The organism is Stenotrophomonas sp. YJH_SMC_79 (genome assembly GCF_059367995.1).
Map to the genome: position 1 here is coordinate 509590 of NZ_JCAFRK010000003.1, position 113874 is coordinate 623463.

General features: G+C 64.3%; 105 protein-coding genes and 1 tRNA gene (2 of these 106 cut by a window edge). 66 read left to right on the forward strand and 40 right to left on the reverse strand.

The window, feature by feature from the left end; translation table 11 throughout:
• A protein-coding gene (gene sppA / locus AC5P57_RS13390; protein WP_099554537.1) for a signal peptide peptidase SppA crosses the window boundary here: on the forward strand, positions 1-1783 show its 3' portion. 140 nt of this gene lie to the left of the window's left edge; only the last 1783 of its 1923 coding nucleotides appear in the window; the start codon falls outside the window, past its left edge; it ends in the stop codon at positions 1781-1783.
• A 120-nt stretch (positions 1784-1903) separates the two neighbouring features.
• Here the strand turns inward: sppA and AC5P57_RS13395 are convergent, their stop codons facing one another.
• Positions 1904-2116 (reverse strand): hypothetical protein, encoded by a 213-nt coding sequence (locus AC5P57_RS13395; RefSeq protein WP_099554540.1) that lies wholly within the window; start codon positions 2114-2116, stop codon positions 1904-1906.
• Positions 2117-2228: 112 nt separating this feature from the next.
• Between AC5P57_RS13395 and AC5P57_RS13400 the strand changes: the two genes are divergently transcribed.
• Positions 2229-3005 carry an SDR family oxidoreductase gene (locus tag AC5P57_RS13400; RefSeq protein WP_019660789.1) on the forward strand — a complete coding sequence of 259 codons (777 nt, stop codon included), beginning with the start codon at positions 2229-2231 and terminating at the stop codon, positions 3003-3005.
• 93 nt (positions 3006-3098) lie between these two features.
• Here the strand turns inward: AC5P57_RS13400 and AC5P57_RS13405 are convergent, their stop codons facing one another.
• The 9 genes from AC5P57_RS13405 to AC5P57_RS13445 all read right to left on the reverse strand — a co-directional run bounded on the left by AC5P57_RS13405 (position 3099) and on the right by AC5P57_RS13445 (position 12706).
• Complete coding sequence (locus AC5P57_RS13405) at positions 3099-3842, reverse strand: hypothetical protein (protein ID WP_099554543.1); 744 nt, start codon at positions 3840-3842, stop codon at positions 3099-3101.
• Positions 3843-3877: 35 nt separating this feature from the next.
• On the reverse strand, positions 3878-4567 hold the full coding sequence (locus AC5P57_RS13410; RefSeq protein WP_099554546.1) for a DUF4124 domain-containing protein: 690 nt from the start codon (positions 4565-4567) through the stop codon (positions 3878-3880).
• A 43-nt stretch (positions 4568-4610) separates the two neighbouring features.
• Positions 4611-5201, reverse strand: coding sequence for an L-threonylcarbamoyladenylate synthase type 1 TsaC (gene tsaC, locus AC5P57_RS13415; RefSeq protein WP_099554549.1), 591 nt, complete (start codon positions 5199-5201; stop codon positions 4611-4613).
• Positions 5202-5292: 91 nt separating this feature from the next.
• Positions 5293-7770 (reverse strand): DNA topoisomerase I, encoded by a 2478-nt coding sequence (locus AC5P57_RS13420; RefSeq protein WP_099554552.1) that lies wholly within the window; start codon positions 7768-7770, stop codon positions 5293-5295.
• A 192-nt stretch (positions 7771-7962) separates the two neighbouring features.
• The gene (locus AC5P57_RS13425) at positions 7963-8898 is read right to left on the reverse strand and encodes an RDD family protein (RefSeq protein ID WP_099554555.1); all 936 of its coding nucleotides are present in this window, start codon (positions 8896-8898) and stop codon (positions 7963-7965) included.
• 49 nt (positions 8899-8947) lie between these two features.
• Positions 8948-9706: a pilin gene (locus AC5P57_RS13430; RefSeq protein ID WP_099554556.1), complete on the reverse strand. Its 759-nt coding sequence runs from the start codon at positions 9704-9706 to the stop codon at positions 8948-8950.
• Between the two features lie 39 nt (positions 9707-9745).
• A complete protein-coding gene (locus tag AC5P57_RS13435; protein ID WP_005411195.1) occupies positions 9746-10219 on the reverse strand; it encodes a DUF494 family protein in 474 nt (157 codons plus the stop codon).
• 43 nt (positions 10220-10262) lie between these two features.
• Positions 10263-11390, reverse strand: a complete 1128-nt coding sequence (gene dprA, locus AC5P57_RS13440; protein WP_262235388.1) for a DNA-processing protein DprA — start codon at positions 11388-11390, stop codon at positions 10263-10265.
• Between the two features lie 182 nt (positions 11391-11572).
• Positions 11573-12706, reverse strand: a complete 1134-nt coding sequence (locus tag AC5P57_RS13445; RefSeq protein WP_262235387.1) for a LysM peptidoglycan-binding domain-containing protein — start codon at positions 12704-12706, stop codon at positions 11573-11575.
• Positions 12707-12832: 126 nt separating this feature from the next.
• Between AC5P57_RS13445 and def the strand changes: the two genes are divergently transcribed.
• The 5 genes from def to AC5P57_RS13470 all read left to right on the forward strand — a co-directional run bounded on the left by def (position 12833) and on the right by AC5P57_RS13470 (position 18876).
• Positions 12833-13345, forward strand: a complete 513-nt coding sequence (gene def, locus AC5P57_RS13450; protein ID WP_099554565.1) for a peptide deformylase — start codon at positions 12833-12835, stop codon at positions 13343-13345.
• 120 nt (positions 13346-13465) lie between these two features.
• On the forward strand, positions 13466-14389 hold the full coding sequence (gene fmt / locus AC5P57_RS13455) for a methionyl-tRNA formyltransferase (protein ID WP_099554567.1): 924 nt from the start codon (positions 13466-13468) through the stop codon (positions 14387-14389).
• A gap of 3 nt (positions 14390-14392) precedes the next feature.
• Positions 14393-15724, forward strand: coding sequence for a 16S rRNA (cytosine(967)-C(5))-methyltransferase RsmB (rsmB, locus tag AC5P57_RS13460; RefSeq protein WP_099603870.1), 1332 nt, complete (start codon positions 14393-14395; stop codon positions 15722-15724).
• Positions 15725-15747: 23 nt separating this feature from the next.
• Positions 15748-17469, forward strand: a complete 1722-nt coding sequence (locus tag AC5P57_RS13465; protein ID WP_262235386.1) for an ArnT family glycosyltransferase — start codon at positions 15748-15750, stop codon at positions 17467-17469.
• A gap of 117 nt (positions 17470-17586) precedes the next feature.
• A complete protein-coding gene (locus AC5P57_RS13470) occupies positions 17587-18876 on the forward strand; it encodes an O-antigen ligase family protein (RefSeq protein WP_262235385.1) in 1290 nt (429 codons plus the stop codon).
• On the opposite strand, the gene AC5P57_RS13475 is transcribed toward AC5P57_RS13470, so the two are convergent.
• Together AC5P57_RS13475 and AC5P57_RS13480 are read right to left on the reverse strand one after the other, a co-directional pair.
• A complete protein-coding gene (locus AC5P57_RS13475; protein WP_262235384.1) occupies positions 18849-19970 on the reverse strand; it encodes a glycosyltransferase family 4 protein in 1122 nt (373 codons plus the stop codon). The two genes, AC5P57_RS13470 and AC5P57_RS13475, sit on opposite strands and share 28 nt — an antisense overlap.
• A 43-nt stretch (positions 19971-20013) precedes the next feature.
• A complete protein-coding gene (locus AC5P57_RS13480; RefSeq protein ID WP_099554577.1) occupies positions 20014-20832 on the reverse strand; it encodes a glycosyltransferase family 2 protein in 819 nt (272 codons plus the stop codon).
• On the opposite strand from AC5P57_RS13480, the gene AC5P57_RS13485 reads away from it, so the two are divergent.
• The gene (locus AC5P57_RS13485) at positions 20831-21889 is read left to right on the forward strand and encodes a CDP-glycerol glycerophosphotransferase family protein (protein WP_262235383.1); all 1059 of its coding nucleotides are present in this window, start codon (positions 20831-20833) and stop codon (positions 21887-21889) included. The genes AC5P57_RS13480 and AC5P57_RS13485 overlap by 2 nt on opposite strands.
• Before the next feature lie 138 nt (positions 21890-22027).
• On the opposite strand, the gene AC5P57_RS13490 is transcribed toward AC5P57_RS13485, so the two are convergent.
• The 4 genes from AC5P57_RS13490 to AC5P57_RS13505 all read right to left on the reverse strand — a co-directional run bounded on the left by AC5P57_RS13490 (position 22028) and on the right by AC5P57_RS13505 (position 26282).
• Entirely contained in the window at positions 22028-23566 is a 1539-nt protein-coding gene (locus tag AC5P57_RS13490; RefSeq protein WP_099554583.1) for a PH domain-containing protein, read from the reverse strand.
• Complete coding sequence (locus AC5P57_RS13495; RefSeq protein WP_099554585.1) at positions 23563-24063, reverse strand: PH domain-containing protein; 501 nt, start codon at positions 24061-24063, stop codon at positions 23563-23565. Before AC5P57_RS13495 ends, AC5P57_RS13490 begins: the two co-directional genes overlap by 4 nt.
• Positions 24064-24138: 75 nt before the next feature.
• Positions 24139-25275, reverse strand: a complete 1137-nt coding sequence (gene ribA / locus AC5P57_RS13500) for a GTP cyclohydrolase II RibA (protein WP_099554589.1) — start codon at positions 25273-25275, stop codon at positions 24139-24141.
• Positions 25276-25361: 86 nt separating this feature from the next.
• Entirely contained in the window at positions 25362-26282 is a 921-nt protein-coding gene (locus tag AC5P57_RS13505; protein ID WP_099554591.1) for a lauroyl acyltransferase, read from the reverse strand.
• Between the two features lie 61 nt (positions 26283-26343).
• Between AC5P57_RS13505 and dtd the strand changes: the two genes are divergently transcribed.
• From dtd to AC5P57_RS13595, 18 genes are all read left to right on the forward strand, one after another.
• Positions 26344-26784: a D-aminoacyl-tRNA deacylase gene (gene dtd, locus AC5P57_RS13510; RefSeq protein ID WP_043034581.1), complete on the forward strand. Its 441-nt coding sequence runs from the start codon at positions 26344-26346 to the stop codon at positions 26782-26784.
• A 90-nt stretch (positions 26785-26874) separates the two neighbouring features.
• Complete coding sequence (gene rpoD / locus AC5P57_RS13515; RefSeq protein WP_099554594.1) at positions 26875-28728, forward strand: RNA polymerase sigma factor RpoD; 1854 nt, start codon at positions 26875-26877, stop codon at positions 28726-28728.
• Positions 28729-28863: 135 nt separating this feature from the next.
• A complete protein-coding gene (locus AC5P57_RS13520; protein WP_099554596.1) occupies positions 28864-29532 on the forward strand; it encodes a hypothetical protein in 669 nt (222 codons plus the stop codon).
• Between the two features lie 69 nt (positions 29533-29601).
• Positions 29602-29677 (forward strand) — tRNA-Ile (locus tag AC5P57_RS13525).
• A gap of 176 nt (positions 29678-29853) precedes the next feature.
• The gene (locus tag AC5P57_RS13530) at positions 29854-31068 is read left to right on the forward strand and encodes a tyrosine-type recombinase/integrase (RefSeq protein ID WP_495219605.1); all 1215 of its coding nucleotides are present in this window, start codon (positions 29854-29856) and stop codon (positions 31066-31068) included.
• A gap of 348 nt (positions 31069-31416) precedes the next feature.
• On the forward strand, positions 31417-31674 hold the full coding sequence (locus AC5P57_RS13535) for a hypothetical protein (protein WP_107433237.1): 258 nt from the start codon (positions 31417-31419) through the stop codon (positions 31672-31674).
• A 14-nt stretch (positions 31675-31688) separates the two neighbouring features.
• Positions 31689-31889, forward strand: a complete 201-nt coding sequence (locus AC5P57_RS13540; RefSeq protein ID WP_107433238.1) for a hypothetical protein — start codon at positions 31689-31691, stop codon at positions 31887-31889.
• Entirely contained in the window at positions 31886-32287 is a 402-nt protein-coding gene (locus tag AC5P57_RS13545) for a hypothetical protein (protein ID WP_495219606.1), read from the forward strand. Before AC5P57_RS13540 ends, AC5P57_RS13545 begins: the two co-directional genes overlap by 4 nt.
• Positions 32288-32857: 570 nt before the next feature.
• Entirely contained in the window at positions 32858-33790 is a 933-nt protein-coding gene (locus tag AC5P57_RS13550; RefSeq protein WP_495219607.1) for a DUF6387 family protein, read from the forward strand.
• 142 nt (positions 33791-33932) lie between these two features.
• Positions 33933-34133 (forward strand): helix-turn-helix domain-containing protein, encoded by a 201-nt coding sequence (locus AC5P57_RS13555; RefSeq protein WP_422353025.1) that lies wholly within the window; start codon positions 33933-33935, stop codon positions 34131-34133.
• Positions 34130-34384, forward strand: a complete 255-nt coding sequence (locus tag AC5P57_RS13560; protein ID WP_495219608.1) for a hypothetical protein — start codon at positions 34130-34132, stop codon at positions 34382-34384. Before AC5P57_RS13555 ends, AC5P57_RS13560 begins: the two co-directional genes overlap by 4 nt.
• A gap of 50 nt (positions 34385-34434) precedes the next feature.
• Entirely contained in the window at positions 34435-34611 is a 177-nt protein-coding gene (locus AC5P57_RS13565; RefSeq protein ID WP_080053021.1) for a helix-turn-helix transcriptional regulator, read from the forward strand.
• Positions 34611-35306, forward strand: a complete 696-nt coding sequence (locus AC5P57_RS13570) for a phage antirepressor N-terminal domain-containing protein (protein WP_495219609.1) — start codon at positions 34611-34613, stop codon at positions 35304-35306. Before AC5P57_RS13565 ends, AC5P57_RS13570 begins: the two co-directional genes overlap by 1 nt.
• Positions 35296-35829, forward strand: coding sequence for an HNH endonuclease signature motif containing protein (locus tag AC5P57_RS13575; RefSeq protein WP_495219610.1), 534 nt, complete (start codon positions 35296-35298; stop codon positions 35827-35829). Before AC5P57_RS13570 ends, AC5P57_RS13575 begins: the two co-directional genes overlap by 11 nt.
• A 28-nt stretch (positions 35830-35857) precedes the next feature.
• A complete protein-coding gene (locus AC5P57_RS13580) occupies positions 35858-36334 on the forward strand; it encodes a hypothetical protein (RefSeq protein WP_495219611.1) in 477 nt (158 codons plus the stop codon).
• A gap of 326 nt (positions 36335-36660) precedes the next feature.
• A complete protein-coding gene (locus tag AC5P57_RS13585; protein ID WP_495219612.1) occupies positions 36661-37380 on the forward strand; it encodes a hypothetical protein in 720 nt (239 codons plus the stop codon).
• A gap of 198 nt (positions 37381-37578) precedes the next feature.
• The gene (locus AC5P57_RS13590) at positions 37579-39033 is read left to right on the forward strand and encodes a hypothetical protein (protein ID WP_495219613.1); all 1455 of its coding nucleotides are present in this window, start codon (positions 37579-37581) and stop codon (positions 39031-39033) included.
• Between the two features lie 3 nt (positions 39034-39036).
• Positions 39037-41355 (forward strand): hypothetical protein, encoded by a 2319-nt coding sequence (locus AC5P57_RS13595; protein ID WP_495219614.1) that lies wholly within the window; start codon positions 39037-39039, stop codon positions 41353-41355.
• Here the strand turns inward: AC5P57_RS13595 and AC5P57_RS13600 are convergent.
• Positions 41352-41543, reverse strand: a complete 192-nt coding sequence (locus AC5P57_RS13600) for a hypothetical protein (RefSeq protein ID WP_495219615.1) — start codon at positions 41541-41543, stop codon at positions 41352-41354. The genes AC5P57_RS13595 and AC5P57_RS13600 overlap by 4 nt on opposite strands.
• A 568-nt stretch (positions 41544-42111) precedes the next feature.
• Here AC5P57_RS13600 and AC5P57_RS13605 point away from each other — a divergent pair.
• From AC5P57_RS13605 to AC5P57_RS13645, 9 genes are all read left to right on the forward strand, one after another.
• Entirely contained in the window at positions 42112-42783 is a 672-nt protein-coding gene (locus AC5P57_RS13605; protein WP_495219617.1) for a hypothetical protein, read from the forward strand.
• Between the two features lie 698 nt (positions 42784-43481).
• Entirely contained in the window at positions 43482-43970 is a 489-nt protein-coding gene (locus tag AC5P57_RS13610; RefSeq protein ID WP_495219618.1) for a hypothetical protein, read from the forward strand.
• Positions 43971-44030: 60 nt separating this feature from the next.
• Complete coding sequence (locus tag AC5P57_RS13615; RefSeq protein ID WP_495219619.1) at positions 44031-44540, forward strand: hypothetical protein; 510 nt, start codon at positions 44031-44033, stop codon at positions 44538-44540.
• Positions 44541-45186: 646 nt separating this feature from the next.
• Positions 45187-46101, forward strand: a complete 915-nt coding sequence (locus AC5P57_RS13620; protein WP_495219620.1) for a DUF6731 family protein — start codon at positions 45187-45189, stop codon at positions 46099-46101.
• 1438 nt (positions 46102-47539) lie between these two features.
• Entirely contained in the window at positions 47540-49735 is a 2196-nt protein-coding gene (locus AC5P57_RS13625) for a TonB-dependent siderophore receptor (protein WP_495219621.1), read from the forward strand.
• 196 nt (positions 49736-49931) lie between these two features.
• Positions 49932-50087 (forward strand): hypothetical protein, encoded by a 156-nt coding sequence (locus tag AC5P57_RS13630; RefSeq protein WP_495219622.1) that lies wholly within the window; start codon positions 49932-49934, stop codon positions 50085-50087.
• Complete coding sequence (locus AC5P57_RS13635; protein WP_495219623.1) at positions 50074-50373, forward strand: hypothetical protein; 300 nt, start codon at positions 50074-50076, stop codon at positions 50371-50373. Before AC5P57_RS13630 ends, AC5P57_RS13635 begins: the two co-directional genes overlap by 14 nt.
• 11 nt (positions 50374-50384) lie before the next feature.
• The gene (locus AC5P57_RS13640) at positions 50385-51962 is read left to right on the forward strand and encodes a PepSY-associated TM helix domain-containing protein (protein WP_495219624.1); all 1578 of its coding nucleotides are present in this window, start codon (positions 50385-50387) and stop codon (positions 51960-51962) included.
• A gap of 1204 nt (positions 51963-53166) precedes the next feature.
• Entirely contained in the window at positions 53167-53598 is a 432-nt protein-coding gene (locus AC5P57_RS13645) for a BLUF domain-containing protein (RefSeq protein ID WP_495219649.1), read from the forward strand.
• A gap of 172 nt (positions 53599-53770) precedes the next feature.
• On the opposite strand, the gene AC5P57_RS13650 is transcribed toward AC5P57_RS13645, so the two are convergent.
• Both AC5P57_RS13650 and AC5P57_RS13655 read right to left on the reverse strand, forming a co-directional pair.
• Positions 53771-55321 (reverse strand): EAL domain-containing protein, encoded by a 1551-nt coding sequence (locus AC5P57_RS13650; protein WP_495219625.1) that lies wholly within the window; start codon positions 55319-55321, stop codon positions 53771-53773.
• Positions 55322-55467: 146 nt separating this feature from the next.
• Positions 55468-55755 carry a hypothetical protein gene (locus tag AC5P57_RS13655; RefSeq protein ID WP_495219626.1) on the reverse strand — a complete coding sequence of 96 codons (288 nt, stop codon included), beginning with the start codon at positions 55753-55755 and terminating at the stop codon, positions 55468-55470.
• 67 nt (positions 55756-55822) lie between these two features.
• Here AC5P57_RS13655 and AC5P57_RS13660 point away from each other — a divergent pair, with 67 nt between their 5' ends.
• Both AC5P57_RS13660 and AC5P57_RS13665 read left to right on the forward strand, forming a co-directional pair.
• A complete protein-coding gene (locus tag AC5P57_RS13660) occupies positions 55823-56437 on the forward strand; it encodes a hypothetical protein (RefSeq protein WP_495219627.1) in 615 nt (204 codons plus the stop codon).
• A 165-nt stretch (positions 56438-56602) separates the two neighbouring features.
• Entirely contained in the window at positions 56603-57031 is a 429-nt protein-coding gene (locus AC5P57_RS13665; RefSeq protein ID WP_495219628.1) for a BLUF domain-containing protein, read from the forward strand.
• A gap of 137 nt (positions 57032-57168) precedes the next feature.
• Here the strand turns inward: AC5P57_RS13665 and AC5P57_RS13670 are convergent, their stop codons facing one another.
• Positions 57169-57450 carry a hypothetical protein gene (locus AC5P57_RS13670; protein ID WP_495219629.1) on the reverse strand — a complete coding sequence of 94 codons (282 nt, stop codon included), beginning with the start codon at positions 57448-57450 and terminating at the stop codon, positions 57169-57171.
• Between the two features lie 269 nt (positions 57451-57719).
• Here AC5P57_RS13670 and AC5P57_RS13675 point away from each other — a divergent pair, with 269 nt between their 5' ends.
• Together AC5P57_RS13675 and AC5P57_RS13680 are read left to right on the forward strand one after the other, a co-directional pair.
• Entirely contained in the window at positions 57720-58172 is a 453-nt protein-coding gene (locus AC5P57_RS13675; protein ID WP_495219650.1) for a hypothetical protein, read from the forward strand.
• Positions 58173-58275: 103 nt separating this feature from the next.
• Positions 58276-58431 (forward strand): helix-turn-helix transcriptional regulator, encoded by a 156-nt coding sequence (locus AC5P57_RS13680; RefSeq protein ID WP_495219651.1) that lies wholly within the window; start codon positions 58276-58278, stop codon positions 58429-58431.
• A 40-nt stretch (positions 58432-58471) separates the two neighbouring features.
• On the opposite strand, the gene AC5P57_RS13685 is transcribed toward AC5P57_RS13680, so the two are convergent.
• Positions 58472-58798, reverse strand: coding sequence for a helix-turn-helix domain-containing protein (locus tag AC5P57_RS13685; RefSeq protein ID WP_495219630.1), 327 nt, complete (start codon positions 58796-58798; stop codon positions 58472-58474).
• Positions 58798-59157, reverse strand: a complete 360-nt coding sequence (locus AC5P57_RS13690) for a hypothetical protein (RefSeq protein ID WP_495219631.1) — start codon at positions 59155-59157, stop codon at positions 58798-58800. The genes AC5P57_RS13685 and AC5P57_RS13690 overlap by 1 nt, the downstream gene beginning before the upstream one ends.
• A 483-nt stretch (positions 59158-59640) precedes the next feature.
• On the opposite strand from AC5P57_RS13690, the gene AC5P57_RS13695 reads away from it, so the two are divergent.
• Together AC5P57_RS13695 and AC5P57_RS13700 are read left to right on the forward strand one after the other, a co-directional pair.
• Positions 59641-59868 (forward strand): helix-turn-helix transcriptional regulator, encoded by a 228-nt coding sequence (locus tag AC5P57_RS13695; protein ID WP_495219632.1) that lies wholly within the window; start codon positions 59641-59643, stop codon positions 59866-59868.
• Positions 59869-60081: 213 nt separating this feature from the next.
• Positions 60082-61116 (forward strand): YagK/YfjJ domain-containing protein, encoded by a 1035-nt coding sequence (locus AC5P57_RS13700; RefSeq protein WP_495219633.1) that lies wholly within the window; start codon positions 60082-60084, stop codon positions 61114-61116.
• Between the two features lie 43 nt (positions 61117-61159).
• Here AC5P57_RS13700 and AC5P57_RS13705 read toward each other — a convergent pair whose 3' ends face one another.
• The 4 genes from AC5P57_RS13705 to AC5P57_RS13720 all read right to left on the reverse strand — a co-directional run bounded on the left by AC5P57_RS13705 (position 61160) and on the right by AC5P57_RS13720 (position 70727).
• A complete protein-coding gene (locus AC5P57_RS13705; protein ID WP_495219634.1) occupies positions 61160-61756 on the reverse strand; it encodes a hypothetical protein in 597 nt (198 codons plus the stop codon).
• 884 nt (positions 61757-62640) lie between these two features.
• Entirely contained in the window at positions 62641-63603 is a 963-nt protein-coding gene (locus AC5P57_RS13710) for an RHS repeat domain-containing protein (protein ID WP_239503825.1), read from the reverse strand.
• Positions 63604-63625: 22 nt separating this feature from the next.
• The gene (locus AC5P57_RS13715) at positions 63626-68320 is read right to left on the reverse strand and encodes a wall associated protein (RefSeq protein ID WP_099603869.1); all 4695 of its coding nucleotides are present in this window, start codon (positions 68318-68320) and stop codon (positions 63626-63628) included.
• Between the two features lie 493 nt (positions 68321-68813).
• Positions 68814-70727 (reverse strand): FG-GAP-like repeat-containing protein, encoded by a 1914-nt coding sequence (locus tag AC5P57_RS13720; protein WP_099603868.1) that lies wholly within the window; start codon positions 70725-70727, stop codon positions 68814-68816.
• A 260-nt stretch (positions 70728-70987) separates the two neighbouring features.
• On the opposite strand from AC5P57_RS13720, the gene AC5P57_RS13725 reads away from it, so the two are divergent.
• Positions 70988-71635 carry a hypothetical protein gene (locus AC5P57_RS13725; RefSeq protein WP_099554636.1) on the forward strand — a complete coding sequence of 216 codons (648 nt, stop codon included), beginning with the start codon at positions 70988-70990 and terminating at the stop codon, positions 71633-71635.
• Positions 71636-71658: 23 nt separating this feature from the next.
• On the opposite strand, the gene AC5P57_RS13730 is transcribed toward AC5P57_RS13725, so the two are convergent.
• A complete protein-coding gene (locus AC5P57_RS13730) occupies positions 71659-72489 on the reverse strand; it encodes an alpha/beta fold hydrolase (RefSeq protein ID WP_099554638.1) in 831 nt (276 codons plus the stop codon).
• Between the two features lie 201 nt (positions 72490-72690).
• Between AC5P57_RS13730 and AC5P57_RS13735 the strand changes: the two genes are divergently transcribed.
• Positions 72691-73689: a GlxA family transcriptional regulator gene (locus tag AC5P57_RS13735; RefSeq protein ID WP_495219637.1), complete on the forward strand. Its 999-nt coding sequence runs from the start codon at positions 72691-72693 to the stop codon at positions 73687-73689.
• A gap of 3 nt (positions 73690-73692) precedes the next feature.
• On the opposite strand, the gene AC5P57_RS13740 is transcribed toward AC5P57_RS13735, so the two are convergent.
• Entirely contained in the window at positions 73693-74085 is a 393-nt protein-coding gene (locus AC5P57_RS13740) for a DoxX family protein (protein ID WP_099554641.1), read from the reverse strand.
• Between the two features lie 118 nt (positions 74086-74203).
• Here AC5P57_RS13740 and AC5P57_RS13745 point away from each other — a divergent pair, with 118 nt between their 5' ends.
• Together AC5P57_RS13745 and AC5P57_RS13750 are read left to right on the forward strand one after the other, a co-directional pair.
• Positions 74204-74623, forward strand: a complete 420-nt coding sequence (locus AC5P57_RS13745) for an H-NS histone family protein (protein ID WP_099554644.1) — start codon at positions 74204-74206, stop codon at positions 74621-74623.
• A 49-nt stretch (positions 74624-74672) separates the two neighbouring features.
• On the forward strand, positions 74673-75080 hold the full coding sequence (locus AC5P57_RS13750; RefSeq protein WP_099554646.1) for a hypothetical protein: 408 nt from the start codon (positions 74673-74675) through the stop codon (positions 75078-75080).
• Between the two features lie 23 nt (positions 75081-75103).
• Here the strand turns inward: AC5P57_RS13750 and AC5P57_RS13755 are convergent, their stop codons facing one another.
• Positions 75104-75745 carry a glutathione S-transferase family protein gene (locus AC5P57_RS13755; protein ID WP_262235381.1) on the reverse strand — a complete coding sequence of 214 codons (642 nt, stop codon included), beginning with the start codon at positions 75743-75745 and terminating at the stop codon, positions 75104-75106.
• A gap of 612 nt (positions 75746-76357) precedes the next feature.
• On the opposite strand from AC5P57_RS13755, the gene AC5P57_RS13760 reads away from it, so the two are divergent.
• From AC5P57_RS13760 to AC5P57_RS13775, 4 genes are all read left to right on the forward strand, one after another.
• Positions 76358-76810 carry a PA2169 family four-helix-bundle protein gene (locus AC5P57_RS13760; protein ID WP_005411167.1) on the forward strand — a complete coding sequence of 151 codons (453 nt, stop codon included), beginning with the start codon at positions 76358-76360 and terminating at the stop codon, positions 76808-76810.
• 344 nt (positions 76811-77154) lie between these two features.
• Positions 77155-79656, forward strand: coding sequence for an RHS repeat domain-containing protein (locus AC5P57_RS13765; protein ID WP_262235380.1), 2502 nt, complete (start codon positions 77155-77157; stop codon positions 79654-79656).
• Positions 79657-79722: 66 nt separating this feature from the next.
• Positions 79723-80103 (forward strand): hypothetical protein, encoded by a 381-nt coding sequence (locus AC5P57_RS13770; RefSeq protein WP_262235379.1) that lies wholly within the window; start codon positions 79723-79725, stop codon positions 80101-80103.
• Between the two features lie 35 nt (positions 80104-80138).
• On the forward strand, positions 80139-80501 hold the full coding sequence (locus tag AC5P57_RS13775) for a hypothetical protein (RefSeq protein ID WP_262235378.1): 363 nt from the start codon (positions 80139-80141) through the stop codon (positions 80499-80501).
• Between the two features lie 115 nt (positions 80502-80616).
• Here AC5P57_RS13775 and AC5P57_RS13780 read toward each other — a convergent pair whose 3' ends face one another.
• A complete protein-coding gene (locus tag AC5P57_RS13780; protein WP_262235377.1) occupies positions 80617-83970 on the reverse strand; it encodes an autotransporter domain-containing protein in 3354 nt (1117 codons plus the stop codon).
• A 188-nt stretch (positions 83971-84158) separates the two neighbouring features.
• On the opposite strand from AC5P57_RS13780, the gene AC5P57_RS13785 reads away from it, so the two are divergent.
• Both AC5P57_RS13785 and AC5P57_RS13790 read left to right on the forward strand, forming a co-directional pair.
• Positions 84159-84359: a hypothetical protein gene (locus AC5P57_RS13785; RefSeq protein WP_099554683.1), complete on the forward strand. Its 201-nt coding sequence runs from the start codon at positions 84159-84161 to the stop codon at positions 84357-84359.
• 159 nt (positions 84360-84518) lie between these two features.
• Positions 84519-84869 (forward strand): VOC family protein, encoded by a 351-nt coding sequence (locus tag AC5P57_RS13790; RefSeq protein ID WP_099554654.1) that lies wholly within the window; start codon positions 84519-84521, stop codon positions 84867-84869.
• A gap of 15 nt (positions 84870-84884) precedes the next feature.
• On the opposite strand, the gene AC5P57_RS13795 is transcribed toward AC5P57_RS13790, so the two are convergent.
• A complete protein-coding gene (locus tag AC5P57_RS13795; protein ID WP_099554656.1) occupies positions 84885-85514 on the reverse strand; it encodes a TetR/AcrR family transcriptional regulator in 630 nt (209 codons plus the stop codon).
• Positions 85515-85640: 126 nt separating this feature from the next.
• Between AC5P57_RS13795 and AC5P57_RS13800 the strand changes: the two genes are divergently transcribed.
• Entirely contained in the window at positions 85641-87113 is a 1473-nt protein-coding gene (locus AC5P57_RS13800; RefSeq protein ID WP_262235376.1) for an MFS transporter, read from the forward strand.
• A 10-nt stretch (positions 87114-87123) separates the two neighbouring features.
• On the opposite strand, the gene AC5P57_RS13805 is transcribed toward AC5P57_RS13800, so the two are convergent.
• Together AC5P57_RS13805 and AC5P57_RS13810 are read right to left on the reverse strand one after the other, a co-directional pair.
• Positions 87124-87417, reverse strand: a complete 294-nt coding sequence (locus AC5P57_RS13805; protein WP_049429457.1) for a KGG domain-containing protein — start codon at positions 87415-87417, stop codon at positions 87124-87126.
• Between the two features lie 197 nt (positions 87418-87614).
• Positions 87615-88079, reverse strand: a complete 465-nt coding sequence (locus tag AC5P57_RS13810; protein ID WP_099554660.1) for a MarR family winged helix-turn-helix transcriptional regulator — start codon at positions 88077-88079, stop codon at positions 87615-87617.
• Between the two features lie 49 nt (positions 88080-88128).
• Between AC5P57_RS13810 and AC5P57_RS13815 the strand changes: the two genes are divergently transcribed.
• From AC5P57_RS13815 to AC5P57_RS13825, 3 genes are all read left to right on the forward strand, one after another.
• The gene (locus AC5P57_RS13815; protein ID WP_262235375.1) at positions 88129-89037 is read left to right on the forward strand and encodes a S41 family peptidase; all 909 of its coding nucleotides are present in this window, start codon (positions 88129-88131) and stop codon (positions 89035-89037) included.
• A gap of 98 nt (positions 89038-89135) precedes the next feature.
• Positions 89136-90029: an NAD-dependent epimerase/dehydratase family protein gene (locus AC5P57_RS13820; RefSeq protein ID WP_005414561.1), complete on the forward strand. Its 894-nt coding sequence runs from the start codon at positions 89136-89138 to the stop codon at positions 90027-90029.
• Positions 90030-90238: 209 nt separating this feature from the next.
• A complete protein-coding gene (locus AC5P57_RS13825) occupies positions 90239-92770 on the forward strand; it encodes a methyl-accepting chemotaxis protein (protein WP_099554685.1) in 2532 nt (843 codons plus the stop codon).
• Positions 92771-92866: 96 nt separating this feature from the next.
• Here the strand turns inward: AC5P57_RS13825 and AC5P57_RS13830 are convergent, their stop codons facing one another.
• Positions 92867-93253, reverse strand: a complete 387-nt coding sequence (locus tag AC5P57_RS13830) for a DUF2628 domain-containing protein (protein WP_099554664.1) — start codon at positions 93251-93253, stop codon at positions 92867-92869.
• A 216-nt stretch (positions 93254-93469) separates the two neighbouring features.
• Between AC5P57_RS13830 and AC5P57_RS13835 the strand changes: the two genes are divergently transcribed.
• Positions 93470-93643 carry a hypothetical protein gene (locus tag AC5P57_RS13835; RefSeq protein ID WP_005411154.1) on the forward strand — a complete coding sequence of 58 codons (174 nt, stop codon included), beginning with the start codon at positions 93470-93472 and terminating at the stop codon, positions 93641-93643.
• A 60-nt stretch (positions 93644-93703) separates the two neighbouring features.
• On the opposite strand, the gene AC5P57_RS13840 is transcribed toward AC5P57_RS13835, so the two are convergent.
• On the reverse strand, positions 93704-95749 hold the full coding sequence (locus AC5P57_RS13840; RefSeq protein WP_099554666.1) for a TonB-dependent receptor domain-containing protein: 2046 nt from the start codon (positions 95747-95749) through the stop codon (positions 93704-93706).
• Between the two features lie 496 nt (positions 95750-96245).
• Here AC5P57_RS13840 and mdoH point away from each other — a divergent pair, with 496 nt between their 5' ends.
• From mdoH to hemC, 5 genes are all read left to right on the forward strand, one after another.
• Positions 96246-98171 carry a glucans biosynthesis glucosyltransferase MdoH gene (mdoH, locus tag AC5P57_RS13845; RefSeq protein ID WP_099554670.1) on the forward strand — a complete coding sequence of 642 codons (1926 nt, stop codon included), beginning with the start codon at positions 96246-96248 and terminating at the stop codon, positions 98169-98171.
• A 50-nt stretch (positions 98172-98221) separates the two neighbouring features.
• A complete protein-coding gene (locus tag AC5P57_RS13850; protein ID WP_099554672.1) occupies positions 98222-98881 on the forward strand; it encodes an alpha/beta hydrolase in 660 nt (219 codons plus the stop codon).
• 3 nt (positions 98882-98884) lie between these two features.
• On the forward strand, positions 98885-99928 hold the full coding sequence (locus AC5P57_RS13855; RefSeq protein WP_197577822.1) for a sensor histidine kinase: 1044 nt from the start codon (positions 98885-98887) through the stop codon (positions 99926-99928).
• A gap of 4 nt (positions 99929-99932) precedes the next feature.
• Positions 99933-100670, forward strand: coding sequence for a LytR/AlgR family response regulator transcription factor (locus tag AC5P57_RS13860; RefSeq protein ID WP_185959223.1), 738 nt, complete (start codon positions 99933-99935; stop codon positions 100668-100670).
• Between the two features lie 629 nt (positions 100671-101299).
• Entirely contained in the window at positions 101300-102211 is a 912-nt protein-coding gene (gene hemC, locus AC5P57_RS13865) for a hydroxymethylbilane synthase (protein ID WP_099554715.1), read from the forward strand.
• 71 nt (positions 102212-102282) lie between these two features.
• Here hemC and AC5P57_RS13870 read toward each other — a convergent pair whose 3' ends face one another.
• Positions 102283-103059, reverse strand: coding sequence for a DUF481 domain-containing protein (locus AC5P57_RS13870; RefSeq protein ID WP_010481298.1), 777 nt, complete (start codon positions 103057-103059; stop codon positions 102283-102285).
• A 107-nt stretch (positions 103060-103166) separates the two neighbouring features.
• Positions 103167-103769, reverse strand: a complete 603-nt coding sequence (locus AC5P57_RS13875) for a LolA family protein (protein ID WP_049399177.1) — start codon at positions 103767-103769, stop codon at positions 103167-103169.
• An 81-nt stretch (positions 103770-103850) separates the two neighbouring features.
• On the opposite strand from AC5P57_RS13875, the gene AC5P57_RS13880 reads away from it, so the two are divergent.
• On the forward strand, positions 103851-104822 hold the full coding sequence (locus tag AC5P57_RS13880) for a helix-turn-helix transcriptional regulator (protein ID WP_005411144.1): 972 nt from the start codon (positions 103851-103853) through the stop codon (positions 104820-104822).
• Between the two features lie 25 nt (positions 104823-104847).
• Positions 104848-105642, forward strand: a complete 795-nt coding sequence (locus AC5P57_RS13885) for a MetQ/NlpA family ABC transporter substrate-binding protein (protein WP_099554713.1) — start codon at positions 104848-104850, stop codon at positions 105640-105642.
• A gap of 135 nt (positions 105643-105777) precedes the next feature.
• Here the strand turns inward: AC5P57_RS13885 and glpK are convergent, their stop codons facing one another.
• From glpK to AC5P57_RS13900, 3 genes are all read right to left on the reverse strand, one after another.
• Entirely contained in the window at positions 105778-107277 is a 1500-nt protein-coding gene (gene glpK / locus AC5P57_RS13890) for a glycerol kinase GlpK (protein WP_099554711.1), read from the reverse strand.
• A 93-nt stretch (positions 107278-107370) separates the two neighbouring features.
• Positions 107371-108852, reverse strand: a complete 1482-nt coding sequence (glpD, locus tag AC5P57_RS13895; RefSeq protein ID WP_099554709.1) for a glycerol-3-phosphate dehydrogenase — start codon at positions 108850-108852, stop codon at positions 107371-107373.
• Between the two features lie 212 nt (positions 108853-109064).
• Positions 109065-109700 carry an OmpW/AlkL family protein gene (locus AC5P57_RS13900; protein ID WP_005411140.1) on the reverse strand — a complete coding sequence of 212 codons (636 nt, stop codon included), beginning with the start codon at positions 109698-109700 and terminating at the stop codon, positions 109065-109067.
• Between the two features lie 186 nt (positions 109701-109886).
• On the opposite strand from AC5P57_RS13900, the gene AC5P57_RS13905 reads away from it, so the two are divergent.
• The 3 genes from AC5P57_RS13905 to lpdA all read left to right on the forward strand — a co-directional run.
• Positions 109887-110402, forward strand: a complete 516-nt coding sequence (locus tag AC5P57_RS13905; protein ID WP_262235373.1) for a DNA-deoxyinosine glycosylase — start codon at positions 109887-109889, stop codon at positions 110400-110402.
• Positions 110403-110569: 167 nt separating this feature from the next.
• On the forward strand, positions 110570-112276 hold the full coding sequence (gene aceF, locus AC5P57_RS13910) for a dihydrolipoyllysine-residue acetyltransferase (protein ID WP_495219638.1): 1707 nt from the start codon (positions 110570-110572) through the stop codon (positions 112274-112276).
• 108 nt (positions 112277-112384) lie between these two features.
• Positions 112385-113874, forward strand: partial view of a dihydrolipoyl dehydrogenase gene (gene lpdA, locus AC5P57_RS13915; RefSeq protein WP_099554702.1) — the 5' portion only. The gene runs 319 nt beyond the window's last position; 1490 of the gene's 1809 nt are visible here — the first part of the coding sequence; the start codon lies at positions 112385-112387; the stop codon falls past the right edge of the window.

The window sequence follows — 113874 nt, forward strand, 5'->3', positions numbered from 1 at the left end:
GGTGATGTTCGTCATCGCCGCCGGCATGGGCGCCGGTGCCAGCAAGTCGCTGCAGGACCGCACCACCCTGGTGATCGCGCCGGAAGGCCGCCTGGTCGAGCAGTTCAGCGCTGATCCGGTCAGCCGCGCGCTGGCCAAGGCGGTGGGCGACAACGGCGCCGAAGAGATCCAGCTGCGCGACCTGCTGCGGGTGATCGAGTCGGCCAAGGAAGACAAGAAGATCGAGCGCGTGGTGCTGGAACTGGACAAGCTGCAGCCGTCGGGCTTCGCCTCGCTGCGTGAAGTCGCCGCCGCGCTGCAGGACCTGCGCGCGTCCGGCAAGCAGCTGGTGGCCTACAGCGAGAGCATGGGCCAGTCGCAGTACCTGCTGGCCGCACAGGCCGACGAGGTCTACCTGGACCCGATGGGTTCGGTCGTGCTCGAAGGCCTCGGCCGCTACCGCCAGTACTTCCGCACCGGCCTGCAGGACAAGCTGGGCGTGGACGTGCACCTGTTCAAGGTGGGCGAGTACAAGTCCGCCGCCGAGCCGTACGTGCTAGATGCGGCGTCGCCGGCCTCCAAGGAAGCCGACCTGTTCTGGATGAACGATGTGTGGCAGCGCTACCTGGCCGACATCGCCAAGGCCCGTCGCCTGGATCCGGCACAGCTGGCCGCCGGCATCGACACGCTGCCGGAAGGCATCGCCGCCGCCGGTGGCGACCTGGCCAAGTTCGCCCTGCAGCAGAAGCTGGTGACCGCGCTGAAGACCCGCGAGGAGTTCGAGGATCTGATGATCGAGCGCGGCGTGGCCGACGACGATGCCGACGGCGGTTTCCGCAACGTCGACTTCGGTCGTTACCTGGCCCTGCTCGATGCGCGCCGCAACCCGGTGGACTCGCGTCCGCAGGTGGCGGTGGTGGTGGCCGAAGGCGAGATCAGCGGTGGTGACCTGCCAGCCGGCCGCATCGGCGGCGAGTCGACCTCGGCGCTGCTGCGTGCCGCGCGTGACGACGAGAACGTGAAGGCCGTGGTGCTGCGCGTGGATTCGCCGGGCGGTGAAGTGTTCGCCTCCGAGCAGATCCGCCGCGAAGTGGTGGCGCTGCAGGCCGCCGGCAAGCCGGTGGTGGTGTCGATGGGTGACCTGGCCGCCTCCGGTGGCTACTGGATCAGCATGAACGCCGATCGCATCTACGCCGATCCGTCGACCATCACCGGTTCGATCGGCATCTTCGGCATGGTCCCGAACTTCAGCCGTGCGCTGGACAAGATCGGCGTGCATACCGACGGCGTGGGCACCACCCGCTTCGCCGGTGCCTTCGACGTCACCCGCCCGATGGACCCGGCCGTGGGCCAGGTCATCCAGACGGTGATCAACAAGGGCTATGCCGACTTCACCGGTCGCGTCGCCGATGCCCGCAAGAAGCCGGTCGAGGCGGTCGATGAAGTGGCCCGTGGCCGCGTGTGGAGCGGTGCGCAGGCCAAGGAACGTGGCCTGGTCGATGCCTTCGGTGGCCTGAAGGACGCCGTGGCCGATGCCGCCAGCCGTGCCAAGCTGGGCAAGGCTGATGCCTACCGCGTGCGCTACATCGAGAAGGCGGCGACGCCGTTCGCGCAGTTCGTCAGCGGTTTCGCCGGCAGCCGCGCCGGCGCCTGGATGCTGTCCGACTCGGGCATGGCGCGGATGATGCTGGCCCGCGCGATGCCGGAGGTGGATACGCAGCTGCGCTTTGTCGAGAACGCGGCCCGCGAGAAGGGTAATGGCGCGCCGGTGAAGGCGCTGGCGTACTGCTTCTGCGGGTTCTGATCGGAAAGCATCCACGCACGGCGTGGATCTACTGGAAACGCCCGGCTTCGGCCGGGCGTTTTCGTTCATGGGGTCGGACCCCTTTGCATGGCAAAGGGCTCTGACCCCACAGGCCACCCATCATTGCGTCGCGTCGGCCTCGGCCTTGCGTTCGCGTGCGGCGGCCTCTTCCACGGCCTTCCGTGCGTCCTTCGCACGGTCCAGGGGCTCCTGCATTGCACGCGACATCGCTTTGGGCACCGGTGGCTTCTCCGGGTTCGGCGTCGGCGGCCGCTGGCAGGCCACCAGCAGCACGCTGGCCAGCAGGGACGAGGACAGGATCAGGATGCGCATGGCGGCTCTCCGCGGTGGGCGTACGTGCAGTGTCGCATCCTCGGCAGAGGGCCGCCGTGAGCGCGTATCCTTGCCGCATCGAAATGCAGCGGGCGCGGCCCCGGGAGGACACATGACCCAGCAACGGTGGCGCCTGGACGGGCAGACCGCCCTGATCACCGGTGCCAGCGCCGGTATCGGCCTGGCCATCGCGCACGAACTGGCCGGCTTCGGCGCCGACCTGATGATCGTCGGGCGCGATATCGACATGCTGGAGACCGCGCGCGACGAGCTGCTGGACGTATATCCGCAGATGCAGGTGCACGCGCTGGCCGCCGATGTCTCCGACGACGAGGACCGCCGGCAGATCCTGGACTGGGTGGAAGACCACAGTGATGGCCTGCACATCCTGGTCAACAACGCAGGAGGCAATGTCACCAAGGCGGCCACGGAATACTCCGAGGATGAATGGCGGAAGATCTTCGAGACCAACCTGTTCTCGGCGTTCGAGCTGTCGCGCTACGCGCACCCGCTGCTGGCACGCCACGCATCGTCATCCATCGTCAACGTCGGCAGCGTGTCCGGCCTGACCCATGTGCGCAGCGGCGTGGTCTACGGCATGACCAAGGCCGCGATGCACCAGATGACCCGCAATCTGGCCGTCGAGTGGGCCGAGGATGGCATCCGGGTCAATGCCGTGGCGCCGTGGTACATCCGCACGCGGCGGACCTCCGGTCCGTTGTCGGACCCGGATTACTACGAGGAGGTGATCAACCGCACGCCGATGCGCCGCATTGGCGAGCCGGAGGAAGTGGCTGCCGCGGTAGGCTTCCTGTGCCTGCCGGCAGCCAGCTATGTCACCGGCGAGTGCATCGCGGTGGATGGTGGCTTCCTGCGCTACGGGTTCTGATCATGAGGTGGTAGTGCCGGCCGCTGGCCGGCAACCGCAGGATCTTCAGATGATTGCAGTTGCCGGCCAGCGGCCGGCACTACCGCGTGGCCGTCACCCCGGTACCGGGCAGTTGCTGGCCTCCAGTACACCCTGCAGCCGTTCCCGCTCGCCTCGTGCGGCGTCGCGGTTCTCCGGCGTGGCGAATCGTTCGCGGCCGCGTGCATCGCGGAAGCGCTGCTGCCAACTGCCGCAGCGCTGTACCTCGGGCAGCTCCTCGCATCGGTCGCGCACGACTTCACAACCTGCGGCATTCATTGGTGTGACCCCGCCCAGGCCCTGTACCGCCATCGGTTCGCAGCGACCGGGTGATGCCTCGTACTCGTACAGATAGCCACCGCCCTGTCCGTCGGTGCACTGGAAGATCGGGGGAAGTGGTGGCTTCGGTGGTCCGTTGGCTGCTTCGGCACGGGTGTCGGCATCACGGCGCAGGGTCGCACTGTCGAGAATCTGGTTGCCACCTTCGCGTTCAACCATTCCCGCTTCCATGATGGTGCGCCCTTCGTCCGCGCGCCTTGGTGCCGCTGCGGCCGCAGGCACTGCAGCGGACCTGGTCGGCACTGCGGCGGGCGTCTCGGTGACAGCAGGTGCTGGCGCCGGGGGCGGCGCGACCACCGCCGGCTGAGCGCTGGCCGGCTCGGGCACGCGCAGCACCTGTTGCTTGCTGCCGGACGGGCAGGGCGTACGCTGCAGGGTCGGTATGTCGCTGTTGCTGGACGTGCAGCGGTACACCACGCCCGCTTCGGCCAGTGCCGTGCCGGGCAACAACGCCAGGGCCAACCAGATCAGTCTGTTCATGCACACAGCGTACAGGCTGCGATGCGGGGCTGCGCTCAGCGCTGGCAGTCGCGTGACAGGCGCGCGTCGATGCCACGCTGTTCGTTGCTGATGGCGGTGCGCTCGCTCTGCAGTGCGCTGTTGTAGCGACGGTCCAGTTCCCAGCGGCGGTCGCGCAGGCGCGCGCAGACCTCCTGTGGTGGCAGCGCGTGGCAGCTGTCGCGCACCAGCACGCTGCCGGCCGGGACCTGCACGCCTACGCCGACTGCGGGCGGCCGGTAACCTGCACCCTCGCTCACGGGCGAACCGATCGGTGTGCCGATGGCCGGGCGCGGACCCGGGTAGGCCGGGCCCCGATGCCCGTGTGGCAGCCAGACGCTGGTCCACAACGGCACCCAACGCGGATTGCCCTCGTTGCTGTCGCTGGTATAGCGCTGGCCGTCGTCGCGCACGCATTCGTACAGCGGCTGCGGCGGTTGGATGTAGACGTGGCGGACCTCGCGGTCACGCATCACCGGAGCGTGGTCCGGTGGCGCGGGCGTCGCATCGCTGCGTGCCACCCGCGGCGCTGGATCGCGCGGGCGTTGCAGGTCGCGGACTTCCTGGCGACCGCTGTTGCAGGGTGTGTCCTGCAGGGTCACCGCGCCGTTGCTGGCGACGCAGCGGTAGACCCGCACGTCTTCGGCCGCCGGTGCCGTCGATGGCAGCAGCAGGCACAGGCCCAAGGCGGTGCGCAGCAGGTTCATGACGGCAGGGTGCGCGATTGTGCTGGGCAGCGCAATCGGTCGCTCAGGAGCGCAGCACGTTGCCGCTCAGCGCGTCGCGGATCGGGGTGGGCTGGGCCAGGCCGCCGGTTTGGCCATCCAGGATGCCGTCGAGCAGGCGCAGCAGGCGTGGATCCAGTTCTTCGCGGCTGCGCGCCGGCGGCTCGCCTGCCAGGTTGGCGCTGGTGGAGACCAGCGGGCCTCCCCAGGCACGGCAGAGTTCGGCCACCAGCGGGTGGGCGCTGATGCGCACGGCGATGCCGCTGTGCTCCCCGGTGACCCACGGCTGGGCACGGGGTCCGGCCGGCAGGATCCAGGTGTTGGCGCCGGGCCAGCTGGCCAGCACCGCGCGTTGGCGTGCGTCCGGCAGCGCCTGCAGGCGCACCCAGCCTTCCAGCTGAGGCAGTTCGGCGGCAACGAGGATCATGCCCTTCTCGATCGGCCGCTGTTTCAAGCGCAGCACCATGTGCACTGCCGCCTCATGCGAAGGGTCACAGCCCAAGCCCCAGACCGCTTCTGTCGGGTAGGCGATCACGCCGCCCGCGCGGAGCGTGGCGACAGCAGAGTCCAGGGTGAGTTCTTTCATGGCGGCGACCGGCCCGGCGTGGGGCTTCATTATCCCCCTGCCGCGTGCAGATGGGGTGGTGGCACCCGGTGGTAGTGCCGGCCGCTGGCCGGCACGATCCTCATCCACGCATGGCGTGGATCTACTTCTTGGCTGCGGCCTTCTTCACTACTTTCTTCGCCGCTTTCTTCACCGCCTTCTTGGCGGCCTTCTTCGCCGGCGCCTTCTTGGCCGCTGCCTTCTTCGGCGCGGCTTCCTTCTTCACTGCCGCCTTCTTGGCCGGAGCCTTCTTCGCAGCAGCCTTCTTGGCGCCGAAGCCCTTTCGTACCGGCTTGCCGGTTTCTTCCATCAGCTGCTGCACTTCAGCCAGGGTCAGCGATGCCGGCTCGCGATCCTTGGGGATCTTGCCGTTCATCTTGCCGTCGCTGATGTACGGGCCGAAGCGGCCGTTCAGCACCTGGATATCGCTGCCCTCGAACTCCTTGATGATCCGGTTGCGCGCGATCTCTTCCTTCTCTTCGATCAGGAACACGGCGCGGGCCAGGTCGATGGTGTACGGGTCGTCTTCCTTCTTCAGCGAAGCATAGGTACTGCCGCGCTTGGCGAACGGGCCGAAGCGGCCGATGCCGACGCTGACCGGCTCGCCATTGTCCTCACCCAGTGCGCGCGGCATCAGGAACAGCTCCAGCGCGTCTTCCAGGGAGATGGTGTGCATCGACTGGCCGGGGCGCAGCGAAGCGAACTTCGGCTTCTCCTCGGCATCCTCGGCGGTGCTGCCGATGGCGGCATACGGCCCGAAGCGGCCCAGCCGCACGCTGACCGGCTTGCCGGTCTTGGGGTCAGTGCCCAGCTCGCGCGCGCCACTGGCCTCGGCACGATCGACCGATTCCTTCTTGTCTTCGACCAGTTCCTTGAACGGTTCCCAGAAGCGCGACATCAGCGGGATCCACTCTTCTTCGCCACGCGAGACGGCATCGAGCTCGTCTTCAAGCTTGGCGGTGAAGTCGTAATCCACGTACCGGGTGAAGTGGCTGGACAGGAACTTGGACACCGCACGGCCGACGTCGGACGGGCGGAAGCTGCGACCTTCCATTTCCACGTACTTGCGGAACAACAGGGTCTGGATGATCGAGGCGTAGGTCGAGGGACGGCCGATGCCGTACTCTTCCAGGGCCTTCACCAGTGCCGCTTCGGTGTAGCGCGGCGGCGGCTGGGTGAAATGCTGTTCGGCCTGGATGCGTTCCAGCGGCACGCGGTCGCCAGGCTTCATCGCCGGCAGCTTGCGGCCTTCGTCTTCGTCCTCGGCGCTCTTGTTGTCCTTGCCTTCCTCGTACACGGCCAGGAAGCCGGGCACGACCACGGTGGTGCCGCTGGCACGGAACACGTGTTCGCTGCCGGCCGACAGGTCGACGCTGACCGTGTTGAGCGTAGCCGGAATCATCTGGCAGGCCACTGCACGCTTCCAGATCAGTTCGTACAGGCGGCGCTCGTCGTCGGTGAGGAAGCGTGCGACCTGGGCCGGGGTGCGCAGGGCCGAGGTCGGGCGCACCGCTTCGTGCGCTTCCTGGGCGTTCTTCGACTTGGTCTGGTAGGTGTTGGGCTGGTCCGGCAGCGAGGCGATGCCGTAATCACGGGCGATCACATCGCGGATCTCGGCCAGCGCATCCTGCGACAGGTTCACCGAGTCGGTACGCATGTACGAGATCAGGCCGACGGTGCCTTCGTCGCCAATCGCCACGCCTTCATACAGCTTCTGCGCGACCTGCATGGTCTTGCGAGTGGTGAAGCCCAGCTTGCGCGAGGCTTCCTGCTGCAGGGTGGAGGTGGTGAACGGCGGCGCCGGGCGGCGCTTGCGTTCCTTGCTGGCCACGTCGGTGACGTGCAGCGAACCCTGCGCGGCCTGCTGGATGCGCAGGCGCGCCGCTTCAGCGGTGTCGCCATCGGTGATGGTGAACTGCTCGAACTTCTGCCCATCCAGCTTGATCAGCTTGGCGTTGAAGTGCTGCGACGGGTGCGCGCACTCGGCGGCGATCGACCAGTATTCGCGGGCGATGAAGGCTTCGATCTCTTCCTCGCGCTCGACGATCATGCGCAGCGCCGGGCTCTGCACGCGGCCGGCGGACAGGCCGCGCTGGACCTTGCGCCACAGCACCGGTGACAGGTTGAAGCCGACCAGGTAGTCCAGCGCGCGGCGCGCCTGCTGGGCATCAACCAGGTCGCTGGCGATCGCGCGCGGCTGGCTGATGGCTTCCTTGATGGCGCGCGGGGTGATCTCGGTGAACACCACGCGCTGCATCGGCTTGTCCTTGACCAGCCCGCGTTCCTTCAGGATCTCGGCGATATGCCAGCTGATCGCCTCACCCTCGCGATCCGGGTCGGTCGCCAGCAGGATGTCGTCGGCGCCCTTGGCGGCCTTGGCGATCGCATCGACGTGCTTCTCGTTCTTGTCGATCACGTCGTAGTGCATGGCGAACCCGTTGTCCGGGTCGACCGCGCCTTCCTTCGGAATCAGGTCGCGCACATGCCCATACGAGGCCAGGACGGTGTAATCCTTGCCGAGGTATTTGTTGATCGTCTTGGCCTTGGCCGGCGATTCGACGATGAGCAGGTGCTTGGGCATGGCAGCAGGGTCTGTGGGGCGAACCGTGGGGAAGGGGCCGCTAGGGTGGAGCAAATGGCCGCATTAGTGAAGCGGCCACGCGCAAATCCATAAACTGAACGCCCGGTAATGTGCCGGGCGTTCAGGTTCACCTTATTAGAGGAATCACGCCCGGCCAGCCCGTGTCAAGCAGCCAGGCGTGAGGATGGCCGTTCAGGAGGCCATCTTGGCGATGAAGCCGACCGCGAACACCAGCAGCGCCAGGCCCACCAGCGACAGCAGGCCGGTCAACACCAGCACCAGCACGGTCACGGTGCCCAGCTCGCGGCGCTGCAGGTGGGGCTGGTCGGTGTAGGCCCAGCGGTCGACCACCAGGGTGTCGCAGATCATGTCATGCAGGCCCTGCTTGCGCTCGGTGAAGGCCGCCATCAGGAAACCGATGCCGAGGGTGAAGCTGCTCAGCAGCATGGCCCAGTAACGACCGAACGCGCGGGCCTTGGTCAGGCGCTCGCCGTTGCCGCGCACGACCTTGATGCCGACCGCCATCTTGCCCAGCGTGGCGCCGCCCTTCGAGGCATGGAACCAGGTGTAGTACGCCATGCCGATGGCGAAGTTGATCAGTGCACTGGCCAGCTGCGCCACGATCTCGATGGCCGACTCGTCACTGCCCACCGCACCCATGCCGGCGCCGAGGATCACGCCGAGGATGACGCCGATGATGCTGCCGGGGATGACCAGCACGAAGTAGTCGATCACGTAGGCTGCCACGCGCTTCCAGAAGCCCGCATAGACGACTTCGCCGCCGACCACCGGCTGCGCATGGGCGCCGGCACCGAGCGCTGCTGGGGCGCTGTAGGGCGAGCTGCTGAGGGCACCGGTGCCGGGCAGCGGCGCGGTACCGTTGTCGATGGCCGCATAGTCGTTGCGCAGATCGAAACCGCCACTGCCTGCGGTGGTACTTGCATCGGCCAGGGTCTGCAGCCCGAGCTCGTCGACCACCTGGCGCAGCGCCGCCCACTGGTCCATGCCTTCGCGCCAGACCAGGGTGTCCAGGTTCAACTGGCCGCGCTGGAAGCGCTGGCGGATCTCCTGCACCGGCAGCGGGCCCTGGCGCTGCTGTCCCTCGGCGTAATACCACTCATCAGTCATTGCATGTTCCCTGTTGGATCGTCCATGGAGGTGCTGGCATGCGCGCGGCTCAGCCGCGGCACGACTGCGGCAGGTACTTGTCGTCGCTTTCGCCGCTGCATTCCCAGCGGCCACTGTCACGGTCGTATTCCAGCCACAGCAGGTCGCCGTCGATGCCCTTGCCGGGTACCGCCAGTGTTGCTTCGATGCCGCAGTGGCCGTTGTTGAAGCGGCCGATGTTCACGGCTGACAGGCCCGCGTGGGCGAAGTCGCCCGGGGCCGGGAAGCCGGCGTCATTTGCGCCCGGGCAGCGGCCTTCGTCATCGGCGAAATGCTGCACCTGGTCTTTCAGCGGCTGCAGCGCGGCCACGGCGCCGGCGACTTTGCTGCGTACGGTGTAATCCTTGTAGGCCGGCAGCGCGATCGCGGCAAGGATGGCCAGGATCGGCACCAGCACCAGCAGCAGGCCACCACCGATGATGGCGGTCAGCGCACAGCCGGACAGTTTCTTTTTCGGTGCAGGCAGGATGGTGGCCGATGCACTGGTGGCGTAGGGCGTGGACGCCGGCAGTACCGGCGGCTGCGGCGGAGGCGGTGCGACAGGTTCCGGTTCCGGCTCGGGTTCGACCGGCGGTGCGGCGGCGTCCAGCGCCGGCACGATCAGGCCGAGTTCGTCCACGACGGTGCGCAACGGCTGCCATTGCGGCAGGCCGTCGCGCCAGACCAGGGTGTCCAGGGTGATCTGGTTGTTGCGGAACAACTCGACCAACTGTTCCGCCGGCAGCGGACCTTGCTGCCGGTTGCCTTCTGCATGGAACCACTCGCTCACGGGGACGCTCCTGAATGCGCTATGCCCCCAAGTGTACGGTCAGTGCAGGGGTTCTGGCTCGTCCATGAACATCTGCGTCTCCATCCAGGCATAGGCTGCTTCGGAGCCAGGCTGGTTGAACAGCACCATCAGCACGACCCATTTCAGGTCGTCCAGGTCCAGTTCGTCCTGGTCCAGGGCCATCGCCCGGTCCAGCACCAGTTCGCGCTGGTCGGCGTCGAGGATGCCGTGCTGTTCCAGGTACAGCAGGAAGCCGCGGCATTCCACGTCCAGCTTGTCCAGCTCGGGGCCGTGGTAGACGCGCACGGGGCCATCGACCCGTGCCTGGGCCACGCTCGGCCGCTGCGCGGCCAGGGCGTCGAGCCAGTCGAACGCCTTGTTGATCTCGGTTGGGCTGAAACCGGCCTGGATCAGGCCGTTCTGGAGCGAATCGCGGTCACGGATCAGGTCCGCGTCTTCGCTGAAATAGTGTTCAAACAGGTACAGCAGTACGTCCAGGATGCTCTCTTTCATTGCCCCTCGGCCTGCGTCGCGCGACGCTGTGGAGGTGAAGAAACTAGGGAGTTCGACAGTAGCGGCCGTGTACGCACACCACGATTCCCGCCAGTTCCATGGCCAGCAGCATGGAGGACACCTGGGGCGCCGTCAATCCACAGCGCGTGATCAGTGAATCCATACTGCTTGGGTTGTGGTCCAGGGCCCGCCACAAGCACTGGTAGTCAGGGTCGTCGGCCCAGCGCGCCGGCAGGAGCGCCGGCGGTGCCTGTTCAGTGGGGGTGCCCAGCCGTGATTGCAAGCCCGGCAGCTGTTGGCGAAGGGCAGGGGCCAGCAGTTCCAGCACTTCCTCGGGGCGCTCGACCAGTGCGGCTCCTTCACGGATCAGCCGGTGGCAGCCCGCTGCGCGTGGGTTGAGTACCGAGCCGGGCAGGGCACAGACTTCGCGGCCCGCCTCGGCAGCCAGGCGCGCAGTGATCAGGGCGCCGGAGCGCTGCGCGGCCTCGACCACCACCGTCGCCAGCGCCAGCCCGGCCACCAGCCGGTTGCGCGCAGGGAAGTGGCCCGGGCGTGCCGGTGTTCCCGGCAGGTACTCGCTGAGCACCGCGCCCTCGGCGGCGATCCGCCCCTGCAACCGCTGGTGGCTGTCCGGATAGGCCCGGTCAGGGCCGGTCCCGATCACCGCCACTGTGCAGCCGCCAGCCTCCAATGTGGCCAGGTGGGCGGCCGCGTCGATGCCGGCCGCCAGGCCACTGGTTACGGCCAGTCCGGCCTCGACGAAGCAGCTGGCAAAGCGTGCGGCCAGCGCGCGTCCTCCCGGGGTTGGCGAGCGGCTGCCGACCAGTGCCACCGAAGGGCGCCAGGCCAGGCTGGGATCGCCCGCCACGAACAGCGCCAGCGGCGGGTTCGGGACGTCCAGCAGGGGCGGCGGAAAGGCCGTGTCGGCGAAGGACAGCAGATGGTGGTCGTCGCCTTCCAGCCAGTGCCGTGCCACGGTCCAGGCGCGGGCGTCGGGGCGTTCCAGTGCGGCGCACTGCTCTGGCGTGCAACCGTGCGCGCGCCAGTTCGCAGCCCCCTGCGCGATCGCAATCTCCGCGTTGCCCGCGGCCTGCAGCAGGGCCCGCCGTGGCGCCAGCGCGCCGCCTGCCATCACCAGGCGCAGCAGCGCCTCATCCACCTGTCTGGTCATTCCCCCACTATCGGCCGGATACAACGAAGGCGCCCTAGGGCGCCTTCGCATGTGACCGTCAGGGTTTGCCGGAGACCGCCCCTGCAGGGGCGGCTGCCAGTCGAACATCGCGCGCAGCGCGGGCGTTTTCGAGCATCTGGACGAAGCGCAGTCGACCAACAGTCGACTCTACACAGTCGACTCTACTTCGCATCCGGGTGCAGGACGTTGTACCCCACGCGCACCGGCTTGACGCCCTGCATCACCAGCGCGTAGCTGACATTGTCGAAGGTGCGGAACACCATGGCATGCGCCGCGTACTCGTCCGGCAGCGAGACCCGGCCGGCGCCGGTGCTGAGCGAATCGTCCGAGCGCGACGAGTTCGGGTACTTCATGCGGTGCGCCACATGGCGCCCCGGGCGCCACAGCGAGAACACGGTTCCATTGTCCACGCCCTGCGTGCGACCAGCCGAAATCGCGATCACGTCGCGGGGGCCGCCGGCGGTGAACATGTCGGTGACGGCCAGCACGCGTACGTCGACGCCCTCGACACCGGCGGCGGGGACATGGGGCACGAACTGCAGGTCGTACGGCTTGGCCTCGATCGGCACCAGGCGGTCGCCGGCACGCACCTCGCGGCCACCCTCGTTCTTGTCCAGTACCAGGGTGGACGCCTCGACCTTGCCGCCGGCGACATGGGTGATGGTGCCGGTGGCGACCTGGGACAGCTCATAGCCGAGCACGCCGCGGCGGTGGTTCGGTGCGCTGTAGGCGCGCCACAGGTTGCCGCTGCCCGGGGTGACGTCGCCGTTGGCGGTCAGGTCCTCGGTCGGCTTGGGCTGGGCGTAGCGAACGGTCGGGCGGACGACCGCCCAGCGCTGGCCCATCTGGGCGTCGGCCAGGCGCACATAGACGGCGTGGCCGCTGGTGGCACGCAGGCGTTCTTCTTCCAGGCCGGCCACGTAGGGCAGCTGCTCGATGCTGTCGACCACGCTCAGCTGCTTCAGGAACGGCTCGACCTGGGCCAGCGGAATGGCGTCGATCGGGGCCTCCTGGCGCGGGCCGGGCTGGGCTGCCATGGTCACCCGGTCCAGATAGGCCAGGCTCAGGACGTCACCGGGATAGATCAGGTGCGGGTTGGCGATCTGCGGATTGGCCTGCCAGATCTCCGGCCACAGCCACGGCTTCTGCAGGAAACGTGCGGCGATATCCCACAACGTATCCCCTTTTCGGACCACATAGGTGTCCGGGTGCCCGCCATTCACTTCCACGGCGGTAGCATAGGCAGCCACGGTCAGCATCGCCGCGGCGACGACCGTACGAAAACGAAGCAACATAGGTGTGAAGCCCTGATTCCCCAACAGGTCCGCGCACTATAGTCCAGAAACCGGGGCGCAAGGCAAGCGTTGGAGCTAGAATCTGCGACGTATGCCGGCGTGCCGGCCCCCTATCCGGAAACAGCCATGGCCCTTCTCCCCATTCTCGAGTTCCCCGATCCGCGCCTGCGTACCAAGGCCGCGTTGATCGAAGCCGCCGAAGTCACCTCGCCGGCCTTCCAGGAACTGATCGACAACATGTTCCTGACCATGTACGACGCCCCGGGCATCGGCCTGGCCGCCACCCAGGTGGACGTGCACAAGCGCTTCATGGTCATCGACGTCAGCGAAGAAAAGAATGAACCGCACGTGTTCATCAATCCGGAAATCGTCGCCAAGGACGGGGGCAGGGTGTACCAGGAAGGCTGCCTGTCGGTTCCGGGCATCTTCGCCGACGTCACCCGTGCCGACACCATCACCGTGAAGTACCTGGACCGCAACGGCCAGGAACAGCAGATGGAAGCCGGCGAAGTGCTGGCCACCTGCATCCAGCACGAGATGGATCACCTGGACGGCAAGCTGTTCATCGACTATCTGTCGCCGCTCAAGCGCGAGATGGTGCGCAAGAAGCTGGCCAAGCAGCGCAAGCACGTGGCGTGATCGCCAATCCGGGCCACCCTTCGGGTGGCCCGTGCCTGCGCGGCTCGCGCGGGCTGTACGGCGCCGGCCGACGGCGCCGTTTTCTTTCCTGCACGAATCCATCCTGCAAGTGGGGTAGCCATGAGGATTGTCTTTGCCGGTACGCCGGAATTCGCGGTGTCGTCGCTGCGCGCGGCTGCGCGTCACCATGAGGTCGTGGCGGTCTATACCCAGCCTGATCGCCCGGCCGGCCGTGGCCGTGGCCTGGCGCCTTCGCCGGTCAAGCTCGAAGCCGTGGCCCGTGGCATTCCGGTCTACCAGCCGGAGTCGCTGAAGGACGCGGCCGCCCAGCAGCAGCTGCGTGACCTGCAGCCGGACCTGATGGTGGTGGTGGCCTATGGCCTGATCCTGCCCAAGGCGGTGCTGGCCATCCCGACCCATGGTTGCTGGAACGTGCATGCCTCGCTGCTGCCGCGCTGGCGCGGCGCCGCGCCGATCCAGCGTGCGATCCAGGCCGGTGACGCGAAGACCGGGGTGTGCCTGATGCAGATGGAAGCTGGCCTGGATACCGGCCCGGTGCTGCTGCACCAGGAACTGCCGATCGCCGCCACCGATACCGGCGGCCAGCTGCACGACAAGCTGGCCGAGCTGGGCGCACAGGTGCTGTCCGACGGCCTGGGCCTGCTGCGCGCGGGCATCAAGCCGATCGCGCGGCCGCAGCCGGAACAGGGCGTGACCTACGCGCACAAGCTGGACAAGGCCGAAGCCAGACTGGACTGGGCGCAGGGTGCCGGTGCGCTGGCGCGTACCGTGCGCGCGTTCAATCCGTGGCCGATCGCCGAGGCGACGCTGGCCGGTGAACGGGTGCGCATCCATGGCGCGGTGGCGCTGGAGGCGGACCACGGCCAGGCACCGGGCACCGTGCTGGCCGCCGGCCGCGACGGCATCGACATTGCCTGTGGCCAGGGCACGCTGCGCCTGCGCGTGCTGCAGCGTGAAGGCGGCAAGGCGATCACCGCTGCCGACTACCTCAACGCTCGCCGCGATCTGCGCGTGGGGGCATAAGCGGTGTCCAAGCAGAACGATTTCTCCGTCGCCAAGGCGGCACCGGGCGCGGCCACGCGCATGCTGGCCGCGCGCGTACTGGCACAGGTGTTCACCCGCGGCCGTTCGCTGAAGGCCGAACTGGCCTGGGCACTGCCGAAGCTGGCCGACAGCCGCGACCGCGCGCTGCTGGAAGCCCTGTGTTTTGCTGTGCTGCGCCGTCGCAGCACCTATGACGCGGCATTGCAGGCCTGGATGCAGAAGCCGCTGTCGGCGCGCGATGCCGACCTGCGCACGTTGCTGATGGTCGGCTTCGCCCAGCTGGACGTGCTCGAACTGCCTGCTCACGCGGCGCTGTCGGCCACGGTCGATGCCGCGCGTGCACTGGGCCGTGAGCGCCAGGCTGGCCTGGTCAACGCGATCCTGCGCCGCGCCCAGCGCGAGGGGTTCCCTGAACAGCCTGCGCGCGACGCCTTCCCGGAATGGTTGGCTGATGCGATCGAACGCGATTGGCCGGCGCAGGCCGAAGCGATCTTCAGCGCCAGCCTGCAACCCGCGCCGTTGTGGCTGCGTGCCAACCGCCAGCACGGTGGTCGCGACAAGGCCCTGGCGACGCTGGCCGAGGCCGGCATAGCTGCTGAAGCCACTGCACTGTGCGCCGATGCGCTGCGCCTGGCGGCCCCCGTTGCCGTGAACCAGCTGCCGGGCTTCGGCGAGGGCGCGCTGTCGGTGCAGGATCTGTCGGCGCAATGCGCGGCCGATGCGCTGGCGCCCGCGACCGGTGCCCGCGTGCTGGATGCCTGCGCGGCCCCCGGTGGCAAGTCGGCGCACCTGCTGGAGCGTGACCCCAGCCTGCGCCTGCTGGCGCTGGACATCGACGCGCGCCGGCTCGCGCGTGCGCGTGACACCTACACCCGCACCGGTGTGGGCGAACATGCGCAGACCCTGGTCGCCGATGCCAGCGATCCCGGCTCGTGGTGGGACGGCGTGCCGTTCGACGCGATCCTGCTGGATGCGCCGTGTTCGGCCACGGGCGTGATCCGCCGCCAGCCGGATGTGATGTTCCACCGTCGCGCCGAGGACATCGATGCACTGGTGGGCGTGCAGGCGCGCCTGCTGGAAGCCTGCTGGTCGATGCTGCGCCCGGGCGGCGTGCTGCTGTATGCCACCTGCTCGATCCTGCGCGCCGAGAACATCGATCAGGTGCGTGCGTTCCTGAAGTGGCATCCGGACGCCGTGGCGCAGCCGTTGGGCGATGCATTCGGCGTGGATTGCGAAGGCGTGGCACGCCAGCGACTGCCCGGTGACAACGATGCTGACGGTTTCTTCTACGCGCGTCTGATAAAAGCAGCCTGACCCCCGCTGCCGTTTCGAGTCCCATGCTGAAAACCCACGCGTCGCGCCAGACGTGGTTGTTCGTGGTGGTGGCCCTGCTGGTGCTGGGGGCCGGTCTCGGTCTCCGCGATCCGTGGCCCTCTGACGAACCACGCTTCGCGCTGGTGGCCAGGCAGATGGTCGACAGCGGTTACTGGTTGTTCCCGCATCGCGGTACCGAGCTGTATTCGGACAAGCCGCCGATGCTGATGTGGTGGCAGGCCTCGCTGTACGGCCTGGTTGGCCACTGGCGCGTGGCCTTCCTGCTGCCCTCGCTGCTGGCCGCACTGGGCACGCTGTGGTGCGTGGTCGACCTGGGGCGCCGGCTGTGGACGCGGCAGGCAGGGCTGTACGCGGGATGGGCATTGCTGTTCGCGCTGCAGTTCACCTTCCAGGCGAAGAAGGCGCAGATCGATCCGCTGCTGGTGCTGTTCATCACCCTGGCCAACTATGGCCTGCTGCGCCACCTGCTGCTGGGCCCGGCCTGGCGCTGGTGGTGGCTGGGCTGGTTCTTTGCCGGTATCGGGGTGATCACCAAGGGCGTGGGCATGCTGGCGCTGCTGATGATCGTGCCGGCAGCCATCGCTGCAGCCCTGCAGTGGCCCCGTGTTTCCCTGCACGCGCGCGATGGCCGCTTCTGGCTGGCACCGCTGGCCTTCCTGCTGGCGGTATCGCTGTGGCTGGCGCCGATGCTGCTGGCCGCGCTGGGCACCGGGTCGGACGAGTACCGCGCCTACATCAACGACATCCTGGTGCGGCAGACGGCCCGCCGCTACACGCAGTCCTGGGACCATCACCAGCCGTGGTGGTACTTCTTCGGCGTGATGCCGTCGATGTGGATCCCGGCGTTCCTGGCGCTGCCATGGGCGATTCCCGCATGGCGCAGGCGCCTGCGCCGACGTGACCCTCGCTACCTGCTGCCGCTGGCCTGGTGGGTACTGGTCGTGCTGTTCTTCTCGATTCCCCAGGGCAAGCGCGATGTCTACATCCTGCCGGCGCTGCCGATGTTCTGCCTGGCGCTGGCACCGCTGCTGCCCGGGCTGCTGAAGCGACGGGATGTGCAGGCGGTACTGGGAGGGTTTGCCGCGTTGCTGGCACTGGGATTGAGCCTGGTCGGGGCGCTCGCCTTGCTGGGTGATCCGCGCTTCGAAGTGAACCTTGCCCATGGACGCGGATTGGCGCCCGGCGCCACCGATGCATTGGCGTGGACGATCCTGGCGATGGGGCTATGGGGTGGCTTGAGCCTGGTGGTGGCTGGCTGGCGTCGAAGCCATCTGGCGCTGGTATCGACCCTGGCCGTGGCCTGGGTGCTTTACGGCCTGTTCGGCTACCCGTTGCTGAATGATTCAAGTTCTGCGCGTGGTCTGATGCGTGACGTCGGCATGCGTCTCGGGCCAGACGCAGAGCTGGGGCTGGTGGCCTGGAAGGAACAGAATCTGCTGATGGCGGACCGCCGCGCGGCGACCTTTGGATTCGAAAACCGCTGGCATGAACAGCTGCAGGCGGCCGTGCGCTGGCAGCGCTTGTCCCCCCGGCATCGCTGGTTGCTGGTGAATGACGATGCCATGCAGGGGTGCATTGATCGTTCGCAGGCGGAGATGGCCGGCATATCCAACCGCCGTCGCTGGTGGCTGGTGCCCGCCGGGGCGGTGTCCGGAGCCTGCGTGCCTGACCTGAAGGAGCTGGAGCGCGAGTACCGGCTGCAGGGGCCACCGGATGCGGACTGAACGAATGAGCGACGAACATGGCCGGCCTGCGTCAACCCGCGGCCTGCTCTGGCCTAGAATGAGGGCCGCTCCCGGCACCGTGCCGGTCTATCGCCATCGACCTGCCGACCGCACCACGTGACTCCGCTTTCCCCGCCTACCTCCCGCACGACCGGCCTCCTGGCCGGCGCCTACGCCGTGGTGCTGGGGGCGTTGCCGACCCTGCTGATGATCACCATGGAGGGCGGCAGTGCGGGGTTCTACCTGGCGATCCTGCTGTCGATCATCCTGCTGGTGATGCCCTCGGCTGCTCCGCGCCTGCTGCCCGGTTCCGCCCGGCGCTATGCGTGGATGGGCATCGGCATGGGCGTGATGCTGGTCGGCGTGCTGATCAGCCTGGGCGTGCATGGCATCTGGAAGGGATCGGAGGTCGAAAAGGCCGCGCGCCTGTTGTCGATGCTGCTGATCCTGTTCGCCGCGTTGCGGGTGCCGCGCAGCATCCTTGCGCGGGCGATGCTTGGCACCCTGCCCGCGGTGTGGGCGGCAGCGGCCATCATTGGCTGGTTGGCGCTGGAGACCGGCGTGCGGCCTGCCACCCAGCAGTTCAATGCGGTGACCTACGGCGACCTGACCCTGTTGTTCGGCGTGCTGAGCCTGATGTCGCTGGGCCTGCCGGTGACCCGTTTCACCCGCATCGAAGCCACGCTGAAGCTGCTGACCGGCATCCTTGGCCTGGTCGCATTCCTGTGGACGCAGACCCGCGGTGGCCTGCTGGCGATTCCCTGCTTCCTGCTGATCGGCCTGCTGGTGATGGGGCGCCGGCTTGGCCGGATGAAGATCCTGCTGGGCCTGGTGCTGGCGGCCGGCGTCGGCATTGTCGCCACCCATGATGGTGCGTTGCGCGATCGCATCGATGCTGGCGTGAGCGAGTATGGCGATTGCAGTGCCGACCACCTGGCCGATACCTCGGTCTGCATCCGCCTTCAGTTGTGGACCGCGGCTGGCTACATGATCCGCGAGCAGCCGGTGTTCGGTGTCGGTGGTGGCGACCGCTTCCGCCAGGAACTTGAACGGCTTGCCGGAGAGGGAAAGGTGTCGGCGATGGTCGCGCGTGATTTTGGCGAGACCCACAACGACCTGCTGTATTTCCTGGCCACCTACGGCGTGCTGGGGGGGCTTGGCCTTGTGCTGGTGTACGTGGCCCCTGCGCTGGTGTTCGTGCCACGCCTGTGGCGTGGCGACGAACGGTCGCGGTTGCATGCCGCGGCAGGGTTGAGCATCTGCGTTGCATTCGCCGTCTTCGGGGTCACCGAAATGATGCTGCGTGACATGCGAACCGCCTCGTTCTATGCCGCCTGGGTTGCCCTGCTGCTGGCCCTGTCCGAGCCGCGCCGGGCAGATCAGGCCGAGGCCAGGGCCGCTTCGTAACTGGCCAGGGTCGCCCCGGCGAAGGTCTGCAGGCCGAACTCGCGCTCTGCATGGCGGCGGGCGGCCATGCCCATCGCCGGCAGCACCTGGCGTTGTTCATACATCGCCTGCACCTGTGCGGCGATGGCGGCCACGTCTCGGGTGGGCACGACCCAGCCATCGACACCCTGCTCGATGTTCTCCGGCAGCCCCGCGTAGTCGCTGACCAGCATCGGCCTGGCGCTGGCCATCATTTCGCGGCAGGCGAAGGAGATCGTTTCGATGTCGTTGGACAGCACGAAGCCGACGTCGCCGGCGGCGATCAGTGGGCGCGTATCGGCCAGCAGGCCGGTGAAATGGACCTGTGCGGCGACGTCACCGAGGGCCTGCACCTGCGCGCGTTGCTGCGCGTTGGGCAGGTGACCGGCGACCGCCATGTGCACATGCGGGCGGATCGCGTCGGGGAGCAGGGCAATGGCCTGCGCCAGGTCGATCCAGCCCTTGTAGTCATCGGTGCCGGCGTTGCTGACCAGCAGCAGTGCATCCGGGTCCTGCGTCCATTGCTGTCGCATCGCCTGGCCGGCGTCGGCCGGCAGCGGTGCGAAGCGGTCCAGGTCGACGCCATTGCGCACCACATCGATCGGGCAGCGTCGGTAGGGCCCCTGCTCCAGCAGGCGCCCGGTGTGCGCAGAAACCGCAATCACGCGGTCGGTGGCCCAGCGTGCCCTGAAGGCATTGCCCAGCGTACGGGTGGGCTTGCTGTTGTGCTTGGTCAGGATGATCGGCGGGCGGCGCATGCCGAGCAGTCCCTGCATCACGAAGCGGTGGTCACGAGCCCCGTTGACGTGGACCAGGTCAATGCCCTCGTCCTGCACCAGCCGGCGCAACGCGCGCTGTTCGGCCAGTTGTTGCGGCAGGGTCGGCAGGCCGCTGCCAAAGGCCATGGGCAGCGGGGTGGCGATTCCTTCCTCGGCCACCGTACGCAGCAGGCGGCTGTCGGCGGGGGCTGCGACATGGAGCGTGTGCTGGCCATGCAGGGCTCGCGCCAGGGACACGATGTACGTGGTGTGGCCACCACCGTCGCCGTAGTGGAAGTTGGTGTACAGGATTTTCATGGGGGATCTTCAGGCAACGCGCGACAAGTGTGACACAGCAGGCTCAGGGCCGTTCCATGGGGGCCGGAGGATCGGCCACCGCCTGGCCGTTGCCCAGCATCCACAGCATGATGGTCTTCTGCCGTACGTAGTTGGCACGCACATAGGCATAGACCAGGCCGTGCCAGCCGTCGCGGAAGCCGCCGCGGAACAGGAAGCCGCGCCAGAACCGCCAGGCCGGGGCCAGCACCAGCTTGCCCAGCGTGGCGCGCTTGCCACGCGCGAACTCGTGCTCGGCCATCATCCGGGCATATTTCTCGGTCTTGGCCAGCTGTTGCTGCAATGATCGGTAGGGGTAGTGGATGAGATCGCCGCGCAGGGTGCCGACGTTGCCGTCGACGCTGGCCGCCTCGTGGATCTCGCGCCTGCCGCGCCAGCCACCCTGGCGGCGGTCGAACAGGCGCATCACCCGGTCCGGGTAAGCATTGCCGTGGCGCAGGAACCTGCCAAAGTATTCGGACAGGCGGGCGAAACGGTAGCCGGCGTGGCCGGCGAAGCCGCCGTCACGGGCCTGTTCGATGGCCGTACGCAGCTCGGGGCTGATGCGCTCGTCGGCGTCCAGGCACAGTACCCAGTCGTGGCTGGCCTGCTCGACGCAGAACGCCTTCTGGCTGCGGAAGCCCTCGAACACGTGCTGCAGCACGCGGGCACCGGCCGCCTCGGCGATGGCCACGGTGGCATCGGTGGACTGCGAGTCCACCACCACGATCTCGTCGCAGAAGGCCAGCGAGGCCAGGCAGTCGCCGATGCGCCCGGCCTCGTTGAACGCGATAATGCACGCCGAGATGCGAGGCCGTTCGATGGGAGCGGTCGTGGAGGACATGATGGCCGGGTACCTGTTGTTTGCGACGGAGCGCTATGCGCTGCCTATTCTCGCCCCGTTGGCGCAGGCGTTGCACGCGTCCGGGCAGGAGGTTGCGGCCTGGTTCGAGGGCGGCGCGGCCGGCAGCAGCCTGCCGGGGGTGCCCAACGTCGGCCTGAAGCAGGCCCTGGCAATGCGCCCGCGGGCGGTGTTCAGTGCGGCCAACTGGGTGCCGACCTTCCTTTCGGGGGCCAAGGTGCAGTTGTTCCATGGCTTCAATGTGGAAAAGCGCGACAGCGCGCGCGGCCACTTCCGGGTGCGCGGCATGTTCGACCTGTACTGCACGCAGGGGCCGGCCACCACGACGCCCTTCCGCGAGATCGCGGCCCTGCAGGGCCACTTCGCGGTGGCCGAGACCGGCTGGCCGAAGCTGGACCCGCTGTTCCGCGATGACGGTGGCGAGAGCACCGCACTGCGCGCGCCGGCCGGCGATCGCCCGGTGATCCTGTTCGGCTCGACCTTCACCGAGCGGCTGAGTGCGGCCCCGCACCTGCATGCGCAGATCGCCACCGATATCGCCGCCGGTGGGCGTTACTGGCTGCTGACCCTGCATCCCAAATGTCCGCCGGAGCTGTTCGAGCGCTACCGCGCGCTGGCCGGTGCCGATGCCCGCTTCATCGAGCCGGAGCAGGTGATGGCCGCGCAGCGTGCCGCCGATGTGCTGGTGTCGGACACCTCGTCGATCGTTTCGGAGTTCATCGTCCAGCACAAGCCGGTGGTGACCTTCCGCAACCGCGTGCCGAAGCCGCACATGATTGATTTCGACGACCCGGCACAGCTGCCGGCGATGCTGCAGCGCGCGTTGCATCCGGACGCCGCGTTGCAGGCGGAAATCGTGCGCTACGCCGATGCCATCCACCCGTACCGTGATGGCCTGTCCAGCGAGCGGGTGATCGCGGCCACCGAGGATTTCCTGTCCGGTGAAATGGGGGCGCTGCGCCGCAAGCCATTCGGCAGCTGGATGCGCGACCTGCAGATCCGCAAGGACCTCGGCTACTGGGGCCCGTCGCAGAGGTAAGCCGAGCATCGGCTCGGCTGTACAGGAGATCCACGCCATGCGTGGATGCACGGCCCCGCACGCGGTAGTGCCGGCCGCTGGCCGGCAACCTTGGAATGTCTGCGGTTGCCGGCCAGAGGCCGGCACCACCTGTATGGCTTACCAGCGCAGCTTGCGCCGCGCCAATGCCACCGCCAGCTGCTCCATCGCCTGCTGTGCCTGTGCCTGCGGCAGATGGTGCAGGGTGAGTGCCACGTCGCCATGCGCACCGGCGGTATCCAGTTGCAGGCTGCTGGTGCCCAGCAGCTTGTCCAGCGGTGAACGCTGCAGGCGCAGGCCCTGCACCTTGTCCAGCTCGGCCCAGCGCCACCAGCGTTTCCACCAGCCGCCGCGCACGGCCACATAATGCTCGTCCAGATACCAGCCCATGCGTGCCATCTGCCGGTGTGCGACCAACAGTGCGACCGGCAGCCAGGCCAGGACGACCAGGCCCCAGGGGCCCCAACGCCAGTGCGCAGCGATTGCCAGCAGCGGTACCAGCAGCAACGCGCCCAGGCACAGCCGCCACCAGCCGCGCTGCGGAATGGACTGCCATTGCGTCGGCGGCCAGTGCAGCTGTGGCAGCAGGTGCTGCACCAGCCGTGTGCAGTGTTCGCGGGTTGCCAGCGGCGCCAGTTCGCGCAGGGCGCGGTCCTCATCACGCGAAGGGCCACCGGCGGCACTGTCGATGCGCAGCTGGCGCAGCCCGAACCAGCGCTGCAGGGTGCCTTCGCGCAGGGTCCAGGCCTGGATGCGCCGACGTGCGACGCTGCTGCGGGTGCGGCTGAGCATCCCGGCCGACACGGTCAGGCGGCGGTCCTGCTCGACGAGGGTGAAGCCGTGGTAACGCAACAGGGTCAGCACCACTGACAGCACGCGCAGCGCCAGCCAGCCCAGCAGCAGGGCTGCAGCCACCAGCAGGAAGGCGCCGGTCACGCCGGGATGCAGGTGGCTGGCATAGCCGAAGGCCTCGCGGCCGCCGCGCTGGATGGCATCGTCCATCACCGGCCGCGGCACCGTCTGGAACAGCACGCCGAACGCGGCCACCGCCAGTGCCCAGCCGCGGTTGGAGAGCAGTCCCATGCGCACCACGTCCCAGCTGGACAGTCGCAGCAGCACGTGTTCGCTGTCGACGTCGGCAATGGGCGGCGCGTCGACGGCGTCGTTGGCCTGCGGTGCCTGCCCGCGCTGGCGCACCAGTCGTTCCAGCGCCAGTGCCTGGTCCAGCTTCAGTACCCGCATCTCCGCTTCAGGGCGCACACCGCCGGCCGACTCCAGGCGCAGCTCGGCCACGCCGAACAGGCGATGCAGCGGGTTCTGCCGTACTTCCACGTTGTGGATGCGGGCGAACGGGATCTCGCGGCGGTTGCGCGACAGCAGGCCACTGCGCACGGTGATGGCATCGCTGCCGATGTGGTAGCGGTAGCTGAGGTACTGCAGCACCGACACCAGGACCAGCGCGGCAATTGCCGTCAGCGGAATCAGCTGCGCCCACATCGGATCGCGGTCGCCGCGCTGGCCGAATACGAGCAGCGCGACCAGCGGCAGGAAGTAGTGGCGCAGCTGCATCAGCAGCACGAACAGCCACGACCACGGGTGCAGCCGGTGGTCCTCGGTACCGGCGGGCAACGGTGCAGGCAGGGGGGGCGGCAGGCTCACAGGGCGTCGGCGTCCTGGTCGAGCTGGTGGGACAGGGTGTCGCGCAGGCGTTCGGCGTCGGCTTCGTCCAGGCCGCTCACGGTCACCGCGCTCATGCGGGTGCCGGCGGTGTGCACGATCAGCGTGGCCAGGCCGGCACGGCGCTCCAGCGGGCCCCGGCGCAGATCGAGATGCTGCACCCGCGAGAGCGGGATGCGCGTTTCCAGCTGCCACATGAGGTCGCGGCGCAGGCCCAGGCCCTGTGCGTCCAGCCGCCAACGGGTGCGGACCAGACGTCGATGGCCCAGCCATGCACCAAAGGCCACACCCATCAGCAGCCCGGCTGCAGCGGTCCACAGGCTGCCGGGCAGATCGAAGAACCACGCCGCCGCCGCCAGTGGCAGGCCCGGGACGAACAGGCCGCCAAAGGCTCCTTCCAGTGCGGCCAGGCGGGCTGCGCGTTGCGGCAGTACCTGCCAATCAGTGGCGGGTGGTACAGGAATCGAGGCGTCGGTCACGCGGGCTCCGTCAGGCAGCAGGGCGGGCGGTAGCGGCCGTGGCCGCACCGCGCAGACGGTAGCAGGTCGGCTGCGTTACTGGGCAGCCTGGATCAGTGCATCGACATCCAGCAGGTGGCCGGCACGGTCGGCCTTGGTACGCAGGTAGTTCTCGTTCTCGGCAGTGATCTCGCCGGTGACCGGAATGCAGTCCAGCACTTCGATGCCGGCATTGCGCAGGCGCTGTGCCTTGGTCGGGTTGTTGCTGAGCAGCGCCACGCGCGAAATGCCCAGGCCACGCAGCATCGCCACCGCGCTGCCATAGCGGCGTTCGTCGGCACCGAAGCCGAGCTGTGCATCGGCGTCGATGGTGTCCAGGCCATCGTGCTGGTAGCCGTAGGCGCGCATCTTGGCGGCAATGCCGGTGCCGCGCCCTTCCTGGTCCAGGTACAGCAGCACGCCGCCGCCCAGTTCCTTCAGCTTGTGCAGGCCGCGCCGCAGCTGGTCGCCACAGTCGCACTTGAGCGAACCGAACAGGTCACCGGTCAAGCAGGACGAATGCACGCGCACCGGCACTACGGCCGTCAGGTCCGGTTCGCCGACGATGATCGCCACCTGGTCGCGCTGGGCCACACCGCCGCGGAACACCGCGAAGGTGGTCATGCCGACGTCGCGCAGCGGCACCGGCGAACGCGCTACCAGTTCGTAGTCGTGGGCCGCATGTGCTGCGCCTTCGGCCAGGTCGCACAGGGCCACCTCGGCAGCACCGTCGAAGGTGTGGTCATCGGCGTCCAGGCGCACGGCCACCATCGCTGGCAGCAGCAGGCCCAGGCGGGCCAGCTCCACCGCGCCGGCATCGAAGGCGTCTCCCGCGCTCCAGCCTTCCGGCATTGGACCGGGCTCGCGCAGGTAGCCCAGCGAGGGCAGGGCATCGAAGGCCACACCGCTCAGCGGCAGGCGCGCGCCCTGCGGTGCGTCCACGCCGAGCACGCGGGCACGGGTGGCGGTCAGGAACAGATAGTGGCGTTCGCGGGCGGCAGTGGCGAAGGCGGCGAAGCTGCTGGCCGTGGCGCTGTCCAGTGCGATCACCGCCAGGCGCTGGCCCTGGCCATCGTGGAGCAGCACCGGGCGACCGGCACGCAGTTCGGCAACCGCGCGCTCGCAGCGGATCGCGGCCGGATCGCCGAACAGGGAAGAAGCAGCAGACATGGCAGGACCGGGGGAGGCGGACATCGCAGTCTCTATGGGGGCGATGGCGTTGAATTCAACGCGGTGCGGCCGCCGGTCGCAGGGACCGGGAGCCCTGGGCGGGGGGGCCGTCAGTGGGGATGCTCTTCGGTCGCGTAGGGGTCTTCCTCGTCGCTGCCCGGTGGCCGCAGCGTATAGCGCTTGTAGGTCCACTGGTACTGCGCCGGGTCTCGGCGGGCGATGCGTTCGATGCCGGCATTGAGTGCGGTGGCGGCCACCTGCGGGTCCGGATCGGCCACGGCCGGGTCGGTCGGCTCGATGTGCAGGGCGAATTCCATGTCCGGCCCGATGCGTTCGCACCAGCCATAGAGCACGGTGGCGCCCGTGCGCTCGGCCAGCCGGTTGACCAGGGTCATGGTCAGCGCCTGCACGCCAAAGAACGGCACGAACACGCCATCGCCGGCCTTGGGCTGCTGGTCGGGCAGGATGCCGGTGGCGCCGCCGTCCTTGAGCACCTTGAACAGCTGGCGCACGGCCGGGCCTTCGGCGCGCACCTGCTGCACGTTCTGCCCGCCGCGCACCAGCTGCAGGAAGGCATCACTGGCCTCGTCCTCCGGCGGCTTGTAGACGATGGCGATCTGCCCGCGCGAGGCCAGCCACTGGTTCAGCAGCTCCCAGTTGCCGAAGTGCGGGGCCGCCACGATCACACCCTTGCCGCTGGCCAGCGCCGCGTCGTACAGGGCCTCGCCATGGCGCTGCTTCAGGTGCAGTCGCAGGTTGTCGGCCGGCGTCTGGCTCCACAGGCGCAGGGTTTCGATGGCCTGCAGGGCGGTGGAGCGCAGCAGCTCCCGGTGCAGCCGGTCGCGGGCAGCGCCGTCCAGCTCGGGGTAGGCCAGCTCCAGGTTGCGCCGGGTGACACGGCTTTCCCGGGCATTGAGGGCGATCCACGCCCACGCCAGGGCGCGCGCGAACGCCCGCAGCAGCGGCCAGGGCAGGCGGGCGAACAGGGTGGTGGCGCGGTAGACCAGCCGGGCTTTGCGTTGCGGATTCATCGGCGCCAGTTTAGCCAAGGGCGCTGCTATCGTGGCCGGCCCTGTTCATTGGAAGCCCACGATGCTCGTCCTGATCCAGCGTGTCAGCCAGGCCGCCGTCCATGTCGACGATGAGGCCGTGGGCCAGATCGGGCCCGGCCTGCTGGCCCTGGTCGGCATGGAGCCGGGCGATACCGAGGCCCAGCTGCGGCGGATGGCCGAGCGCCTGCTGGGTTACCGGGTATTCGCCGACGAGGCCGGGAAGATGAACCGCTCGCTGCGCGATACCGGCGGCGGCCTGCTGCTGGTCAGCCAGTTCACCCTGGCCGCCGACACCCGTTCGGGCATGCGGCCGAGCTTCACCACGGCCGCGCCGCCGGACGAGGCTGAACGCGGGTTCAATCGTTTTGTCGAGATCTGTCGTGAAAATCACGCGCCAGGGGTGGAAACGGGCCGATTTGGTGCCCATATGGTCGTCAGCCTGGTCAATGACGGTCCCGTGACCTTCCTTCTCCGGCCCTGAGCCTGCGGGACCACCGCCCGGCAGGCGGGGCCCCGGGCTGGTATAATGCTACGTTCCCTATTTCTCCCTAGCCGGTGGCGCGAGCACTACATGGCCAACGAACGTCCTGCCCAATCCGAAATCAAGCAACTGATCAGCAAGGGCCTGGAACAGGGCTACCTGACCTACGCCGAAGTCAATGACCATCTGCCGGACGACATGGTCGACCCGGAACAGATCGAAGACATCATCGGCATGATCAACGGCATGGGCATCGATGTCCATGAAGTTGCGCCGGATGTGGAAACCCTGCTTCTCAATGACGGCAACACCGGCAACCGCGAAGTCGATGACACCGCGGCCGAAGAAGCTGCCGCCGCGCTGAGCGCGCTCGACACCGAAGGTGGCCGTACCACCGACCCGGTGCGTATGTACATGCGCGAAATGGGCACCGTCGAGCTGCTGACCCGCGAAGGCGAAATCGCCATCGCCAAGCGTATCGAGGAAGGCCTTTCGCAGGTCCAGGCTGCACTGGGCCAGTTCCCGGTGTCGGTCGAGTCGCTGCTGACCGACTATGAAGCCCACAAGGAAGGCAAGAAGCGCCTGGCCGAAGTGATCGTCGGCTTCAATGACCTGGCCGACGAAGAACCGGCACCGCCGGCGGCCGCTGCCGATGACAGCGCCGATGCGGACGCCGAGGGCGACGAGGACGAGGACGATGATGTCGAGGGTGGCGAGGAAGAAGCCGCACCGACCGGTCCGGATCCGGAGGAAGTCGCTGCGCGCATGCAGGCGCTGAGCGATGCCTTCAACGCCTTCAAGAAGGCCGCGACCAAGGGCGACAAGAAGAACCTGCCGCGCCTGCGCGAGGAAATGTCGGCGGTGTTCGTCACCCTGAAGCTGCCGCTGCCGCTGACCGATGTGCTGACCAAGCAGCTGCGCGACACCATGGCGTCGATCAAGGCCCATGAGCGTCGCGTGCTGAACCTGGCCACCGTCACTGCGCGCATGCCGCGCAAGGACTTCATCCGTTCCTGGGAAGGCAACCAGACCAACCTGGAGTGGGTGGAAGACGCACTGAAGCGCAAGCAGAAGTGGTCCTCGGCCCTGCGCGAAGTGAAGGACCAGATCATTGCCGAACAGCAGGCGACGATCGACATCGAGACGCTGACCCAGCTGGACCTGGAAGAGCTGAAGGAAATCAGCCGTGCCATGGCCTACGGTGAAGCCAAGGCGCGCAAGGCCAAGAAGGAAATGGTCGAGGCCAACCTGCGCCTGGTGATCTCGATTGCCAAGAAGTACACCAACCGTGGCCTGCAGTTCCTCGACCTGATCCAGGAAGGCAACATCGGCCTGATGAAGGCCGTGGACAAGTTCGAATACCGCCGCGGTTACAAGTTCTCGACCTACGCCACCTGGTGGATCCGCCAGGCGATCACCCGCTCGATCGCCGACCAGGCACGCACCATCCGTATTCCGGTGCACATGATCGAGACGATCAACAAGTTGAACCGCATTTCCCGCCAGATGCTCCAGCAGTACGGCCGCGAGGCTACGCCGGAGGAGCTGGCCAAGGAAATGGACATGCCGGAAGACAAGATCCGCAAGGTGATGAAGATCGCCAAGGAGCCGATCTCGATGGAAACCCCGATCGGCGACGACGAGGATTCCCATCTGGGCGACTTCATCGAGGACACCAACGTGGAGTCCCCGATCGAGAACACCACCAACATCAACTTGTCTGAAACCGTGCGCGACGTGCTGGCCGGCCTCACCCCGAGGGAAGCCAAGGTGCTGCGCATGCGCTTCGGCATCGACATGAACACCGACCACACGCTGGAAGAGGTCGGCAAGCAGTTCGACGTGACCCGCGAGCGCATCCGCCAGATCGAAGCGAAGGCCCTGCGCAAGCTGCGTCACCCGAGCCGCTCGGAGCAGCTGCGCAGCTTCCTGGATATCGATTGACGGGTATCCGCTGCATATGAAGCACCCGACAGACCCCGCGCAAGCGGGGTCTGTTTTTTTTGCCTGCGGTCTTCCGCGCTGCGCGCGACGGGATAGGATGCGTGTCCTGTTTTTGCACTGGTCAATGGAATGCCGATGAAACTGCCGATCCTGCTGCTCTCGCTGTCACCACTGGTTGCCTGGGCGGATACTCCGAAACCACCGGCGTGCAATGCAGAGAGTTTCTTCAGCAGCCAGTTCGACTATGCCGTGGGTCGCGTGGTCGATACCGGGCAGGTGCTGCTGCTGGGCGAGGCAGAGGGCTGCTTGGACGAGGAACGGGATGGGTGCCGCAGTGGCGAGGAGATGGAACCGGGCACTGGCCTGGTGATCGGTGACCGCTGGAACAGCTACTACTGCGTAAAAGCACGTTCGCCGAGCAAGGAAGTGGTGAGCTGGGCGCCGGAGTCGCGCGTGATGAAAACGAGCAACTACGTCGCGACCAGCCTGACCGACTGGGTCGCCCATTGGGAACGCAGTGAAGGAAATGCCATCGACATCGCAGCCAAGGGGGACGCATTCGAGCTGAGCACGCAGGAGGGCGGTGAGGGAACGGCACCGCAGGTTCTGGGGCGCGCTGCACCAGAGGAGGGCGAAGATGTGCTGTACCTGCGCCAGGGGCGTTGCACGACACGTGTACTGCTGCGCGGCACCGACCTGGTGGTGGCCGACAACGGACAGTGTGGCGAGCGCGAGCGCCGCCTGCACGGTGAGTACCACAACCGTGCGCCGTTGGAGCGGTTGATGCAGCGCTTGGGGCAGTAGTGGCGTGAGGGGGTAGGGGGCGCGCAGTGGAAACCCATTGCCGGCCTCACTACACTGTGATGCTGCGCAGGGCCTATAGCTCAACGGTTAGAGCAGGGGACTCATAATCCCTTGGTTCCAGGTTCGAATCCTGGTGGGCCCACCACATTGACGTCCAGAGAAGTCCAGAGACGTCCGCGAAGTCCTTAAGTTGCTTGATTTCAGTGCTGCTAGACATCCATAGCCGTCCAGCGGCATCCACTTGCATCCACAAAAAAAGTGAGTCAGGCTGTGTGTCAAAGGGCTAGACGCCCCTAGACGACTCACAGGCGCTCGACTCACATGCTGACCGACACCAAGTTGCGCTCGCTCAAGCCGAAGGCCAGTCCCTTCCGTGTGGCTGATGCCAACGGCTTGTGCATTGAAGTGCGCCCCTCGGGAGCCAAGGTGTGGCGCTACCGCTACCGCTATCTGGGAAAGGCCAGCATCGTCACGCTCGATGAGTACCCGTCGATGTCGCTGCAGGCTGCCCGCGTCGAACGCGACCGTCTGCGCTCGCTCCTGCGCGGCGGGGCTAATCCGGCTCAAGTGGCCAGGGTCGAAAAGGCAGTCCAAGGAGAACGGGCCGCGAACACCTTCGGAGCCATCGGCTTGGAGTTGCTCGCCAAGCGGACGAAGGAAGGCCTTTCTCCTGGATCGGTCGTGCGTGAGCGTCGTCTGATCGAGAAGGACCTTGCTGGGCTCGCGGACTTGCCTATCGGGGACATTACGGCCCCCTTGCTACTGGCTGCACTGCGGAAGTTGGAACAGCGCGGTGTCGTAGAAACCGCGCATCGCGCCCGGGCGCATGCTGGGCGGGTCTTCCGCTACGCCATCGCTACGGGTCGTGCAGACCGTAATCCCGCTCAGGACCTCACAGGAGCGCTTGAACAGCCTCAGACCAAGCACTTCGCCAGCGTGACCGATCCCGCCGTTATAAGCGGCCTCCTGCGCGCGCTGTGGGGCTACCAAGGGGCACTGGTCACGCAAGCTGCTCTAAAGCTGGCCCCAATGGTGTTTGTTCGCCCTGGGGAGCTTAGGCAGGCGAAGTGGGCTGACATCGACCTCGATGCTGCAGAGTGGCGCTACGTCACCAGCAAGACCAAAACGCCGCACATCGTCCCTCTGTCAGATCAGGCCGTTGAGGTTCTCCGGGAGCTGTACCCGTATACGAAGCGGAGCGAATTTGTCTTTCCTGGAGTTCGCAGTGTCCTAAAGCCGATGAGTGAGAACACACTGAACGCGGCGCTGCGGAACCTTGGATTCGACTCGGACACGATGGTGGGCCATGGCTTCCGAGCGATGGCAAGAACGGTGCTGGATGAGGTGCTTGGCTATCGCCCGGACTACATCGAACATCAGTTGGCGCATGCCGTGAAGGATCCGCTTGGGCGGGCCTACAACCGGGCGACGCACCTGCCGGAACGCCGGAAGATGATGCAGGCCTGGTCCGACTACCTCGACCAACTGCGGGTTGCAGAACCGAACGTGCTGACCTTCAAGGCCAAGCGCGCCTAAACCTCACAGAGGCCTTAAGGAGGGCCATCAAGGCAGTAGAACCGCATAAACAAAGCGGCCGAGAAAGGGGCGGGAACCCCTAGCTCGGCCTACCACAACCGACTATTGGAGAGTCGATCATGGATTGCAGCATTGTACTTGCTGCGCCTGAACGGGCGCGCTTGGCCGAAAAACGGCCGTTAATCATCAGCAGGGCTACTCGGCCCACCACGTTCGTCCGAGTCCACCGCTGGCTCGCCCTCAACGACGACGCGAACACATACAAGCTTTGCACGGTGCTGTTTGTCTCCGCCCTGGCATTGGCCACTGCTTCCCCTACGTCAGTCGCTACATGCCTGGAGGTGATCCATGGCTGCTTCTGAAGTGACCATTGAGGCCTCGTATGGGGGGATCCCAGTGCAGGACAACGCGCCCACGTACAAGATCTGCGCCGGCATTGACACACTGCACGCACTTGGCGACGCCAGCCTTTACGTCAGTTTTGTTCGCTCCTTCTTCAAAACTTGCATGGAGAACGACTCGGTTCCCTCGTTCGATGATCTTGCCGTTCTGGATCATCTCTTGGAGCAATCCCAAGCACTCCGCCGTGCATCGAGGGTCGACTAATGGAAGCGACAGCGATGAAAGAGCGTCTCACTGAGCTGCGCCATGCACTCAACGATGCAGCACAGGCTGTATGGGATATCCAGGGTGTAACCGATCTACTCCTCAACTCCGGCGAGATGGGAGAGTCGGCGATCCCTCCTGCGGTTCGGGCTGTGGTCAATTTGGTCAACGAAAGGGCCACCTCTGTTGCCAAGAAGATCGAGGAGGTCCTGTGAGCCGGGCAATCAGCCAAGCTATAACAAGCTCTAACGGAAGGGGGCTGGTCAGTCAGCCGACGGTCAAGGCGGCTGTCTCTGTGGGTGACTGCTCGGCCGGCGAGCGCACTGGGGCAAGTGTCGCCTACGTGTCCGTCAAGGATGATCTGAACGCACCAGCCTTGGAGGCTGGCGACGTTCTGTTGGTCGATCTCGGTGTTACCCGATGGGGATATGACGGCGTCTACGTCGTAGATATCAACGGAGAGCCTGTTGTTCGCTTCGTACAGGACCGAGGCGGTGGAGGACTTTACGTGTACTGCCTGTCGCTCATGGATCAAGGCCAATCGCTGCCGCGCGAGTCGGTGTCCATTCTGGCTGCGGTAATTGCCGTTACGAGGATCAGGAGGATCGCGTGAATCGGTCAAGCACACCCCGGCATAGACGACCAGTTCGATTCAATCGGACCCGTGCAAACCCCATCCACCGCTTGCCCTTCTACCGCCAGAGCCACGCCAAGCTCGGGGACTACTGGCGGATGCCGGAAGCTCATGGCCATCTGATGGGCAGGGAAGTAGGGCGGGTCTGTTGCATCGCGTTCCTCCAAGCTCTCGGGGAAGCCGCAGCAGACCAACGCACTAGCAAGAGTGCCCACTTGGCCGATATTGTCTGCTCGGCAGTTGAAGCGTATGGCGGGAGTCTGGACAGCACTCAGCGAGGCGTTATCGATGGATTCTTTGGGCCTGTATCACCGCTGAGGGACGTTCTGATGCGAGGCCTTGAATCCAAGAAGGGGGCTGACTACACCATGGAACAATTGGAGAGTGCTCTCAGCGACTTGGCATCGGTCACCGTTGAGGAGTACGCCGGTAGGCGCATGGTTCCAGTGCAATGTCTGATCCCTGATAGGTCCGACCATCCTGCTTTCGAATTGTCATCCCTGGACGCAAGGCCTCAGTAAGAGGCAGCTTGAATTGAGGAACAACTACATGGCCCGTCCCAAACCTGCCACCCGAATTCCCAACTGGTTCGATCTGAATGCTTACGACGATTTGACGGACTTCGCTACCGAGGACTGGTTGAGTGTCATGGTTGAGCTCTCCATCGTGAGTGACGTCAGCGAAATCCTGCATTCTGTTGTAGAGGATGACGCTGAGCATCGAGTGGAGCTCGAAAAGATGTTCAGCACCCTACAGAAGAGCCTGGGAAGGCAGGGGCACGAGTGGTGGAAAGAAAAGTATGCCTCCAACCCAGAGGTCTACGCCTTTGGGAGCGTTGCATCGATCACCAATTGGACGGTCGCGCAAATGGCAGCGCGTCTAGAAAAACTGGAGGGCTCCCAGGACCTGGTTGGTAGCTCCCGGCGCGTCATCGAATGTGAGCTAAGTGCGGATTACGAAGCCTGGCTTGAAGCTAAGGAACGGGTCCGGACCTATGAAGAATTTGGTCGTATGCCGTTCTTTGTCGCGCTCCGTGACTCCCCTGAGTTCGCTAAGTCAGCGCTGCCTTTGACCAACAATAGGGCTGTCGCGATTGATCTAAGCGTGCCAGATGCAACCATTCGGCAGGACTTTGATAAGTGGCTGGCGGCGATGAGACAGCTAGACAGTCACCGTGCGGCCAAGCGCCCGTTCTCTCGGGCGGACTATTCCCGCTGGATACAGAGTGGCTACGTGCCACTGCTTGTACTGGATCACTGGCGTCGACTCACGGGGGAAAAAATCACGTACGGGGACATGTGCGACGCGGCGTTTCCGGCCGGGCGTAGAGTCGAGGTTGATGACGTCCGAAAGACTCTGCTGCCGAACGCTAGAGCCTGGGCCTCCAAGGAAAATATAGAGGCTTTGGCAGTTCAGGCTGCGAATGAGGATGCGGCGCAGATGCAGGAAAGTTTAGGGGGGGAGAAATCTTCCGGAAAGTAGAAGTGTCGCAATACGACCGGAACAGAATGAGTCCCTCATTTGGCCCTTCTAGTGGCACGTCGATGTGCATAGTTTTACATCCGCCCGGACACAGCCGGGCGGGTGCGGACGCCGGTTCGTACCCAGCTAACAGGTACGGACAATGGTCATCTCTACGAACGCTCTCGACCCCCTGCTCCACCGAATCCCCGACGCGTGCCGCCGACTCAGCGTCAGCCGGACGACCCTCTACGAGTTGATCAAAGCGGGCGAGATCCGCTCGGTCAAAATTGGAACTCGATCCCTGATCCCTGAGGTCGACCTCCAGCGTGTGCTGACCTCCAGACTGGAGGCCGTGCGATGAGCGGATTCGACTTCTCCGATCTGAGCGCAGACCAGCGACGTCTGCTGGATCTCGGTGGCTGGACCGCAGATCACCCCCATGCCGAGACCAAGCCGGGCCGTAAGGATGCCTGGGGCTTGATCGAGCGCGGGCTCCTTCTCGCTGTCAGCGTTCGGAGGCGTGACAGCTACGGCTCTTACTCCCTCACGGAGTACAGGGTGCCGGACACGGCCCGCCGGGCTTGGGTTCAGCATAAGGAGACCTCGGTATGACTTCAGATGCTATCCGGCTTGGGCGGGTGGCCGCTCAGGGCCGAACCCTAATGCGCCTGCCTGAGGTGATCGCCGCTTGCGGCATGTCCCGCTCTCTCATCTACAAGATGGCGAAGGAAGGCCGGTTTCCCCGACCGATCCGAGTGGCTGCCCGGTTGTCTGCCTGGGACTCGGAGGCGGTGCGGTGCTGGATCGACTCCCGCTGCGAAGAGGGGAGGGCTGCCTAATGGCAACTGGAATCGTCCACGTCGAGTTCCACGGTGCCGAACTCATCGGCCGTCTCCATCAAGGACAACCCTTTGTCGCCATGCGGCCCATCGTGGAAGGCATGGGTCTGGATTGGTCCAAGCAGCTCGAGAAGCTGAAATCTCACCCCGTCCTAGCTCGGCAACTGTCTACCTTAAGGGGGATGGTTGCTGGCGATGGCAAAGGTCGCCAGATGCAGGCATTGCCCCTGTCTAGGCTCCCGTTCTGGCTGGCCACAGTTAACCCTAACAAGGTGAAGGCTGCCATTCGAACGCGCGTGATCCTCTTCCAAGAGCAGGCGGCTGACGTACTCGCAGCGGCATTCCTCTCGAATGACACTAGGCAGGATGCGGCAATGGCAAAGCGCGTCGCAGGCACCGTGATGTGCCGGATCCTGCACGACACGCTGGTTGGGTTGGGCCGGGACCCGAAGGGCTACGACTACGCCACCGAGCATCGACTCGTGAATCACTGCATCACTGGGGTCTTTGGCGGTGTCTGCGAAGACTCGCTTTCCACAGACCAGCTCAGGCTGCAGCAAGAGCTCAGGATGCAGAACGCGGTGTGGATCGGGCAGGGCAGGCCATACAGCGAGCGCAAGCCTCTTCTCGAGCAGCATGCAGCCACCTGGTGCAGCACTCAGCAGATCGGTTGGGAGGTCCCCAATGCTTCCTAGCGCGATTAGCAAGCTACTGCACTGCGCCAGCGGCCTCCTCGTCTCGCCGAGTACTGGGGAGGTATGGAGCGCCTGCGGACGGACAGTAGGCCGGAGAAGCCGTGACGGGTACATCAGGGTCATTCACCGCCGAGCAGGTGGGTCCTGCACAACCTGGTATGCCCATAGGCTCGTGTGGGAGGCCGTGCACGGTCCTGTGCCCAAGAGGATGGAGGTGGACCATCTCGATGGTGATTCGTCGAATAACAGGTTGGACAACCTGCAATTGGTGACTGGTTCGGAGAATCGCCAACTTCAACGCGCACGGAACATAGCCAAGTTCGGCAGTCCCTCCTCCCAGTGCAAGCTCAGCGTTGCAGAGGTGGAAGCGGTCCTGCGCACGGTAGGAATCGTTCCAACCAAGGTTTGGGCACGCCGCTACGGCGTAAATAGCTCAACCATCAGGTGTATTCGCAAGAAGAAGACCTGGCGTCACGTCGATGCAGGGACGATCTGTAGAGCCAAACGTCCCAAGCGCGGCTGACGCCGTGATCCTAGCCCTTGGGGGGCACATGCACAGTACAAGCCAGGACCGCGCCCAGCGGTCTCCAGAGGGCGGCGCCAGCTATGGCCAGGCGCAACCCAAGAAGAACAATGAAAGGCGACGGCAGAGGCTCGTAGGGCGGGCGAAGGGCGCGCCGTTCCTGATGCTTGAGCACAGGATTTCCGACTCTCCGGAGTTCGGCCAACTGTCCGGTAATGCCATAAAGCTGCTGCTGGAACTGGCCAGGCAATACAGACCTGGCAAGAACGGCGATTTGAGCATCCCTTGGTCGATGCTTTCGACCCGTGGTTGGAGGAGCAAAGCGACGGTGCACGGCGCCAAGCTTGAGCTCCTTGCCGCAGGCTGGATCATCGAGACGCGCAAAGGTGGCAAGAACATGTGCAGCCTGTACGCGCTGACCTATTACGCCGTCGATGAGTCCGAAAAGCACCTTGAGCCAGCGACTGTAACTCCGCCGAATCTATGGAGGAGTCGCAATGGGTAGTCGCTATGTAGGCCAACTAGGTCGCTATGCAGGCCAATCCCGCTATGAGTTGGCCCGCATAGAGACCTACGAGGTTGCAATGCAGGCCAGTCAGGCGGTTATCCACACCCCTTCGAGGTCGCTATGTGTACACCCTTCTAGATATATACCAAGCGGAGCGCGCTCTTCTTGCTTCAAGGCATTGGCTTTAGGGCTTCAGGCCACGGCGGTCGTTTCTGGACGCCTCCAAGTAGAAGCGCGAACCGGTTCGCCAGGCGGAGTAGTCCGTCTGCCGGACTGGTCGCACTGGGAGGCCGCCCATGCCATCTCGAGACCATGAGCGGTACTTGGAGATGGTGCTGCTGGAGAACGAGGCAGTCGATTTGGTTGTGAGGAGCATCGCTCGTGCGTTTGGCTTCGGGGCGCCAACACGGCCCACAATCCGGCATGCGACGAGGCGCTGCTCCAGTGAGGAGTCCTGCCCGGGTGACGGTGCGTACCTACCTATTCATCGAGTGCACTCGATTGAGCAGGCCGCATCCAAGTACCTGCCGACGCAGGCGGCGGCCCGCAAGCAAGCGCTGGATAGGTTCAGCCCGAGGGATCGCCAAGCGGTGCTGGATTTTGACCAGTTGGCAGTGATGCGCTCGTCGGCTGCGGCTGATCGTACTCGCCAGCTACGGAGCTGGAAGACGCAGGGTTCGCTTACGGCCGCGCCTGTCAGGGGGCAGAGCAAGCTGGTGCTGCACGCTCTCGCGGATGCCCAGCTGGACGGTCCACTTGGCGCCTGGCTGATGCTGTACGCCATCGGTGACGAGACAAGCTGGCCGTTGGTCTGTCGGCACATGACTGCGTGCGGACACCCAGACTGGGCTTCGCTGGAAGCGGTCAGGAGATTGCTGGCCGGCCGCCAGCAGCAGTCTTATCGGGAGTCGGCCAAGGGCCAAGCCCGCCAAGAGCAGCGGTTTCGTGTCGAGGTGCAGTCGGCTGAGAGGCGCCTGCTTGAATGGCTGGGCCGCGCCAGCCGGAGAGTTGCCGCCGCAATGGGCGCTTCCTGCGAGCAGTAGATCCATGTGGACGCCAGTGGACGCGGGAGTCAGAAACACCCAGATCCCGACCTATCTAGTAGGACCCCACGTCCCCCCAAGGGCGGGTCCAGGCGGCAGCCCCCGAGTGCTGCCGCCTTCTTTTTTTGCTGATGAAGGCGCGCCAGGCGCTCCTTCCCACTCGCAGCCAGGCGACTACAGACGGAGTACCCGAATCCAATGGCCACCTTCTATGATTCTTTCGCTCAAGGCATGCAGAACGGTCTTGAGCGCCAAAAGGCAGTCACGCAGCGCAACATGCTGGCCGAGCTGCAGCAGATCGGGCCGCAGGTCATTGCGGGCGACCTTGCCGCGACCGACCGCGCCTATGCGCTCGATCCGCAGCGCGCCCAGGCCTATCAGGCCGAAGGAAATCGACAGCAAGACAAGCTCGTTGGCTTGGCGAAGTCGCTCACCAAGTTCGCGGGCAATCCGCAGATGCAGGCTGGTATTTACCGAAGTGCCGTTCCGTATTTGAAGCGCAGCTTCGGCGCCGAGATCCCGGACGAGTTCGACGCTGCCTCGGTCATGCCGATTGTCGATCAGGTGCTGGCTGTCGCCGCTGGTCGACCGACAGCTCAGGGCGAGCAGTTCACGCTATCGCCAGGGTCCAAGCGCTTTGACGCGACGGGAAACGTGGTTGCCGAAGCCCCCTTCGCCCCGACCAATGCTGATGTGATTGATGTGCCTGACGGTCGAAACGGATCCTACAAGATGGTCTGGGACCCCAGGACGCGCCAGCTCTCACCGCTACCCGGTGCGCGAGGTGGCAATCCCACGGCCGGCACTTCTTCAGCCGGTGCAACTGTGTTCCGGGCGCCCAATGGTGAGCTGGTGGATATAGAGCAGGTCACGGAGCCTGCGGTGCGTGAATCGATCCTACGGAATCCTGAAGAGTGGGGTCTCGTTCCCGACGGCAGCCATGCGCAGCTGCCCGATCGGAGTGTCTCCCCTACTGGGGCCCTAGGCTACACACCTCCGAAGCCACAGAGCGCGCCTAACGGATACACGTACCAGGGCGACAGCTTAGTGCCAATCCCTGGTGGGCCAGCAGACAACTCATCACCCCAAGCCGTAGCAAGCGGGGAGCAGAGTCTGCGGAAGGAAGTGACCCAGAACCTCAAGGATGACCAAGGCGTCCTCTCCATGTACCGCAATGTGCAATCAGCTGCCAGTCGACCTAGCGCGGCTGGTGACCTCAGCCTGATCTTCGCCTTCATGAAAATGCTGGATCCCGGCTCGGTTGTCCGAGAGCAAGAGTTTGCGAATGCGCAGAACGCGGCGGGCGTACCGGACCAGGTCCGTAATGCCTATAACAAAGCCATTAGTGGCCAGCGGCTGAATCCCACGCAGCGCCAGGATTTCCTCAACCAAGCCGCTCAGCTCGCGACCAACGCAGAAGGGCGGATCACCGGGACAACCCGGAAGTACCAAGACATCGCACGCCAATACGGATACGACCCGGTGCGTGGCACAGGCATGGCCGACTTTTCTGGGGTCACAAGCAGCGTCAGTGGTGGCCCCGAGTCATCCGCTGGCCCTGCTCGTCCTCAGACGGATGCTGACTTCAAGGCTCTTCCCAGCGGTTCTCTCTACATCGACCCGGACGATGGTCGAACCTACCGAAAGAGGTAAGCAATGGCCCGTTTCGATGGAATCCCGGTAGATTCGCCGGTTAAGAGCAAGCCACGATTTTCTGGTGAACTGGTGGAACCTGCGGGCTCCACTGCAGCTGCGACATCCACCGGTCAGCGCAGCCAAGTTGCACCGGATGGATGGCGATACGGCCCTAGTCGCGACCTTGCCTATGGCGCCAGGTCGGTGCTGCAGGGTGCAGGCGGCTTGCTTGGTGCGGTCGGCGGTGACGCCTTCAACAACTACGTGGTCAACCCGATTGCGCGTGCTGTGGGCGCACAGGAGGCGCGCCCGTACCGTGCGGAGGCCTCGGCTCTGGCTGACCGGCTTGGCTTGCCGCAGGCGCAGACCTCAGGTGACCGCGTGCTGGGTGACGTCGGCGAGGCGCTGACCGGCACCGGCCTAACCCTTGGCATCGGCGGCGGCATCAACGCCCTAGCTAACCTTGGGCGTCGCGCAGCGGCCCCAGTCACGAACCAGCTTGCCAGCTTCCTGTCTGCTCAGCCGGCCCTGCAGACCGTGTCTGCTGCTACTGGCTCAGGAGCCTCGTCTGTTGCGCGAGAGGCGGGAGCCACTCAAGGCAATCAGCTGTTGGCCGGTCTGGCCGGTGGATTTGCACCTGGCACCTTGAGCGGAGTTGCCAGTCTCGCCACAGCTGGTCGTGTCAGCGCCACTGGCACAGTGCCAACGGCGGCGGCTGGCATCGCGCGCCGGGCGGCGAGGGGGAATGACGCCTCGGGCGTGCAGAGCATGATTGACGACTTCGCTGCTTCTGGCACCTCGCCGAGTGTCGGGCAAGCCACTGGTAATCGTAGTGCTAGTGCCCTTGAAACCTACCTCGGCAATACCCCGGGTGGCTCGGGCCAGATTGCCCAGCGCGCGGCCGATCAGGCGGCTGCGGCGCGTAACGCCACCGATGACCTGTCCAACAGGATCGCGGCCGGCGGAGCGGACCTGACCCCGACTCAGGTCGGAACGAACGTGCAACAGGGAATCTACGGGCCTGGTGGCTTTGTTGATCGAACCCAGTCGGTTTCGGATCGGTTGTATAGCGAGCTGGATCGCCATCTCCCTGCCGGTGAAATGGTTCCCGTCTCCAATGCCCGAGGTGCGCTCCAGGAAATCAACGCTGCGATCAACGGAGCGCCGGAGCTTTCTCACCTGTTCGACCAAGCGGCACTTAAGCAGATTGAGCGTGCGTTGGTCAGCGACACCACAGGAGGCGCATCGGTCCTCAGCCGGCCAGGGATGCGTGAGAATGCGGCGGCGTACAGGCAGTACTTGGAGTGGCAAGCCCAGGAAGCGGCAGAGAGGAATGCACGCAGGCAGTCCCTGGGAATGACTGTGATGGAGCCAGTGCTGAGCCGAGCTGACATTGAGCAGAACCTGAGCGCCACCTTGGGCAACATGGCTGACGGGACGCTGCCGTATCAGGCCCTTAAGGAACTGCGCTCGAAGGTTGGCAAGCAAGTCGGGGCGACGTACCTGACCCGTGACGCTGCCCATGCTGAGTGGAAGAAGCTGTACGCGGCCCTTTCCCGAGACATGGAGGCTGCCGCCACGACGCCGGAGGCAAAGAAGGCGTTCGCCAGGGCGAACAACTACTACCGTCTCAGGGAGCAGCGTTTGGACGCTATCGGCAAGATCGTCCAGAAGGAAGGGGGCCCGGAGGCTGCCTACCAAGCCATGTTCACTGGTGCGCGGAATGGCGCCACTCCCCTGAAGCGTGTGATGGACTCGCTCCCTGCTCAGGTGCGCGCTGACGTCAGTGCATCCTTCTTGCAACGGATGGGGCGCGCTAGTAAAGCCAACCAGAACGCTGCCGGCGATGCTTTCTCGATGGAGACGTTCTTGAGCAACTGGGCGGACATCAGCCCCGAGGCCAAGAGGCAGCTATTCAGCAATGCGCGCTTCGGGACGGACTACGTTCAGAACGTAAATCAGCTGGCGAGGATGGCCGACTCTATCCGCAGCGGCAGCAAGGTGTTCGCCAACCCGCCAGGCACAGCCAAACAGACTGCTCTAGGCGTGACACTTGGCGGCACAGGACTTATCGCTGGGCAGAATGCGTTGCAGGGAAATCTGGGCCAGGCGGCAATCACCGTCGCGTCGACCCTGGCGCTGGCTGGCGCCAACAACCTTCTCGCCAGAATGATGACCAACCCCGAGACGGTCCGCTGGCTCGCCCGAAACACCGAGCGGGACAGCGGCGACATTGCTGGTCAGATCAACACGCTGCTGCAGATTGGCAGGGAAGAGGACGACGACGAGGTGGTGGAGCTGGCTCAGCGTCTGAAGGCTGAGATGGCCGGTGGCCGTTAACCGCCGAAGAAGGTCAGAACCGAGTACACCAGCCCAGCGACTGCAGCGAGGCCTACGGGGACGGCGATGATGGCCAAGGCGATGGATCTACCGCCAGCCTTCCCCTCTGGGTAGCGCTGGTTGAAGGCCTCGCTCTTCATCGCTTCCCAGCTCTTCTGGGGAGCGTAGTTGTTGGTCTTCCAGTCCATAGCGATGCCTCAGTTGGTCTTGGCGCCGTTGCGCTTGGTCTTGGATGTCACATAGGCCATGCAGCCTTCCACGAACGACTTGGAGCTCCCTCGGCAGTTCTGCACCGAGGATGTGCCTTGCTCTGAGGCCCAAGCATAGCCCGCCCTGTGCCCGCTGCAGTCTGAGGAGCACTTGTAGCCCATAAAGGTGCCAGGCGGGTCAGGCTGTACAGAGTGCTTGTCCACCCAGCGGTACTTGATGGTCCGGCATGCACTGTCGGTGGGTAAGGGCGTAGAGGTGTACGTCCGTAGCCCATCTCGAACGCAGGCGTACAGGACCCCCTCGTTGCCCTCATAGGTCTGGGCGGAGGTGACGCAGGTCGTCGTCAAGAGGGCCATAAAGGCGAGCGCGGTCGGGAACAGTCTGTCCATGAGTCCTCCCCTATTTGGGCGGATCGTACACCAGTGAGCTGGCGCGGACCTTAGGCCGACTACCACCGATTTTGAGACCAGTACGCGCGCGTTGGGCCGTCCAGCGGCGTCCACATAGATCCAGCAGTCTGAACGAGACAACTGAGGGAAGTATCCGATGGACCCAAGCATCGCCGAGCTGAAGATCACACGCCGCCCAGGCCAATCGGACGAGGAGCTCCATGCCGAGCAACTGGCAGATGGGGTTAACAGCAACGCGTTCCTGGCCCTTCTGTTTGCGCAGCATTCTGGCTTTGCCAAGGGTTCGGAGATTGGCGAGCTTGTAGGGGCTACTCAGCAGGCAGTGGAGCGAGCTAAGCGGGGAGGAACCGAGCAGGCAGACTCACTTCTCACCAGTCAGGCTATAGCTCTCAACGCGGTGTTTCTGGAGATGAGTCGGCGAGCGGCTCTCAACATGGGTAGCCACCTGAGGGCGACCGAGACATACATGCGGCTGGCCCTGAAGGCACAGTCCCAGTGCCGGACGACTCTGGAGACCTTAGCCGAGATCAAGTACCCCAGAGCCGTGGCGTTCGTGAAGCAGGCCAACATTGCCGGTGGCCACCAGCAGGTGAACAACCTTGCCCCGGAAAGTCCCGGGCCGGTCCCGGAAGAGGCCGGGCGCGCGGGAACAAAAAGTCGGCCGAACGAACTATTGGAGGAGATCTCAGATGCGCAATGGCTGGACCCCAGAGCGGCGCCAGCGGCAGGCGCAGGCAATCCAGAACTGGCGACCGTGGGAGCGGGCGACCGGCCCGCGAAGCGTCGAAGGAAAGGCCAAGGCGGCTAGGAATGCTTGGAAGGGTGGGGAGCGCGTGTCGCTTCGGCAACTGGCCGCTGTCCTTCGGGAATCCTGGGGCTAAGGTGGCAAGACGCGCACGGCACAGTTTTGTGGAGTGCTTGTAAATCAATGAGTTATCGGGCTCGGATCGTTCCATACGCGAGGGCGCTGGAATTAATGGACGCCTCTACGCGCGCGAGCCCGCCAACCGCCACCCTGGAGTTTAGAGACCAGTAGGCGCACGCGCGCGAGGCCGGCCGGATCTTCGGAGTTTTCCGACGCCTTTACGCGTGCGCGCGATGCGAGCGGGAGGGCCTAGGTCGGCCCAACTTCCAGTTTTGGTGTCCCTAAAAGGAGCGCTTCCATGTTGCTTTGTGATGCCCCCCAGGTCCTTTCGGCAGAGGGGGAGGTGGACTACGTAGACCTCATCACCCGCGCCGGCCTGGCGAAGGACCTGATCGGGAAGATCAACTGGCACTACCTCCTGCATGAGGACGGGTGCCCTGGGGAGGTTGGTGAGACGTGTACCTGTGGCCTGGTAGTCGCCTTCGTAGGTCCCACGGCGATGGTCACGGTGGACGGTCACTATGCCCACCGAACTGACCCAATCCACTGAGTTTTGTCAGGCCCTAAAGGTCTGAGGCGAGGTTGACCCTGATAGGATGCCTTGAGGCCCTGCATTGGCCGGGGCTGCCAAGGAGATGGTGATGAGCTATCCAGCAGATGCATTCATCCGCAGCACCGGCACAAAGGCGCATCTTGGATCGCTGACGTTCCTTCGCGGTGAGTGGGTGCTTTCCGCACGCTTCAATACCCCACAAGCACCGAGTGAGCGCACACTTGTCCTAACCGGGTCGAATGCAGGGAGCATCCACGGTCGCTTCGTTGACTATGGCTTGTGCACTGCTCCGGATGTCACCGCAGAAGTCAGAATTTCTAGCCTCGGTCAGTTGAACGAGGAACGCAGCCACGCGATCCCTGGGTCATTGGTGTTTGCCGACGATGGGCGACCTCAGTTGTGGGGTCATATTGCGGGCTCTCCCGTGCACCGTTACGGTTTCACATTGGATGGCCAGCCATTGGAGAAGGAAGAACATGAACTGGCACCCTTCCTTCAGTTCAGCAGCTATGAGGTATGGCTGCGCCGCGATGGAAAGCTCCTGAGCGACAAGCCTCTGTTCACAGCAGGAGGCTAACTTTTCCCACACCGGCGTGGTCAACTGCCGGCAGTACCCTCCCGCCATTAAGGAGGTTGAATGGGTAAGTCCGATTGGCTAGCCGCCCAGGCCGAGCACGAGAAGAACAACCGGCTCTATGGCGGTAAGCCGTCGCGTGGGTCGGTGTGGCGTGCACTACTAGCTGCACTGGCCTGGTCCATTGGCTCTGTTGTCGCCTTATCCGCGGCTCTCGGCCTGGCCGGCTTCCTTCTAGCTCGATATGGCTCTGATGAGTACGTGCTGGTCTGCGAAGGGACAGTTTCCGCAGATGGTGGGGATGGAGTGCCCGCGACCATGTACGCCGAGATGCGCGAGTTTGGGCAGATCATCCGGCTATGGAGCAAGGATGCGGGAACAGTGAGGATGGAGATCCCCAATGACTTCTACGATGCAGGCCAGCTTCGCTCTGCCGGGAGTCTGATGTCCATTTCCACTTACACCGGGCTCTCTGGGCACTATTCAGCCCTAAGTGGTGCCCTGACCATGCGGGTGGGAAAAGGTCGAGAGTTCCAAGGGCAGTGCGCGCGCCGTGGTCAACCCGTTAGTTAGACCGATGAACTGCAGTGCCTACTGGGGGGCTTCGAGGGCAGAGCGTAGGTGACCAGTGACGCTATCTGAGAGCCCTGAAGGGCTTCCGACCTACGCGACGGGCATGTCCTGTCTGGGCGGGGGGAGTGGACACTGCCACTGTGGCCTGATCAGCTGTTTCAGCAATGGCCGGTGGGTGGTTGAGGTGGAAATGTTCCACTCAGTTCAACACATCTTCTCACTGCACTGGTCCTACTTCCGGGTCTCCTTGCAGACATACATGACCCACTCTTTCTCGCATCGGCAGCCAACGCCGCGCTCATAGCTCCCGGGGTCTTTCTACTGGTTCTCGGATGCCGATTGATTCAGTGCATCAATTGAGGCGCTTTGGCACTGTTCGAATGACTCGTAGTGGCCGTAGATCGCCTTGGAGGCGTCTTCGGTCGCCAAGGGCCTCCCAGGAGGGTAGACGAAGGCCGTCCAAGCCTCTGACTGTTTGGTACAGCCCCGATCATGCCAAACGCGCATATAGCGATGTAATACAATTTGGGCATAGCCGGATCCTTGGCATTTTGAAGTGATCCATGAGTGCCGGATGCAATTCCTGTGCCAGCAATTCGATTGGACGTTTCCCGATTAGGGATTAGGCTCTCAAGTAGCCCGCTCAATGTTGAGTGAGGGAAGTTGCCCGAAGGGAGGCGCAGTTTTGAAACCGGCACGCGTTCAAATACAACTTTTCAGACTAAAAAAAGTTGGCGGAGAAAGGTCCGTCAGCTCTCTACTGCGAGTAGTTGAGGGGGATGATATCGGAGACCGCGTTCGATACGTACGCGGTGCCAATGTTCGATTGGAAAAAGTGGAGCGGCGGGACGCCGAGAACGGACTGCCGCGCCGATGGGCTTTGGACTTCGTGAAGTTGAGGGACGTGTCGGGGCCGGGGAAGGGTAGCAAAGATCAGCCTATTGAAGATCTGGATATCAAGGAGGAGCAATTCTTCGGGGAAGAGGCTGCGGCGCTATATCTTCCACAGACCCGCCATCTGATAGCTCAGTACAACCACTATGGGGTGAGGCCAAGCGCAATGGCGCAGTACTTGTCTTCATATTTGGAAGACGAGACCAACGAATATGAAGCCGACGTGGTGCTTGATCCTGACGCAGAGGCCCGTTACGAGAGAATCACCGAGGTTAGGAGGTTCTCAGTTGGCGTGGATCTGGACAAGCTGACTGCGCGGCAGCGCAGGGACGGGCACGCGCTAACTCAGGCTTTGGGCCAGGCCGCCGACATGAATGGTGCGCGTATCAAGATTGAGGTCTCCGTTGGTCATGACAAGGACAGGTCGATCCGCAAAGCGAAAGGATGGTTGAGCAGGCTGGTCAACAGCGGTGCCGCCGATTCAGCCGTGATCGCAGGCCGTGAGACCCCGGACGGTGATATTTGTCCTGTTGACCTAATCAACGAGACACTCAAGCATCATGTAACCATTGAGCCAGGCTCAGGAAAGCGCCTACCAATGGAGGAGCGCTTTAGAAAATTGGAGGCGACATACAGAAGATGGCGAGAACGAATTCAAAATGGATAACGCCGCTAGATCGGGAGCGAGCTTCGCCTTGGATACTAGCTTTGGTCGTGGGTATCGGAGCCTGCGTTCTGCACAGAGCGGCGTTCATTTCTTTGCCTGTGCAGTCGCCGGATAGCTATCTCTCTGCGGTCATCTCATTGGGAGGAGTGCTGACGGGCTTCATGGCTACGCTCAAAGCTCTTTTGTACGCGATGAGCGACACTGCTTATGGACGCCTGAAAGGTAGTGGGTATCTGGACGATCTTCTTCGCTATCTTCGTGAGGCTTTGTGGGGGAGCGTTCTGATGTGCGTTGTCGCACTGATTGCCTTCTATCTTCCTAAGAGCGTAAGCCTTCACTCTATCGTTGCTGGGGTTTCAGCGTTTGCGCTTTCCTCAGTCGCGCGGATTGCGAGCATTACAACCAAGCTCTTGGCTGTTCGGCCTGTTCCAGAGGAGGATTAGGTGTCGCTTCTGGTGAGTTTGACGAAGAAGTATCGATGCGATTGGCGGCTCTCCTAGTCCCGACAGAGGCATGGGGCGCCCTTTGCCTCTGTCGGAGGGAGTGCGCAAGGACTCTTCTCAATGCTGGAGATGTCTGGTGTCGGTGAGTGTATGGATACTGTGTCGGAATTGGCTAGATAGCTGCTTTGACACCCAACAACATAGGGGAAAATCATGGTCGATAGCGAAGTTTCCATTACCGTAAAGAAGTCTGCTGCCAAGTCCAGTAAGCCGAAAGGTGCTCCGCCGAAGAAAGAGCGACCTATCAAAAGTGATCAGGCGACAATGTATACATTGGATGCCGCAGTGAAGAAATTGCGTGACAAGGCTCCGAATGCTCCCAATGACGGGAAGAGAAGGGCTTGATCAAGTCAATCCATTCGTGATTATTGGACTGTGCGTTCGCAATGCGCTCGCATTGATTTCGGATGCGAGCGCATTGCCTTTACCCCTGCCTTCCCGTCGCTAGCTCTGGAACAAATCGATCTACTGACCGATAGGCACAATGGCGCTGTCAGAATTCATCAGGATCGTAGGGCGCGAGATTTGGCGCTGCTCCGGCTAGGCCGAGCGCTTCATTAAGCGCGTCCATAGTCGTCCAGATCCCGCCGCTTCCGTCGTACAGGAAGCGGATGCCGCATCCGTCGGCCCATCGGATCACAGTGGCAAGCCTAGGCCTCTTGCCTGGCTGGCAGAGTTCCTGCAGGTCGTGGAACTGAAGAATTCCTCTAATCAACTTGTCTCCCAGGGACTGTGGCTCTGCGTCCAGTGCTCCAGCGGGCTTCCTTGGATCATTTCTACACGGCTTGATCTTGGTCAGGGGGTATTGCTAGTGCGAATGATTCGCATCTGGTAGTATTTAACGCGAAATTAACGTCGCCGCAGCTGCCGCCTAGGGCGCACTTCCTACCGTAGGCCCTCCAATGACCAAGATCATCCTTACCTCCCGAGTGCCCATGCGCACCCTGTTGTCCACGTCCGTTGCCCTGATGCTGGCGTTGCCGCTGGTTGGGCACGCTGAAGGCTCATCACCGCAGACACCCGGTGGCAGTGCCACCACGCTGGATGCAGTGCGGGTGAACGCTTATCGAACGACCACCCACACCTCCGGCGCGACCAAGACCGATACCCCGGTGGCCGAAATGGCCAAATCGGTTTCGGTCATTGCCCGCGAGGAGCTCGACGCCCGCGGTGTGCAGAACCTCAACGAGGCAATGCGCTACGTGGCCGGCGTTGTCCTGGAAAGCGGCGGCATCGACAACCGCGTTGACGACTTCCGCATCCGTGGCTTCGATGCCGGCAGCTGGAGCAACAACGTCACCATCGACGGCATGCGTGCGCCGCAGGGTGGCCAGTGGAACCGGACCATGGTGGACAGCTGGAACCTGGAGCGCGTAGAGGTGCTGAAGGGACCGTCGGCCGTGATGTATGGCCAGGTGGCTCCGGGCGGCATGGTCAACCAGGTCAGCAAGACCCCGACACCCGACCAGCAGCAGGTGCTGCAGTTGGGTCTGGATGGAAACGGTCAGTACAGCAGCGCGTTCGACCTGGGCATTGCATCGGACGACAAGCGCCATCTGGGTCGCCTGGTGGGCCTGTATCGCGACGGTGACACCCAAATCAAGCACACCCAGCAGCAGCACTGGTTCCTCGCCCCCAGCTACACCTTCCAGGTGGCCGAACGCACGCGACTGACAGTGCTGGGCCTCTATCAGCGCGACGACGGTGGCTCGACCTACCAGTTCCTGCCGATGGACGGCACGCTCAAGGCCACCCCCTATGGGCGCATGAAGAACACGACCTTCATTGGCGAACCGAACTGGAACACCTACGACCGCACGATCTGGACGGCCGGCTGGCTGTTCGAGCATGCCTTCAATGAGAACTGGACTCTGAGCCAGGGCGCCCGCCGCACCAACGTGGAATCGACCTTCCGCACCGTGGTCACCAATGGCGGCCTGAACCCGGACGGACGCACCCAGAAGCGGCGCGCGACCTGGGGCGAGGGCGACTCCCAAGGCGACACGGTCGACACCCGCATTACCGGCAAGTTCCAGACCGGCTCGGCCGAACACACGCTGCTGGTGGGTGTGGACTGGCAGAAGGCGGATTGGGATGCGGCGCGCGGTGCGATGCGTGATCCTGCGCCGATCGACATCTTCAATCCCGTTTACACCGGCTATGTGCCGGTGACCAACAGCATCAGTTACTCCGGTGGCGTGAACCGCCAGACCGGCGCCTACCTGCAGGACCAGATCGCGCTGGACAAGTGGCGCTTCACCGTGGGTGGCCGTTACGACTGGACCAAGGACGATACCTGGACGCAGTCGTACACCGTCGCCACGGATCGCTACGGCGCACGCACGCCCAGCCGCATCAAGAACGAAGCCTTCAGCGGCAACGCGGGCATCCTGTTCGTGGCTGACAACGGCCTGACCCCGTATCTGAGCTACGCCGAGTCGTTCCAGCCGGCAGGCAGCACGGCTACCCAGTCCTTTGACCGGACGCCATTCGACCCGATCACCGGCAAGCAGTGGGAAGTGGGCGTGAAGTATCAGCCGTCCGGATTCGATGGCCTGATCACGCTTTCGGCCTACGATCTGCGCCAGCAGAACATCCTGACCAACGATCCGGATCCCAGCCACAACACCTGTGGCACCACCGGATCCAGCCAGTGCCAGGTACAGGATGGCGAAGGTCGCGTGCGCGGCGTGGAACTGGAAGGCCGCATCACCCCGCTGGATGGCTTCAGCGTGATCGGCGCCGCATCGTGGATGGACTCGGAAGTCACCAAGAGCAACAACGGCTACCGGGGCAAGCAGCTGGCGATGGTCCCCGACTGGACCGCTGCGCTGTGGGGTGACTACACCTTCCAGGGCGGGGCGCTCGCAGGCCTGAGCCTTGCTGCAGGCGTCCGCTACAACGGCGAAAGCTATGGCGACAGCGCCAACGTCTACCTGATTCCGTCCTACACGATGTGGGATGCGGCCATCCGTTACGACGTGGGCGCGATCGGAAGCGTCGGCACGCAGTTCGCGCTCAATGTCAGCAACCTGACCGACAAGCGTTTCGTGACCACGTGCAGCGGCGTGTCGTCGTGCTTCTTCGGCACGGGACGCACCGTCACGGCCACCGCCCGGTTCACCTGGTAACCCTTCCGCCCCGTGGCCGGCCAGCCAGGTCACGGGGCTTTTGCATGAGACTTCCACAATGTCAGTCGTGATGGCGGTGCTGGCTTCAGCCACGGGTGTGGTTGGGGCATGGCTGTTCTATCTGACGTCACCGAAACAGCAGTGGCGGCGCGCCGGACCTTGGCCTGTCCATGGGAGATGGATTCCCGGCAGCACCTTGTCGCTGGTCTCGCTGGTGTTGTTCCTGTCCTTGATGGGCAGTGGTGCCGCGTTCTTCACCTGGCTGACGATCCTGATGCTGGTCTGGTCAGCCGCGCCCTTCCTGGGTGTCTGGCGCGCACGACAGCGCGGAGGTGCCCATGGCCAGCCCTGACAAGCTGCAGAGTCGGCACTGGTTCGGGAAGACCTGCGCGGGTGTACTGCTGGGCTTCGGGCTCTCCCTGGCCTTGTCAGGCCTGTTTGCCTGGTTCGGCCCCGGCGGCATTGATGGCGGCGGTGGCAAAGCCCAGTTCAACATGTGGCTGGTTGCGCTGCTGTGGGCTCCGATCCTGTCATTTGTTTTCCTTTTTCGTAGCAGCGCAAGCGCCTGGCTGTGGCTCGGTGCTGCCAACGTGGTCGCCTTTGGCGCGCTCTGGCTGGCGCGCAGCCATCTGGGCTGACTGGACCTCACATGAAGATCCGCAACGACATCATCAAGGTCTACAAGGACGTGCACATCTGGGTCGGCATCTTTGCTGGCCTGATGCTGTTCGTTGCCTTCTATGCCGGCTCGATCACCATGTTCGAGAAGCCGCTGGAGCGATGGGCAACACCACCCTCTGCGCTGTCTGCGCCGGTCCCGATGGAGCGCGCACCAGACCTGTTGGCGGCGGTGCTCAAGGCGCATCCCGACGCGGCGAATAACTACAGCGTGATGGTGCAGACGTCGCCTGAAGCGCCTGCCCGCGTGATCTGGCGAGTACGTGGCGACAAGCCACGGCAGTTTACTGAGTTTGGCGCAAGCTTTGACGAGAAGGGCCACCTCCAGGTGGAGCAGCTGCGAAAGGCACCGGTGGCGCAGCTTGTCGACACCTTGCATCAGTTCGTTGGCCTGCCGTTCCCCGATGCGATTTCGCGCCCCATCATGGGCATTATTGCGCTGATGTATGCCGTGGCATTGATCTCCGGCGTCATCGTGTTGCTGCCAACGCTGGTGAAAGACTTCTTTGCCGTAAGAGTAGGCAAGAACATCAAGCGCATGTGGCTGGATGTGCACAACGCGCTGGGCATTGTCAGCCTGCCGTTCCACCTGATCATGGCCGTGACCTGCGTGGTATTCGCGTTCCACGATCAGATCTACGACATCCAGGACAAGGTGGTTTATCCCAACGGCATCCAATGGGGCGAAGAGCACGATGCCGGGCCCGCTCCGGGCGCCCAGCCTCTGTCTGCTCCTGTACTGCTGAAAAAGGTAGAGGAACAGCTGCCGGGCTTTGAGGTCTACAGTCTAGGCTTCCAGCAGAAGGGCAGTGTGATCGAGGGGCGTGTCACCGGTCTGGATATCCGTTACGGGACCCGTGCGCGCACCTACATGAGTACCCATCTCGATCCCTACACTGGCGTGGTGGACACACATGACCTGCCAGGACACATGGGCGGCTGGGATACGGCGGTCAATGCCTTCTTCATGCTTCATTTCGGCAGCTTTGGCGGGAACCCCGTGCGCTGGATGTACCTGCTCCTTGGGCTTGGCGGTGCGATCGTGTTCTACACCGGCAACCTGCTGTGGATCGAATCACGACGCAAGAAGCAGCGCGATGCCAACCTGCCGGAGCAGAAGCGATCCACCCGAGTGCTGGGATCGCTGACCATCGGTGTGTCCCTGGGCTGTGTCATCGGCATCTCGGCAACACTGGCAGCTACCAAGTGGCTGCCTGGGCTGGTTGCCAATGTCCCGGCATGGCATGAAGGCATCTACTATGCGGCGTTCCTGCTGGCAGTGGCCTGGGCATTCCTGCGTGGGGCCGCGCGCTCCGCTTATGAGCTGCTGTACGTTGGCGCCGTAGTGACGGCACTGATCCCGGTCGGCAGCCTTGCGGCTTTGGCCGGCGTGCCCGGCACCTGGAACCATTCAAGTGCTGGGGTGGCCGTGGATGCGACCGCAATTGTCGCTGCTACCATTTTCTGGCGACTGGCGAGGCAATCCAGGATGCGCGCAAAGGTCGGCCACAAGGACAGTGTCTGGGCCATCGAAGAGAATTCTCCCTAAGGCAGGGCACGATCAAGAAGCCGAGTATTAGATCGGCCTTCGGAACTACCTCCGAGGAGGGCAGGGCCGTTCTGCGGCCGCTTCTATCTGCTCAGTGACGAACTTGAGGCCTTGGCGTAGACCATCGAGGTAGTCGTTGGCCGCTTCTCCACGCTCGTCGGCATGGGTCTCCACGACCATCGGAATCAATTGCGCCCATGCAGCGCGCAAGGCCGAGGGATTGGAGGCACTGGCGACAACCGCTCGCATGGCGCATTCCAATGCCTTGGTTCGGCCATCGGACTTTGCAATCCGGCGCTCGCACTCCCGTACACGCAGCTCTAGCACCAGGAACGCGTCTTCCCCTCGCTTGAACATCGCTCCACTCCCCGTGGCGGGGCCGACAGGCCCCTATCACGATTGTCGCGCCAGGCGATGGGAAATGTGAACCACGTCTCGTTCAGCTTCGGGGATGACGGATATCTGATGGGCAGCCAATCAGGCGGGCGTTGCTAATTGCTTGGCGCTTTCCGCAGGCGCGGCAGGACAACACGGTTCCTCCTCTGACATGCTCCATCTCTTCCTCGTTCCACACGCCGGCTGACCCGCAGGCAGTGCAGGTGGCTTCAATCTGCAGGGCACGGGCCAAGCCGCCCTCTGAGCCAAGTCTGTAGGTGAGGTCGGTGATCTTGAATATGCCGGTGTGACTCATTGGAGCATCGAAGTGGGTCTATTGCGGAAAGATACGGCAAAGGAGATATCGGGAACGTGGGCGCGATGTTGAGGCTCGGTAACACCGCCGCCTACTCACTGCCCTGTGAGCTGAATTCCTCAAGCCTGGCACGACTGACCGACTGGTGGTTCCCGCAGCCAGGGCAGTCGAGAGCTGCAGCACCATCGAGGTCAATCAGTCCATGCCCGGGGGTGGCTCTGAACTGCCGTGAGCATTTCAAGCAGGAGCAATCAATGCGGGTTACCTGAAGCAAGGTGCCATCTGCACGGGTCACTCCTTCGACGCTTGTTACATAGAACTGTCCGATGTCGCGCATGAAGATGAACGAAGTCCTGAACGTGGGGCGCCCATAATGCGGCTTGCTCGCGCGTTGGGTTCGTTGATGGGAGCAGCAGATTCTGAAGAGTTAAGAATGCACATCCCGGCGCCTACTTGTGCCGAGTGGTAGAGTGTGAATAGGTGCCGATGTGGCCCTCTTTCGAGGCAAAGACCATGCCCATTCGGGCCGTTGTATACGCAAGCGAAGCAGTTGAAGGTCTTTCGATTGATCAGCTGGAAGCGCTCGTAGCCGATGCTGCGAGGTTCAACAAAGTTGCAGGCGTGACGGGAGTTCTGCTGTACGACGGAGCTAGATTCGTGCAGTACTTTGAAGGCCCGGAAGATGGGGTCGCCAGCGTCTATGAGCGCGTGCTGCAATCGACGAGCCACACGGGCGTCGTAGAACTGGCGAGAGGCCGCGTATCTACGAGGCAGCTCCCCTATTGGTCAATGCATCGGCTTCCCGCCGATCAGCTGCTCGTGGGCAAGCTGGCAAGGGCCGATTGGTCGCGCTTCAAGAAGAGTGAGCCTGAGGAAATTGCTGGATCGGTGTGGGGAATTGATGTGCTGGCCGCAGCTGTAGCCCCCTACGTGCAAGCCGCATAGATTCGACTCAGATCCGATCACGACGATGCCCTTTCGGGGCGTCAGCAGCGATGGGTGTGAACACCATCAACCGCTCGGTTGCACTGAGTGGGGAGGCTCGTGCGTGTAACAGTCGTCTTTCGTCTTGCTGCGCCATTTCCTCGGCGCGGGTACATAGTGGAACAGGTGCCATTCACGGATCAGTGAATGGCTCGTCACCATTGTGTGATTTGGCGAGAAGAGCGGCGGCTTCAGCCGGGACAGGCATACCGTAGAGCCATCCTTGGCCTACAGCAGAAGGCGCGATCTTCTGCAGCAATGCGTCTTGCTGAGGGGTCTCAATACCTTCCACGATCACCTCCAAACCAAGTTGGCGAGCGATCTGGTACATGCCGGGCAAGACCGGACGCAACGGCGACTCCTCGGTAATGGCCGATACGAACATGCGGTCAATCTTGATGCCGATGAAAGGGGATTGGGCGAGATGCGAGAAGTTGGAGCTACCTGTGCCGAAGTCATCAATGAGGAATCGGAATCCCAATGCTGCCAATGCTGCCATGTGTGCGGTTACGCCATGGCAGACCAGTTCCTCACGTTCGGTGATCTCGATCCTGACCTGATCCGGTAGAACACCGGCCTGCTGCGTGACGCTTACGACGAAACGAACAGTATCCTCCAAGGCCATGTCAACGGGCTCAGCGTTTATGCTCAGGTATGGTGCGTTCGTGCCTGCGAGGGCCGGTGCCATCTCCCTTAGCGCCTTCGACAGCACGTACCGGAACAGGTCCGAGCTCAGGCCAAGTTGACGTGCCATGGGTACGAAGATGCCAGGAGATATTTCTCCTTCGCCAGGCGGGGTCCAGCGACTCAGCACTTCAAACCCGACAAGGCGCCTATCCGCCACGGTGTAAAGAGGCTGATACACCAACTCAATCTCGCTTCTGCGCATGGCAAGGCTGAAGCGTTGCTGGAGCGTCTGCCTTGCAGTCCTGTTTCGACGTATGAGGAGGTACGACAGGGCAACGCCAAGCGCGGCTCCTATGCCGATGATGGCGTAGAGCAGAATTGGGGCAAGGTCCCAGACTCCCCGGCGGGGTCGTGATACGAATGCACAGACGTTGGCCTTGGAGCTACAACGGCTAAGGCTTATACGGGCTGACGCATCTTCAACAGCATTACTGCTGGGCAACAGTCTCCGGAATACATAGGAGCGATCTCGCGTTTCGACTGTGAACGTGCTGGTCCTCGCGGGGTCCAGGCCTTCAAAGGATGACGGCGACGATACAGTGAACGTACCGCCCTGCGCGATCAGGTTGGTGCCTCCGTAAGGTGAGCCGACGAGATCGGAGGTATTCCACAGCTTTGTATCCCCCGATGAATAGTGTGGCGCGGGAAGTTTGAACGGAACGATCCTTCCCCAGAGCGCACTGCACCGCAGATGACCATTCTGGATTCGGCCTACGTCACTCATGTAGATCGAGTTGAACGCGATCTCCTTGAGCGTTCGAACGTCTTCATCGGAGCACGCTATGACTGATGATTTCAGCGCTTCATCTGAAGCGACTCGTCGCGCCCGTGAGACGGTCTCTGCTCGAGCTACCACCGCTTCGGCGATGGTCTCAGTGGACTCACTATCCTCAACATAGAGGACGGCTTGAGCAACGATCAGCATCACCAACACGGACAGCGCTGCGGAACCCAGAATCGTCAACAGAAATCGAGTGCGGTTGCCATAGACGGTCAATCAGTTCCCCCTGAAACAGATTTGCACCTAACTCAGATTCAGAGTCGCATTGCTTCTCGCCTTTTTATCGGCACTTGGTCACACAACTGGAGTGATCGGCTCCGCTTGCTGGATGGTTCAATATGAATGACTTATCTGCGCAATAGTCATCTGGACCGGTCATCGCCTTCGCAGCTATCTTCAATTTGTTTCGTCAGCAGAGACAGGGCTTGCTGAAATGCCAAGGTGAAGCTCACTCCCTGTGTCCCCAGATGTGTCTCGGTGATGCTCGGGAGCAGGACGTTCCACAGGCCCAGCAGTTGAGGTGGACTTGGGTGCGAGATGATCAAGGCGCGTAGGCCATATTCGAAGGCCTTCAGATAGCCTCGGTGGGCCTCCAGATCCATTTCGCAGGCTTGCAGTCGATCGAGGATCTCGACGGTTGTATGGGTCATGATTGCCAGGTCTAGACGGATGGGGTGGGCGACAGCCATAGTCTGCGCGGGCCTAGGGACTTGTCCAATGAGCATCCTCAACGTTCTGCTCACTCGTGACCACCTCGTCGTTGCGGTGGATACCTTGGCCGAGGATGCCCTAACCGGGGCCCATTCCGCCGGGGCAAAGCTCTTGCTTATCCCTCAGCACAACTTGGTGCTGGCAACGCGTGGTTCTACCCAGTTTTTCCTGCGCATCTACGAGCTGACCCTGCAGGCCAGTTTCCGTGCGGACTTTACGATGGAGCAGCTTTCCGCCGAGCTGGGGTTGGTGGTGGACCAACTATGGCCGAACTACGAGAGAGCAGCAGCAGAGGCCGGCCTGCCACTTGAGCAGCTCGGAACCGAGCTGGTGTTGGGTGGTTGGTCGCCGAAGAACGGGCGAATGATTGCCACGGCGTATGCCAAGAACGACAGTCAGAGCCCGACCCGGGTCCAACCGATCGGCGGCCAGCTAGCGTCGCCAGGCGAACCGCTAAAGGCAGTGACGCCGGGCATGGCCCAGCCCGATCTCATGGCTCATGGGCGACTGCAGGCCAGCTACCTCAATGAGCAGATGGGCCGGCAGGTTGCAGGAGGACGACTGCTGGCCGGGTTCCTGCAGAAGGGGCAGGCGGTGGTGAAGGATCTTGGGTTGATCTGAACCAGAGTGGTGCTGACCAGCTAAGCCGCACATGGCTGGAGGCTAGCCCTGCCGGCCGTGCCCAGGGCGTGTAGAGCCAAATTGTGACGTCGATCCGGTCTTCTCGACGCGCTTCTTACGGAGTCGGCTCTACGCTCGGTCTCCCCGAGGAGCCCGGAGAGTGCCATGCCCAACAGGGCGGTCGCTTTCGTAAGTGTGGTCGCACCCCACCTCGATGCGGAGCATTTGGCCGCGATCATGGCGGACGCGGCTCGATTCAACAGAAGCGCGGGTGTCAGCGGTGTAACCCTGTACGACGGCAGGCGATTTCTGGCGTACATGGAAGGGCCGCCGGATGGTCTGGATGTTGCGTTCTCCAGAGCTGCAGGCGCCTCAAGCCATGCCGAGTTGATGGAACTGGCCAGGGGGAGGGTAGGGCAGCGCAGGCTACCGTATTGGCCGATGCGCGTCTTGCCGGTGTCACCCGACGAACTGCTGCAATTGGTCCGGGCGGACTGGACCTCGTTCGTGCAGCGAACGGTCGGGGAGTATCCGCCGGTGACGGCAATGGAAATGCTGGTGACGTTGGTTCAGCCCTTTGCAGAGGCGGCCTAAGCAACATCACACCCCGCAATCTATGCGAATTGACGATTTCGTCAAATCGACGATGCAGGGCTTTACAATTCCTTCGCAGAGCGATTCGGGCAGGTGGCCGCTTGCTGCTCGGGCGCACGAAAGGCACAGATTGCCGTTCAGTGATGAGTGTTAAATACTCTTTTGAAAACGACGCGATCCTTGTACTTCTCTTTGATGAGCTTCGCTAGGCCAAACACGACGATAGCGAACGCTACTGCGCCGACGTAGACGTTGAAGGTAACAGCTAGATAGAGTCCAGAGATTATGGCGGCCAGCATCGCAGCCTGGCGAGCTTCCTTGGGGGCGCCATAGTGGACCTCCGCTCGGCAGCCTTGACAGACCCTAATCCCGAGCTGTGATTCTCTGAAGCAGTATGGACAGCTGAGTACGAGTTCCATGCCTTCTCCTTGCGTTGACTGTGATTCTTTGTCAAGGGAGGATGGTTTGGTATCGGATTATTCCCGACACTTGGTCGGGGTTTTCCCTTGGTCACTGGAGCATCATTTGACGGTGGCTGTTGGGCTGGCATGCCAATTCATCTGGATCCGTGCCCGCAGGCAGCTCGACCCTTGTGGCGCCTGCGCCGCGCCGGCACTATTCCGAACAGTTCAGTCAGGTCGCGATCCCGTTCGCAGGATCTGCGACCGCCGGCCGTATCCTTCCGATCATGTTTCCTTCGCACGGCTACCAAGGCTTCCGCACCGCCCCGATCCCCTCTGGCTGGGTCCAGTTGGGCGACACATGGGTGCTGTGGTGGAACGGCAGGCAGATCGTTCGGAAGATGTGGGATACCAAGGACGTGCGGGCCGCCAGCATCGCCCAGGGCAAGCGCTACGCCGAGCGCTGGTGCGCGGCCAGGCTCTACCCCGAGATGCGCCTGCGCGCGGCCGTGGCCCGATTGCTGGATACCACGCAGGTCGTCCCGCGCGGTCCATTGCTGGGCCTGCAGCCGACTCGCGAACAACAGCAGGCCCGGCGCTTGGCTGAAGCCGGGGCCTTAGAGATGGCGCGGATCAAGGAAGCGCTCGATCCGCGCAGAGTTCCAGCCGAGATCAAGCCCAGAGTAAAAGGCCCGACAAAGGCATGGATGAAGGCGAAGAGTGTTCAGAGCCGGGACTAGACTCGGATTTGGCCGTATGCGCTTGTGACAGGTGGAGGCTATGGCTGGGAAGCAAGCGAGAATATTGAACCTGCAGGCGGACCTCCAGAACATTGAGGTAGTGATGGCCAGGACGAGCTTGAGTCGCGCGACCATCTACCGCCGGATGGCGCTGGGATCCTTCCCTGCCCCGCGCAAGATCGGTGCTAGGTCGGTTTGGGTGAAGGCAGACATTGACAGGTTCTGTGCGGAGGTCGCGACACCCGAGTCTGGTGCATGAGGGCCAGGGAACCTGCCGCCAGGGCCAGTCCGGACCTCTGTTATTGAGCTATTCGCCTAGGTCGCGGCTTCTTGGCCGCTTTGGTTCTGTTCGTCGCCAGCAGTCTTTCGAGTCGCTCATCAGCATCAGATAGGAGCGAGCCTGTGGGAGAGGTTTTCGGGAAGACTGTTGTGGGTGGGGGCATATACCGAGATCGCTGCCACCAAGCCTCTAGATCGGCAGCATGGATACGATCAGACTTCGCGCTTTGCCCCAGACGCATCGCAGTGAGCTGTCCATCGTTGATCGCCCTGCGAAGGGTTCGAGGGTGGCAGGCACAAAGCTCCGCAGCCTGAGCGAGCGTCATTAGCTTGTCAGCCGAAACCATCACCCCTTTCCCCTTCGCTGGTCGTAGCGCCTCAGTCGAGCAAGGGCCTCCTCCATCTGGGGGGAGGTCGGAATCAGAGAGGCGCCCGGTGTCCCTCGGGATTTCCAGTTGCCGGAGTTCTCGATTGCTTTGTACAACTCGTTCTTCTCATAGAGTTGCTTGCCCATGAAGTTTCTGGGCACAAGGCCGAGATCAGGGGCGTTCCTTCGAAACTGACGGGACGACACGCCGCAGTAATGGGCTGCCTCGTCAACGGTGAGCCAGTCTTTTCCACGGATGTCGAAACGAAGGGCCGCCAATTGCTGGCGCAGGGCTTTGATCTCGTCCTGCAGGGAGATATCGGGTTCAGAGGTGTCCATCTGGATCTGATCCTGCGTGCCTACCTGCACCCTGCCACAGCACGAGCCCGGTCGGAACCCCGGAGATCAGTCAACATGATTTCAAACCTATAACACGATAGGGAGAGGCCACGGCCTCTCCTCTATGCCGGCGCAACGCCGGTTCTCTACTGACTAGGAGCCTATCGTGTTCATCGAACGATCCAATTCCCCTCTCGAGTACTTGGCCGCATTCGCGGTCGTCTTCATGGCAGGCGTGCTTAGCGCCCGTTTGCCGCGCTGACCAGTGTGCCCGGGACGCCTGCTCCTCAAGGCGTCCCACCGAAGCCCAATCGTTCCCATGGAACCAACTTTCCCAGTAGGCAGAACCAACTCGGACGCGCGCGGCAAGAGTCGAGGTTCGTAGCCATTGGATAGTTAACGTACCTAGGTAGCTTAAGTAATCGACAGTTCCTGAAATCGTTCATACCTTGGGTGTCCCTTCCGCAACGAGGTGACAACCCCATGGACTCTGCTCAGAACATCCGCTTCATTCGCCGGCAGGAGGTGGAGCGCCGGACCGGTAAAGGTCGTTCTACGATCTATGCGTCGCTGCAGCGCTCCAACAAGCGCTTTGATCCCAGCTTCCCGCGTCCCGTTCGCCTCGGCCCGGGTTCGGTCGCCTGGGTCGAAAGTGAGATCGAAGACTGGATCAAGCTCCGCATTGCTGAGCGCGGTGCGAGCCCCGTCTAGTCACCAACTCGACAAGACTCAGCCGCCGTCCTACCCCAGGAAACCTTGGGGTAGCCCGCGCACTGTCCCCATCAATTAAAGGGTGAGAAGGGCAGCGGTAGTTCCGGAACTTATATCTTTGCCATTGGACGCAAGTCTCCAATGCATGAATGGAGTCGGTCCGCTCCTACCTCTCTCCCTGTCTAGGCGGCCATTGGGCCCCTACGGATAGGTATGTACAAGAAGGAAGAGAACATCGTCAGCCAATGGGCTGACCGGATGATTGAGCACGAGGGTAGTGCCTGGATCGTCCGTCCCTCAAAAGACTACCCAGCACAGATCGTGCGGGTTGATCGAGTGATGCGCGCACTTGTGAAGTCAAAGGCTGCAATGTTCTGGAGCCGCCGTGTTGCTGGATTGACACGGACGGCCGTACACCCGGTCGCGCAGGCTCTCCGCCAGTGCGTCAATATGGACTATGGAGGCATAAAGAGTCATTTCTCGAAGCAGAAGCTGAGCCCCTACTTTGAGCTGCTGGCGGAAGAATTTCTTAGCTACCGAGCGGATGCTATCGAGGGCGTGAGTCCGGACGTGGCAGAGGCAAACGCATGGGTCGAACGCATCCGAGCGATCGCGCGGAGCAGCGAATTCACTCAATTGGTGGCCACGCAGGAGCGCAGTGCCCGGAAGAATGCCAAGGCAGCCTTGGACTACCTGCAGGCCCTGTATCGGCAACACTCTCGTCTCTGCGTCGTTCGTTTGGACGTAGGCTACAGCGCAGCCCATCGCGAACTGCTGCCAGGTCGTAACGTGGATCCCGTGCGTATCAAGCGCGACTTGGCCACTTGCTTGCGCAAGCTGCGCCGAAGCTACCCAGCCTTGGTCGGGTACGTCTGGAAGTTGGAGTTCGGCCCGAGCAAGTCCTACCACGTTCACCTGATGGCATTCCTCAATGGGCATCTGGTTCGCCAGGATGTGCGGATTGCGCAGGCGATTGGTGAGTTCTGGCAGGACGAAGTGACGCATTCCGATGGGAGCTATTGGAACTGCAATGCCCGAAAGGAGTTCTACGAACGAACCGGTTCCCTGGGCATAGGGATGGTTGAGTACGATGATGAGGCCAAGCGGCGGCGGCTTGAGTACAGCCTGCTCTACCTGACCAAGGCGGATTACTACGTCCGCCTAAGCGAGCCTGGCTTGGGCCGGACCTTTGGCAAGGGACAGGCTGGGGGCGACTCGCTCAAAAAGCTCGGGAGGCCCAGGATGTAGTGGATATGAGGGGGAGGGGGGATGTCCCCCTCCCTTTCTGCTCTTAACGAACCTTGCGACGGGCTCGAGTGTTGAGGCTTCCCTCTACTACTCGCGCGAACTGGGGATGGACCGCCGGGTCATGGTTGGTCCAACGCTGCAGTAGCTGGCGCGGGTTGGTGCTTCTAGCCTGATGATCCTTCCCGAACTTCTGCATGGCCGGCAGGATCTCCGCCCACAGATCTTGCTTTGTGGCACGGGAGTTGTTGGGCATCGCCTTCAGCATCTCCACTACCATGTTCCTCAATGGCACGATTCGACTGCCAGTGATCCGCCCGCCCAGAGCAGTCAGCTCAAGCTGGGTCGCGTGCGAGCTGCAGGTCCCGAGGTAGTAGTTACACCTCACAAGCGCGGCCCAAGCGCGGCCAGCATCGTGAGCATCGTGAGCGATCTGGGCCTCGAGAAGGAACAGCATCGCCGCTTCAATCAGCTCGTGAACCTCAGGCACCACATTCATGGATCTCAGCAGTTGGATCTCGTTGTCCAACTTCGTCGCAAGGTGTCGATCCTCCTCAACCCGGTCGAGCAGACCGTTCCAGACTTCTGCGTAGGTGCCTACCCGATTCAGTGGCAGCACCCGAAGACTGAACTCAACCTCCATGTCAAAGCCAGCCCTCCTGATACAGTCATACAGCCAAGGACGCTCTCTGTCAGTTGCGAACGTTCCTGCCGAGCTCCAGGGCGGAGGCGCTTCCGGGTCAAAATCTGGCAAGTCCACAAATGATCCTAGGTGAGTAGGCGCTATCTGGAGGGGGATCCGAGGAGGCGGCCTGTAGGCGGACCGGGGAGCATACCAGTTGCTTTAGTGAGTCGTTTTGTGAGTCTAAAGTAGATAAAAGTAGATTGAATATTAATCAAATCAATCACTTGTGCTTTCTTTGTGGTTGCTGGTGGGACCATATTGACGTTCAATGGCATTCCTGAAGCCATCGGGTGCTTGATTCATGGCCGCATCCAGCGGTATTCAGCGGCGTCCACTTGCATCCACAGGAAAGTGAGTCAGGCTGTGTGCCGGCGGGCGAGAGGCCCCGGACGACTCACAGCAATCTCACCTTTGCCTGGACAGGCAAGGGTGAGCCATCCGGTGCGAAGGGCGCGATCCCAAGGGTGTAGCGCGGCGCTATCGTGCTCGCTCCCGCTGCGGCGGGATGTACGTGCTCTAGCCGAAGGAGACTATCCGAATGACGCCTCTGGTGCAGACTCCATCGCCAAACAGAATCGATGCGGATTGGTGAAAGATCACTCCGGCGTCTTCATGGTTAACAAATGAAATTGCGCAGCTTACGGTCTGTCCTGGCGATATCTTCTTTACGATTCTGTCGTTGATAACAAAGGTGTACCAAGTCGGTTTTCGGTCCAGCGATAGCGCCATGGGCCGAGCAGTTGAAGCCTCCATGGCGACCACGGGGCGTCCTCGGGAGTCCACTAGATCAAGGTGGAGTTCTGCGCGAAATGGGGGGAGGTTGGGGTAGGGGATAGTCATCTTCAGCAACTTGTTTGTTTGATATGAGATCCAGTGCAGATCACCTTGTTCACCTGCGAGCTGGGAATTGCAATGCTCTCCATAGCTTTGCCCGTGTCATTGAATTCGGTGCGTTCGGCCGACTTGACGAGGCTGGCGGGTGCACGCCCTTCGACGACGGTATGAGTGGAGCCAAACCCCCTCGTGTAGGCTTTGGCGAGCGCTTCCGCGTCTGGCCTGTTGTTGACGAATCGCTTGACGCTATCCCCATTCGGCGCTGCAGCAAAATGCCCCAACTTGTTCAAACTAGCGAGTTCTGCTGCGTCGACTGCCCGATACAAGGCTACTGATCCGGCAGAGAGAGATGCGCCACCTAGAGCATCGCCCATTCCAATATCCGCAACAGCAGACCCAATTGAGCTCGCGGTGCTTGGATTGGCTAGTGCCCAAGAGCCAGCGAATCCAGCTGCGGGAAGTGCAAGCACGCCTGCTAAAGAGTATCCGATGGCAGGCCCCATCCAATCGCTGGAGTTGCGAGGCGGGGGCAGAACGGCTCCACCATTGGTGATGTTGTTGACTACTCGAAACGCAGCACCGCTCTCACGTCCATCAGGGTCTATGAATCGATAGGGGTTGCTATTCGCGTACCTGTATCGGTTGAACTGGCCCACTGGACTACCATACGCAGAGACTGGGTCGCTTGAGAGGAATACTCCCAGCTGCGGATCCATGTACCGCTGTTGCATGTAGCTCAGGCCAGTTACCGAATCGCTGACGTGCCCGGTGTAGCCCGGCCCATCCGTGACTTGCTCCCCCACCACCGCCCCATAGGGTTCGTAGTCATAGCGTTTGACCACGGTGCCATTGGCATCGGTCTCGGCCACAACCGAGCCTAAGGCATCGGTGTGGATGTAGGTAACCGTTTGGGCAATGGCTGGCCCGACAACAAGCATGGATGCGACCAGTACCAGTTTGCGGATTACCACGGCAAATGATCTATCGCACATCCTAGCGCTTCTCCCAGACTGCAATCGCCCAATCCGAACAAGTGGATTCGTTGCAAGCTCTGACATAAATGTCTCCCAGGAAGAATCCATCCCACACTTTCTCCAGCACCAGTCCAACGCTGTAGACATTGTTCCACTCCGGGATGTTCTCCCAAGCGGGTTCATACTCCCTTATCTCATAGTACTTTGCACCAACCGACGGAAGCCAGGAGGCCTCAGATCCTGAATTCCAGTCCAGATTTACCGTACGTATTCTTACATTAGTCGGAACAGGTGGCGGAGGCAGCCGCACATCATGGGTAATTGTTTCGCTCCACGGCCCGCACCCACCTTCGCTGCAACCCGCGACACGGTACTGATAACGATTGGGTAGACGCCTGCCAAACGAATGAGAGGCCGTTGCACCGTCGCTGATCACCGACCAGCTGCTACCTTGAACCTGCTCCTGCAGGCGATAGAACGTTGCATCCGGCACTTCATTCCAGCTCAAAAGGTAGCTCCCCGTCGATACGGCAGGCCCAGACATCGTTGGAGCAACACTTGGAACAGGAATAGGGAGATGCCGCACGAATGTGGAGACGCTCCAAGCACCGCACCCCTTCGCATCACAAGCACGAATCTGGTACTGCCTCGCGCCCTTGGGGACACCCGTGAGCGCATAGGACAGAACACTCCCCGTATACAGGGTGCTCCAACTCAGCCCACCATTGGCCGTCATACGAAGTTCATAGCGTGAGGCCTGTCCAACGGCACTCCATGACAGGGTGTAGCTGCCGGTTTCCACGGTCGCCGGTCCCGAGAGGCGCGGCACGGCAAGACCGGTGCTCTTCTCGATCTGGGCTATCAAGTGAGTTCCCAGGCTGATGTACTCGATCTCCTTCATCGTGCGCTTGTTGTCCTGCCTGCGCAGTACTCCGTCATTGCCGTAGAACGACAGAATGTCGCCCTCCTGGTTGCTGTAGCTGCCCACACGACGACCGAGCGCGTCATAGGCGTAGGTCTCCCGCCCGGCCGCATCGCGCAGACGGTTGCCCAGATCAAACCGGAATGCCTCACCATTCTTCTTGGTCAGATTTCCCTGAACGTCGTAGTCCAGGCCAACGATCGCACTGCCATCATCGCGGTTCACGTTGGTCATCCGATTACGGGCGTCATACCAGTAGTTGTGCTGCTTCACGCCACCCAGTTTGGCACTGCGCAGGTTGTCCAGCACGTCGTAGGTATATCGGTAGATCGTGTCGCCGCCAAAGGATGCTGACGTCGCCTGTGTCAGGCGATCCAGCGCGTCATACTGCATCTGCTTTGACCTGGCCGGAGTAATCGCATCGGTAATGCTGGCTACGTTGCCGTTCCTGTCGTAGACAATGCTGCTATCGAGGACGCCAGCATCCACTGCCCTTGCCGGCAGGCCCCGGCCATTCTGGGCCATGCTGTGTGCAATGCCGTTGCCGTAATTGAATGCCCGCAGAGCACCATTCGGGTAGTAGCCGACGCCCGTGGCATAGGATCCGATGCGAGTGGGCTGTCCCAATGCGTTGGGGGCCAGCGCGAGTTGCAAGCCGCTGGGATACTGCAGACTGGCAAGTGCTCCATTGGCGTCGTATCCATATCCCATGGACCAGCTGACGCCGCCTGGCTGCTGCATCGTCTCCCCGATGATCAGACCCCGCTTGCTGTAGGCATAGGTGTTGGTGACCGCCTTGCCAGACGGATTGTTGGTGATCACCTGGGTGGGCAACCCTGAGCTGTTGTACTGCCACGCCTGATCGCCGCTGGCATCAGCAAAAGCCAATTGCTTCAGACGGTTCCTGGCATCGTACGTCCGATCCACCCGGCGCCCTGATGCCTGTGCCGCAGAAGTGTCGCAGCTATCGACCGTTCCCTGCGTAAGCCCCGCCGCCGACCAAGCGAGATTTCCGGCAGCATCGTAGCCCATGGCCATCGCTCCGGTTTCCGGTTCGATGCTTTTGCACAGCTCCTGCTGCGGGTTGTACACATAGGATCGCGTGAGGGCGACACCGCCACTGGCGTCGCGCCGCTTGATTGAGGTGATCTTGCCGAACACATCACGGCCAATGTCCGTGAACGCGCCGCCCGGATGTTCGATGGCAACCGGCATATCGTAGGCCGGAGTGTCATACACCCGGTGCAGGGTCGTACTCGATTGCCCACGGGCATCAGTTGTCCTCACACGCATTCCGGGAAGATAGCTGGTGACTGTCGTCAGCAGGCCCAACTCACTGTCAGACGAACTGGAGGTGGCACGACCCAGTGCGTCAAACTCTGACCACTGTCCCGCGCTCGGGTTGCTGGCCGAATCCGGGTACGATTGGAACGTCGTACGGCCGGCATGATCGTAAGTAAATCGCTGGTAGCGCTGGGTCGCTGCTGGATTGCTTGCATCCTGCTCACGGGTTAAAGCTGGCCGCCACATCGCGTCGAACCAGGTCACCTTGTTCCGATTGCCAGTATTGGTCGTCAGCCGCCAATGGCCTGCACCCAACCCATATTCCACGGCATCCACGCGTTCGAAAATCTGCGTCGTCGGGTTCCAGGCCACCGTGTCGCCTTGAGCAAATGCCTTGCGGGTCTGCCGGCCCATCGCGTCATAGTCAAAGCTTGTCTGGTAACCCAGCTCATTGGTCACCGAGCGGATCCAGCCATTGTCGTCCACGCTGGCCGACATCGATGAACCATCCGCAAAGCCTATCGATTGCGGGATGCCCCTCTTCCAGTTGTTGAGTGTCGTGCTGTTGCCGCGACCATCGGCAAAGCTGGCGACGTTGCCGTCTGCATGGTAGCTCAACGTCTGCAGCAGCTTGCCGAAGTGCCGCTGCTCTGCCGGCATTGCCTTGGCGTTGTAGGAGGTCTGTAGTTCGATCAGACCAGTGTTGTTGTTGGTCTGACTGGAAACCTGACCGAGGAGCCACGCATTGGTATCGTTATAGTAACCAGTGGTATCGGTACGACTGGCACCTTGCGAGCTGCTGCGGGTCACACTTACTGGGCGGCCATAGCTGTCAAAGGAGTTGGCCTGCCAGGTCATCGCCACACCATCCCGCGTGACCTGACGTCGCTGCAGCGGCCTAAGCAGTGCCGAGCTGCCGTCGTTACCTCCCCACGTCCAGCCATAGCGATCCGGGAAGGGCATCGAAGGCATCTGTGCATCTGAAACATACGTCAGGTCTTCAGACTCGAGTACCGTTCCTGCGGCGTTGCCCACACGCCGACCGAGAAGCTTCCCTTCATTGAACCGGAAGACAATTCCGTAGATCTCTTCGATCCAGCTTCCGTCAGGCTGCGTGATTCTCACCGCCTTGGATTGGGTGCAGGTGCTGCAGTAGGAGCCGTTCCCCGCCCAATAATCCTGGTAATCCCCCTTGTCCGTATATGTCCAGCGCATGGGAGCAATGCCCGGACCCTCAATGGTCTTCTCCACCAGGCCAAAATTATCAAAGTAATTGGCAACGGCGAGATACTGAATCATCTGGCCATCACGCGCCTCGTTGATGCAGTAACTCGCAGGAACTCCTGCCCGATAGCCTCGCCCGTTCCGGAAGGAGAATGTGCCGATCGCGCCAGATGGATGCTTCATCTGAAGTGTATAGATCTTATCCCGGAGAGGCGGACTTCCACATCCCTGAGAGGGGTCTTCCGGCCAGTTCTCATAGACGATACGCATGTCGGAGAGATGGTTGATCTCCCACCAGGCGGCGTCCGGCTGGGTAACCCGCTGCAGCGAGTTGCCTGCATACCCGTAAGTCCAAGTTCTGCCATTTGCCGAGGCGCTTTGCAGGCGATTCCCTGCATAGTTCAACGTGATCGAACGCCCATCACTGGACGTGATGCTGGTCGGATGGCCGTTCCCGTTGTAACTGATGCTGACGCTGTTGCCGAAACGATCCTCGATACGACTGGCCAGCAGATAGATCTCCAAGCGTGCCTGGGCAGCGTTGGCGCCGATAGATCCCATCAGCCCCACAACGCGCTCGGTGCCAACGTTGAAGGTGTACTTGATGCCCGATGTGGTCTGCAGGATGAAGCCTTCTCCCTCCAACCCGGCAATCATCGGTGTGCAGCTGACGGTATCCATTGCACTGGTAGTCCAACTCCAGTTCTCGCTCTGACGACTGGCTGGCCTGAGGCCTGCAGGCGGATCACCCATCAGCGATCGCGCCCCCTCCCCGGGAAGGTTGACCGTATAGCCAGACCAGATGTCTTCAATCCGGAATGGTGGCGGCGTATAGGGAATGAAGTTGGCGCTGCAGCGAGGAACTTTCCGAGAACCTCGATAGGTCCACCCATACTGGGAATCGAACACGCCGGAGATGAAGGGAACATCGATGTTCCAGTCACCCGCGCCACCATAGATCAACGGCGACAAACCGTACTCGGGAATGGGCCTAACATTCAATCGGCGTTCAAGACGGACCGGTAGTGCGTTGTTACCTGCCAGGTCGATATCGGTCTGCCTGAAGTATCCGCTCTGGTCATATACATTGACCGCGTCGCCGAACAGCTCTGATGTCAGTGCAGCAACCTGCTCTGCCGAGCGGAGCTTCTTGTCATATTCCTGATAGGGCTGCTGCACGGCCTGTTGTGCTTGCGCGGCGGAGATGATCCCCGCCGCGAGCGCAATCGTTGCGACTGCGCGCCAGCATGAGTTGATCGCAACTTCCGTGGTATCGATTCGCATCCCTGCCCCCTGGTTGTTATGTGAGACTCTTCCACGGCGAGCCGGGAACCGTCAATTTTGAAGTTGTTTCATCCCAGACACATTTGACAGATCGCTGCACCTGGTCAGTGCCGTGCAAGGATCACCTCACAACACAGCTCAGTTCCTGGCTGGCTACCTCGCTTAGGCTGCTCCGGGAATGAGCAGCCTGCCACTCTGGACCCTTCATGATCGAAGCAAGCAGAAGGACCTGAGCAGAAGCATCGAAGATTGAGCAACTCTGCCATGTGCGTTCTGCGCATTCGCCCACAGCTAACGGGCCCGGGAGGAGAACACCCCCAGTCCCTGTTGGTGAATCGCGATCAGCAGACGGCCACCGCCCCCCTCCGACCCATCTTCTCTTTGAGGTAGCTGGCTTGGAGCCGTCCGTGCAGCACGCTGGGTGCCACGACCTTGAGTGGGTATCCATGGGCGAAGGCCCCGATCGCGACTCTTCGCAATCGGGGCAGATGGTTCAGCGGATCCCTGTATGCAAGCGCCAGCCGGGGTTGTAGCGGGTTGCGGAAGCCGGTGAGAACAGCAGGCCATCCGTTGCCTGCCCGTACCGGATTTCCACGTCATCATTTGCCGACTGTATGAGCACGTCGGTGCGCCCATCACCATCGAAGTCGTTGGTCAGCAAGTGATGCCCGGGGCTCCAGCTGGAGACGCTCTGCGCGGAGAACCGAAGACCATCACTGGCTTGGCCGTAGCGGATCTCCGAGTGTCCGTTCACTGCGTAGATCAGAACGTCGTCTCTGCCGTCGCCATTGAAATCACCCGTCAACAGCGTGTGCCCGGTGGACCATAGATCGGCCGTGCTCGGTGCAAAGCGCAAACCGCCGTTCATCTGCCCATAGCGGATCTCAGTGGCTCCGTCGGCGGCATAGATCAGCACATCGCTGTATCCATCGCCGTTGAAATCCGCAATCTTCAATGTATGGCCAGCCCGCCATTGATCATGCTGACCGGGTTCTGCGCGCAGTCCGTCGGTGGCCCGTCCGTAGAAGAGGTCGACCTCACCGTTGGGTCCATACAGCAACAGGTCATCAAGGCCGTCGCCATTGAAGTCGCCAACATGCGGGCGGCTGCCCAGGGCGACCTGCCGTTGCGATTGTGGGGCGAAGCGCAACCCGCGATCACTGCCTCCGTAGCGGATCTCGAAAGCGCCGCTGTCCTGCAGGATGAGTACGTCGCTCCGTCCATCACCGTTGAAATCTCCTGCCATCAGTTGACTGCCCACATTCCATGCAGTGCGTGATGGAAGATGTTCGGTGAATCGAGCGTCAGGACGTCCATAGTGGAGCCGTACGCTACCGTCGCCGCCGTGCACCAGCAGATCGGAGAAACCATCGGCGTCGAAGTCGCCACTGACCAGTTTGGCCGAGGTTGCCCATGGCGCCGAGGGAGCATCCGTCAGGGAATGGGTCACCAGGCCCGCATGGGGGGCCAGCTGTCCGGTCGCCACCGAAGCGCTGCCAGAGGATGGGTTGTATAGGATGACGTCGCCGCCACCATCACCGTTGTAGTCCACCGAGCGCACCGCGGCGCAACTGCCATTGGCGCGGCGGAGACTTCCTGCATGATCGCCACGGGCGGGGCATGCGCGAGGAGCGAACTGCTCGACCTTGACCCAATCCACGACGAAATCGGCAGGGAACACGGTGGCCGCATTGATGCGGTTCTCGACGTAGCTGTCGACCGGTGGTGTTCCCATATTGGTATTCACGTTCACCAGCATCGGCAGGCTGGGAATGTTGCGGGTTGCGCGGAAAGCCTCTACGCCATCGACGAAGTAGGCGACGTGCTCGGGCGTCCATTCCGCTGAGAAAACGTGGAATCCGGCAGAATAGTCATCTCCATACCATTCCAGCGCTGTCTCTCCGTAAATGGTCGTGGAACTGGGATTGCCGCAATTGGTTGGGTCCAGGAACCAGTAGTGCTGCGAATTGATCGCCCGTGGATTGGACTTTTTCAGGCCAGTTGCCTCGAAAATGTCGATCTCCGCGCAGCGGGGAGCGTGCGACTGCAACCAGAATGCGGGAATGACGCCGGGCGTATTGGTCATCTTCACGCGGGCGGAGAACCGTCCGTAGGCAAAATAGCGCGGATAGTAGATACCTCCGGTCTGCAGTTTTCCGTTTGTGAGCCGCTCTGCACGAAGAATGACATTGCCTTGCGATACGAACGCGTTGCCAGGCGTGTAGCTGTAGGGCTGGCCTCCATTCTGATGGAGAATGTCCCCTTCCCAGGGAATCCAGTTCGTCAATCCCAGCTCGTCGAAATGTTCTTCCATCACGGTGATCCACTCGTGCTGGGCGGTCTGGGCCTGCGCAGCTGGCACGACCATGATCGCAGTCGATGCGGCGAGCAAAAGCTTCCTTAACATTGCCAATTCCCTGGTGTAGGGCCGCGAGATGCGGCCGCCTTTGAGTTTGCCAGTTTGGCTGCGACTTCTCAGTGACCAAGGTCGGGGATGAGCAATGCCCGCGGATTGAAGTAAATTGAATATCAATCAAATCAATCATTTGATTTCTTGTTGCGGTTGCTCGCGGCCACCAATCGACCTCGCACGACCGACTGCGGATTGTTGCTTCCCTGCGCATTCCGCCGCTCCGGCTATAGTTGATCCGCACACAAGGATCGAACATGCCTGACACCAACGCAGAGGTGGAAGACTTCACCACCGAGATCGAAGACAGCCGGCATCTGTTCGCCTGGTGCCTGGTGCGCTACGGTCAGATTCCCGAAGCGCTGGCAATCGAACACGCACGCCAACGCTATCCCGACCAGTCCCCCGGCCGCGAGTACGAGCACGCACTGCTCTTCCACGACGAGCCCTGGCACTGGGCGATGCTGCATGTGTTGGGCGAAGGGTACTGGCAGCAGAACCCGGAACTGGCGCAGCCGTCGCTGGCGTACGACACCGAGTCGGATGCGTTGTGCCTGGCCCGCGGTGAGGCGGTTCCCTTGCTGGATGAGGATGAGTATCTCGGTGCGCTTGCGCACGCGCGTCACATGCATGCCTGGACGCTGATCCATCAGGCAGGCATTGCCGAAGAGCAGGCGCAGCAGCAGGCGCTCGAACACTACGCCTACTTTCCGCCGCATCACCGCTGGCGCATGCGTGTCCACGATGCGCGCGCTGCATGGGCCGATGTGATGAGCGTACTGCACATCGAGGAGTACTGGTCACTGCCGGGGCTGCAGACACCGCCACAGGCCTATTGGCATGCGTCGCGTGCGTTCATTGCCGCCAATGGAATCCGCCTGCCGGATGGTCCGGGAAGTGCCTGAAGCACTTCCCGGGCCCTTCATGATCAACTTTCCAGGAACGCCAGCAGGTCGGCGTTGATCCGGTCGGCATGCGTGGTCGGAATACCGTGCGGTGCACCTTCGTAGGTGATCAGCGTGCCGTTCTTCACCAGCTTCGCGGAAAGGACGCCGGAGTCGGCATACGGCACCACCTGGTCGTCATCGCCGTGGATCACCAGCACCGGAATGGAAATACCCTTCAGGTCTTCAGTGAAATCGGTCTGCGAGAAGGCAACGATGCCATCGTAGTGCGCCTTGGCCGAGCCCTGCATGCCCTGCCGCCACCAGTTCCAGATCACCGCGTCCGAGGGCTTCGCACCGGGTCGGTTGTAGCCGTAGAAGGGGCCCGCCGGTACGTCGTGGTAGAACTGCGCACGGTTGGCCGCCAGCTGCGCCTGGAAGTCGTCGAAGACCTCCTTGGGCGTGCCCTGTGGGTTGGCTGTGGTCTTGACCATCAATGGCGGCACCGAGCTGATCAACACCGCCTTGGACACGTTCTTCTCGCCATGGCGGGCGATGTAGCGCACCACCTGGCCGCCGCCGGTGGAATGGCCCACATGCATGGCGCCCTGGGTGCCCAGCTTCTCGACCACGGCGGCAACATCGTCGGCATAGTGGTCCATGTCATGCCCGTCCCATACCTGGCTGGAGCGGCCGTGACCGCGGCGATCATGCGCGACCACGCGATAGCCCTTGTTGACGAAGAACAGCATCTGCGCGTCCCAATCGTCGGCGGTGAGCGGCCAGCCATGATGGAAATGGATGACCTTGGCGTCGCGCGGACCCCAGTCCTTGTAGAAGATCTCGACGCCGTCTTTGGTGGTAACCGTAGCCATTTCAAGGTTCCTCGCTGTTGGGTTTGGAGAACGTCCTGCGTCGCGGCGACCTGCATCGGTGCAGGAGCAGGGACGCTGACGGTGCGTGTCGCGGGAGTGGCCCCAGGCATGCGATTCCTTCTATGCTGGGGCGGCCATCACTCCGCCCGAATCCATTCTTGGGTAGCGCTGTATCAATTGAAATTGGTGGAGGTGACATTCATGGGTATCGAAACTGACAAGCGGATCGAAGTCGCTCTGCTGATCTACCCGGATTGCCAGATGGCGGCCGTCCACGGCCTGACCGATCTGTTCCGGATCGCGAATGAATGGGCGGCGTATCCTCACGAGGATGACCGGCGGTCCTTCATCCGGGTGACGCATTGGCAATGGAACCCGCAATCGGGCCGCATGGAATGTTGCTGGGACAGCGATCCCGGCGATGTGAATGCCCTCGCCTTCGTGATCTCGCCGCCGAGTGTGGCGATGCCTGAGCGCATGTCCGCGATGCCACACGAGGCGCAGTGGCTCAAGGCGCTCCATTCCGGCGGCACGATCATGTGCTCCGTCTGCGCGGGTGCTTTCGTGCTTGCCCAGACCGGCCTGCTTGCACGGCGACGGGTCACGACGCACTGGGCGTTCGCGGGCCTGCTTGCCAGCACCTACACCGACGTCCAGGTGACCACCGAGAATGTCGTCATCGATGATGGCGACGTCGTTACGTCAGGCGCGATCCTTGCGTGGAATGATCTGGGCCTGTTGATCGTCGATCGCACGATGGGCTCCAGCGTGATGCTGGCAACAGCCCGCTTCATGCTCAGTGACGGGATCCGGCAGGACCAGCGGCCGTTGCAGGGATTCCTGCCAAAGCTGGATCACGATGACGCAGCGCTGCTGGCTGTCCAGCGATCCATCCTCGCTGAGCCTGGGCTGCGTCATACGGTGAGTACCCTGGCCGAGCGTGCCCACCTGACCGAAAGAACATTCATCCGGCGATTCCAGAAGGCCACCGGACTCAATCCTGCCGACTACATCCGGCAGGTCAGGATGGCCAAGGCCAGGGACGCGCTGCAGCTCGGCGATATCCCTGTTGCACAACTGGCCTCGACATTGGGATACGACGATGTGAGCGCATTCCGCAAGGCATTCCAGAGCATCGTTGGCATGTCCCCTTCGGCCTACCGGAATCATTTCCGGATCAGGCGGCGCGCACAGCAATGAACATCACCCACGCCGCCCGCGCCCATCAAGGCTGTATCGCCCAGCCCCGGTGCAGGCCAGCAGCAGGAACCCACCGGCCAACCCCATATTCTTCAGGAACATGATCTGCTGGGTCGGGTCGGCAACGTTGTGGTGGAAGATGAAGGCGGTGACCAGGCTGAAGCCCGCAAGCACGATCGATACCAGTCGGGTCTGGAAGCCCAGCAGGATGCACAGGCCGCTGCCGATCTCGAAGGCGATGGTCGGCCACAGCAGGATGCCGGGTACCCCCATGGCTTCCATGTAGCCCTGGGTACCGTTGAGGTCGCCGAGCTTGCCGATGCCGGATACCAGGAACAGCGCCATCAGCAGGATGCGCGCAAGCAGGTAGGCGAGCGAATGCGGTGAGTTGCTCACGTCGGGTTCCTCGGAGATGGCTGGCGAAGGCGATCGGAGCCCACCGGCAGTGAAGCCCGTGTCTACGCAGCGGGCAAGGCGCCTTGACAGCTGGCCGCCCGCAGGAGACCTTTCCACCATGACGATCGATATTGAATCGCTCAGCCTTCGGGAGCTGGGCGCCTTGGTGGTTGCCGCTGAACAGCGGAAACAGCTCATTTCCAGCCGCCGTCCGGCCAGCGCGGTGCGGCGGATGTTGAAGGCCGCCGCGGCCGAAGCCGGTTACACCCTCGAAGAACTCTTCGGTGGCGAAGCCTCGGAAACACCTGCGCCCGCCCGCAAACCCGCCCGCCGTAAATCCGGCAAAATCGCGCCCAAGTATCGCGACCCGGAATACAAGCGCCTGACCTGGACCGGTCGCGGGCGCATGCCGCGCTGGTTGGCGTCCAAGGTGTCGATGGGCCACAAGGCCACCGATTTCCTGATTCCTGGCCTGGCCAGACCGACCGCCGGCAAGACCAGCACCATCGGCAAGCGGACCGTCATCAAGAAGGGATGAGGCTGCGGCACTGTTACCCTGCCCGGGTCTTTGAACGAAGGAGTGCGGGATGGCACACGAGGGTGGCATGACGATCACGCCGAAAGTCCTGTACACAGCGGCAGGCGCGGCCGTGCTGGTCAGCCTGTTGGCCTGGGCGGTGGAGTGGAGCGGGATGGCCTATGTCTGCCCGTACTGCCGCGTACAACGCACGGTGATCGGTGTGCTGGGCGTGCTGACATTGTTCGCGCGGCCGGGTGGCATCGTCGTACCCTGGCTTGCATTCGCCAGTGGCGGCTTCGCGTTCGTGGTCGCGGCGATGCAGCACTTCAACGGCTGGAAGCGCATTTCCGCCGGTGATTTCAGTTTCAACGCGCAGTGGTACATCGATCCATGGCTGCTGTCAGGCTGCGCGATGCTGATCCTGGTGGCGCAGCTGATGCTGGTGCAGGCCGCCTGCCGGCCCAGGTTGCGCTGAGTGTTTCCACGCATGGCGTGGAACTACCCGTTCTGGAATACCGCCAGCTGCGCCGCGAACGCGCGCTGGTAGGCGGGACGCTGCGTCGCCCGTGCCACATAGGCCAGCAGCAGCGGGTACTCGTCGAGCAGGCCACTGCTCTTCAGGCGCAGCAGCACCGAGACCATCATCAGGTCGCCCACGCTGAACCCGCCGTCCAGCCACGCCGCCGCGCCCAACCACGCGGACAGCTGTGAAAGACGCGTCCGCACGCGCTCGTCCAGCATCACCAACCGCTGTGCATACCAGGGCTGCTCGCGCTCCAGCACCCACGCCATGGAGCGCTCGACGATGGGCGGCTCCACCGTGTTCAGCGCGGCGAACACCCACATGACTGCGCGCATGCGCGCGTCCGGATCGAGGGGCAGCAGGCCAGAGTGCAGCTCGGCCAGGTGCAGGACGATTGCGCCGGATTCGAACAGGACCTGATTGTCCTCCTGCCAGGTGGGAATCTGCCCGAACGGGTTCCGTGCCAGGTGCGCGGGCTGCTTCATCTCGGCGAAGGTCAGCAGCTGCACGTCACAGGGCACGCCCAGCTCCTCCAGCGCCCAGCGTACGCGCATGTCGCGGGCCAGGCCCTGGCCGCGGTCGGGTGAGGTGGCAAAGGCGGTGAGAATGGGGGACATCGCGGTGCTCCTGCAGGCCGGAAGGCCTGCCTCTCCTGTTTCGACGTACCAAGGGGGCGAAAATCGACAGCACCCGATGCTCTCTTCACCTCGCCGAAGCAGTTGCGGTCATGCGTCGATGGGGGGGCATTCGAGGATCGAGAGGCCCCCGGCACCCCGTACACATCTGAACCGGGTCACGGGCGTGTCATCTCCACGCATGGGCGGATGTCCTGCACGAGGAATGCACGTCACGTCGACGTTGTGCAATGTCGTTTCGCTTCAGTCTGGCAGCTCCTTTCCCGGCATATACAGGAGGCCACCGATGAATACGCCTGGCAAGCCGAAACCGACCTGGAAGCAATGGCATGTGCTGCTGGTGATTCTGGCGATAGCGCTGCTGATCAGCCTGATCATCGTCATCGCGCCATGGTGAGGCATGCATTGCACGCTCATTTTCCGTGAACATCGATGATGCCGGCAATGAAGAAGTCAGCACGTGTTCCGGATGGTGACGTGCACATCAATCCGCACTCACCCAGCCGGCACGTGCAGCTGTCCAGAGTGGTGTCCGAAGGCAGCGTGATCGCGCTGCCATTCTCCACCGACTTTCGAGCACACAGGAGCGACGCCATGAGCACCCAGTCCACCATCGAACATCGCCTCAACGACCTGATCGAGATCGCCCGCGATGGCAAGTCCTTCTATGAAGAAGCCGCAACAAAGGTAAAGGATGCCGAACTGTCGGCACTGTTCACCCGCATCGCCGGGGTCAAGGCGCGGATCGTCGCGGCACTGAGTGGTTCGGTTGCCGCCAGCGGTGGCAAGCCGGCCGAGCACGGCACCATGGTCGGCTCGATGCAGCAGTTCTACGGCAAGGTGCGCGCCGCGTTTGGTGATACCAACTACGGTTACGTGGCCGAACTGGAAGAATCCGAAGACCGACTGCTGGGCGCGTTCAAGGATGTGCTGCAGGACAATGATCTGCCGCCGGCGGTGCGCCAGGAAGTGACCCAGCTGCTGCCGGATGTGCAGGAGTGCCACAACGTCATGCGGGCACGCAAGCACGCCATGAAGGCCGCCTGACGCCCAGCGCCGGGCGGCCCATCGCGGCCGTCGAGTTCCGCAGGCGCATCATTGTCCGGGAACCTTCGCAGCCCACCAGGGCTGCGAAGGGCCGGGCGTTCCGCCCCGTTTTCATGGTTATACTTGGCCGAGTCCAGGGAACAGGCACGGCATGACGAAGGGGGCTTCGTCCATCATCAACGTCAACCGCCAACCGGATGCAGCCGCGTCCGGTTTTCTGCGTGTGCGTGGTTTGCCGTGATGTGTGCCTCGCCGGTCTTTCCGGTACCTGGTCCTGGTTGTCCCATCGCCATCCATTGCGAACAGGTCCACTGACGATGCGTCGAGTTAATGCACTTTCCGCGATGATGTTGCTGGGCACGTTTGTGGGAAGTGCCGGGGCGCAGTCCTACAGCAAGACGAACGTCATCACCTATCACGATGATCTGTCGAAATGGGTGCTTGGCCAGGTCCGGACGTCGGTCAACCAGGACACGGGCCGGATCGAGTCCCAGGTGGATTATGACCCGGCCACCGCGAAGCCCCAGCGGATCTATGCCTTCGGCCAGCTCCAGCAGACCATTCACTACAATGGTGATGGTACCGTTCGCGCCGTGGTGGATGGGCGTGGCAATACGGTGAGCCTGTCCGGCTGGAAGCGAGGCATCCCCGGAACCATCCAGTACGCGGATGGTTCGTCCCAGTCTGCCGGCGTGGATGACAATGGCTGGATACGCTGGATCACCGACGGCCGGGGCAACACCACGCGTTACGACTACGACGCGATGGGGCGCATGTCGCTTGTCGACCATCCCGACGGCGATACGGTGGACTGGGCGTCCACCACGACACAGTTTGCCCAGGTGGGCGGCGCCGAGTACGGCATTCCTGCCGGCCATTGGCGGCAGACGGTCAGCACCGGCAATGCGCGCAAGGTCACCTACTACGATGCGCTGTGGCGCCCATTGCTGGTGCGCGAGTACGACGCGGGCAACGAGGCCGGCACGCAGCGGGCCTCGGTGATCGCCTATGACACGGAGGGGCGGGTCACCTTCCAGTCCTATCCTGTCGCGGGCGTCGGTGCGGTTCAGGACGCCGGAACTGGCGTCCGTACCACGTACGACGCGTTGGGGCGGGTGGTCCAGGTCAGCCAGGATTCGGAGATCGGCGCGCTGGTCACCAGAACCGAGTACCTGCCGGGGCGGCGCGTGCGCACGACCAATGCCAGGGGTATCCCGACTGTCGTGACCTACACCGGTGCAGATGCCGCGAAGCTTGACTGGCCGGTACGTATCGAACTGGCAGAGGGAGCCGTGCTGGACATCCCGCGGGACGTCTTCGGCAAGCCGACGTCGATCACCCGCAGGGCCGGCAATGGCTCGGCGACGTCGACCCGGCGCTATGTCTACGATGCGGCGCAGCGGCTGTGCAAGACGATCGAGCCGGAAACCGGCGCAACCGTATTTGACTACGACGCCGCATCGAACCCGGTTGGAAGCGCGCAGGGCTTGGACCTGTCCGATGCAGGCAACTGCAACCAGGACATTGCCGCGGCGAGCGGGCGCCGGGTGGTGCGTTCCTATGACGCACGCAACCGGCTCGCATCGCTGCAGTTCCCTGACGGCAATGGCAACCAGCGCTGGAGCTACTGGCCCGATGGCAAGGTCAAGCAGGTCACCACGTTGAACGCCGGGGTGGAGACGCACAACAGCTATGCGTACAACCGTCGCGGGCTGCTCATCGGTGAGGTGCAGAGCCCCGCCGATGGCGAAGCGCTGGCGATGGGGTATGCCTACGACGCATTGGGCAACCTTTCCGCGCATCGCTATCCCTCCGGCAACGTGGTCGCGTATGCGCCCAACGCGCTGGGACAGGCCGGGCAGGCGGGTTCCTACGCCGTTGGCGTGGGCTATTACCCCAACGGGGCGATCCGTCAGTTCACCTATGGCAACGGTATTGTCCACACGATGGTGCAGAACGCGCGCCAGTTGCCGGATGTAAGCCAGGACGCGCTTGGTGCAACCCGGATCCTCAGCGATGGCTACGACTACGATGCGGTCGGCAATGTGATGGCAATCACTGACGGTGCCACGGGCCGCAACCAGCGTGGCAACCGTAATCTGGGCTATGACGCGCTGGATCGGCTCGTTTCGGCGTCCTCACCCATGTTCGGCTCGGCGAGCTACAGCTACGACGCCTTGGACAACCTCACGCGCGTGACGATTCTCGGCCGTGACCATCACTACTGCTATGACAACGCCTGGCGTCTGACCAACGTGAAGGTCAACGGTTGCGGAGGGGCGACCGTGGTCGGCCTGGCCTACGATGCGCAGGGCAACCTGCGGGCGAAGAACGGACAGCAGTTCGCCTTCGACTTCGGCAACCGGCTGCGTACGGCGGCAGGTTCCGAGAGCTACCGTTACGACGCTGACGGACGCCGCACGCAGACGGATTCGTCGCTCGGACGGATCACCTCGATGTACGACCACGCCGGCGTCCTCCGCTACCAGGCGAGCGAGCGCGAGGACAAGCGGACCGATTACATCACGCTGGGCGGGAGCCTGGTCGCCAAGGCGGCGATGCCGATGCGGCATTCGCCGGCGGCGAAGGACTTCGTTGGCTGGTCACCTGTGGCCTCTGCCGTCCGCTACGTCGTCGAGGAAAGCGTGGACGGGGTGACCTGGACCACGGTCTACGAAGGCAACGCGGCGAACTGGACGTCTGCGGCACGCCCTGCCACCAGCTATGCGTATCGCGTGCTTGCCTGTGGCGCCACGGGGAGCTGCACGCCGGTGTCCGATGTCTCGCATGTCCAGCGTCCGCAGGGCGACATCGTGCCCCTGCTGTACCAGCTGCTGCTGGGCTGAGCGTAGCGGACTGCACGGGCCGCAGCGCACCGGCAACCGGTTATTCATGACAGGGGAACGAAGAACATGGACGGAGTACGTGCTGTATCGCGCCTGCGTGGCGCCATTGGCGGCAAGGTCTTGCTGGCGCTGGTTGCCGTGCTGGGAACTGGCTTGGCCTCAACGGCAGGAGCGGAGCCCTTCAATCTAGATGGCCTGCGGATTGTCTCCATCTCAACTGGCTGGGGCGGCGAAGGTACCTACGTAAATACACAGGGCCCGGTTCCACCCTCGGTCGGTTGTGGTGATGGAAACCGCTTCATTCTCAACAATGATCATCCGATGCAGAGAGAGATTGTCTCCATGCTGCTGATGGCGTTGCAGAACAAGCAGGTGATCAGCTTTCGCGTGGACGGCTGTGAGTGGGGAACGTTGACGCTGAAGGCAGTCACGCTGGGCGCGCCTTGACACAGCTTCATCATTGTAACTCTCAGGAAAATGATATGAATCCAGAACTCGTGCTTGATCGGATCCGCGGGAAGTTTGCTGGCGCCGTAGCCTTGACGTTGGCCTTGTGCCTGTCTGCACCACTGAAGGCGGAGCCCACCAGCGATCAGATGACGATTCTGTCGCTGCGGCCGTACATGGACGGCCCGGCGGGAATTGTGTACGTGCATGTTTCGAGTACGGCTTTCTGCAATACCGATACTTTTGCAATCGACATGTCCCGGCCCGGTGCAAAGGAAGCCTACGCGGCGGCGTTGGCAGCGCTGACATCGGGGAAGAATGTCCGGCTCGAGGCCTTCAACTCCACCGGGTGCAATGGTTGGGCGACCCGGCTCCAGTCGATCTTCATCCACGCGTGATGCTCCACGGATGGATGCAGGACGCGATGATCCAGGGGTATCGCGCATAGTCCTGGGGCGTGGATAAAAAGGGGGCGGCCCTGAGACCGCCCCAAACCGTCAAGAGAACACGCGTCTAGAAACGAACCGACCAGCGCACGTTGGCGCTGTGGTCGCGGCTTTCACTGCCGTACTGGCCGCTGTAACCCAGCTCCAGCTGCTGGCGCGGGGTCAGCCACGCCGACAGCCCCAGCTCGGCCACCACGGCGCTGTCGGCAATCGGCGCGCCTTCGACCGTGAACGTGGTGCTGCTGTTGGCGAAGGCAAGGTTGCCCACTTGGCTGCGGTCGCCCGAGGCACGGCGATAGCCCACGCCACCACGCAGATGCAGCCAGCTGTCCTGCTGGAACGATGCCTTCAGGCCCTTGTCGAAGCGCAGGCCAGCGGTGGCGATCGTGGTGCCGGTGTCGTCCACCTTGCCGTGCAGGGCGGCTGCACCACCGCGCTCGTTGATCTGCTTCAGGTCCACCTCCACGCGTGCGACCTGCAGGTAGGGTTCCAGCCCGGCCTCCGGGCTGCCAAAGCGGTAGCCGGCTTCGATGAAGGCCTGGCGGGTATGCGCGTTGTAGCGTGCGCTCAGGCTGTCGCTGAACCCTGCGAAGTCGACATCGCGGGTGCTCTTCACCTTGTGCTTGCTCCAGGCGACGCCGCCACGGAGGCCGAAGCCGCCCCAGTTGTGACTGGCATATGCACCGAAGTGGGTGTTGTCGATGTTCGACTTGGCACGACGCGCCTGCTGCTTGACGTCGGTGCGGCCGGTGCCAGCCAGCACGCCGACCTGCCAGCCGGAGAACTCGCGGTCGATACCGACCAGCAGGCCATTGCTGTTGGCGTCGGTGCGGGCGGTGTTGCTGTTGCCGTCCAGCTTGCTGTTGCCGTCCAGAGCCTGCACCCAGGCGCCGGTGGCGTCGCCCGCATCGGCTCCCGGCGCGACTGCACCTGCACGGCGGGACATCGCGGCATCGCGTACGTAGCGGCTGCCTTCCACCAGTGCGAGCGGCGTGGCTGCGTGCAGTTCGCCGCTGAGGCCGTCGAGTACGCCGCCGACCTGCTGCGGGAACAGCTGGGTCAGCGGCTTGGGCAAGCCCTGGTTGATTGCCAGCAGGTCCGCCGCAGCGGCCACAGCGCGCTGGTTCGGTGTAGTGGCGGCGCTGGCCAGCGAGGCACCGCGTGCCACGTCGATGCGGGTGCCATTGGCCCCGTAGGCGAGGCTGAACTGCAGGAACGGCGAGAACGCGCTGAAGTCGGTTTTCGCGAACTGGCCGTTGATGCCACCGTCGGCGCGGATGAAGTTGAACTGCTCGCCGAGATAATAGATGCCCGGTTCCGGCAACGCGACCAGGGTACCGCCGAGGGTGGCGGTACCGGTCACGTGCAACTGATCGCTGCGCCCGCCAGGCGCGAGTTCGGCGGCGTAGACGCCGGTCGCGCCCTGCACGTAGTTGCCGTTGATGGTCAGCGTGCCGATCGAATTGCCGGGGGCGATGGTGCCGTCCACTCGGGTGCTGCCCAACGTGCCGATACCCTTCAGCAGGCCGTTGCCACCGACCGTGGTGGTGCCGCCGGTCTGCATGCCATTGAAGGACACCACGCCGCCATTGACGGTCAGGTTCCCGTCCTTCAGCACGCCGCTTGCGCTGACTGTGCTGACGCCCCCCGTGGTGGTGAGTGCGGTGGAGACCAGGCTGCCGTTGAGCAGGAACTGGCCGCCTTGCACATCGACCGCCGAGGTGAGGGTGTTGCTGCCGTTCAACTCCAGCGTACCCTCACGCAGCACCGCGCCGTTGAAGCTGTTGTCGCCGCTCAGGCGCAGCCAGCCGATGCCGGATTTGGTCAGCTTGCCGGGGCCGCCGATGTCATTGGTCCAGTCGTCCCAGGCATCGCCTTCCCACACCTTCAGGCCGCCGGCCTTCTGGTTCATCACCACGTTGGTATCCACGCGCAGCGAGCCATAGCCCTCGATGGCCCTGCGCAGGTCGACCATGCCCCAGCCATAGATCGGGTCGACGCCAGCGGCACCGAGATCGCGCGCGGTAGTCAGCAGGACGTCGCGCACCTGGGCGTTGTCCAGATAGGGGAAGCGCTCGATCAACAGGCCGAGTGCGCCGGTGATATGGGGGGCGGCCATGGAAGTGCCGGTCTTCCGGCCGTAGTCGTACGTGGGATTCTGGCTGTCGATGAGAAGGCGGACGTAGTCTGCGGTCTTCTCCAGCCGTCCCTGGATGTCACCGGAAACGATGGTGCTGAGGATTGCCGTTCCCGGTGCGGAAATACACCAGTTGGCGGCAGCGCCACAGATGCTCGAGCCTGCGTTGATCACGTAGTCGGTTTCGCCATTGGCTGCATTGGGCTGGCGAACGTTGGCGACGGCCAGCCAGTAAGGCTCGATCTCCGGCTTCCAGCGCGGCAAGGCCGCGGTGATACCGGCGACGGCGCCGCTGCCATTGCCGGCCGACCAGACCTGGATCAACTGCGAAGCAGGGGCGTTCGCACTGTCTTTGTAGATGCTTCCGTATACGTCGTAGCCGGCACCGATGCGTGCGTACTGGGCATCCAGTGCGGCCACGGTCATGTTCCGGGTGGAGATGCCCCAGCTGTGATTGATGGCACGCACGCCTTGCGCCTGCAGCTGCGCGTACATGTCCAGCCTTGCAGCACCATCGGGGTCCGTCCGTTCCACAGCTTCAGGCAGGTAGCCTCCGCCCGTCTGAGGCTTCCACTCGTAGTAAGTGTCACCAAACACGCGAGCGGTCGTCAGATCGGCACCGAAGGCGACGCCGTGCATCCCTGTGCCATTGCGGTTGGCGCCAATGGTTCCGAGCACATGCGTGCCGTGGTCGGCATAGCGGAAACCCCATTCACGGCCTGCGGCAATGATGGTGGCCTGCAGGGAAGCCGGCACGCCCGCGCCGAGCGTGTAGTAGTTGATTCCCGGTCGATCACCCTGTGTCTGGCTGCACGCACCGGTACCGCCTACGGTTCCCGGTGACGCACAGTTCGGGCCGATGGTGATGCTGGAGGTGTTGCGGCCGGCGAATTCGGGGTGAGCCAGTGCCGAGCCGGTGTCGAACAGCGCCAGGCGCACGCCCTTGCCGGTCAGGCCGCGGGCATACGCGTAGTCGGCGCCCATCGCACCCAGTCCCCAGTCGGCGTTGAATTCATCGCTGCGCCAGCTGGCGGCATCGCCCGGATTGCCGAGCAGGGCGGGCGATGCCGCTGGCGTGGTGGCCGTCGGTGCTGCAGGCGCGCTGACGTCGGGCTGTGCCCAGGCCGCCTGCAGCTGGCGCTGTTGCTGCCATGCGTCGAGCGCTTCGCTGGCCATGGCGGGCGATGCAGCGGCAAGCAACAGGGCGCTGGACACGGCCAGGGCGAGGCGGCTGTGCAGCGGGGAGCGGGAGTGGGACGAACGGCCGTGCAGCGGGTGATTCATCGGGCAACTTCCTTGATGGACGGACAACAAGGCCGTTAACGCCAATCCGTGGCGGTATCCCCCATGAATGTGAAAGGAAAATTGTGAACGGGTTAAGTGTGCGTGACAGTGGGCTTCACTTCGTCTCCCCATGTCCTCGCTAACGTGGGCCGGCCTGGGCTCACCAAGCTTATCAAGGAGTGATGGCGATGCGTGTTATCAGGAAGGTGATTGCAGTGGCGGTATTCGCGTTGGCGTGTACCGGTTCGGTGGCGGTGGCTGGGCCAGTCGAGCCCTGTGACCAGCCCTGCTGGCGGGCTTATCAGATGTGCCTGGCCAGTGGCACCGATGCCGGTGAATGCCAACAGGCGTACAACACCTGCGTGGTCGATCTGTGCATGGGCGTGTGAGTCGCGCCGTTTGAGCCGTACGTGGAGCCCCGTCATCGACGGGGCTCTTCTGTTTCAGCGATCGCCTCAGATGGCGATGCGGGCGTCTGGTGGGCTGAGCCCGCTTGCGGGCCATGCACGCAGCAGCGAGGATGGGAAATCGCACCGGAGCCGCTGCACATGGCCGTCAAACGTATTGTCGCCAACATCGCCACGCCTGACCCGGCGCGTGCCGCAGCGTTCTATGGCGGACTGCTGGGCATGCCGGTGGTGATGGATCATGGCTGGATCGTCACCCATGGCGGGCAGGGCAGTGCGCTGGCGCAGGTGAGCTTTGCCAGCGAAGGGGGTTCCGGCACCGCGGTGCCCGACCTGTCGATTGAAGTGGACGACCTGCAGCAGGTGCTGGACCGCATGCACGCGGCCGGCATCCCGCTGGAGTATGGCCCGGCCGACGAGCCCTGGGGCGTGCGTCGCTTCTTCGTCCGCGACCCGTTCGGGCGGCTGTTGAACATTCTCGCCCACACCTGAGCGGGGAGCGTTGCTTCAGCGGCGTCTGCCGCCGCGCGCCGGAGCTGCGGGAACACCGACCATGCGCAGGCAATCCGCTTCCACGGCTTCGATGAACGCATCGGCATCCTGTGCCGGCGTGGCGATCAGGTCGTCGGTGGCGCCGTGCACGCCGGCATAGATCAGCGAGGCGGTGACCTGCGGCGCTGGAAGCTGCCACAGTCCAGCGGCGTTGCCCGCCTCGAGGATGCCCAGCAATTGCTGCTGGATCGCATTGCGCTCGGCGTTGCCGCGCTGGTGGTGGTGATGGTTGGCGTACACCACGTCATGCAACGCGTGGGTGCGCACGTAGATCTCGATGTTGGCGCGGATCCAGGCGCGCAGGCGCGCTGCGCCATCACCGGCAGGGTGCTGCTGCACGGCCCGCTCGACCTCTTCCATGAACTGCCGCGTGTAGCGCTGCGCCAGCGCCTGCAGGATCTCGGTGCGTGAGGCGAAATAGGTATAGAAGGTGCCCTTGGCCACGTCGGCCGCTGCGACGATGTCGCTGATGGTGGTGGCGTCCACACCCTGCGACAGGAACAACGCCTGGGCGGCGTCCATCAGTTCCTCCTGGCGGGTTTCGGCGGGCTTGGTGCGAGGCCTGGCGACAGCTGGGGTCTGCATGGTGGGCAAGGTCCGGGTGCGACGGTGGCCATTCTAGCTGTCCTTCGGCATTGACTGACCGCCAGTCATTGACCGACGGTCAGTCAATGGCTACGATGCGCGCACATCCTCCCCCGGGATCCACGCATGAAACGCCTCCAACGGCCCGCCCTGGTGCTGGCGGCCTACCTCGGTACGTTCCTCGCTTCGCTGGACATCAGCATCGTCAACGTGGCACTGCCAACCCTGCAGCAGGCGCTGCAGACCGACATGGCAGGCCTGCAGTGGGTGATCAACGCCTACGCGATCGCACTATCGGCGCTGATGCTGTCAGCCGGTCCGTTGGGGGATCGCTATGGTCATCGGCGGATGTGGCTGCTGAGCGTCGCCACCTTCATCATGGGCTCGCTGCTGTGCGCCTGCGCCAAGGATCTTTCGACCCTGGTCGCCGGACGCGCGGTGCAGGGCGTGGCAGGTGCGCTGTTGATTCCCAGTGCGATGCCGATCCTGAGTCACGCATTTCCCGATCCAGGCCAGCGTGCGCGCGTGATCGGTGGCTGGTCCGCCTTCAGCGCGCTGGCGTTGGTGCTCGGCCCGTTGCTGGGCGGTGCGCTGGTGCAGCGCGCCGGTTGGCCCAGCATCTTCCTGATCAACCTGCCTTTGGGGCTGCTGGCGCTTGCGCTTGGCGCCTGGGGCATCGCCGAGCGACGCCACCCGCAGCACGCCGCACTGGATCTGGCCGGACAGCTGCTCAGCATCGTTGCGCTGGGCGCGCTGTGCTATGGCCTGATCGCGATCGGCGAGCATGGCCTGCTGGCCCCGGTGACGCTTCTGGCGCTGGGCGTCGCAACCGCCGGGTTGATCCTGTTCGGCATCGTCGAACGCCGGGTGGCGCGCCCGCTGCTGCCGCTGGACCTGTTTGCCGACCGCCGCTTCGGCATGCTCAACCTGGCCTCGTTCGTGCTGGGCTTCACTGCCTATGCGAGCCTGTTTTTCCTGTCGCTGTTCTTCCAGCAGGCGCAGGGACATGGTGCCGCGCTGGCGGGCTCACAGCTGGCTCCCCAGTTCCTGTTGATGGGTGTTGTCTCGCTCTTGTTCGGTCGTCTGGTCGCCCACCTCGGCCTGCACGCCGCGCTGGTGCTGGGCTACACCCTGGCCGGGGTGGCGCTGTGCGTGATGGCCACGTTCGAACCGGCTACTTCGCGCGCTTATGCCAGTGCCGTGCTGATGTTGCTTGGCATTGGAATGGGGCTGGCAGTGCCGGCGACCGGCATGGCAGTCATGGCCAACGCACCGGCCGAACGCGCAGGTATTGCCTCAGCCACGATGAACGCGCTGCGCCAGGCAGGCATGAGCCTGGGCATCGCGTTGCTGGGCAGCCTGATGGGCCAGCGTGCCGTACAGCAGTTCACCGCTTGCGCGCAGGCCGCAGGGCAGCAGCGGCTTGTTGCGCAGGCGCGTGAACTCGTCCTGCACCCAGGCTCGATGCACGCCACGCCGCAGGTGCTGACGTGGTACCGCAATGCGATGGCCAGCGGGTTCGGTTGGGCGATGGCGGCGGCGGGTGCGCTGGCCCTGCTTGTGGCGCTTGGGCTGTATCGGCAGCGCGCCCCGGCCTGACCGCGCGGGGTCACCGCTGCTGGGGGTGTGGATCCTCTGCACCGTGCTCGATCTGCTGCTGTTGCTGGCGTGCATTGGCGTGGCGTGCGTGCCCACCTTCGCGTCCGATCGCGGCCATGTGCTGCCGGTCGCGGCTGATCGCTTCGCCGCCCTTGCGGCCTGCAGCACGCGCTTCGTCAGGGCTGAATTCGTGCGCATTGCCGGAGGCATGTGCCGCGCGCCCGCCCTTGGCGGCGATCGCGCGCTGTTTGTCCTGGTCCATCGAGGCGAAGCCCCGGTTGGAGCGGTGATTCTGGTCGGTCATGGGACGTCTCCTGCTGCAGGGTCGGCGCCGTCGTCAACGGCAGCGCCCATGCTTGGCCAACGCGTGCTAAGTCCAGGTCGCCATCCTCGCCGTGGCCTTCACGCCATGTGCGCACGCGGTCGATGACGTGGCCATTCAGGCGAACGCAGCGGGAGTTGCCGTCCTCGAAGAGGCGACACATCGGCGACGGCGCAGTGTCAGCGCCGGCGGGCGTCGCGCAGTCGTTGCGCGAATGGCCGCTGCTCCAGAACCTGCAGAGCCTCGCGCAGCACCTGTTCCAGCGACTGGCCGAGATCCGCATCGAGGCTGCGTGCGGCGCGTGCGGTGGCCTGCCATTGCGCCTGCAGCACCGGCAGTGCCTGCAGTGCGTGCGGGCTCAGCTGCAGGATGCGCTCGCGGCTGTCTTCGCCGATGACGGCGTGCAGCCAGCCGTCGCGCACCATCGCGGCCACCGTCTGGCTGAGTGCCGAATGGCTGAGTCCGCAGGCCAGCGCCAGATCCTTGATGCGGCAGGGGCCCTGCGCCATCAGCGTGTGCAGCACGGGGGTGTAGCGCGGCCGGAAGTCCAGCTGCAGGTCGCGATAGGCCTGCTCGACCGCCGGGTCGAGCTGATCGAGCAGGGCGCGCAGCAGGGTGCCCAGGCTGGCAAGTTGGAGATCCATGCCCACAATGATATATAAGCGCTTACATATCATCAATGCGGGGGCAGTCATGGTGGTTTCGTGGATGCTGGGCACGCTGCTGGCAGCGTCCTGCCCGGGCCAGGACACAGTGCTGCAGGCGGCTGCGGCAATAGAGGCGCACTACCTGGACGTGGCCGAAGGCGCACGCATCGCCGATGCGGTGCGTGGCTGGTCCACCCAGCAGCGCTATGTGGACAGCTGCACGGACCCGAAGGGCTTCAGTGCGCGCCTGAACCAGGATCTGGACGTGTTCGACGGCCACTTCCATGTGGAACGGGTGGAGGCCGGCGCCGGCCAGGACGATTGGCTGATGGCCTGGCGTGCGGATGCACGCAGCAATGGTGCGGGCGTGCGCGAGGTGCGGGTGCTGGAAGGCAATCTCGGTTACCTGCGCCTGAGCACCTTCTATCCGCTCGATCTGGCAAGGCCCAGGCTGGCGGCAGCGTTCACCCTGCTGGCCGACACCCAGGGTCTGGTGCTGGATCTGCGCCAGAACGGGGGCGGTGATGATGGCAGCGCCGACCTGCTGGTGCGGACCCTGCTGGAGCCAGGTGTCACTGCAGTGCAGGCGCTGGAGCAACGTGGCCGGCGTACCCCGGTGCCGCTGCCGCCAGCGAGCCTTCCGCTGTACCTGAAGCCGCTGGTGATACTGATCGACCGCCGCACCGGCTCGGCGGCCGAGTTCGTCGCGTATTCGCTGCAGGCCCTGGGACGTGCGCGCATCGTCGGCGGCCGCAGTGGTGGTGCCGCACATATGTTCGATGATCCTGTGCTGCTGCCCGATGGCTATCAGATCAGCATTCCGGATCGGCAACCGATCAATCTGCGCACCGGTGAAAACTGGGAACGGACCGGTGTCGCGCCTGACGTGGCAGGCGGCGACGACCCGCTGTTCATCGCGCGCCAACTGCTGGCTCCGCCGAAGTCGTCAAGATGAACGCACGGTTGCGCGGTTGTCCTATCGCAGATGCGCCGTTGCATGCCTAGAATCGAAGCATCCCGGTAGTTCCCGGGCGCTTCGAGTGAATGGACTCAATGAAGATTCTGTTGACCGGCAGTTCCGGGCGGATCGGGCGCGCGATCTTCGGCGCGTTGGCGGCTGCCCATGAAGTGGTTGGTCTGGACCGCAGCCCGTTCGCCACCACGCGCATCATTGCCGATGTCACCGATCATCAAGCCGTCGTGCGCGCGGTGCAGGGCGTCGACGCGGTCATCCATACCGCAGCCCTGCATGCGCCGCACGTTGGCCTGGTACCGGACGCGGTGTTCCAGCAGATCAATGTGGACGCGACTGCGCACCTGCTGCAGGCGGCGCGGGAGGCAGGTGCACGGCGGTTCGTGTTGACCAGTACCACCGCGCTGTACGGCCACGCAGTGGTGGCAGGAGGATGCCGCTGGATCGATGAGGATACCGAGCCGTTGCCGCGAACGATCTATCACCGCAGCAAGCTGCAGGCCGAGGCCCTGGCTGAAGCTGCGGCCGCACCGGACTTCGGCGTGCGCGTGCTGCGGATGGGGCGCTGCTTCCCGGAGCCGCCGGAACGGATGGCGATGTTCCGGTTGCATCGTGGGATCGACGCCCGTGACGTGGCCAGTGCCCATGCCGCGCTGCTGCTGGATGAGGGGCCGGCCTTCGCCCGCTACATCGCCTGCGCAGCGACCCCGTTCCGGCGCGAGGATTGCCTGGAACTGGCCACCCAGCCACGCAACGTACTGGCCCGGCGCGTACCGCAGCTGCTGGCCGAGTTCGAGCGCCGTGGCTGGCCGTTGCCGCTGAGCGTCGACCGCGTCTATGACAGCGCCCGCATTCGCAGGGAGCTGGGATGGCAGCCGCGTTTCGGGCCGGACGCTGTGCTGCAGCAGTACGCCGCAGGCAGCATCGAGGTGTTGCCGCGCGCGGAGTGGATCAAGGATCGGGTGGCCGAATAGGGGGCGCCGGGGCGGGTTCCTGTCCCGTCCCTGAGTGCATTCAGGAATGTGTCGTGCGGTCGCCTCAACCTCGTTGGCAGGCGGCCGCTAACCCGGTGCGCTTCCTGCGCCGGGCGGGTCCCGGCGGCCGGTGGCCTGCGCGATGGATCGCGCGCCTGCGCGGTGCCCTCGCGGTGCCGGTCGTCCTGAACTGCCTTGCGGACCCCTCCATGCCTTCTTCCCGTTCCGCCGCTGCCCGCCGTCCGGGCAGCATCGCCCACAAGCTGATGCTGGGCACCGCCGTCATCGCGCTGCTGTGCTTCGGCCTGACGGCGTTCCTGATCTATCGCCAGGCCAGTGCCAGCCTGATCGATGCCTCGCGCCAGACCATGACCAGCGAGGCCAACGCCGAAGCGCGCCAGGTCGCCGCCGACCTGGGCACGGCGTTCGCCAGCAACGATGCCATGGTCGAAGCCGTGCTCGCCCAGCGTGCGCGGGGGGACGTGCCTGATCGCGCCAGCCTGGCGGCCGTGCTCGGTGAGCAGCTGCGTACCCACCCGGAATGGCTGGGCAAGAGCACCATGTGGGAGGCCGATACCTTCGATGGCAAGGATGCCGAATTCGCCAATACCGAGATGCACGATGCCAGCGGCCGCTACATGAGCTACTGGGCCTGGCATGACGGCAAGCCACAGCAGTCGACCATGACCGACTACACCGAAGCCGCCGACGGTTCGGCCGACTGGTACGTGGTGCCCAGCCGCGACAAGCTGCCCAAGGTCAGTGAACCCTATGCCTACGACATCGCCGGCCAGCAGGTGCTGATGAGCACGTTGAGCTCGCCGATCATCGAAAACGGCACGTTCCTCGGTGTATTCACCGTCGACTTCTCGCTGGCGGCGCTGCAGAAGCACCTTGCCACGCTGAAGCCGATGGGCGCAGGTCGCGTCGAACTGCTCTCACCGAACGGCGTGGTGCTCGCCTCGGCGAACGCTGCCGAGATCGGCAAGCCGCGCAGCGATGCATTGACCCGCAGCATGCTGGCCGACATCGCCGCCGACCGCAGGTTCGAGGCTTTCACCCCGGACGCGGCCGGCAATGTGCGCGTGTACGTGCCGCTGCGCGTAGGCAATGCCCCGCAGCGCTTCGCACTGGGCGTGGTGATGCCGCATGCGGTGATCGTCGCCGAGGCGCGCCAGCTGCTGTGGCTGACGTTGCTGGTTGGCGTGGTGGCCGCGCTGACCCTCAGCGCAGGCGTCTACGTGCTGCTGCGCCGCCTGGCGATCCGCCCGTTGGCCGAAGCGGTGCGAGTGGCGGGTGACGTTGCCGCCGGCAAGCTCGACAGCACCTTGCCTGCGCGCAGCAACGATGAAGTGGGCCGCCTGCTGGAGGCGATGCAGGGCATGCGCGGACAGCTGCAGGCGGTGATGGCCGCGCAGGCGGAAATGGCGCGCCGCCACGATGCCGGCGAGCTGAGCTACCGCATGGACGCTACTGCCTTCCCCGGCGAGTACGGCCGCATGGTGGCCGACAGCAACCAGCTGGTGGCCTCCAGCAATGCGGTCACCCAGCGCCTGGTCGAGGTGATGCAGCGTTACGCGGTGGGTGACCTCAGCGTGGACATGGAAGCGCTGCCGGGCGAGAAGGCGGTGTTCACCGCTGCAATGGCCACCACCAAGATCAACCTGGCCGCGATCAACGAGCAGATCCAGCAGCTGGCTGCCGCCGCGGCGGCCGGCGACTTCGCCGTACGCGGCGATGCCGAGCGCTTCGACCACGATTTCCGCCGCATGGTGGAGACCCTCAACATCATGATGCAGGTCAGCGATCACAACCTGGCCGAGCTGTCGACGCTGCTTCGCGCGATTGCCGCCGGCGACCTCAGCGCACGCATGCGTGGTGATTTCCATGGCGTGTTCGCGGTGATGCGCGACGATGCCAACAGCACCGTGCAGCAGTTGACCCAGATTGTCGGGCAGATCCAGCAGTCGGCCGCCAGCATCCGCCTGGCGGCGGGAGAGATCGCTGCGGGCAACAGCGATCTCTCGCGTCGTACCGAGCAGCAGGCCGCCAACCTGGAAGAGACTGCCGCTTCGATGGAGGAGCTGACCTCCACCGTGCGCCAGAACGCCGACCACGCGCTGCAGGCCAATACCCTCGCCGGTTCCGCCGCTGGCGTTGCCAGCGAGGGCGGGGAGGTGGTCAACCAGGTGGTGCAGACCATGGAGCAGATCGAGGCATCGTCGCAGCGCATCGCCGAGATCATTTCGGTGATCGACGGCATCGCCTTCCAGACCAACATCCTGGCGTTGAACGCGGCGGTGGAAGCGGCGCGGGCAGGTGAGCAGGGCCGTGGCTTCGCTGTGGTCGCCAGCGAGGTGCGCGCGCTGGCGCAACGCTCGGCGGGCGCAGCGAAGGAGATCAAGGAACTGATCGACGCATCGGTGGCGCAGGTCGGTGCCGGTGCGCAGCTGGTGCACGGTGCGGGCCGTACCATGCAGGCCATCGTCGGCCAGGTGGGACGGGTCAACGAGATCATGGCCGAGATCTCGGCCGCGTCGCGCGAACAGTCCGCCGGCATCGAACAGGTCAACCAGACCGTGGTGCAGATGGATGAGACCACCCAGCAGAATGCCGCACTGGTGGAAGAAGCCAGTGCCGCCGCGCGTGCGATGGAAGAACAGGCCGAGCAGCTGGCCGTGGCGGTCTCGCGCTTCCGCCTGCAGGCCGAGCCGATGGCCACGGCACGCCGCGCGGCCTGACGCTGGCCGGAGTGCACATGAAGACGCCCGGCCAAGGCCGGGCGTCGTCGTTTCTGCTCGTCGTTGTGCCGGTCGGGGCCGGCCGCTGCCGCGGTTCTAGAACATGCCTTCGAAGGGGTTCCAGCTGGCGCGGCCCTTCACCTGTTCCAGGTAGTAGCTGTAGTTGGTGCTGGAAGCGACCAGGAAGTTCATGGCGATGAACACGGCACGGGCCACGATGTCGGGCAGGAACAGGGTCACGGCGGCCAGCGCGATGTTGATGCCGATCACCACCAGCGCCTTGCGCCACATGCCCAGGATGAACAGGTAGATGGCGCCGAAGAAGAAGGCGAAGAAGTTGATGTTGACCTTCAGGCGGTCGCCGAAGGACAGCGCCTTCCAGGCCTGCTTGAAGCCTGGTTCCTTGGGCGCGCCGTGCTGCTGGAAGAAGTTGAAGCGGAACTGCCACTTCGGGCTGAAGCGGGAGAGGTCGACTGCGTTCATTGACGTACACGTCCTTGTGGGAAAACGATTACATGATACCGGCCGGCCGGTTCAGGTATCCACCCTGCAGCGTCAAAAATGTGACGCTCAGTGCGTTATGGCCCTGCGGCCAGGGGGCGCACCGTCACCCACCCGCCTTGTTTTTAGGATAGGGTGCGCAGTTCCGCTACCGCACCGGCTGAATCCGTGCGGTGGCGGGATGTCCATGGAGGTTGCATGACCACACCTGCTACACCGGAAAACGCACCGGGACCGGTGCTCCTGCCGACACCTGAAGTGGTGCAGGCACAACAGCTGCTCGCACGCCAGCAACTGGCGGTGGCGATGGACCGTGCACGCACGGCCGCTACGCAGAGCGCGGCGCCCGCCGCCGCACTGGAAAGCGAGTAACCCGCAACACCGCCGATCGCGCTGGCCCGTCGCCAGCGCGATCGTGGCGGACGCTCCTGGTCAGAACCGCGCGGTCATGCTGAAGAAGTAGCTGCGCCCGGCCACGAAATAGTCGGTGGAGCCTTCCGCATACAGCTTCTTGTCGGCCAGGTTGCTGACACCGCCACGCAGGGTCAGCACCTCGTTGACGTTCCAGGCCGCGGTCAGGTCATACAGCGTGTAGGCCTTGAGGAAGGTCGTCGCCGTGCCGGTCTGCTTGCCGGTGTACTGCGCCGACAGGCTGCTTGAGAACACCGTGTTGGGCGTCCAGTCCAGCGACGAGTAGCCCGAGAACTCCGGGGTATCGATCAGGTTGCGGCCGGTGGTCAGGTTCTTGGCTTCCTTCATCCAGGTCGCCGAGGTGCGCCAGCGCCAGTGCTCGCCGAAGCGGAAATTGAGGTTGCCTTCCATGCCGCTGGTGCGTGCGCGCTGCACGTTGCTCATGCGCGTCCACCAGATGCCGTTGAACCTGCCCAGCGGTGCGTACTCGATCTTGTTCCTGAAATCGGTATGGAAGTAGGTCAGGCCGGCATCGACCAGGTCGTTGTCGAAGCTGACGCCGATCTCGCGGTTGGTGCTGGTTTCCGGGTCGAGGTCCGGGTTGCCGGCCATGTAGCAGCCGCCGCGGGTATAGCCCAGCGGGATCAGCGAGGTGCAGCCACGGCCACCGGACTGGGTGGCGGCGGTGGCCGAATTCTCGGTCAGGCTGGGCGCGCGGAAGCCCTTGGAAACACCACCTCGGATGGTCCATTGCTCGGCCGGATGCCAGACCAGGTAGGCTCGCGGGCTGACGTGGCCGCCGAACTTCTCATGGTGGTCCAGGCGCGCGCCCAGGGTCAGCGCCAGGGTGCGGTGCAGCTTCAGCTCGTCTTCGACGAACAGGGCCCAGGTATCCACTTCCAGATCGGAGCCGCTGACGGCATTGCCGGCATAGTCGATCGGCGCGCGGCCGATGGTGTCGGTGTTGGTCAGCTCCTGGCGCTTCCATTGGCCACCCACGGCGAACTGGTGTTCAACACCGAGGGTGAATGGCGTGGTCAGGCTGCCTTCGATGATCGTATCGGTCGCCTCGGAGCGGCCGGTGGCGCCGATGTCGTTCTTGTATTCGGTCCAGTACGCGCTGATCTTCGAGTTACCGAAGCTCCACTTGCCATCGTGGTTGAGCGCCAGCGAGCTGCGCTTGAGTTCGCTGGCACCCCAGGCGCCTTCGTCCTGCTTTTCCAGCGAGGCGTCGATGAAGGCCTGCTGCACGCCATGGCCGGCTTCCAGCGACAGTTCCTGCGCGTCGCTCAGTTTCCACTGCAGCAGCGCGTCGACATTGCGGTCCTTCTCGCCGGCGTAGGCGTTGCCGTAGACACCACCGTTGGACTGGTCCGAGTCGCGGCGCATGCTGTTGGCACCGATGCGCAGGCCGAAGCGTTCGCCGAGCGGGCCGGAGAAGGTGGCGCCGATCTGCTGGGTGTCACCGCGCTTGTCATCGCCGGGGCGGGTATAGCTGTGCGTCGCGCTGCCGTTCCATTCATCGCCGATGCGCCGGGTGATGATGTTGATCACGCCGCCCATGGCGTCGGAGCCATACAGCGACGACATCGGCCCGCGCACCACTTCGATGCGCTCGATCTGGTCGGGCGAAATCCAGTTCAGATCCTGGCGGCCCAGGTCCGGCCGGTAGTTGGTCGATGCCGAGCTGCCCATGCGCTTGCCGTCCACCAGCACCAGCGTGTAGTTGGACGGCATGCCGCGCAGCTTGATCTTGGATTGCTCGCCGACGGCGCTGAGGCCGCCGGTCACGCCCGGCACGCGGCTGAGCAGGGTGGCCAGGTCGTGGACCGGCTGGCGCGCGATGTCCTCCCGGCTGATCACGCTGATGCTGGCCGGGGCATCCTTGATCCATTGCTGGTTGCCCGAGGCGGTGACCACCACGGTATCCAGATCCTTGGTGGAGGCATCGGCGCTGGCCTCTGCGGCGGCAAGGCAGGGCAGGGCCAGCAGGCAGGCGGTGGCCAGGGCACTGGCCAGGCGGGTGCGCGGCAGGCGCGCGGAACGGGAACGGAACAGCTGGGACATGACGGCTTCCATCGGATGAGGGGGGACCGGATGGAAGCAACGGGCGCACGCAGACAAGCAGGCAGGCCCCCCTTCCATGGGTCGTAAGGCGCGCGGTTCGGTCCGGCGCAGCTGGGTGGGTCTCGGCCGTACGGAAGACGGTGACCTGCCTGGTTAATGAAATGATAACCGTTCGCGTTTGTTACGATCCAGTACCAGGCGCCACGAAGCGACATCCCGCTGCACGGCCCGCCATCGCCTGCTGTTTGCTGAATGGGGATAAATCCCGGCGTAGACCTTCGCACCCGGCTTACATCCGGCGCCCTAGACTGGGCCGCATTTTCGATTCCGCCCCGTTGGAGATCGTGTGGGTTCCGGTAGTTATAGACAGCGACTGTGCGGCCAAGGGCCGGCACAGCCAGGACAAGTGCGGGCGCCGGGAAGGCGCGCCGGGAACCTTCGCGCATGCAGCCCGGCCGGGACGGCCGGCCATGCCGACCGTGGGGAGTAAGCGGTGATGGGGGGTCAAACCATCCACGCGGAAGCGGATGCGCCCCGGCTCGACGCCGGCTGGGCGCTGCTGCCCGCCGAATCACCGCTGCCGATGCCCGAACAGACCCTGCGCGAAGGCGCGCTGAAGGTCCGTCGGCACCGTACCTCGCCACGCCTGATCGGCCTGCGCCGGTTCTACATCTTCGGCGGCACCCTGGCCATGACCGCCATCGCCACCCGCATGATGTGGCGGGTGCTGTCGGCCAATGGCATCAGCGTGCTGGAAGCCTGCCTGCTGGTGCTGTTCGTCGGCCTGTTCGCCTGGATCGCGCTGTCCTTTGCCAGCGCCGTTGCTGGCTTCCTGACCGCCGTGTTCGACCGCGGCTATCGCCTCGGCATCGACCCGGACAAGCCGCTGCCGACCGTGCACAGCCGCACCGCGCTGCTGATGCCGACCTACAACGAGGATCCGCGCCGACTGCTGGCGGGCCTGCAGGCGATCTACGAATCGGTGGCCGCCACCGGCCAGCTCGAACGCTTCGACTTCTTCGTGCTCAGCGATACCCGGCGCGAGGACATCGCACGTGCCGAGGAGCAGGTATTCGCCGAACTGCGCGACCGCGTGCAGGACGGGCAGACGCGCCTGTTCTACCGCCGCCGTGGCGACAACAGCGGGCGCAAGGCCGGCAACATCGCCGACTGGGTGCGCCGCTTCGGCGGCGCCTACCCGCAGATGCTGATCCTGGACGCCGACAGCCTGATGACCGGCGACAGCATCGTGCGCCTGGTGGCCGGCATGGAACACAACGCCGATGTCGGCCTGATCCAGACCCTGCCATCGGTGATCGGTGGCCGCACCCTGTTCGCCCGCATGCAGCAGTTCGGCGGTCGCGTGTACGGCCCGGTGATCGCCCGTGGCGTGGCCTGGTGGCATGGCGCCGAGAGCAACTACTGGGGCCACAACGCGATCATCCGCACCCGTGCCTTCGCCGACCACGCCGGCCTGCCGGCGCTGCCGGGGCGCAAGCCGTTCGGCGGCCACGTTCTCAGCCACGACTTCGTCGAAGCGGCGCTGATGCGCCGTGGCGGATGGGCTGCGCACATGGTGCCGTACCTGGGCGGCAGCTATGAAGAAGGCCCGCCGACGCTGACCGACCTGCTGGTGCGCGACCGCCGCTGGTGCCAGGGCAACCTGCAGCATGGCAAGGTGGTCGGCAGCCGCGGCCTGCACTGGATCAGCCGCACGCACATGCTGATCGGCATCGGCCACTACTTCACCGCGCCGATGTGGGCGATGCTGATGCTGATCGGCATCGCCATTCCACTGTTCCAGGAAGGCATCGACTTCAACGCTTTGTTGCACCTGTCGCCCAGCGTGTACTGGCGTGCCCAGGATGAGGAGCAGGTGGTACGCCTGTTCGCCGCCACCATGGCGGTGCTGCTGCTGCCCAAGGTACTGGGCTACCTGGCGATGCTGCTGGACCCGGTCGACCGCCGCGGCTGCGGCGGCGCGATCCGTGCGTTCGTGTCGATGCTGGTGGAGACCGTGCTGGCCGCGCTGATGGCGCCGGTGGTGATGTACGTGCAGTCGCGCGGCGTGGCCGAAGTGCTTTCCGGCCGCGATTCCGGCTGGGACGCACAGCAGCGTGACGATGGTGGCATCTCGTGGATGGCCCTGATCCGCGGCTACGGCGGGCTGGGCGTGTTCGGTGCCTTCATGGGCCTGCTGGCCTGGGCGGTATCGCCGTCGCTGGCGGCGTGGATGGCACCGGTGGTGATCGGCATGGTGCTGGCGGTACCGGTGGTGGCGCTGACGTCTTCGCGCGGCCCGGGCGCCTTCCTGCATCGCCTCGGCCTGCTTGATATTCCCGAGGAGAACATCCCGCCGCCGGTACTGGTACGCGCCGCGCAGCTGCGCCGGGAAGCAGCCGAGCAACCGCCGCTGTACTGATGGCCCTGCACCAGCGGCATAATGCGGCTCGAACTTGAAGGAGCCGCATCATGCTGCAAACGGTGGAACAGGAGACCGGCGCCTCGCCGCAGTGGTCGGTGATCTGGCTGCACGGGCTTGGCGCCGACGGCCACGACTTCGCGCCGATCGTGCCGGAGCTGGTGCGTCCGCACTGGCCGGCGCTGCGCTTTGTGTTCCCGCACGCACCGGTGCGGCCGATCACGATCAACAACGGCGTGCCGATGCGCGGCTGGTACGACATCGTCGGCATGGACTTCCGCTCGCGCGCCGACATGGCCGGCGTGCAGGAGTCGGTGGTGCAGCTGGATGCACTGATCGCACGCGAGATCGAGCGCGGCATCGCACCGGAGAAGATCTTCCTGGCGGGCTTCTCGCAGGGTGGAGCGATCATCCTGACTGCTGCACTGTCGCGCACCGCGCCGCTGGCCGGCCTGATTGCACTGTCCACCTACCTGCCCGAAGCCGAGAGCGCCCAGCGCGTTGATGGTGCCGTGCAGGTGCCGCTGTTCATGGCCCATGGCAGCAGCGACCCGGTGATTCCGCAGGCGGTGGCCGCACACAGCGCGCAGGCCCTGCAGGCGCTGGGCCTGGAGGTGGAGTGGCACAGCTATCCGATGGCCCACCAGGTCTGCGCCGAAGAGATCCAGGCACTGGGTGACTGGCTGCAGGAACGGCTGGGCGCCGCCTGAGCCATGCCCCCGGCCAGCACATCGCCGTGGATGCCGGAACTGTGCCGCCTGCCGCGGCTGGCGGCGATGCTCGGCCTGGCCGAGCTGGTGGTGGTGGTGCTGGCGTTGGCGCCCGATGGCAGCCGCCACTGGACCTTCGGCGAGCTGCTGTCGGCCAGCGGCTTCGCGCTATGGCTGGCGCTGGCGGTCACCGCCAGCCTGTGCCTGCTGCGGCAGGCACTGTCGAGGCTGCCGCAGGCGCTGGGCGCTGTCGCGGCGCTCGTGCTGGCGACCCTGATCGCGGTGATCTGTGCCGGCATCGTGCATGCGCTGTACGCGGTACTGGGCGACAACTTCGCCCGCGGCATCAGCTTCTGGCGCTTTACCCTCGGCAGTGCGGCAACCACGGCACTGATCGCCGCGCTGGCCCTGCGCTACTTCTATGTGAGCGATCGCTGGGCCGCGCAGGTGCAGGCCAACGCGCGTGCCCAGGCCGACGCGCTGCAGGCGCGGATCCGGCCGCACTTCCTGTTCAACAGCATGAACCTGATCGCCAGCCTGCTGCATCGCGATCCGGCGGTGGCCGAACGCGCGGTGCTGGATCTGTCCGATCTGTTCCGTGCTGCCCTGGGCGCGGGCGAGGGTGACTCCACCCTGCGTGACGAATGCGAGCTGGCCGAGCGTTATCTGTCGATAGAGTCGCTGCGCCTCGGCGAGCGACTGCAGGTGCGCTGGCAACGCGATGAGCCGCTGCCGTGGGACCTGCCACTGCCGAGGCTGGTACTGCAGCCGCTGGTGGAAAACGCAGTGCTGCATGGCATTTCACGCCTGCCCGAGGGCGGCACCATCGAATTGCAGCTGGTGCGCGAAGGCAGTGAACTGCAGATCCGCGTGCGCAATCCCGCGCCCGATCCGCAGACGCCGGGGTTGGCGCTGGCGCGTGGTGCCGGCCATGCCCAGCACAGCATCGGTCATCGGCTTGCCTGGCGCTTCGGCAGCGCCGCGCGGATGACGGCTGGCTGGAGCGAGGGCTACTATGCCTGCCAGGTGACAGTGCCGATCCAGTGAGGGGATGATCGTGAGGGTAGTCATCGCCGATGACGAACCGCTGGCGCGCGAGCGCCTGCGCAGCCTGCTGGCGGCGCAGGACGGCGTGGATGTGGTGGCCGAGGCCGGCAACGGCGAGCAGGCCCTGCATGCGTGCGCGGAGCTGCAGCCGGACCTGGTCCTGCTGGACATCGCTATGCCCGGGCTGGACGGCCTGGAGGCGGCGCGCCATCTGGCCAGCTTCGAGCCGCGGCCTGCGGTGGTGTTCTGCACCGCTTACGACGCGCACGCCTTGTCGGCGTTCGAGGCGGCCGCCATCGATTACCTGATGAAGCCGGTCCGCGCCGAACGCCTGGCCGCAGCGATCGCACGTGCCCGCACCTTCCTGGCCGGCCGCGATGGCCAGCCGCAGGGCAGCGGCGGGCAGCAGGCCCGCAGCATGCTGTGCGCACGCCTGCGTGGCAGCCTGCGGCTGATCCCGCTGGATGACATCCACTACCTGCAGGCCGAAGAGAAGTACGTGGTGGTGCACCATGCGCGTGGCGAAGACCTGATCGAGGAGTCGCTGAAATCGCTGGAGGAGGAGTTCGCCAGCCGTTTCATCCGCATCCATCGCAACTGCCTGGTGGCACGCCACGAGCTGGTGGAGCTGCGCCGTGGTACTGGCGGGCAGGTGCAGGCGGTACTGCGGCATGGCAAGCAGCCGCTGGAAGTCAGCCGCCGTTGCGTGGCGACGCTGAAGCAGGAACTGCGGCATCTGTGAGTGTTTCGCGCGGCCTGCGGCCGCGACTGCTTGCGAGCAACGTCTGGAGCAACTGCAACGGCGGTTGGTCGGCTCGTTGGTGCTACGTGCTGGGTCGGGCCGAGGTGGGGTGGCGGGACACGCTGCAAGTACATCCCTGTAAGCTCGATGGCGCCTTGCTCGTGTGCGCTGTCCTGCGCACACGGCAAGACCGGGGTTGGGCGTCCTGCCCAACCCGCCCGAGGCATGCCTCGGGCCCATGGCGCCAACGGTCCCGCCACCCCACCCCGGCCCAACCCTCTCGTTTTTCCCGCGTCGGACGGCAAAGGCATTGTTGTTATCGGGTGGGGAAAGAGGGATCAGATCCCTTTTCCTGCGGAAAAGGGATCTGACCCCGGAAGCAATCGGCTTTTGATTTTTCCTTTTGATCTTCCGTGGCTGACGCACACGGAAACTGTCAGAGGTCGGGCGGGGTGGGTTCGCGGGGGTGTCCGCGGCATGGATGCCGCGGCCAAGCCCCCAGGGATGGGTTTACGGCGTCCCCCGCGAACCCACCCCGCCCGGCCTAGTGCAATGATCCAGCAGTTCGCTCCAGCCACGAGGGGCTCCGCCGTTGGCCGTATCCCCGCCGAAGGCGCGATAATGACTGGATGGAAACCGTCCGCATCGCCACCCGCAAGAGCCCGCTCGCCCTCTGGCAGAGCGAACACGTCGCCGACCGCCTGCGCCAGGCCCACCCCGGCCTGCATGTGGAACTGGTGCCGATGAGCACCCGCGGCGACGAAGTGCTCGACCGCTCGCTCGCCGCCATTGGTGGCAAGGGCCTGTTCCTGAAGGAACTGGAGCTGGCGATGCTGCGCGGTGACGCCGACTGCGCCGTGCATTCGCTCAAGGATGTGCCGATGGAACTGGATGCGCCGTTCGCGTTGCCGGCGATGCTGACCCGCCACGATCCGGCCGATGGCTTCGTTTCCAATCTTTATGCCTCGCTGGACGCGTTGCCGATCGGTGCGCGGGTGGGTACGTCGTCACTGCGCCGCCAGGCCCAGCTGCGCGCGCTGCGACCGGACCTGGAACTGCTGGACCTGCGCGGCAACGTCAACACCCGCCTGGCCAAGCTCGACAACGGTGGCTACGACGCCATCGTGCTGGCCGTGGCCGGCCTGGAGCGCCTGGGCCTGGGCGAGCGCGTCGTCGCGCGCCTGCAGCCGCCGCAGTGGTTGCCGGCCCCGGCACAGGGGGCGGTGGCGGTGGAGTGCGACGGTGGCAATACGCGCCTGATGGCGCTGTTCGCCCCGCTTGATGACGCGGCCACGCGTGCCTGCGTGGAGGCCGAGCGGGCAATGAACCGTGCGTTGCATGGCAGCTGCCACGTGCCGGTGGCGGCCATCGCGCAGTGGCAGGGCGACGACCTGCACCTGCAGGGGCTGGTTGGCAGCGCCAGCGACGGCCGTGCCGTGCGTGCTGAGGCGGTGGGCCCTGCCGGTGACCCGGAAGTGCTGGGCCAGCGCGTGGCGAAGCTGCTGCTGGATGATGGCGCCAGCGAACTGCTGAACGTCTGAGCCATCAGGTAGTGCCGGCCAGCGGCCGGCACTACCGGAAGAAGAACGGGCGCCCTTGGCGCCCGTTCCGCTTACTTGAATTTGTAGACCACGTTCATCGTGGTCAGCGTATCGGTCTTGCGCTTGTCCTCGGCCACGTCACTGTTGTAACGCGCCTGCCAGCCGGCCTTCAGCGCCAGATGTTCGTTCATGCTCACCGAAACACCGAAGTCGTTCTGGCCGAAGGTGTTGTAGGAACCCGATTCGACCAGCAGGGTGTTGACCAGGTCGGTGTTGTCGGTCAGCGAGTACTTCATGTCGAACAGGCCGCGTCCGATCATGCCGGTGCGGGTGCGGTCGTCCTCGGTGCTGTGGGTGCGGCGCACACCGGGGCCGATCTGCGCGTCGAACGAGAAACGCTCGGTGTTCCACAGGCGGGTGCCGTAACCCAGGCCGAACGAGCTTTGGCGGTCGTAGGTGGCGAAGTCATCGCGCTCGGTACGTACCGTGGCCGTCAGCTGGCGGTGCTCGCCCAGCTGCAGCGCGCTGCCGGCACTGCCGGTGTAGCGGTTGGCGGTGGTGTTGTTGCGGCGGCTGGTGGAGCCGTCGTCGCGGGTCTCGATCACCTTGGAGCTGGAACGCAGGCCGGCCAGGTCCATGCTGTGCACCCAGTCGCCATCGGTGTAGCGCAGGCGCAGGCGGCCGTTGAAGCTTTCGGTGCTGCTGTTGCCGCGTGCCGAAGCGAAGCCGAGCTCGCCGCCACTGCCGCTCCACGGCGAGGACATCGCCGCCAGTTCGGAGGCATCCTGCGCATACGCGAGCGGTGCGCACAGCAGCAGGGGGATCAGCAGGGACACGCGCAGGGACATCGGGGCTTCTCCGAAGCGGTTGACAGCCGGTGATGATACTGGAAGCGTGATGGCGGTCCGAATCGATCCAAACGGTTTCTTCAGCAGACGTTGCCGCGATCGCCTATTCAGGGCAGATCGACGCGCAATGCCGGGTCATTGAAGCGCGAATAGCGCAGTCGCAGCTGGAAGCTGCGGCCATTGCTGCTGCCGCTGCGGACGATCTGCCGCGGCAGGCCCTGCGCGTCCACCCAGTACTCCAGGCGTTCGCCGGGCTGCGCGCCACGCAGGCGGTAGTGACGCGTCTCGACCCCGTCCAGCGACTGGCTGCCCAGGTCTTCGGCCTGCAGGTCGGCGGGCAGGGCATCGGCCGGCAGCGGGTTGCGCCATTGCTCGAGCAGGCCCGGCGGGGTGGGAACCTGGCGGATCGCGTCGTCGGCCTGCAGGAACATGGTGTCGCCGATGATCGTCTGCGGACCGGCCGGGGTCTGCACCCGGAAGCGGTCGGGGGCGACGAAGTCCATGGCGCTGCGCACCGGCTGCGGTGCGCCCAGCACCTCCAGTTCGGCGTGGAAGCTGCGCAGGGCCGAGAAGCGCTGGCTGGCGCCCAGCACCGCCTGCGCCGGATCCGCTGCCGGCACGGGCGCTTCGGTGCTGGCCGGCGCGGGCGCGCGATCACAGGCGGCCAGCAGCAGGCAGGCCAGCAGGGACAGGGCAGGCAACCGGCGCATCGGGTGTTCCAGAGGGGTGGGGGCGACCACGATAGCCCAAACGTCCCACACAAGACCCGCGACTCGGACATAATCGGGGGTATGGACCGATACGAACGCATCACCGCCCTGCATCGTCTGCTCAAGTCCGCACGCTATCCGGTGACGGTGGCGACCCTGCAGGACAAGCTCGGTTGTTCCCGTGCCACCGTCTACCGCGACCTGGCCTTCCTGCGCGATGCGCTGATGGCACCGATCGAGGGCGACGGCGAGGCCGGCTTCCGCTACCAGGCCGACGAGAGTGACCGCTTCGAGCTGCCCGGCTTGTGGCTCAGCTCGGAGGAGCTGCATGCCCTGCTGGCCTCGCAGCACCTGCTGGCGCGGACCGGCGGAGGCGTGCTGTCCTCGGTGCTGGCGCCGCTGCAGCAGCGTATCGAGAGCCTGCTGGCTGCCCAGGCCGGTGTCTCCAACTGGCCGGTGGACCGTGTGCGGGTAATCCCGCACCGCGGCCGCAAGTTCGATGAAGGCAGCTTCCGCAGCGTAGCCTCGGCGGTGCTGGAGCGCCGCCAGCTGGCGTTCGAGTACCGTGCCCGTTCCACCGACGAGCCGACCAAGCGCACCGTCTCGCCGCAGCGCCTGACCCATTACCGCGACAACTGGTACCTGGATGCCTGGGACCATGATCGCGAAGCCCTGCGCAGCTTCGCCGTGGACCGCATCCACAAGGCGCGCGTGGTCGACAGCACTGCCCGCGACGTGGCCGACAGCGAGCTGGACGAGCAGCTGGGTGCCAGCTACGGCATCTTCTCCGGTGCGCCGAAGGGCTGGGCGACCATCCTGTTCAGTGCCAAGGCCGCGCGCTGGGTGGCCGACGAGCACTGGCACTCCAAGCAGCAGGGCCGCTTCCTGGCCGATGGCCGCTATGAACTGAAGGTGCCGTACAGCGTCTCCCGCGAGCTGCTGATGGACGTGCTGCACTACGGCTCGGATGCCGAGATCGTCGAGCCGGTGATGCTGCGCGAGCAGGCCAAGGCGCTGCTCGAGCTGGCCCTGAGCAACTACGAAAAATCCTGACACTCCCCCGAGAACCCCCCTGCCCATGAAGAAGACCCTGTTGCTGCCCCTGCTTGCCGCTGCGCTGGCCCTGACCGCCTGTGGCAAGTCCGGTGAACCCTCGCAGAAGCTGGTGGTGGCTGCCACGGCCGTGCCGCACGCCGAGATCCTCGAGGTGGTCAAGCCGATCCTCAAGCAGGAAGGCGTGGACCTGGACGTGCGCGTGTTCAACGACTATGTGCAGCCCAACGACCAGCTGGTGCAGAAGCAGGTGGACGCCAACTACTTCCAGACCGAACCGTACCTGGATGCCTACAACCGCGACCGCAAGACCGATCTGGTGAAGGTGATCGGGGTGCACATCGAACCGTTCGGTGCGTACTCGCGCAGGATCAAGTCGCTGGCCGAGCTGCGCGAAGGCGCCGACGTGGTGATCCCGAACGACCCGAGCAACAACAGCCGCGCGCTGATCCTGCTGCACAAGGCCGGCGTGATCGCGCTGAAGGACCCGACCAACGCCCTGTCGACCCAGCGCGACATCATCGCCAACCCGAAGAACCTGAAGTTCCGCGAGCTGGACTCGGCGATGTTGCCGCGTGTGCTGGACCAGGTCGATCTGGCCCTGATCAACACCAACTACGCGCTCGATGCCGGCCTCAACCCGACCCAGGACGCACTGGCGATCGAGAGCAAGGATTCGCCATACGTGAACTTCCTGGTCGCACGGCCGGACAACAAGGATGACGCCCGCGTGCAGAAGCTGGCCAAGGCCCTGACCAGCCCGCAGGTGAAGGCTTTCATCGAGACCAAGTACAAGGGCGCGGTGCTGCCGGCGTTCTGACGCCAGCGCCTATTCCCCTGTAGAGCCGAGCCTATGCTCGGCTCTGCTTTTTGCGGTATCCCGCCAGCGGCAGCCGAGCATGGCTCGGCTCTACAGTGTCACTCCACGTGCCGCAGCCGGGCGGGCATTGAAGTTTCAATCGACGTGGAAGGCGAGGGTGGCCGCCACGGCCTGCTGCCACCCGGCATACAGCTTCTCGCGCCGGGCCACCTCCATCTGTGGCTCGAAGCGCCGGTCCAGGCCCCACTGCGCGGCGATCTGCTCGCGGCTGGACCAGAACCCCACTGCCAGACCGGCCAGGTAGGCCGCGCCCAGCGCAGTGGTCTCGGTCAACCGTGGCCGCAGCAGCGGCACGCCGAGAATGTCGGCCTGGAAGGCGGCCAGGAAGTCGTTGCCGATCGCGCCGCCGTCGGCGCGCAGTTCGGTCAGCGCGATGCCCGCATCGGACTGCATCGCGTCGAGCACATCACGGGTCTGGTACGCCATCGCCTCCAGCGCCGCGCGCACGAAGTGCGCCTTGCGGGTGCCGCGGGTCAGGCCGAACATTGCGCCGCGCACATCGCTGCGCCAATACGGCGCGCCCAGGCCGACGAAGGCGGGCACCAGATAGACGCCGCCGCTGTCGGGCACCTGCGCGGCCAGTGCCTGGCTGTCGCTGGCGCGCTCGATCATGCGCAGGCCGTCGCGCAGCCACTGCACCACCGAACCGGCGATGAAGATCGAACCTTCCAGCGCATATTCCACGCGCCCGTCCAGGCCCCAGGCGATGGTGGTCAGCAGTCCGTTGCGCGAACGCACCGCCTGCGTGCCGGTGTGCATCAGCATGAAGCAGCCGGTGCCATAGGTGTTCTTGACCATGCCCGGCTGGAAGCAGGCCTGGCCGAACAGCGCCGCCTGCTGGTCTCCGGCGATGCCGGCGATCGGAATCGGGTGGTCGAAGAAGAACTGCGGCCGGGTGTGCGCATACACTGCGCTGGAATCGCGCACCTGCGGCAGCATCGCGCGGGGTATGTCCAGCAGCGCCAGCAGATCGTCATCCCAGTCCAGCGTGTGGATGTTGAACAGCAGAGTGCGCGCGGCGTTGCTGTAGTCGGTCACATGCGCCTGGCCGCCACTGAGGTTCCATACCAGCCAGCTGTCGATGGTGCCGAACAGCAGCTCGCCACGCTCGGCGCGTTGCTGCGCACCCTCCACGTGGTCGAGGATCCAGCGCACCTTGGTGGCGGAGAAATAGGCGTCGATCAGCAGGCCGGTGCGTTCGCGGACCAGTGCCTCATGCCCGTCGGACTTCAGCCGCTCGCAGATGGCGTGGCTCTGCCGCGATTGCCAGACGATGGCATTGTGGATCGGCTGGCCGGTGGCGCGGTCCCAGACCACGGTGGTCTCACGCTGGTTGGTGATGCCCAGTGCGGCGATATGACGCGGGTCGATCTGTTCGCGGCTGAGCAGTTCGGTCAGCGTGGCATAGACACTGGTGAGGATCTCCCGCGGGTCGTGCTCGACCCAGCCGGGTTGCGGGAAGATCTGCGCGAACTCGCGCTGCGCACTGCCGACGATGTCGCCAGCACGGTCGAACAGGATCGCGCGCGAACTGGTGGTGCCCTGGTCGATGGCCAGCACGTAGCGGGGCGTCATGCAGCGTCTCCGGTAGCGATGGGGAAATCCTAAAGCATCGGTAGCGCCGGGCCATGCCCGGCGTCTCCGCGAACCGCTGGGCATGGCCCGGCGCTACCGTTGCGACATCCACGCCTGCAGCCGTGCCACCTGCCTGGCGTCCAGCCGCAGGCCCAGCTTGCTGCGTCGCCACAGCACGTCTTCGGCGCTACGCGCCCATTCGTGGTCACGCAGGAAGGCGACCTCGCGCGCGTGCAGGCCCGCACCAAGGTCCTCGCCAAGATCCTCCAGGCTGTGCGCGCCCTGCAGCAGCGCAGCACTGCGGCTGCCGTAGGCCTCGGCCCAACGCTGCGCCGAATCGGAGGGCAGCCACGGTGCCAGTGCCTGCAGGCGGGAATGCGCCTGCGCTGCGTCGCCCCAGTCGCTGCCCGGCAGCGGGTGGCCCGCTGCCGTCCATGCCGGTCCCATCTGCGGCAGAGCCGGGCGCAGCAGGTCCAGCGCTTCTTCGGCCAGTACCCGGTACGTGGTCAGCTTGCCGCCCAGCACGTGCAGTGCAGGCGCCGGGCCGGACTGCAGTTGCAGGCGGTAGTCACGGCTCAGCTTCGCTGCACGCGGGTCCGGATCGGCCAGCAGCGGACGTACCCCTGCGAACTGCCAGACCACGTCCTGCGGGGCGATCGGATCGCGCAGGTAGCGGTTGGCGGCCTCGCACAGGTAAGCCACTTCGGAAGGCAGCACGCTGCACCGGGCCGGGTCGCCGCGGTAGTCGGTGTCGGTGGTGCCGACGAGCAAGTGGTCGTGGGCGAAGGGCAGCAGGAACACCACACGGCCATCGGGTTGCTGAAGCAGGCACGCACTGTCGTCGGGCCAGGGCCGGCGCAGTACGATGTGGCTGCCCTGTACCAGGCGCAGCGCGGGGCCGCCATCGCGCGCCTGCATGCGTTCCAGCAGGCCTCCTGCCCAGGGGCCGGCCGCATTGGCAACGGCGTGGGCGATCACCGTTTGCTGCCGGCCGTCGGTGGCTTCCAGCGTCGCCTGCCAACGGCCCTGCGCAGGGCGCAGTTCGATGCAGCGGCTGCGCACATGTACCCGTGCGCCACGTTGGGCGGCGTCCAGAGCATTGAGCAGCACCAGCCGCGCGTCATCGACCTGCGCATCGGCATAGCTGAAGGCCTGCCGCAGATCCGGGGAAAGCCAGGGGCCGAGTGGGTCGCGTTGCAGGTCCAGTGCGCGCGAGGCGGGGAAGGTCGGGCTGCGCCGGCCGAGATGGTCATACAGCCACAGGCCCGCGCGCAGCATCCAGCGCGGGCGCAGGTGGGGTTCCCATGGCAGTACGAAGCGCAACGGACGGACCAGGTGTGGTGCCTGCCGGCGCACCACCTCGCGCTCGCCCAGTGCCTTGCGCACCAGGCCGAACTCACCCTGTTCCAGATAGCGCAGTCCGCCGTGGATCAGCTTGCTGCTGGCGCTGGAGGTGTGTGCGGCCAGGTCGTGCTGCTCGCACAGCAGCACGCGCAGGCCGCGGCCGCTGGCGTCGCGGGCAATGCCGGCGCCGTTGATGCCGCCACCGATCACCAGCAGGTCGACTTCGTCCATCGCGCCTCCGCATCCTGATTATGTAGAGCCGAGCCGCGCCACCATTGACCGTGGGCGCCATTGAACGTAGCGCATCGCAATGCGCGCGGAGCCCGCCGCTCGACCCGCGATAGGGGGGGCATGGCTCGACTCTACAGACAGCGGGTGACGGAAACGACGACGGGCCCCGCAGGGCCCGTCGCGTTACATCAATGAAACCGGTGCTGCCTGGATCAGAAGCGGGCGCCGATGCCGAAGCCGACGGTCCACGGGTCCATCTTGGCTTCGCCGATCTTCTCGCCGCCGACCTTCACGTCCGGACGCGAACGCATGTAGCGGGCATCTGCACGGGCGAACCAGGTGGAGTTGATGTTCATGTCCACGCCGACGGTGCCGATCACGCCCTTGGCATCCTTGAGGCGGATGTCGGAGCTGCTGCCGTCAGCCAGCGTTTCATTGCTGAAGCTGGACTGGTAGTAGCCCACGCCCACGAACGGGCGGAACACGTTGTCAGCCTGGCCGAAGTGGTACTGGCCGCTCAGCGCTACCGGCTGCTGCTCGACGTTGCCCAGGCGGGCATTGTTCGGGCCCTTCACCTTGTGGTCGAACTTGTCGGCGGCGCCCCACAGTTCAACGGCCCAGTTGTCGTTGATGTAGTAGCTGAAGCTGACGGTCGGCGCCGGACCGCCATCGACCTTCTTGATGCCGTCGATCGGATCATTCTTCGGCTGCAGCAGCGCGACGCCGCCAACCACGGCAAAATGCTTGCCCGAAGCGGTATCGGTGGAGCTGCTGTCCTGGGCGAAAGCGGCCGGCGCGAAGGCGGCGGAGGTCAGCAGGGCGAGACTCAGGATACGGATGGAGCGCATGGGGGTATCTCCTAGTGTTTCTTGTTTTGGGCCCCCGGTTGCGGGGCGAGCACACCGTAGTCGCCTCAACATGAATCGAATCCGACGCGCGTTAAAAAATAGTTTTCCTTGTTCAGCGATCAGTGCGAAAAGCCTGTTTCCATGGGGTTTTCCGCGTGCGCCGACATTCATGCAGTTGGAGAAGATGTGAGCGAAGCAACGTTGTGCATCGGCCTGCAAGCGCAGGTGAACGTGCAGTGCCGGGTGCTGTTGCTGGGCTCGATGCCGGGCGCGGCGTCATTGCAGGAGCAGCGCTACTACGCCCATCCACGCAATCGCTTCTGGTCGCTGATGGCTGATATCTGCGGGTTTGACGCAGGCCTGCCGTACGCGCAGCGGTTGCAGGCGGTGCAGGCGGCAGGTGCCGGCCTGTGGGATGTGATCGGCCAATGCGAACGTCGCGGCAGCCTGGATGCGCACATCGTGCGCGGCACGGAAGTGCCCAATGCGCTGCCGGCATTGATCGCCTCCCTTCCTGAGCTGGAGCTGATCGGTTGCAATGGCGGTGCATCGATGCTGGCGTTCCAGCGCTGGGTGTTGCCACGGCTGGAGGCCCCACCCCGGCTGCTGGCGCTGCCTTCCACCAGCCCGGCCAATGCGGCCTGGTCGTTGCCGCGCCTGCGCGTGGCCTGGCAGCCGGTGGCCGACGCACTGGCGACATGAAGCGGACATCGTCCGGACAATACGCTACCGACTGGTCGCGGCCACACCCCATGGGCAACAGCCTGTCCCGGCTGCGTGCGTACTGAAAACACCTGTAACGGTTGGCGCTGGCCCCCGCTGGCCGCACAATAGACGTTTCCCTACACCAGATTGCCGGAGTTATCCCCATGGCCGAAATCAAGGAAGCACTTGTCCCCGATATCGGTGACTACAGCGATATCCCGGTAATCGAGGTGCTTGTCGCCGTCGGCGACACGGTCAAGAAGGACCAGGGCCTGGTGACGCTGGAAAGCGACAAGGCGACGATGGAAGTGCCGTCCTCGGTGGCGGGCGTGGTCAAGGAACTGAAGGTCAAGGTTGGCGACAGCCTGTCCGAAGGCAAGGTCGTGGCCCTGATCGAAGTGGCCGCAGGCGAAGCCGAAGCCGCCAGGCCGGCGGCTGCCGCGCCGGCCAAGGCCGCTGCCCCGGCTGCCGCCACCCAGAGTGCGCCGGCCCCGGCCGCTCCGGCTGCCCCGGCCGCCAGCGGCGGTGCGGTGGAAGCGCTGGTGCCTGATATCGGCGATTACTCCGGTATCCCGGTCATCGAAGTGCTGGTCGCCGTGGGCGACACCGTCAAGAAGGACCAGGGCCTGGTGACGCTGGAAAGCGACAAGGCCACCATGGAAGTGCCGTCTTCGGTGGCCGGTGTGGTCAAGGAGATCAAGGTCAAGGTTGGCGACAATCTGTCGCAGGGCAATGTGGTCGCCATCATCGAAGCCGAGGGCGCTGGTGCGCCGGCGCCGACCAAGGCTGCCGCTGCGGCCGCTCCGGCTGCCGCCGAGACCGCCACCAAGGTCGAGCCGGTCGCTGTGCCGGTGCAGCCGGACAAGCTAGCGGCCCGCGAGATTGCCTCGGCCGGTACCCCGAGCAGCCCGCCGGTGCAGTTCAACGCCGATGGCGTGCTGCCGGCCAAGGTGCCGTACGCCACCCCGGCGGTGCGTGTGTTCGCCCGCGAACTGGGCGTGGACCTGCTGCAGATCAACGGCACCGAGAAGGGCGGCCGCATCACCAAGGGTGACGTGCAGAAGTTCGTCAAGGCCGCACTCAGCGGTGGCGCGCCGGCTGCCGGCGGTGCTGCTGTCGCTGCCGGTGGTGGCCTGAACCTGCTGCCGTGGCCGAAGGTTGACTTCAGCAAGTTCGGCGAGACCGAAGTGCAGCCGCTGTCGCGCATCAAGAAGATCTCGGGTGCCAACCTGGCCCGCAACTGGGCGATGATCCCGCACGTCACCCAGTTCGAACAGGCCGACATCACCGACCTGGAAGGCCTGCGCGTGGCGCTGAACAAGGAGAACGAGAAGGCCGGCATCAAGCTGACCATGCTCGCCTTCCTGATCAAGGCCAGCGCCGCGGCACTGAAGAAGTTCCCGGAATTCAACGCTTCGCTCGATGCCAGCGGTGAAAACCTGACCCTGAAGAAGTACTTCCACATCGGCTTCGCCGCCGATACGCCGAACGGCCTGGTCGTGCCGGTCATCCGCGACGTGGACAAGAAGGGCGTGGTGCAGATCGCGCAGGAAACCGGCGAACTGGCCAAGAACGCACGTGACGGCAAGCTGGGCCCGGCCGACATGAGCGGCGGCTGCTTCTCGATCAGCTCGCTGGGTGGCATCGGTGGCACCGCGTTCACCCCGATCGTCAATGCACCGGAAGTGGCCATCCTCGGCGTCTCCAAGTCGTCCATCCAGCCGGTCTGGAACGGCAAGGAATTCGCACCGAAGCTGATGCTGCCGCTGTCGCTGAGCTACGACCACCGCGTCATCGACGGCGCCCTGGCCGCACGCTTCACCACGTACCTGTCGCAGGTACTGGCCGACATGCGCCGCGTGCTGCTGTAAGGCACTCGCTTCGCCCCCACCGTGCGGCCGCAGCCCCTGGCGCGGCCGCGTGAACAGATGCAGTGACAGCCCGCCGGCCATGCCGGGCGGGCACGAGGAAAACCCACCATGGCCACGATTGAAGTCAAGGTTCCCGACATCGGCGATTACAGCGATGTGCCGGTGATTGAAGTGTTGGTCGCCGTCGGCGACACAGTGAAGAAGGACCAGGGCCTGGTGACCCTGGAATCGGACAAGGCCACCCTGGAAGTGCCGTCCTCGGCTGCTGGCGTGGTCAAGGAAATCAAGGTCAAGCTGGGCGACACCCTGTCCGAAGGTGCCGTGGTCGTGGTGCTGGACGCTGAAGGCGCCGCCGAAGCCCCGGCCAAGGCCGCCGCGCCGGCTCCCGCTGCTGCCGCCCCGGCCAGCAAGCCGCCGGTGACCCCGTCGCACCGCGCCCCGGCTGAACCGGCGGCACCGAAGCCGGCGCTGTCCAGCGGCAAGCCGGCCGACATCGAATGCGAAATGGTCGTGCTGGGCTCGGGCCCGGGCGGCTACACCGCCGCCTTCCGCGCCGCCGATGTCGGCCTGGACACGGTGCTGGTCGAGCGCTACGCCAGCCTCGGCGGCGTCTGCCTCAACGTCGGCTGCATTCCGTCCAAGGCGCTGCTGCATGCCGCAGCGGTCATCGACGAAGTGGCCCACGCCGGTGATTTCGGCGTCGAGTTCGGCAAGCCGACCATCACCCTGGACAAGCTGCGCGAGTACAAGGAAAAGGTCGTCAACCAGCTGACCAAGGGCCTGGCCGGCATGGCCAAGCAGCGCAAGGTGCGCAGCGTGCAGGGCGTCGGCAAGTTCATCTCGGCCAACGAGCTGGAAATCACCGCTGCTGACGGCAGCACCCAGCTGCTGCGCTTCCAGAAGTGCATCATCGCCGCCGGTTCGCAGGCAGTGAAGCTGCCGAACTTCCCGTGGGACGACAAGCGCGTGATGGATTCCACCGACGCGCTGGAGCTGGCCGAAGTGCCGGGCTCGCTGCTGGTTGTCGGTGGCGGCATCATCGGCCTGGAAATGGCCACCGTGTATGGCGCGCTGGGCAGCAAGGTCACCGTGGTCGAGTTCATGGACCAGCTGATGCCGGGCGCCGACAAGGACCTGGTCAAGCCGCTGGCCGACCGCCTGAAGAAGCAGGGCATCGACGTGCACCTGAAGACCAAGGCCTCGGGCGTCACCGCCGATGCCAAGGGCATCACCGTCACCTTCGAAGCCGCCGAGGAAGGCCAGGCGCCGGCGCTGGCGCAGGGCACCTTCGACCGCGTGCTGGTGGCCGTGGGCCGCTCGCCGAACGGCAAGAAGATCGATGCCGAAAAGGCCGGCGTGCAGGTCACCGACCGTGGCTTCATCCCGGTTGACCGCCAGATGCGTACCAACGTGCCGCACATCTTTGCCATCGGCGACATCGTCGGCAACCCGATGCTGGCCCACAAGGCCACGCACGAAGGCAAGCTGGCCGCCGAAGTGGCTGCCGGCCACAAGAAGGAGTGGGTTGCCCGCGTGATTCCGTCGGTGGCCTACACCAACCCGGAAATCGCCTGGGTCGGCGTGACCGAAACCGAAGC

Coding starts and splice junctions, on each gene's coding strand:
- AC5P57_RS13825 (WP_099554685.1), top strand. CDS start 90,239: ATGCCTTCTTCCCGTTCCGCCGCTGCCCGCCGTCCGGGCAGCATCGCC.
- AC5P57_RS13540 (WP_107433238.1), top strand. CDS start 31,689: ATGAAAGAGCGTCTCACTGAGCTGCGCCATGCACTCAACGATGCAGCA.
- AC5P57_RS13435 (WP_005411195.1), bottom strand. CDS start 10,219: ATGAAAGAGAGCATCCTGGACGTACTGCTGTACCTGTTTGAACACTAT.
- AC5P57_RS13555 (WP_422353025.1), top strand. CDS start 33,933: ATGGTCATCTCTACGAACGCTCTCGACCCCCTGCTCCACCGAATCCCC.
- tsaC (WP_099554549.1), bottom strand. CDS start 5,201: ATGAAGCCCCACGCCGGGCCGGTCGCCGCCATGAAAGAACTCACCCTG.
- AC5P57_RS13600 (WP_495219615.1), bottom strand. CDS start 41,543: ATGGACTGGAAGACCAACAACTACGCTCCCCAGAAGAGCTGGGAAGCG.
- AC5P57_RS13395 (WP_099554540.1), bottom strand. CDS start 2,116: ATGCGCATCCTGATCCTGTCCTCGTCCCTGCTGGCCAGCGTGCTGCTG.
- AC5P57_RS13640 (WP_495219624.1), top strand. CDS start 50,385: ATGAAGATCCGCAACGACATCATCAAGGTCTACAAGGACGTGCACATC.
- AC5P57_RS13850 (WP_099554672.1), top strand. CDS start 98,222: ATGCTGCAAACGGTGGAACAGGAGACCGGCGCCTCGCCGCAGTGGTCG.
- AC5P57_RS13830 (WP_099554664.1), bottom strand. CDS start 93,253: ATGAACGCAGTCGACCTCTCCCGCTTCAGCCCGAAGTGGCAGTTCCGC.
- AC5P57_RS13855 (WP_197577822.1), top strand. CDS start 98,885: ATGCCCCCGGCCAGCACATCGCCGTGGATGCCGGAACTGTGCCGCCTG.
- AC5P57_RS13885 (WP_099554713.1), top strand. CDS start 104,848: ATGAAGAAGACCCTGTTGCTGCCCCTGCTTGCCGCTGCGCTGGCCCTG.
- AC5P57_RS13730 (WP_099554638.1), bottom strand. CDS start 72,489: ATGGCTACGGTTACCACCAAAGACGGCGTCGAGATCTTCTACAAGGAC.
- AC5P57_RS13465 (WP_262235386.1), top strand. CDS start 15,748: ATGCTGAAAACCCACGCGTCGCGCCAGACGTGGTTGTTCGTGGTGGTG.
- AC5P57_RS13425 (WP_099554555.1), bottom strand. CDS start 8,898: ATGACTGATGAGTGGTATTACGCCGAGGGACAGCAGCGCCAGGGCCCG.
- AC5P57_RS13880 (WP_005411144.1), top strand. CDS start 103,851: ATGGACCGATACGAACGCATCACCGCCCTGCATCGTCTGCTCAAGTCC.
- AC5P57_RS13875 (WP_049399177.1), bottom strand. CDS start 103,769: ATGCGCCGGTTGCCTGCCCTGTCCCTGCTGGCCTGCCTGCTGCTGGCC.
- AC5P57_RS13900 (WP_005411140.1), bottom strand. CDS start 109,700: ATGCGCTCCATCCGTATCCTGAGTCTCGCCCTGCTGACCTCCGCCGCC.
- glpD (WP_099554709.1), bottom strand. CDS start 108,852: ATGGACGAAGTCGACCTGCTGGTGATCGGTGGCGGCATCAACGGCGCC.
- AC5P57_RS13410 (WP_099554546.1), bottom strand. CDS start 4,567: ATGAACCTGCTGCGCACCGCCTTGGGCCTGTGCCTGCTGCTGCCATCG.
- hemC (WP_099554715.1), top strand. CDS start 101,300: ATGGAAACCGTCCGCATCGCCACCCGCAAGAGCCCGCTCGCCCTCTGG.
- aceF (WP_495219638.1), top strand. CDS start 110,570: ATGGCCGAAATCAAGGAAGCACTTGTCCCCGATATCGGTGACTACAGC.
- AC5P57_RS13720 (WP_099603868.1), bottom strand. CDS start 70,727: ATGTTAAGGAAGCTTTTGCTCGCCGCATCGACTGCGATCATGGTCGTG.
- AC5P57_RS13475 (WP_262235384.1), bottom strand. CDS start 19,970: ATGAAAATCCTGTACACCAACTTCCACTACGGCGACGGTGGTGGCCAC.
- AC5P57_RS13860 (WP_185959223.1), top strand. CDS start 99,933: ATGATCGTGAGGGTAGTCATCGCCGATGACGAACCGCTGGCGCGCGAG.
- AC5P57_RS13750 (WP_099554646.1), top strand. CDS start 74,673: ATGGCACACGAGGGTGGCATGACGATCACGCCGAAAGTCCTGTACACA.
- AC5P57_RS13735 (WP_495219637.1), top strand. CDS start 72,691: ATGGGTATCGAAACTGACAAGCGGATCGAAGTCGCTCTGCTGATCTAC.
- AC5P57_RS13675 (WP_495219650.1), top strand. CDS start 57,720: ATGTTTCCTTCGCACGGCTACCAAGGCTTCCGCACCGCCCCGATCCCC.
- AC5P57_RS13575 (WP_495219610.1), top strand. CDS start 35,296: ATGCTTCCTAGCGCGATTAGCAAGCTACTGCACTGCGCCAGCGGCCTC.
- AC5P57_RS13520 (WP_099554596.1), top strand. CDS start 28,864: ATGAAACTGCCGATCCTGCTGCTCTCGCTGTCACCACTGGTTGCCTGG.
- AC5P57_RS13595 (WP_495219614.1), top strand. CDS start 39,037: ATGGCCCGTTTCGATGGAATCCCGGTAGATTCGCCGGTTAAGAGCAAG.
- AC5P57_RS13615 (WP_495219619.1), top strand. CDS start 44,031: ATGGGTAAGTCCGATTGGCTAGCCGCCCAGGCCGAGCACGAGAAGAAC.
- AC5P57_RS13835 (WP_005411154.1), top strand. CDS start 93,470: ATGACCACACCTGCTACACCGGAAAACGCACCGGGACCGGTGCTCCTG.
- AC5P57_RS13840 (WP_099554666.1), bottom strand. CDS start 95,749: ATGTCCCAGCTGTTCCGTTCCCGTTCCGCGCGCCTGCCGCGCACCCGC.
- AC5P57_RS13655 (WP_495219626.1), bottom strand. CDS start 55,755: ATGACCCATACAACCGTCGAGATCCTCGATCGACTGCAAGCCTGCGAA.
- AC5P57_RS13760 (WP_005411167.1), top strand. CDS start 76,358: ATGAGCACCCAGTCCACCATCGAACATCGCCTCAACGACCTGATCGAG.
- AC5P57_RS13505 (WP_099554591.1), bottom strand. CDS start 26,282: ATGAATCCGCAACGCAAAGCCCGGCTGGTCTACCGCGCCACCACCCTG.
- AC5P57_RS13620 (WP_495219620.1), top strand. CDS start 45,187: ATGTTGAGTGAGGGAAGTTGCCCGAAGGGAGGCGCAGTTTTGAAACCG.
- AC5P57_RS13400 (WP_019660789.1), top strand. CDS start 2,229: ATGACCCAGCAACGGTGGCGCCTGGACGGGCAGACCGCCCTGATCACC.
- AC5P57_RS13485 (WP_262235383.1), top strand. CDS start 20,831: ATGATGGCCGGGTACCTGTTGTTTGCGACGGAGCGCTATGCGCTGCCT.
- AC5P57_RS13685 (WP_495219630.1), bottom strand. CDS start 58,798: ATGGTTTCGGCTGACAAGCTAATGACGCTCGCTCAGGCTGCGGAGCTT.
- AC5P57_RS13815 (WP_262235375.1), top strand. CDS start 88,129: ATGGTGGTTTCGTGGATGCTGGGCACGCTGCTGGCAGCGTCCTGCCCG.
- AC5P57_RS13445 (WP_262235387.1), bottom strand. CDS start 12,706: ATGTTGCTTCGTTTTCGTACGGTCGTCGCCGCGGCGATGCTGACCGTG.
- AC5P57_RS13690 (WP_495219631.1), bottom strand. CDS start 59,157: ATGGACACCTCTGAACCCGATATCTCCCTGCAGGACGAGATCAAAGCC.
- AC5P57_RS13565 (WP_080053021.1), top strand. CDS start 34,435: ATGCGCCTGCCTGAGGTGATCGCCGCTTGCGGCATGTCCCGCTCTCTC.
- AC5P57_RS13770 (WP_262235379.1), top strand. CDS start 79,723: ATGGACGGAGTACGTGCTGTATCGCGCCTGCGTGGCGCCATTGGCGGC.
- AC5P57_RS13590 (WP_495219613.1), top strand. CDS start 37,579: ATGGCCACCTTCTATGATTCTTTCGCTCAAGGCATGCAGAACGGTCTT.
- AC5P57_RS13570 (WP_495219609.1), top strand. CDS start 34,611: ATGGCAACTGGAATCGTCCACGTCGAGTTCCACGGTGCCGAACTCATC.
- AC5P57_RS13635 (WP_495219623.1), top strand. CDS start 50,074: ATGGCCAGCCCTGACAAGCTGCAGAGTCGGCACTGGTTCGGGAAGACC.
- AC5P57_RS13700 (WP_495219633.1), top strand. CDS start 60,082: ATGTACAAGAAGGAAGAGAACATCGTCAGCCAATGGGCTGACCGGATG.
- AC5P57_RS13610 (WP_495219618.1), top strand. CDS start 43,482: ATGAGCTATCCAGCAGATGCATTCATCCGCAGCACCGGCACAAAGGCG.
- rpoD (WP_099554594.1), top strand. CDS start 26,875: ATGGCCAACGAACGTCCTGCCCAATCCGAAATCAAGCAACTGATCAGC.
- AC5P57_RS13530 (WP_495219605.1), top strand. CDS start 29,854: ATGCTGACCGACACCAAGTTGCGCTCGCTCAAGCCGAAGGCCAGTCCC.
- AC5P57_RS13725 (WP_099554636.1), top strand. CDS start 70,988: ATGCCTGACACCAACGCAGAGGTGGAAGACTTCACCACCGAGATCGAA.
- def (WP_099554565.1), top strand. CDS start 12,833: ATGGCCCTTCTCCCCATTCTCGAGTTCCCCGATCCGCGCCTGCGTACC.
- AC5P57_RS13420 (WP_099554552.1), bottom strand. CDS start 7,770: ATGCCCAAGCACCTGCTCATCGTCGAATCGCCGGCCAAGGCCAAGACG.
- AC5P57_RS13580 (WP_495219611.1), top strand. CDS start 35,858: ATGCACAGTACAAGCCAGGACCGCGCCCAGCGGTCTCCAGAGGGCGGC.
- AC5P57_RS13795 (WP_099554656.1), bottom strand. CDS start 85,514: ATGCAGACCCCAGCTGTCGCCAGGCCTCGCACCAAGCCCGCCGAAACC.
- AC5P57_RS13560 (WP_495219608.1), top strand. CDS start 34,130: ATGAGCGGATTCGACTTCTCCGATCTGAGCGCAGACCAGCGACGTCTG.
- AC5P57_RS13405 (WP_099554543.1), bottom strand. CDS start 3,842: ATGAACAGACTGATCTGGTTGGCCCTGGCGTTGTTGCCCGGCACGGCA.
- fmt (WP_099554567.1), top strand. CDS start 13,466: ATGAGGATTGTCTTTGCCGGTACGCCGGAATTCGCGGTGTCGTCGCTG.
- AC5P57_RS13535 (WP_107433237.1), top strand. CDS start 31,417: ATGGCTGCTTCTGAAGTGACCATTGAGGCCTCGTATGGGGGGATCCCA.
- glpK (WP_099554711.1), bottom strand. CDS start 107,277: ATGACGCCCCGCTACGTGCTGGCCATCGACCAGGGCACCACCAGTTCG.
- AC5P57_RS13715 (WP_099603869.1), bottom strand. CDS start 68,320: ATGCGAATCGATACCACGGAAGTTGCGATCAACTCATGCTGGCGCGCA.
- AC5P57_RS13670 (WP_495219629.1), bottom strand. CDS start 57,450: ATGGAACTCGTACTCAGCTGTCCATACTGCTTCAGAGAATCACAGCTC.
- AC5P57_RS13745 (WP_099554644.1), top strand. CDS start 74,204: ATGACGATCGATATTGAATCGCTCAGCCTTCGGGAGCTGGGCGCCTTG.
- AC5P57_RS13480 (WP_099554577.1), bottom strand. CDS start 20,832: ATGTCCTCCACGACCGCTCCCATCGAACGGCCTCGCATCTCGGCGTGC.
- AC5P57_RS13870 (WP_010481298.1), bottom strand. CDS start 103,059: ATGTCCCTGCGCGTGTCCCTGCTGATCCCCCTGCTGCTGTGCGCACCG.
- AC5P57_RS13810 (WP_099554660.1), bottom strand. CDS start 88,079: ATGGATCTCCAACTTGCCAGCCTGGGCACCCTGCTGCGCGCCCTGCTC.
- dprA (WP_262235388.1), bottom strand. CDS start 11,390: ATGACCAGACAGGTGGATGAGGCGCTGCTGCGCCTGGTGATGGCAGGC.
- dtd (WP_043034581.1), top strand. CDS start 26,344: ATGCTCGTCCTGATCCAGCGTGTCAGCCAGGCCGCCGTCCATGTCGAC.
- AC5P57_RS13665 (WP_495219628.1), top strand. CDS start 56,603: ATGCCCAACAGGGCGGTCGCTTTCGTAAGTGTGGTCGCACCCCACCTC.
- mdoH (WP_099554670.1), top strand. CDS start 96,246: ATGGGGGGTCAAACCATCCACGCGGAAGCGGATGCGCCCCGGCTCGAC.
- AC5P57_RS13820 (WP_005414561.1), top strand. CDS start 89,136: ATGAAGATTCTGTTGACCGGCAGTTCCGGGCGGATCGGGCGCGCGATC.
- AC5P57_RS13765 (WP_262235380.1), top strand. CDS start 77,155: ATGATGTTGCTGGGCACGTTTGTGGGAAGTGCCGGGGCGCAGTCCTAC.
- AC5P57_RS13550 (WP_495219607.1), top strand. CDS start 32,858: ATGGCCCGTCCCAAACCTGCCACCCGAATTCCCAACTGGTTCGATCTG.
- ribA (WP_099554589.1), bottom strand. CDS start 25,275: ATGTCCGCCTCCCCCGGTCCTGCCATGTCTGCTGCTTCTTCCCTGTTC.
- AC5P57_RS13800 (WP_262235376.1), top strand. CDS start 85,641: ATGAAACGCCTCCAACGGCCCGCCCTGGTGCTGGCGGCCTACCTCGGT.
- AC5P57_RS13705 (WP_495219634.1), bottom strand. CDS start 61,756: ATGGAGGTTGAGTTCAGTCTTCGGGTGCTGCCACTGAATCGGGTAGGC.
- AC5P57_RS13625 (WP_495219621.1), top strand. CDS start 47,540: ATGCGCACCCTGTTGTCCACGTCCGTTGCCCTGATGCTGGCGTTGCCG.
- AC5P57_RS13755 (WP_262235381.1), bottom strand. CDS start 75,745: ATGTCCCCCATTCTCACCGCCTTTGCCACCTCACCCGACCGCGGCCAG.
- AC5P57_RS13805 (WP_049429457.1), bottom strand. CDS start 87,417: ATGACCGACCAGAATCACCGCTCCAACCGGGGCTTCGCCTCGATGGAC.
- AC5P57_RS13775 (WP_262235378.1), top strand. CDS start 80,139: ATGAATCCAGAACTCGTGCTTGATCGGATCCGCGGGAAGTTTGCTGGC.
- AC5P57_RS13645 (WP_495219649.1), top strand. CDS start 53,167: ATGCCCATTCGGGCCGTTGTATACGCAAGCGAAGCAGTTGAAGGTCTT.
- AC5P57_RS13780 (WP_262235377.1), bottom strand. CDS start 83,970: ATGAATCACCCGCTGCACGGCCGTTCGTCCCACTCCCGCTCCCCGCTG.
- AC5P57_RS13785 (WP_099554683.1), top strand. CDS start 84,159: ATGCGTGTTATCAGGAAGGTGATTGCAGTGGCGGTATTCGCGTTGGCG.
- AC5P57_RS13790 (WP_099554654.1), top strand. CDS start 84,519: ATGGCCGTCAAACGTATTGTCGCCAACATCGCCACGCCTGACCCGGCG.
- AC5P57_RS13680 (WP_495219651.1), top strand. CDS start 58,276: ATGGCCAGGACGAGCTTGAGTCGCGCGACCATCTACCGCCGGATGGCG.
- AC5P57_RS13695 (WP_495219632.1), top strand. CDS start 59,641: ATGGACTCTGCTCAGAACATCCGCTTCATTCGCCGGCAGGAGGTGGAG.
- AC5P57_RS13605 (WP_495219617.1), top strand. CDS start 42,112: ATGGACCCAAGCATCGCCGAGCTGAAGATCACACGCCGCCCAGGCCAA.
- AC5P57_RS13660 (WP_495219627.1), top strand. CDS start 55,823: ATGAGCATCCTCAACGTTCTGCTCACTCGTGACCACCTCGTCGTTGCG.